At 68.4% G+C, this 115048-nt stretch carries 103 protein-coding genes, 2 tRNA genes, 1 pseudogene and 1 riboswitch (1 of these 107 cut by a window edge); of the genes and pseudogenes, 34 read left to right on the top strand and 72 right to left on the bottom strand.

Features of this window, described 5'->3' with window-relative positions; genetic code table 11:
• On the top strand, nucleotides 1-86 hold an 86-nt coding region (locus AB8K43_RS12095; protein WP_370894593.1), incomplete at its 5' end, for an integrase core domain-containing protein.
• 29 nt (nucleotides 87-115) lie between these two features.
• Here AB8K43_RS12095 and AB8K43_RS12100 read toward each other — a convergent pair.
• The 3 genes from AB8K43_RS12100 to pepN all read right to left on the bottom strand — a co-directional run bounded on the left by AB8K43_RS12100 (nucleotide 116) and on the right by pepN (nucleotide 5863).
• Complete coding sequence (locus AB8K43_RS12100; protein ID WP_370894463.1) at nucleotides 116-1246, bottom strand: acetate/propionate family kinase; 1131 nt, start codon at nucleotides 1244-1246, stop codon at nucleotides 116-118.
• Nucleotides 1243-3312, bottom strand: a complete 2070-nt coding sequence (pta, locus tag AB8K43_RS12105) for a phosphate acetyltransferase (RefSeq protein WP_370894464.1) — start codon at nucleotides 3310-3312, stop codon at nucleotides 1243-1245. Before pta ends, AB8K43_RS12100 begins: the two co-directional genes overlap by 4 nt.
• A gap of 82 nt (nucleotides 3313-3394) precedes the next feature.
• The gene (gene pepN, locus AB8K43_RS12110) at nucleotides 3395-5863 is read right to left on the bottom strand and encodes an aminopeptidase N (RefSeq protein WP_370894465.1); all 2469 of its coding nucleotides are present in this window, start codon (nucleotides 5861-5863) and stop codon (nucleotides 3395-3397) included.
• Nucleotides 5864-5995: 132 nt separating this feature from the next.
• Between pepN and AB8K43_RS12115 the strand changes: the two genes are divergently transcribed.
• The gene (locus AB8K43_RS12115; protein WP_370894466.1) at nucleotides 5996-7249 is read left to right on the top strand and encodes an NRAMP family divalent metal transporter; all 1254 of its coding nucleotides are present in this window, start codon (nucleotides 5996-5998) and stop codon (nucleotides 7247-7249) included.
• Between the two features lie 15 nt (nucleotides 7250-7264).
• On the opposite strand, the gene htpX is transcribed toward AB8K43_RS12115, so the two are convergent.
• Genes htpX through AB8K43_RS12155 form a run of 8 tightly spaced genes read right to left on the bottom strand, consistent with a single transcriptional unit; the run spans nucleotide 7265 to nucleotide 15391 of the window.
• On the bottom strand, nucleotides 7265-8125 hold the full coding sequence (gene htpX, locus AB8K43_RS12120; RefSeq protein WP_370894467.1) for a zinc metalloprotease HtpX: 861 nt from the start codon (nucleotides 8123-8125) through the stop codon (nucleotides 7265-7267).
• A 39-nt stretch (nucleotides 8126-8164) separates the two neighbouring features.
• Nucleotides 8165-9682 (bottom strand): proton-conducting transporter membrane subunit, encoded by a 1518-nt coding sequence (locus AB8K43_RS12125; RefSeq protein WP_370894468.1) that lies wholly within the window; start codon nucleotides 9680-9682, stop codon nucleotides 8165-8167.
• On the bottom strand, nucleotides 9679-11139 hold the full coding sequence (locus tag AB8K43_RS12130) for a NuoM family protein (RefSeq protein ID WP_370894469.1): 1461 nt from the start codon (nucleotides 11137-11139) through the stop codon (nucleotides 9679-9681). Before AB8K43_RS12130 ends, AB8K43_RS12125 begins: the two co-directional genes overlap by 4 nt.
• Nucleotides 11136-12983, bottom strand: coding sequence for an NADH-quinone oxidoreductase subunit L (locus AB8K43_RS12135; RefSeq protein WP_370894470.1), 1848 nt, complete (start codon nucleotides 12981-12983; stop codon nucleotides 11136-11138). The genes AB8K43_RS12130 and AB8K43_RS12135 overlap by 4 nt, the downstream gene beginning before the upstream one ends.
• On the bottom strand, nucleotides 12980-13309 hold the full coding sequence (gene nuoK / locus AB8K43_RS12140; protein WP_370894471.1) for an NADH-quinone oxidoreductase subunit NuoK: 330 nt from the start codon (nucleotides 13307-13309) through the stop codon (nucleotides 12980-12982). The genes AB8K43_RS12135 and nuoK (AB8K43_RS12140) overlap by 4 nt, the downstream gene beginning before the upstream one ends.
• A complete protein-coding gene (locus tag AB8K43_RS12145) occupies nucleotides 13306-13809 on the bottom strand; it encodes an NADH-quinone oxidoreductase subunit J (protein ID WP_370894472.1) in 504 nt (167 codons plus the stop codon). The genes nuoK (AB8K43_RS12140) and AB8K43_RS12145 overlap by 4 nt, the downstream gene beginning before the upstream one ends.
• Nucleotides 13806-14432 (bottom strand): 4Fe-4S binding protein, encoded by a 627-nt coding sequence (locus tag AB8K43_RS12150; protein ID WP_370894473.1) that lies wholly within the window; start codon nucleotides 14430-14432, stop codon nucleotides 13806-13808. Before AB8K43_RS12150 ends, AB8K43_RS12145 begins: the two co-directional genes overlap by 4 nt.
• Nucleotides 14429-15391, bottom strand: coding sequence for an NADH-quinone oxidoreductase subunit H (locus AB8K43_RS12155; protein ID WP_370894474.1), 963 nt, complete (start codon nucleotides 15389-15391; stop codon nucleotides 14429-14431). Before AB8K43_RS12155 ends, AB8K43_RS12150 begins: the two co-directional genes overlap by 4 nt.
• A 236-nt stretch (nucleotides 15392-15627) precedes the next feature.
• On the opposite strand from AB8K43_RS12155, the gene aspA reads away from it, so the two are divergent.
• Together aspA and AB8K43_RS12165 are read left to right on the top strand one after the other, a co-directional pair.
• Nucleotides 15628-17073 (top strand): aspartate ammonia-lyase, encoded by a 1446-nt coding sequence (gene aspA, locus AB8K43_RS12160; protein WP_370894475.1) that lies wholly within the window; start codon nucleotides 15628-15630, stop codon nucleotides 17071-17073.
• Nucleotides 17070-18386, top strand: a complete 1317-nt coding sequence (locus tag AB8K43_RS12165) for an anaerobic C4-dicarboxylate transporter (RefSeq protein ID WP_370894476.1) — start codon at nucleotides 17070-17072, stop codon at nucleotides 18384-18386. Before aspA ends, AB8K43_RS12165 begins: the two co-directional genes overlap by 4 nt.
• Before the next feature lie 4 nt (nucleotides 18387-18390).
• On the opposite strand, the gene AB8K43_RS12170 is transcribed toward AB8K43_RS12165, so the two are convergent.
• The 4 genes from AB8K43_RS12170 to AB8K43_RS12185 are packed head-to-tail and all read right to left on the bottom strand — an operon-like array spanning nucleotide 18391 to nucleotide 20374.
• On the bottom strand, nucleotides 18391-18885 hold the full coding sequence (locus AB8K43_RS12170; RefSeq protein ID WP_370894477.1) for a hypothetical protein: 495 nt from the start codon (nucleotides 18883-18885) through the stop codon (nucleotides 18391-18393).
• Nucleotides 18882-19433, bottom strand: a complete 552-nt coding sequence (locus AB8K43_RS12175; protein WP_370894478.1) for an NADH-quinone oxidoreductase subunit C — start codon at nucleotides 19431-19433, stop codon at nucleotides 18882-18884. The genes AB8K43_RS12170 and AB8K43_RS12175 overlap by 4 nt, the downstream gene beginning before the upstream one ends.
• Nucleotides 19434-20027: an NADH-quinone oxidoreductase subunit B gene (locus AB8K43_RS12180; RefSeq protein WP_370894479.1), complete on the bottom strand. Its 594-nt coding sequence runs from the start codon at nucleotides 20025-20027 to the stop codon at nucleotides 19434-19436.
• Nucleotides 20018-20374, bottom strand: coding sequence for an NADH-quinone oxidoreductase subunit A (locus AB8K43_RS12185; protein WP_370894594.1), 357 nt, complete (start codon nucleotides 20372-20374; stop codon nucleotides 20018-20020). Before AB8K43_RS12185 ends, AB8K43_RS12180 begins: the two co-directional genes overlap by 10 nt.
• Before the next feature lie 279 nt (nucleotides 20375-20653).
• Here AB8K43_RS12185 and AB8K43_RS12190 point away from each other — a divergent pair, with 279 nt between their 5' ends.
• The 6 genes from AB8K43_RS12190 to rarD all read left to right on the top strand — a co-directional run bounded on the left by AB8K43_RS12190 (nucleotide 20654) and on the right by rarD (nucleotide 26257).
• Nucleotides 20654-21130: a cupin domain-containing protein gene (locus AB8K43_RS12190; protein ID WP_370894480.1), complete on the top strand. Its 477-nt coding sequence runs from the start codon at nucleotides 20654-20656 to the stop codon at nucleotides 21128-21130.
• 97 nt (nucleotides 21131-21227) lie between these two features.
• Nucleotides 21228-21704, top strand: coding sequence for a DUF4870 domain-containing protein (locus AB8K43_RS12195; protein ID WP_370894481.1), 477 nt, complete (start codon nucleotides 21228-21230; stop codon nucleotides 21702-21704).
• A complete protein-coding gene (locus AB8K43_RS12200) occupies nucleotides 21701-22180 on the top strand; it encodes a hypothetical protein (protein WP_370894482.1) in 480 nt (159 codons plus the stop codon). The genes AB8K43_RS12195 and AB8K43_RS12200 overlap by 4 nt, the downstream gene beginning before the upstream one ends.
• Before the next feature lie 111 nt (nucleotides 22181-22291).
• Nucleotides 22292-24169: a 2-oxoacid:acceptor oxidoreductase subunit alpha gene (locus AB8K43_RS12205; protein ID WP_370894483.1), complete on the top strand. Its 1878-nt coding sequence runs from the start codon at nucleotides 22292-22294 to the stop codon at nucleotides 24167-24169.
• Nucleotides 24166-25287 carry a 2-oxoacid:ferredoxin oxidoreductase subunit beta gene (locus tag AB8K43_RS12210; RefSeq protein WP_370894484.1) on the top strand — a complete coding sequence of 374 codons (1122 nt, stop codon included), beginning with the start codon at nucleotides 24166-24168 and terminating at the stop codon, nucleotides 25285-25287. The genes AB8K43_RS12205 and AB8K43_RS12210 overlap by 4 nt, the downstream gene beginning before the upstream one ends.
• 55 nt (nucleotides 25288-25342) lie before the next feature.
• Nucleotides 25343-26257: an EamA family transporter RarD gene (rarD, locus tag AB8K43_RS12215; protein ID WP_370894485.1), complete on the top strand. Its 915-nt coding sequence runs from the start codon at nucleotides 25343-25345 to the stop codon at nucleotides 26255-26257.
• A gap of 629 nt (nucleotides 26258-26886) precedes the next feature.
• Here rarD and AB8K43_RS12220 read toward each other — a convergent pair.
• Together AB8K43_RS12220 and AB8K43_RS12225 are read right to left on the bottom strand one after the other, a co-directional pair.
• Nucleotides 26887-27348 (bottom strand): hypothetical protein, encoded by a 462-nt coding sequence (locus AB8K43_RS12220; RefSeq protein WP_370894486.1) that lies wholly within the window; start codon nucleotides 27346-27348, stop codon nucleotides 26887-26889.
• 76 nt (nucleotides 27349-27424) lie between these two features.
• Nucleotides 27425-28564, bottom strand: coding sequence for an amino acid deaminase/aldolase (locus AB8K43_RS12225; protein ID WP_370894487.1), 1140 nt, complete (start codon nucleotides 28562-28564; stop codon nucleotides 27425-27427).
• Between the two features lie 105 nt (nucleotides 28565-28669).
• Between AB8K43_RS12225 and AB8K43_RS12230 the strand changes: the two genes are divergently transcribed.
• The 3 genes from AB8K43_RS12230 (at nucleotide 28670) to AB8K43_RS12240 (ending at nucleotide 33506) form a co-directional block, all read left to right on the top strand.
• Entirely contained in the window at nucleotides 28670-29836 is a 1167-nt protein-coding gene (locus tag AB8K43_RS12230; protein WP_370894488.1) for a hypothetical protein, read from the top strand.
• A 208-nt stretch (nucleotides 29837-30044) separates the two neighbouring features.
• The gene (locus tag AB8K43_RS12235; protein WP_370894489.1) at nucleotides 30045-31988 is read left to right on the top strand and encodes a PhoX family phosphatase; all 1944 of its coding nucleotides are present in this window, start codon (nucleotides 30045-30047) and stop codon (nucleotides 31986-31988) included.
• Nucleotides 31989-32244: 256 nt separating this feature from the next.
• Nucleotides 32245-33506 (top strand): IS3 family transposase gene (locus tag AB8K43_RS12240; protein ID WP_370894490.1). Its coding sequence is split into 2 segments (ribosomal slippage): nucleotides 32245-32527 and nucleotides 32527-33506, totalling 1263 coding nucleotides; the frame shifts between segments, so codons are not numbered across the junction.
• Between the two features lie 282 nt (nucleotides 33507-33788).
• Here AB8K43_RS12240 and AB8K43_RS12245 read toward each other — a convergent pair.
• The 18 genes from AB8K43_RS12245 to AB8K43_RS12330 form a co-directional block, all read right to left on the bottom strand.
• Nucleotides 33789-34799: a polyprenyl synthetase family protein gene (locus AB8K43_RS12245; RefSeq protein ID WP_370894491.1), complete on the bottom strand. Its 1011-nt coding sequence runs from the start codon at nucleotides 34797-34799 to the stop codon at nucleotides 33789-33791.
• A gap of 41 nt (nucleotides 34800-34840) precedes the next feature.
• Nucleotides 34841-36430: an NADH-quinone oxidoreductase subunit NuoN gene (nuoN, locus tag AB8K43_RS12250; protein WP_370894492.1), complete on the bottom strand. Its 1590-nt coding sequence runs from the start codon at nucleotides 36428-36430 to the stop codon at nucleotides 34841-34843.
• Entirely contained in the window at nucleotides 36430-38058 is a 1629-nt protein-coding gene (locus AB8K43_RS12255) for an NADH-quinone oxidoreductase subunit M (RefSeq protein ID WP_370894493.1), read from the bottom strand. The genes nuoN and AB8K43_RS12255 overlap by 1 nt, the downstream gene beginning before the upstream one ends.
• Nucleotides 38058-40001 carry an NADH-quinone oxidoreductase subunit L gene (nuoL, locus tag AB8K43_RS12260; RefSeq protein WP_370894494.1) on the bottom strand — a complete coding sequence of 648 codons (1944 nt, stop codon included), beginning with the start codon at nucleotides 39999-40001 and terminating at the stop codon, nucleotides 38058-38060. The genes AB8K43_RS12255 and nuoL overlap by 1 nt, the downstream gene beginning before the upstream one ends.
• Nucleotides 40002-40014: 13 nt before the next feature.
• A complete protein-coding gene (nuoK, locus tag AB8K43_RS12265) occupies nucleotides 40015-40314 on the bottom strand; it encodes an NADH-quinone oxidoreductase subunit NuoK (protein WP_370894495.1) in 300 nt (99 codons plus the stop codon).
• Nucleotides 40311-41081, bottom strand: coding sequence for an NADH-quinone oxidoreductase subunit J (locus tag AB8K43_RS12270; RefSeq protein ID WP_370894496.1), 771 nt, complete (start codon nucleotides 41079-41081; stop codon nucleotides 40311-40313). Before AB8K43_RS12270 ends, nuoK (AB8K43_RS12265) begins: the two co-directional genes overlap by 4 nt.
• Nucleotides 41078-41686: an NADH-quinone oxidoreductase subunit NuoI gene (nuoI, locus tag AB8K43_RS12275; protein ID WP_370894497.1), complete on the bottom strand. Its 609-nt coding sequence runs from the start codon at nucleotides 41684-41686 to the stop codon at nucleotides 41078-41080. The genes AB8K43_RS12270 and nuoI overlap by 4 nt, the downstream gene beginning before the upstream one ends.
• Nucleotides 41679-43064: an NADH-quinone oxidoreductase subunit NuoH gene (nuoH, locus tag AB8K43_RS12280; protein ID WP_370894498.1), complete on the bottom strand. Its 1386-nt coding sequence runs from the start codon at nucleotides 43062-43064 to the stop codon at nucleotides 41679-41681. The genes nuoI and nuoH overlap by 8 nt, the downstream gene beginning before the upstream one ends.
• Nucleotides 43061-45418: an NADH-quinone oxidoreductase subunit G gene (locus AB8K43_RS12285; protein WP_370894499.1), complete on the bottom strand. Its 2358-nt coding sequence runs from the start codon at nucleotides 45416-45418 to the stop codon at nucleotides 43061-43063. Before AB8K43_RS12285 ends, nuoH begins: the two co-directional genes overlap by 4 nt.
• Nucleotides 45415-46728: an NADH-quinone oxidoreductase subunit NuoF gene (nuoF, locus tag AB8K43_RS12290; RefSeq protein ID WP_370894500.1), complete on the bottom strand. Its 1314-nt coding sequence runs from the start codon at nucleotides 46726-46728 to the stop codon at nucleotides 45415-45417. The genes AB8K43_RS12285 and nuoF overlap by 4 nt, the downstream gene beginning before the upstream one ends.
• Nucleotides 46725-47570 carry an NADH-quinone oxidoreductase subunit NuoE gene (nuoE, locus tag AB8K43_RS12295; protein ID WP_370894501.1) on the bottom strand — a complete coding sequence of 282 codons (846 nt, stop codon included), beginning with the start codon at nucleotides 47568-47570 and terminating at the stop codon, nucleotides 46725-46727. Before nuoE ends, nuoF begins: the two co-directional genes overlap by 4 nt.
• Complete coding sequence (locus tag AB8K43_RS12300) at nucleotides 47570-48913, bottom strand: NADH-quinone oxidoreductase subunit D (RefSeq protein ID WP_370894502.1); 1344 nt, start codon at nucleotides 48911-48913, stop codon at nucleotides 47570-47572. The genes nuoE and AB8K43_RS12300 overlap by 1 nt, the downstream gene beginning before the upstream one ends.
• Nucleotides 48913-49734 (bottom strand): NADH-quinone oxidoreductase subunit C, encoded by an 822-nt coding sequence (locus AB8K43_RS12305; RefSeq protein WP_370894503.1) that lies wholly within the window; start codon nucleotides 49732-49734, stop codon nucleotides 48913-48915. Before AB8K43_RS12305 ends, AB8K43_RS12300 begins: the two co-directional genes overlap by 1 nt.
• Entirely contained in the window at nucleotides 49731-50318 is a 588-nt protein-coding gene (locus tag AB8K43_RS12310) for an NADH-quinone oxidoreductase subunit B family protein (RefSeq protein WP_370894504.1), read from the bottom strand. Before AB8K43_RS12310 ends, AB8K43_RS12305 begins: the two co-directional genes overlap by 4 nt.
• Before the next feature lie 3 nt (nucleotides 50319-50321).
• Nucleotides 50322-50684 carry an NADH-quinone oxidoreductase subunit A gene (locus tag AB8K43_RS12315; RefSeq protein WP_370894505.1) on the bottom strand — a complete coding sequence of 121 codons (363 nt, stop codon included), beginning with the start codon at nucleotides 50682-50684 and terminating at the stop codon, nucleotides 50322-50324.
• Between the two features lie 70 nt (nucleotides 50685-50754).
• Nucleotides 50755-52092, bottom strand: coding sequence for a geranylgeranyl reductase family protein (locus AB8K43_RS12320; RefSeq protein ID WP_370894506.1), 1338 nt, complete (start codon nucleotides 52090-52092; stop codon nucleotides 50755-50757).
• A 509-nt stretch (nucleotides 52093-52601) separates the two neighbouring features.
• Nucleotides 52602-53549: a hypothetical protein gene (locus AB8K43_RS12325; protein ID WP_370894507.1), complete on the bottom strand. Its 948-nt coding sequence runs from the start codon at nucleotides 53547-53549 to the stop codon at nucleotides 52602-52604.
• Nucleotides 53550-53928: 379 nt separating this feature from the next.
• Nucleotides 53929-54621: a demethylmenaquinone methyltransferase gene (locus tag AB8K43_RS12330; RefSeq protein WP_370894508.1), complete on the bottom strand. Its 693-nt coding sequence runs from the start codon at nucleotides 54619-54621 to the stop codon at nucleotides 53929-53931.
• Nucleotides 54622-54753: 132 nt separating this feature from the next.
• Here AB8K43_RS12330 and AB8K43_RS12335 point away from each other — a divergent pair, with 132 nt between their 5' ends.
• A complete protein-coding gene (locus tag AB8K43_RS12335) occupies nucleotides 54754-56046 on the top strand; it encodes an isochorismate synthase MenF (RefSeq protein ID WP_370894509.1) in 1293 nt (430 codons plus the stop codon).
• Between the two features lie 87 nt (nucleotides 56047-56133).
• Here AB8K43_RS12335 and AB8K43_RS12340 read toward each other — a convergent pair whose 3' ends face one another.
• The 9 genes from AB8K43_RS12340 to AB8K43_RS12380 form a co-directional block, all read right to left on the bottom strand.
• On the bottom strand, nucleotides 56134-57036 hold the full coding sequence (locus AB8K43_RS12340) for a carbohydrate ABC transporter permease (protein WP_370894510.1): 903 nt from the start codon (nucleotides 57034-57036) through the stop codon (nucleotides 56134-56136).
• Complete coding sequence (locus AB8K43_RS12345; RefSeq protein WP_370894511.1) at nucleotides 57036-57977, bottom strand: carbohydrate ABC transporter permease; 942 nt, start codon at nucleotides 57975-57977, stop codon at nucleotides 57036-57038. The genes AB8K43_RS12340 and AB8K43_RS12345 overlap by 1 nt, the downstream gene beginning before the upstream one ends.
• A 73-nt stretch (nucleotides 57978-58050) precedes the next feature.
• Nucleotides 58051-59361: an ABC transporter substrate-binding protein gene (locus AB8K43_RS12350; RefSeq protein WP_370894512.1), complete on the bottom strand. Its 1311-nt coding sequence runs from the start codon at nucleotides 59359-59361 to the stop codon at nucleotides 58051-58053.
• A gap of 206 nt (nucleotides 59362-59567) precedes the next feature.
• On the bottom strand, nucleotides 59568-61298 hold the full coding sequence (menD, locus tag AB8K43_RS12355) for a 2-succinyl-5-enolpyruvyl-6-hydroxy-3-cyclohexene-1-carboxylic-acid synthase (RefSeq protein WP_370894513.1): 1731 nt from the start codon (nucleotides 61296-61298) through the stop codon (nucleotides 59568-59570).
• 61 nt (nucleotides 61299-61359) lie between these two features.
• Nucleotides 61360-62904, bottom strand: a complete 1545-nt coding sequence (locus AB8K43_RS12360; protein ID WP_370894514.1) for a hypothetical protein — start codon at nucleotides 62902-62904, stop codon at nucleotides 61360-61362.
• Complete coding sequence (locus tag AB8K43_RS12365; RefSeq protein WP_370894515.1) at nucleotides 62901-63326, bottom strand: hypothetical protein; 426 nt, start codon at nucleotides 63324-63326, stop codon at nucleotides 62901-62903. Before AB8K43_RS12365 ends, AB8K43_RS12360 begins: the two co-directional genes overlap by 4 nt.
• An 88-nt stretch (nucleotides 63327-63414) precedes the next feature.
• Nucleotides 63415-64395, bottom strand: a complete 981-nt coding sequence (locus AB8K43_RS12370; RefSeq protein ID WP_370894516.1) for an o-succinylbenzoate synthase — start codon at nucleotides 64393-64395, stop codon at nucleotides 63415-63417.
• Between the two features lie 13 nt (nucleotides 64396-64408).
• A complete protein-coding gene (locus tag AB8K43_RS12375) occupies nucleotides 64409-65185 on the bottom strand; it encodes a hypothetical protein (protein ID WP_370894517.1) in 777 nt (258 codons plus the stop codon).
• A gap of 162 nt (nucleotides 65186-65347) precedes the next feature.
• Nucleotides 65348-65752, bottom strand: coding sequence for a VOC family protein (locus tag AB8K43_RS12380; RefSeq protein ID WP_370894518.1), 405 nt, complete (start codon nucleotides 65750-65752; stop codon nucleotides 65348-65350).
• Nucleotides 65753-65820: 68 nt separating this feature from the next.
• Between AB8K43_RS12380 and AB8K43_RS12385 the strand changes: the two genes are divergently transcribed.
• Nucleotides 65821-66654 (top strand): oxidoreductase, encoded by an 834-nt coding sequence (locus tag AB8K43_RS12385; protein WP_370894519.1) that lies wholly within the window; start codon nucleotides 65821-65823, stop codon nucleotides 66652-66654.
• A 9-nt stretch (nucleotides 66655-66663) separates the two neighbouring features.
• Here AB8K43_RS12385 and nhaA read toward each other — a convergent pair whose 3' ends face one another.
• Together nhaA and AB8K43_RS12395 are read right to left on the bottom strand one after the other, a co-directional pair.
• The gene (gene nhaA, locus AB8K43_RS12390; protein ID WP_370894520.1) at nucleotides 66664-68493 is read right to left on the bottom strand and encodes a Na+/H+ antiporter NhaA; all 1830 of its coding nucleotides are present in this window, start codon (nucleotides 68491-68493) and stop codon (nucleotides 66664-66666) included.
• A 46-nt stretch (nucleotides 68494-68539) separates the two neighbouring features.
• Complete coding sequence (locus tag AB8K43_RS12395) at nucleotides 68540-69787, bottom strand: Nramp family divalent metal transporter (RefSeq protein ID WP_370894521.1); 1248 nt, start codon at nucleotides 69785-69787, stop codon at nucleotides 68540-68542.
• Between the two features lie 69 nt (nucleotides 69788-69856).
• Between AB8K43_RS12395 and AB8K43_RS12400 the strand changes: the two genes are divergently transcribed.
• The 5 genes from AB8K43_RS12400 (at nucleotide 69857) to AB8K43_RS12420 (ending at nucleotide 74668) form a co-directional block, all read left to right on the top strand.
• Nucleotides 69857-70813 (top strand): 1,4-dihydroxy-2-naphthoyl-CoA synthase, encoded by a 957-nt coding sequence (locus AB8K43_RS12400; RefSeq protein WP_370894522.1) that lies wholly within the window; start codon nucleotides 69857-69859, stop codon nucleotides 70811-70813.
• A 312-nt stretch (nucleotides 70814-71125) separates the two neighbouring features.
• Nucleotides 71126-71719 (top strand): TMEM165/GDT1 family protein, encoded by a 594-nt coding sequence (locus AB8K43_RS12405; protein ID WP_370894523.1) that lies wholly within the window; start codon nucleotides 71126-71128, stop codon nucleotides 71717-71719.
• A gap of 76 nt (nucleotides 71720-71795) precedes the next feature.
• Nucleotides 71796-72587 carry a YwiC-like family protein gene (locus AB8K43_RS12410; protein WP_370894524.1) on the top strand — a complete coding sequence of 264 codons (792 nt, stop codon included), beginning with the start codon at nucleotides 71796-71798 and terminating at the stop codon, nucleotides 72585-72587.
• Entirely contained in the window at nucleotides 72584-73756 is a 1173-nt protein-coding gene (menE, locus tag AB8K43_RS12415; protein WP_370894525.1) for an o-succinylbenzoate--CoA ligase, read from the top strand. The genes AB8K43_RS12410 and menE overlap by 4 nt, the downstream gene beginning before the upstream one ends.
• Nucleotides 73757-73801: 45 nt before the next feature.
• A complete protein-coding gene (locus AB8K43_RS12420; RefSeq protein ID WP_370894526.1) occupies nucleotides 73802-74668 on the top strand; it encodes a 1,4-dihydroxy-2-naphthoate polyprenyltransferase in 867 nt (288 codons plus the stop codon).
• 14 nt (nucleotides 74669-74682) lie between these two features.
• On the opposite strand, the gene AB8K43_RS12425 is transcribed toward AB8K43_RS12420, so the two are convergent.
• From AB8K43_RS12425 to AB8K43_RS12460, 8 genes are all read right to left on the bottom strand, one after another.
• Nucleotides 74683-74985, bottom strand: a complete 303-nt coding sequence (locus tag AB8K43_RS12425) for a DUF4229 domain-containing protein (RefSeq protein WP_370894527.1) — start codon at nucleotides 74983-74985, stop codon at nucleotides 74683-74685.
• Nucleotides 74982-76004 (bottom strand): c-type cytochrome biogenesis protein CcsB, encoded by a 1023-nt coding sequence (gene ccsB / locus AB8K43_RS12430; RefSeq protein WP_370894528.1) that lies wholly within the window; start codon nucleotides 76002-76004, stop codon nucleotides 74982-74984. The genes AB8K43_RS12425 and ccsB overlap by 4 nt, the downstream gene beginning before the upstream one ends.
• Nucleotides 76005-76025: 21 nt before the next feature.
• Complete coding sequence (locus tag AB8K43_RS12435) at nucleotides 76026-77618, bottom strand: cytochrome c biogenesis protein ResB (protein WP_370894529.1); 1593 nt, start codon at nucleotides 77616-77618, stop codon at nucleotides 76026-76028.
• Nucleotides 77615-78361, bottom strand: a complete 747-nt coding sequence (locus AB8K43_RS12440; protein ID WP_370894530.1) for a cytochrome c biogenesis CcdA family protein — start codon at nucleotides 78359-78361, stop codon at nucleotides 77615-77617. The genes AB8K43_RS12435 and AB8K43_RS12440 overlap by 4 nt, the downstream gene beginning before the upstream one ends.
• An 18-nt stretch (nucleotides 78362-78379) precedes the next feature.
• On the bottom strand, nucleotides 78380-78991 hold the full coding sequence (locus AB8K43_RS12445; protein ID WP_370894531.1) for a TlpA family protein disulfide reductase: 612 nt from the start codon (nucleotides 78989-78991) through the stop codon (nucleotides 78380-78382).
• Nucleotides 78988-79743, bottom strand: coding sequence for a histidine phosphatase family protein (locus tag AB8K43_RS12450; RefSeq protein ID WP_370894532.1), 756 nt, complete (start codon nucleotides 79741-79743; stop codon nucleotides 78988-78990). The genes AB8K43_RS12445 and AB8K43_RS12450 overlap by 4 nt, the downstream gene beginning before the upstream one ends.
• Before the next feature lie 74 nt (nucleotides 79744-79817).
• On the bottom strand, nucleotides 79818-80651 hold the full coding sequence (gene rsmI / locus AB8K43_RS12455; RefSeq protein ID WP_370894533.1) for a 16S rRNA (cytidine(1402)-2'-O)-methyltransferase: 834 nt from the start codon (nucleotides 80649-80651) through the stop codon (nucleotides 79818-79820).
• Nucleotides 80652-80679: 28 nt separating this feature from the next.
• Nucleotides 80680-81381, bottom strand: coding sequence for a type 1 glutamine amidotransferase domain-containing protein (locus tag AB8K43_RS12460; RefSeq protein WP_370894534.1), 702 nt, complete (start codon nucleotides 81379-81381; stop codon nucleotides 80680-80682).
• A 131-nt stretch (nucleotides 81382-81512) separates the two neighbouring features.
• Between AB8K43_RS12460 and AB8K43_RS12465 the strand changes: the two genes are divergently transcribed.
• Complete coding sequence (locus AB8K43_RS12465) at nucleotides 81513-83069, top strand: dolichyl-phosphate-mannose--protein mannosyltransferase (protein WP_370894535.1); 1557 nt, start codon at nucleotides 81513-81515, stop codon at nucleotides 83067-83069.
• 77 nt (nucleotides 83070-83146) lie between these two features.
• Here the strand turns inward: AB8K43_RS12465 and AB8K43_RS12470 are convergent, their stop codons facing one another.
• Nucleotides 83147-83710, bottom strand: coding sequence for a hypothetical protein (locus tag AB8K43_RS12470; protein ID WP_370894536.1), 564 nt, complete (start codon nucleotides 83708-83710; stop codon nucleotides 83147-83149).
• A 195-nt stretch (nucleotides 83711-83905) separates the two neighbouring features.
• On the opposite strand from AB8K43_RS12470, the gene AB8K43_RS12475 reads away from it, so the two are divergent.
• Nucleotides 83906-87421, top strand: coding sequence for a TM0106 family RecB-like putative nuclease (locus AB8K43_RS12475; protein ID WP_370894537.1), 3516 nt, complete (start codon nucleotides 83906-83908; stop codon nucleotides 87419-87421).
• Between the two features lie 41 nt (nucleotides 87422-87462).
• Entirely contained in the window at nucleotides 87463-88386 is a 924-nt protein-coding gene (locus AB8K43_RS12480) for a DUF3152 domain-containing protein (RefSeq protein WP_370894538.1), read from the top strand.
• Here AB8K43_RS12480 and AB8K43_RS12485 read toward each other — a convergent pair.
• From AB8K43_RS12485 to AB8K43_RS12505, 5 genes are all read right to left on the bottom strand, one after another.
• On the bottom strand, nucleotides 88383-89300 hold the full coding sequence (locus AB8K43_RS12485) for a lysostaphin resistance A-like protein (RefSeq protein ID WP_370894539.1): 918 nt from the start codon (nucleotides 89298-89300) through the stop codon (nucleotides 88383-88385). The two genes, AB8K43_RS12480 and AB8K43_RS12485, sit on opposite strands and share 4 nt — an antisense overlap.
• Before the next feature lie 192 nt (nucleotides 89301-89492).
• Nucleotides 89493-89568: transfer RNA gene (locus AB8K43_RS12490), tRNA-Ala, on the bottom strand.
• 177 nt (nucleotides 89569-89745) lie between these two features.
• The gene (locus AB8K43_RS12495) at nucleotides 89746-90771 is read right to left on the bottom strand and encodes a hypothetical protein (protein ID WP_370894540.1); all 1026 of its coding nucleotides are present in this window, start codon (nucleotides 90769-90771) and stop codon (nucleotides 89746-89748) included.
• A gap of 29 nt (nucleotides 90772-90800) precedes the next feature.
• Nucleotides 90801-91484 carry a GNAT family N-acetyltransferase gene (locus tag AB8K43_RS12500; protein WP_370894541.1) on the bottom strand — a complete coding sequence of 228 codons (684 nt, stop codon included), beginning with the start codon at nucleotides 91482-91484 and terminating at the stop codon, nucleotides 90801-90803.
• Nucleotides 91481-92872: a UTP--glucose-1-phosphate uridylyltransferase gene (locus tag AB8K43_RS12505; protein ID WP_370894542.1), complete on the bottom strand. Its 1392-nt coding sequence runs from the start codon at nucleotides 92870-92872 to the stop codon at nucleotides 91481-91483. The genes AB8K43_RS12500 and AB8K43_RS12505 overlap by 4 nt, the downstream gene beginning before the upstream one ends.
• 23 nt (nucleotides 92873-92895) lie before the next feature.
• On the opposite strand from AB8K43_RS12505, the gene AB8K43_RS12510 reads away from it, so the two are divergent.
• Complete coding sequence (locus AB8K43_RS12510; RefSeq protein WP_370894543.1) at nucleotides 92896-93435, top strand: 5-formyltetrahydrofolate cyclo-ligase; 540 nt, start codon at nucleotides 92896-92898, stop codon at nucleotides 93433-93435.
• Here the strand turns inward: AB8K43_RS12510 and AB8K43_RS12515 are convergent.
• Nucleotides 93425-96001: a penicillin acylase family protein gene (locus AB8K43_RS12515; protein ID WP_370894544.1), complete on the bottom strand. Its 2577-nt coding sequence runs from the start codon at nucleotides 95999-96001 to the stop codon at nucleotides 93425-93427. The genes AB8K43_RS12510 and AB8K43_RS12515 overlap by 11 nt on opposite strands.
• 46 nt (nucleotides 96002-96047) lie before the next feature.
• Here AB8K43_RS12515 and AB8K43_RS12520 point away from each other — a divergent pair, with 46 nt between their 5' ends.
• Both AB8K43_RS12520 and AB8K43_RS12525 read left to right on the top strand, forming a co-directional pair.
• Nucleotides 96048-97577 carry a potassium/proton antiporter gene (locus tag AB8K43_RS12520; RefSeq protein ID WP_370894545.1) on the top strand — a complete coding sequence of 510 codons (1530 nt, stop codon included), beginning with the start codon at nucleotides 96048-96050 and terminating at the stop codon, nucleotides 97575-97577.
• Between the two features lie 74 nt (nucleotides 97578-97651).
• Nucleotides 97652-97792: pseudogene (locus tag AB8K43_RS12525) on the top strand (FmdB family zinc ribbon protein); the annotation flags it as partial.
• A gap of 14 nt (nucleotides 97793-97806) precedes the next feature.
• Here AB8K43_RS12525 and AB8K43_RS12530 read toward each other — a convergent pair.
• Complete coding sequence (locus AB8K43_RS12530; RefSeq protein WP_370894596.1) at nucleotides 97807-97968, bottom strand: hypothetical protein; 162 nt, start codon at nucleotides 97966-97968, stop codon at nucleotides 97807-97809.
• Nucleotides 97969-98020: 52 nt separating this feature from the next.
• Here AB8K43_RS12530 and AB8K43_RS12535 point away from each other — a divergent pair, with 52 nt between their 5' ends.
• Nucleotides 98021-98689: an SAF domain-containing protein gene (locus AB8K43_RS12535; RefSeq protein WP_370894546.1), complete on the top strand. Its 669-nt coding sequence runs from the start codon at nucleotides 98021-98023 to the stop codon at nucleotides 98687-98689.
• A gap of 171 nt (nucleotides 98690-98860) precedes the next feature.
• The gene (locus tag AB8K43_RS12540; RefSeq protein ID WP_370894547.1) at nucleotides 98861-99220 is read left to right on the top strand and encodes an MscL family protein; all 360 of its coding nucleotides are present in this window, start codon (nucleotides 98861-98863) and stop codon (nucleotides 99218-99220) included.
• A gap of 88 nt (nucleotides 99221-99308) precedes the next feature.
• On the opposite strand, the gene AB8K43_RS12545 is transcribed toward AB8K43_RS12540, so the two are convergent.
• The 3 genes from AB8K43_RS12545 to AB8K43_RS12555 are packed head-to-tail and all read right to left on the bottom strand — an operon-like array spanning nucleotide 99309 to nucleotide 104570.
• Nucleotides 99309-99482: a hypothetical protein gene (locus AB8K43_RS12545; protein WP_370894548.1), complete on the bottom strand. Its 174-nt coding sequence runs from the start codon at nucleotides 99480-99482 to the stop codon at nucleotides 99309-99311.
• Nucleotides 99479-103219: an AAA domain-containing protein gene (locus AB8K43_RS12550; RefSeq protein ID WP_370894549.1), complete on the bottom strand. Its 3741-nt coding sequence runs from the start codon at nucleotides 103217-103219 to the stop codon at nucleotides 99479-99481. Before AB8K43_RS12550 ends, AB8K43_RS12545 begins: the two co-directional genes overlap by 4 nt.
• A 16-nt stretch (nucleotides 103220-103235) precedes the next feature.
• On the bottom strand, nucleotides 103236-104570 hold the full coding sequence (locus AB8K43_RS12555; protein ID WP_370894550.1) for an MFS transporter: 1335 nt from the start codon (nucleotides 104568-104570) through the stop codon (nucleotides 103236-103238).
• Between the two features lie 191 nt (nucleotides 104571-104761).
• Here AB8K43_RS12555 and AB8K43_RS12560 point away from each other — a divergent pair.
• Nucleotides 104762-104836 (top strand) — tRNA-Arg (locus AB8K43_RS12560).
• Between the two features lie 644 nt (nucleotides 104837-105480).
• On the opposite strand, the gene AB8K43_RS12565 is transcribed toward AB8K43_RS12560, so the two are convergent.
• Together AB8K43_RS12565 and AB8K43_RS12570 are read right to left on the bottom strand one after the other, a co-directional pair.
• Complete coding sequence (locus tag AB8K43_RS12565) at nucleotides 105481-105735, bottom strand: WhiB family transcriptional regulator (RefSeq protein WP_370894551.1); 255 nt, start codon at nucleotides 105733-105735, stop codon at nucleotides 105481-105483.
• Nucleotides 105732-105905 (bottom strand): hypothetical protein, encoded by a 174-nt coding sequence (locus AB8K43_RS12570; protein WP_370894552.1) that lies wholly within the window; start codon nucleotides 105903-105905, stop codon nucleotides 105732-105734. The genes AB8K43_RS12565 and AB8K43_RS12570 overlap by 4 nt, the downstream gene beginning before the upstream one ends.
• A gap of 204 nt (nucleotides 105906-106109) precedes the next feature.
• Between AB8K43_RS12570 and AB8K43_RS12575 the strand changes: the two genes are divergently transcribed.
• The 4 genes from AB8K43_RS12575 to AB8K43_RS12590 all read left to right on the top strand — a co-directional run bounded on the left by AB8K43_RS12575 (nucleotide 106110) and on the right by AB8K43_RS12590 (nucleotide 109596).
• Complete coding sequence (locus tag AB8K43_RS12575) at nucleotides 106110-106727, top strand: hypothetical protein (protein ID WP_370894553.1); 618 nt, start codon at nucleotides 106110-106112, stop codon at nucleotides 106725-106727.
• Nucleotides 106728-106855: 128 nt separating this feature from the next.
• A complete protein-coding gene (locus AB8K43_RS12580) occupies nucleotides 106856-107503 on the top strand; it encodes a hypothetical protein (RefSeq protein WP_370894554.1) in 648 nt (215 codons plus the stop codon).
• A 313-nt stretch (nucleotides 107504-107816) separates the two neighbouring features.
• Entirely contained in the window at nucleotides 107817-109193 is a 1377-nt protein-coding gene (locus tag AB8K43_RS12585; RefSeq protein WP_370894555.1) for a TrkH family potassium uptake protein, read from the top strand.
• A complete protein-coding gene (locus AB8K43_RS12590; RefSeq protein ID WP_370894556.1) occupies nucleotides 109186-109596 on the top strand; it encodes a TrkA family potassium uptake protein in 411 nt (136 codons plus the stop codon). Before AB8K43_RS12585 ends, AB8K43_RS12590 begins: the two co-directional genes overlap by 8 nt.
• Before the next feature lie 69 nt (nucleotides 109597-109665).
• Here the strand turns inward: AB8K43_RS12590 and AB8K43_RS12595 are convergent, their stop codons facing one another.
• The 3 genes from AB8K43_RS12595 to AB8K43_RS12605 all read right to left on the bottom strand — a co-directional run bounded on the left by AB8K43_RS12595 (nucleotide 109666) and on the right by AB8K43_RS12605 (nucleotide 112823).
• Complete coding sequence (locus tag AB8K43_RS12595) at nucleotides 109666-110475, bottom strand: C40 family peptidase (RefSeq protein WP_370894557.1); 810 nt, start codon at nucleotides 110473-110475, stop codon at nucleotides 109666-109668.
• 2 nt (nucleotides 110476-110477) lie between these two features.
• Nucleotides 110478-110668: riboswitch (cyclic di-AMP (ydaO/yuaA leader) on the bottom strand.
• Nucleotides 110669-110844: 176 nt separating this feature from the next.
• Nucleotides 110845-111555 (bottom strand): metal-dependent transcriptional regulator, encoded by a 711-nt coding sequence (locus AB8K43_RS12600; protein WP_370894558.1) that lies wholly within the window; start codon nucleotides 111553-111555, stop codon nucleotides 110845-110847.
• 56 nt (nucleotides 111556-111611) lie between these two features.
• Entirely contained in the window at nucleotides 111612-112823 is a 1212-nt protein-coding gene (locus tag AB8K43_RS12605; protein WP_370894559.1) for an MFS transporter, read from the bottom strand.
• 68 nt (nucleotides 112824-112891) lie between these two features.
• On the opposite strand from AB8K43_RS12605, the gene AB8K43_RS12610 reads away from it, so the two are divergent.
• Nucleotides 112892-113614 (top strand): hypothetical protein, encoded by a 723-nt coding sequence (locus AB8K43_RS12610; protein WP_370894560.1) that lies wholly within the window; start codon nucleotides 112892-112894, stop codon nucleotides 113612-113614.
• Nucleotides 113615-113629: 15 nt separating this feature from the next.
• On the opposite strand, the gene pdxH is transcribed toward AB8K43_RS12610, so the two are convergent.
• Both pdxH and AB8K43_RS12620 read right to left on the bottom strand, forming a co-directional pair.
• Nucleotides 113630-114295, bottom strand: coding sequence for a pyridoxamine 5'-phosphate oxidase (gene pdxH, locus AB8K43_RS12615; RefSeq protein WP_370894561.1), 666 nt, complete (start codon nucleotides 114293-114295; stop codon nucleotides 113630-113632).
• Between the two features lie 49 nt (nucleotides 114296-114344).
• A protein-coding gene (locus AB8K43_RS12620; protein ID WP_370894562.1) for a citrate synthase 2 crosses the window boundary here: on the bottom strand, nucleotides 114345-115048 show its 3' portion. Its footprint extends 403 nt past the window's final position; the window shows 704 of its 1107 coding nt (coding positions 404-1107); its start codon lies off the right edge, out of view; it ends in the stop codon at nucleotides 114345-114347.

Below are 115048 nucleotides of genomic sequence, written 5' to 3' on the forward strand. Positions count from 1 at the left end.
CTGCCCTTGCGCCATGGCTCGAGCACTACAACACTGAACGACGCCACAGCTCACTCGCAGGCCATCCACCCATCAGCCGCCTGTAACCAACGTGGTGGCCGGGTACATCTAGCCCCTACGCCCCGGCAACCAAGTCGTAGGCCTGACGGGCGATCTCCAACTCCTCGTTGGCGGCGATCACGACTCCAGCGACCGGGCTGTCGTCGGCCGTGATGATGCTGTCTCCGGCGACGCCGTCATTGCGGCTGGCATCAAGGATCATCCCGAGCAGACCTAGCCGCTCGATGACGGCCGCCCGCAACGGAGCCGCGTGCTCTCCGATGCCGCCGGTGAAGACGATCGCATCCAGGCGTCCGAGCTCGGCGGCATAGGCACCGACATACTTCACCAGCCGGTGCACGACCACGTCGAAGGTGAGGGCCGCCGCCTCATCGCCGGCCTCCCGCCGCTCCAGCACCTCGCGGAAATCGGACACCCCGGCGAGCCCGAGCAGGCCACTTTCGCGATTGAGCGCCCTATCGACGGCATCCTGGTCGAGCCCCGCCACGCGTCCGAGGTAGGTGTGCAGGGCCGGGTCGACATCTCCACTCCGGGTGCCCATGACGAGGCCCTCGAGCGGCGTCAGACCCATCGAGGTGTCGACGGACTGGCCGCCGTGGACCGCGGTGGCACTCGCCCCATTGCCGAGATGGAGGACCACGAGATCGCTCTGCTCGTACGCGAGCCCGAGCAGCTCGGCGGCCCGCCGACTCGCGGACGACACCGACGTCCCATGGAAGCCGTACCGGCGCACCCGCAGCCGCGTGCGCCAGTCCTCGGGGACCGCGTAGGTGTGCGCGGCCGCCGGGATGCTCTGGTGGAAGGCGGTGTCGCAGACCGCGACCTGCGGAACGCCCGGGACGGCCTCCATCGCCGCATCGATCCCGAGAAGCGCGGGCGGGTTATGTAAGGGGGCGAGCGGCGCAAGGTCTTCGATATCGGCCCGCACCGCCGGGGTGATCAGGGTGGGGTCGCTAAAGCGCGCTCCGCCGTGGACCACGCGGTGCCCGACCGCGAGCAGATCATGCAGGTCGTATCCCTCAGCCCGAATCCGAGCGATGGCCTCGTCGAGGGCAGCGCCGTGATCCGTGACCCGCTCGATCAGGCCCTTGGAAAGCGTCTCCCCCTTGGCGACGTCGATCAACTGGTACTTGACCGACGAGGACCCGGCATTGATCACGAGGACGAGGGGGGAGGTGGTGCTCATCGGTTCGCTGCCTGAACTGCCGTGATGGCGATCGTGTTGACGATGTCCCGGACGAGAGCACCGCGAGAAAGGTCGTTGACCGGTTTACCGAGGCCCTGCAGGACCGGACCGATCGCGATCGCACCGGCGCTGCGTTGGACCGCCTTGTAGGTGTTGTTGCCGGTGTTGAGGTCGGGGAAGATCAACACCGTGGCCTGGCCGGCCACGGGGCTGCCCTTCAATTTGGTCGCCGCCACCTTGGGGTCCACGGCCGCGTCGTACTGGATGGGCCCTTCGATCAGCAGTTCCGGTGCGCGTTCGCGCACCAGTTCGGTCGCCGCCCGGACCTTCTCCACATCAGCACCGGTCCCTGACCCACCCGTCGAGTACGAGAGCATCGCCACCCTCGGGTCGATCCCGAACTGCCGCGCGGTCTGCGCCGACGAGATCGCGATATCGGCCAGTTGATCGGCGTTCGGGTCGGGATTGATCGCGCAATCGCCGTAGACCAGGACCTGATCGGCGAGCGCCATCAAAAAAACGCTCGAGACCACCGACACCCCCGGTGCGGTCTTGACGATCTCGAGCGCCGGACGCACAGTCGCCGCCGTCGTGGTGATCGACCCGGAGACCATGCCGTCGACCAACCCGTCATGGACGAGCAAGGTGCCGAAGTAGGAGGGGTCGGTCACGATGTCGCGGGCCTGTTCGACGGTCACGCCCTTGTGCGAGCGAATCTGCGCGTACTCCTCGGCGAAGCGCTGGCGATAGGCCTCATCGAAGGGGTCGATGATCGTCACGTCGTCGAGGTCGAGCCCCACCCGCTGGTTGGCGTGCTCGATCGCGTCGCGGTCGCCGAGCAGGGTCAGCCGGGCGATCTGGCGCTCGCGCACCTGACGCGCGGCTTCCAGGATTCGCGGCTCCGCCCCTTCGGGCAGCACGATCAAGGCATCGGACCGACGCGCGTCTTCGACGACCTGGTGCTCAAACATCAGGGGGGTCACCACCCCAGGACGCGTCGGAAGGTCGAGGGCGGCGAGGAGGTCCGAGCCGGCGAGCCGGTCACCGAGGACCTGGATGGCCGCCTCGATCTTGCGCGGCGTCTCGGTCGTGATCCGCCCCTTGGCCCGCTCGACCATCCGGGCGGTCTGCATGGTCCCGGTCGGGCAGGCGACGATCGGCAGGTCCACGTCCAGGCCGGCGATCAGCCGGTCGATCTGCGGTGAGAGCGGGAAACCACCGTTCAAGATGATCCCGGTCAGGGTGGGGAAGGTGAGCGAGCGGTGCGCGAGGAGCGCTCCGAGCAATACCTCTTCGCGATCAGCGGGGATGATGAGGACGTGGTCCTCCTTCATCCGGTCGAGGACGTGTGGCAAGGTCATCGCGGCGACCACGATCCCCATGCACTCTCGATCGAGCAGATCGGGATTGCCGTGCGTCATCTGCCCGTCGCACGCCTCGGCGACCGCAAGCATCGTTGGGGCGCGGAGGAGCGGCACGTTGGGAAGGGCGACCACCGGCACCGTGGGCACCCGCTCGGTGAAGGCCGCGGTGAAGCGATCGAGGGCATCGGGCTCGACCTGGTTGACGATGACACCGGCGACGGTCGCGTGCCGCTCGGCCGCGGCCTGGAGTGCCACCCGGATCGTCGCGGCGACCTCGTTCGGGGTGCGTTCGGCGACCGGGAAGACGAGCACCATGCGCCCGGCGAGGTTCGCCGCGATCGAGGCGTTGACGCCAAACTCGGTCGGCGTCACGATCCCGCTGAAGTCAGAGCCGATCACGAGCACGACATCGCAGTGGTCGGCGACGCGGTGATACCGGTCGACGATCACCTCCATGGAGTGATCGGGATCCTCGTGCAGGTCCTCGTAGGCCACGCCGCAGAGGTCCGCCAAATCGGGCGCCCCCGGGCCGAGCTGCGGGATCAGCACCTCGAGCAACTCGTCCTCCCCGACGGCCGGGACGAGGGGGCGGAAGGGGAGCACTCGCGCGCCGCCCCTGCCGAGGTGTTCGAGCAGGGCCAATGCCACTGCGGACTTCCCGGAGGCCGCCTCAGTGGCAGCCAGGTAGATGCACTCAGCCACGGGCCCAAACCTATCCCGAGGCGGTCCTCGACCCCTGGTCGGCCGAAGCGCCGACGCGACGTCGGGCGGAGGCGAAGGGGGTCTACTCTCCCCCGGAATACCGCTGCCGAGAGCGCAACGCCTCGGTGAGCGCGGACTGGGCATCGACGATCGCTCGACGCACCCCGTGATCGAGGTCACCGGCGAGGCACGCTTCGCTGAGGGCCAGAGTGTCCTCGGTCGCAAACCTCGAGGGGTACGCGACGCTCGCCACCCGGGAGAGGGCGTCTTCTCCGAGCCAGGACGCCATGGCTGGGACATCGGTGAAGTACCGCTCGATATACGGCTTGACGAGCGAACGGTCCTCCGGCCCCCAAAAGCCCGAGGCGATCGCGACGAGTTCGTAGTTGCTGCGCGCCGAATTGGTGGTGAGATCGGTCCAGGCAGCGGCCTTGTCCTCCGCCGATGGCAGGGCCGCGGTCGCCGTCAGCGCCCCAAGGTTGCCGGTCATCGTCTGATCGGCCGCTCGCGCCCGCTCGATGTCGGCGCGCTCGATGACGCCGCGGCGGGCGAGTTGCCCGAGGACGATCCACCGGAAATCGGCGTCCCCGGCGAGCCCCTCCGGAAGGTCAATCCCGTCGGCCCATGGCCGCAGACGGCCCTCCACATCATCGGTGGTTCGGGCGATCAGCCGAGCCGCATGGAGCGCCCGGCTGCTCCCCCCTTCGGCCTCGGCGAGGACCCGCTCACCGACCGCCGCCATTCGGGCGCGGGCCTCGGCCTGCTCGCTCTCGGGCAGGTAAGCGCGAATCACGACCCAGGTGAGGTGGAGGCCAGCCCGGGAAAAGATCGAGTCATTGCGCTCGTGCGGCAGCGCCACCTCGGCGAGGTCGACGAGCAGCCTGGGGTCGACGAGAGTGTGCGCCAGCTGGTCGGCCAACCCGACCCAGATCACCGCCCGTGCCTGAGGATCGGCCATGGCCGGTACCTCCGCGGCCAGGGCGGCGAGGCTGCGCTCGTCCAGTCGCGGGGTGGCCCAGGTGAGATCGCCGGCATTCGGCAGGATCAGCGGTGCCGTGACGTCCAAGCCCGCGATCGCTGTCGCAGCGCCCGCGGTGAGCGAGACGCGTGAGGTCTCCTCCCCACCGGAGTAGGTGGCGACATCGAGGGCGTGCGGCCGGTCCGCCGGGTGCTCGCTCGGGGTGAGGCGCTCCACGGTGGCGGTCGCCCGATCGACAGCAAGCGCATCGACCCCAGCGGTCTCCAGCCAGGCGGCCGACCAGTCAGCCAGCGAGCGGCCACTCGCGCGCTCCATCGCCACGAGGAAATCGGCGAGCTCGCCGTTGCCGTATGCGTGCGCGCTGAGGTAATCAACGATGCCCGCGAGGAAGGCTTCGTCCCCGATGTACTCGATGAGTTGGCGGATGACGGCTGCGCCCTTGGCATAGGAGATGCCATCGAAGTTCGCGAGCGCCGACTTCGCATCCGGCGCGGGCGAACCCGCGACAGGGTGGGTCGAGGGTGCCCGCTCGGCCGCATACCCCCAGGACTTGCGGGCCATCGTCGAATCCACCCAGGCCTCGGTGTAGTCCGTCGCGGCCACGAGGCAGCGGTGCGCCATGTACTCGGCGAAGGACTCGTTGAGCCACAGGTCGTCCCACCAGCGCATCGTGACGAGGTCGCCGAACCACATGTGCGCCATCTCGTGGCTGATCGTGTTTGCCCTCATCAAGATCTCGTCCCGACTCGTGGCACCCCGATAGAGGTACTGATCGCGGATCACGACGCAGCCCGGGTTCTCCATCGCTCCGGCATTGAACTCCGGGGCGAAGACCTGGTCGTAATCATCGAAGGGGTATCGGATCGAAAAGATCGAGTGGAAGTAGTCGAAGGAGCGACGCGTCACCTCGAGCATCTCCGGGGCGTGCCGCTTGAGCTCCGTCCCCAGCGAGGCCCGAGCGTAGAGCCCGAGCGAGATCCCGTCGTGCTCCTCGCGCACCTCGACATAGGGGCCGGCGCAGATCGTGACGAAGTAGGTCGCGAGCGGCTTGGTTTCGCGGAGGTGCCACACGCCCCCTTCGTCGCGGGTGGCCCGACCGTTGCCGATCACCACCCAGTCCGAGGGGACCCGCACGGTGAAGGTCCACGGCGCCTTCAGGTCGGGTTGGTCGAAGCAGGCGAAGACGCTCGGTGCGGCGTCGAGGAAGAGGTGCCCGTAGATGTAGTCGTTGCCATCGGCGGGGTCGCTCGCTCGGTGCAGGCCGTTGCCGTCATGGCGGTAGCCCATCGTCGCCTCGACCTCGATGAGGTGCGAACCTGCCGAGAGGCGAAGGGGGTATCGCCGATCCGCGAGGAGCCCGGCATCGAGCTCGACCCCATCGAGACGGATCGCGTGCAGCGTGTGCGGATCGAGATCGACAAAGGTCTCGCCGTCCGCGGCGGCCTCGACGGTGATCCGGGTCCGAGAGCCGAACTCGCGCTCTCCGGTGTCCAGATCGAGGTCGACCTGCATGGCGGTGACGGTAAGGAACTCGGCACGGTGGGCGGCTTCGGCGCGGGTCAAGGAGGGCACCGTCGATCATCCTCGCACCGCACCGGCGCCGAGGCGAGGAGGCCATCCGGGGAGCCAAAAACCGTGGCCATCTACCGAGCCAGCTCGGGCCAAAGTGTCGCGGAGCGCTCTTGGTCGATAGCGTCGGCGCCCATGACGACCAATGTTGCTCCGTCCACCCTGGCCTCGCGCCTTAGTGCCCTCGGCCCCGGATTGCTCATGGCCTCCGCCGCGATCGGGGCCTCGCACCTCGTGGCGTCCACCCAAGCCGGGGCTCTCTTCGGATGGCAGCTCTTCGGTCTGATCCTGGTGGCGAACCTGTTGAAGTACCCCTTCTTCCGGTTCGGCCCGCAGTACACCGTCGAGTCCGGGGTCTCCCTCGTCGAGGGTTACGCCCGCAAGGGCAAGGTGTACTTGCTCCTCTTCTTCGTCCTCTGCGCCTATGCCGCGGTCGTCTCGACCGCCGGGGTCGCGATGCTCTGCACGGTGATCCTCGCCTATCTGCTCCCGGCGTCCTGGGGGCTGAGCGTCCCGGTCCTCGCGGCCATCCTGCTCGGCGTGATCTGGGTGATCCTGATCGGCGGTCACTACAAGGCGCTCGACGGCATCACCAAGCTGATCCTGGTCGTCTTGTCGCTCTCGACCGTCCTCGCCGTGATCGTGGCTGCGATCCGTGGGCCGGTCGCCCAGCCGGGCTTTGAGGGTCCGTCGCCCTGGACCTTCGCGAGCCTCGCCTTCATCATCGCGCTCCTCGGGTGGATGCCCGCCCCGATCGAGATCAGCGCGCTCAACTCGATGTGGGTCAAGGCGAAGGGCGAGGACCGCCAGCTCGACAAGCGCGCCGTCCTCTTCGACTTCAACCTCGGCTACATCGTCTCGACCATCTTGGCCCTGGTCTTCCTCACCCTCGGCGTGCTCGTCCAGTACGGCAGCGGCACCGAGTTGCAGATCGCTGGCGGCGCCTACATCCCGCAGCTGATGGACATGTACGCCTCGGCGATCGGCACCTGGGCCAAGCCGCTGGTCGCCCTCATCGCCTTCGCGGCGATGTTCGGCACGGTGATCACCGTCGTCGACGGCTACGGCCGCGCGAGCGGTGAGGCCCTGCGCCTGCTGCGTGGTCAGCCCGAACTCACCCGTCGCGCCAAGGTCGCCTGGATCACCGGCATCAGCATCGTTGCCCTCGCGATCATCACCTGGATGGGCTCCGAGCTCGCGGACATGCTGCGCTACGCGATGATCTCGGCGTTCGTCACCGCGCCGGTCTTCGCCTGGCTGAACTTCTCCCTGGTCCGCGGCGAGAAGGGCCTCTCACCGGTCCTGCGGGTGCTGTCCTACGCCGGGCTCGTCTTCCTCGGCGGCTTCACAATCCTCTTCCTGCTCAACCAGTTCGGCGTCATCGGCTAGGCGGCGCCCCGCCCTTTAGCGGATGTCGTGGCCGTAGGCCATCTGCTCCAGGCGCGCGATCCGCTCGGCCATCGGCGGGTGGGTCGACATCATCCGGGAGATGTCCTGCGCCCGGAAGGGATTCGCGATCATCATGTGCGAGGCATTTTGCAGCTGAGGTGAGGGCGCGAGCGGGGCCTGCTGCGTGCCGAGCTCCAGCTTGCGCAGGGCCGAGGCGAGCGCCAGCGGGTCACCGGTGAGCTTCGCACCGTCCTCGTCGGCGTCGTACTCACGGGTGCGGCTGATCGCCATCTGGATGATCATGGCGGCGAAGGGGGCGAGCAGCGCCATCAGCAGCATCGCGATCGGGTTGCCGCCCCGCTCGCGGTCCCCGCCGAACCAGAAGGCCATCGAGGCGACCGAGGAGATGACACCGGCCATCGCTGCGGCGATCGAGCCGGTCAGAATGTCGCGGTTGTAGACGTGCATGAGCTCATGCCCGAGCACGCCTCGCAACTCGCGCTCGTCGAGCAGACGCAAGATGCCCTCGGTGCAGCAGACCGCAGCGTTCTTCGGGTTGCGCCCGGTCGCGAAGGCGTTCGGAGCCTCGGTCGGCGAGACGTAGAGGCGCGGCATGGGCTGGTTCGCCTGCGCCGAGAGGTCCCGCACGATGCGGTACATCGCGGGCTGCTCCTGCTCGGTGACCGGGTAGGCCTTCATCGCCTTGATCGCGAGCTTGTCGGAGTTCCAATACGAGTACGCGGTCATGCCGACGCCGAAGAGGGCGAAGAGCCAGATGTACCGGCCGCCTCCGATCAGGGCACCCATCCCGAGCAGCAACGCCCAGATCAGACCGAAGAGGGCGGCCGTCTTCAGGCCGTTGTAGTGATTCCGCATGTCAATCCCAACGTCAGGAGGACCGTTTTTCGTTCCGCCCTAGGTTGGCAGACCGAGCACAAGGGCGGGAGCGAGCGCCAGCAGGACCACGACGGCGAGGGCGATCATCACCACGATGGTGGTAGCGCGTCCCGGCGTCTCGGAGGGCCCCTTCGGCGGTCCCACGAGGACGGCGAGCCAGCGCAGGTAGGCGGCGATCGCGATGACGGCGGCGACCACGGCGACCGCGATCAGGGCCCACTGGCCGTCGGCAGCAAGCGCCCGCAAAACGGCGACCTTCGCGACGAGCCCACCGATCGCCGGGGGCAAGCCGGCGAGGGTCAACAAGGCCAGTGCTAGACCGGCCCCGAGAAGGGGGGACCGGCGCAGCAGCCCCGCGTGGTCACCGAGGCGCCGCCCCACGACGGCGCTCACCACGAAAGCAAGAGTCGCCGCGCTGACGTAGATCACGAGGTACCCGGCCGCCGCGGAGGCACCGTCGGCCCGACCGCTCACGAGCGGTGCGACGACCCACCCGGATTGGGTCACGCCGGACCAGGCGAGGAGCCGGACCGGGTCGTCTTGGCGCAGCGCCATGATCGCGCCGCCGATCATGCTCACCGCAGCGAGCAGCCCGAGGACGAGACCGGTCGATGGGCGGGTGGGAGCAGCGGACGCGGCGCTGATCAGGACGAGCAGCGCGCCGAGGGCCGCCACGCTGGAGACGCCGACGAGCAGGACGGTCCCGGCCGGGGTCGCCCTCGCGTAGGTCGGCGGCGCCCACAGGTGGAAGGGGGCGAGGGCGAGCTTGAAGGCCACCGACGCGATCAGCAGCACGAGCGCGAGAGCCACCACAGCGCTTGTCGCTGACGGCGGCGTCGTTGAGATCCCGACCGTCTCTTCGCCCGGTAGCCCACTCATCCAGGCAACGGCGGGACTTAGGCGGATTGTGCCGGTACCGGTCACCCAGAGGGCCGCACCCACTGCGGCGAGTGCGAAGGACAGGACCGCCGTCGTGAGCAGCGGCATCGCGTCGGCGCCGCTGCGTCGGGCGCGTAACGCGATGAAGGCGACGACCGGGACCGTCGCGAGTTCGAGTCCGATCAGCCAGGATCCGAGGTCGCGGGCTCCGGCCACGACGGCCGCGCCGCAGACCGTCGCGAGGACGAGGACGATCGGGATCGCCAGATCCGGCGAATCCCCCTTCGCTCGGGCACTGCGCGCGAGTAGCGCCAGCGCGCCCAGTCCTCCGAGCGCGGCAGTGACCTGGAGTAATGACCCGCCGGCGCTCACCTGGACGAGGCACGACGGGGCGACGCCGCCTCCGCCAGAGACGAGCTCGGTCGTGGACTCCAGCGGAGGGCAGAGGCTGACCGTCGGATAGCCATGGCGCGCCTGCCAGGCCTGCCAAGCGGCCACCGAGAGGGCGATGCCAAGGCCAAGCATTCCGGCGGCCAACACCGGGCGCTCACGGCGAGGCAGGGCCGCATCGAGCAGTAGGACCGCAGCGGCGGCGAGGGCCGGGACGGCTGCTGGGGCAAGGACGAGCCATTGGATCTCGAGATGGAGTCCACTCATCGGGCCACCCCCGGTAGCGCGGTGATCCACGCGATGAGGGAAGGAGCAACGCCGAGCAGGATGATCGCGGCGACGAGGACCCCGCCGGTCACCCGCTCGATGTTGTCGGCATCCGGTAGCGGCGCTTCGCCCCTGTCACCCATCCAGACCAAGCGGACGACCCGGATCGAGTACGCCCCAGCGATCGCGGCACCGATGGCCGCGATCACCGCGCAGACGGCGAAGAGCCCCTCTGGTCGATCCGCTGCAGGGCTCAAGGCCGCGACGATTCCGTAGAACTCCCCCCAGAAGGCCGCCAGGCCGGGCAGTCCGAGCCCGGCCGCCAGCCCGAAGACGAGCATCCAGCCGAGGGTAGGCGCGTGCTCGCGCAGCGCCGGACGGCTGGTCGCGAGATCGAGATCGGGCACCCGCTCCTTGACCGCCCCGACCACGAAGAAGAGCAGCGCGCTGATCGCGCCGTGGGCGAGGTTGGCGTAGATCGCCGCCTGCAAACCCGTCGCCGTCCCGGTCGCGAGCGCGAGCGCGACGACCCCCATATGGGCCACCGATGACCACGCGATGAGGCGCTTGAGGTCGCGTTCGATCAGGCAGATCAGACCCGCCCAGATGATCCCCGTGACCCCGGCGACGGCGAGGACGGGCGCAATGACCGCGAACCCGTCCGGCACCGTCGCGAGGGGCAACCGAATCAGGCCATAGGTCCCCATCTTCAGCAGCACCGCGGCGAGGAGCATCGACCCAGCGGTCGGCGCCGCTGTGTGCGCGAGCGGGAGCCACGAGTGCAGGGGCCAGAGCGGGACCTTGACGGCGAGGCCGATGGTGAGCAGCGCGGCGATCACGACCTGGGTCGAGGTGGCGAGCCCGGCGCCTCCCGAGGCGGCAAGCCGGGTGAGGTCACCGGTCCCAGAGGCAGTGACGAGCACCAGGATCCCCGCGAGCATCAGGGTCGACCCGAAGGCGGTGTAGAGGACGAAACGCGTCCCGGCGATCTGTCGCTCGGCTCCGCCGAACCGGTTGATCAGGACCCACATCGGGATGAGGACGATCTCGAAGGCGAGGAAGAACAGCACCGCATCCCGGGCGGTGAAGGTCGCGAGCGCCCCAGCCTGGGTGAGGAGCAGGCACGCCTGGAAGGTGGGCGCTCCGGCGCCATCGGGACCGGTGGGGTCTCGGCGTAAGGCGGTCGTCGCCGCGAGCGCGGTCACGGCCGACGTCAAGACCATCAGGGGCAGGCTGATGCCGTCGATGCCGAGGTGCAGTCGGATTCCGAGCGCGGGGATCCACGGGAGGTCCAGCGTGCTCGACTCCCGGAAGGCCAACACGGAGAGCAACAGCGAGCCCACCGAAATCGCGATCGTGAGCGCGGCGGTCCGCCGGTGATCGGCCCCTCGGGCGGCGGGGCTGATCAAGAACCCGGCAACGACCATGGGGAGCGCGATGGCGAGGGCAAGGATCATCGGGGCCACCACGCGATCGCGATGACGAGCGCGATCACGGCGCCAAGGACGACCCAGAGCAGACCGGTCGACGCGCGCTCGCGCCGGTGCGCCCGCTCCCCGAGGGCGCCCGCACCACCGACTCCCCACCCCATGGCGTCGTTGTAGGTGCCAATCACCGCGTCATCGAGCAGCGCCATCATCCGGGCGAGCCCCCGAACCGGAGTGACGACCGCGACGGAGTAGACCCGCCCAAGGCCAAGCCCCTCACCGGCAGCCTCCACGAGTCGACTCGGCCAGGCCGCGACCGGGTCTCCGGACCGTCCGAGGATGCCTCCAACGAGCACACCGATCAGGACGAGTCCGGCGACCATGAGAACCGTGCCGAGGCTCGCCTCCCCGATCCCGGCGAAGCCGTCCCCAAGGAGGACCAGGCCACCGACGACGCTCGCGAGGGCGAGCACCACCACGACGGCTCGCACCCCAACGGTCACGGGGATGACCACCGGCTGCTCCCCCGTCGGCACCTCCTCCGTCGGGCGCGGGTCGGCCCCCTTCGGTCCCGCGACAATGATGAGGGCACGCGTCGCGTAGACGGCCGTGAGGATCACCGTGACGACCAGCGCCGCCTGAAGCGTCACGGCCAGGCCGGTGGAGGGCTCGTGCATCACGGCCGCGATGACATGCTCCTTGGAAATCCCGCCCACGAGGAGCGGGACGCCTGCGAGGCTGGCGAGGCCAAGGACCCACCCGCCGAGGGCGATCCGATCGAGTCGACCAGATCCGCGCAGGATCAGCGCGCTGGTGCCTCCCGCGGCAAGAGCCAGCCAGCCAAGGACGAGGAAGAGCAGCGCCTTAAAGACCGCGTGCGCGTAGAGATGGAGGAGCGCGGTCGGGCCCGCCGAGTTGCCGCCGACGACGGCTAAGGGGGCGAGCATGATCGCCACCTGGCTGACCGTGGACCACGCGAGCAGCCGCTTGACATCGCGTTGGGCCGCCGCGAGCAGGGCGGCCAGCACCATCGTGATCGCGACGCTGACACCGAGGACCATCTGGGCAGCCGGCGCCGCCTGCAGCAGCGGCAGCAGGCCGACGAGCAGGACGGTCCCCGCCGCGACCATCGTCGCTGCGTGGATCAGCGCGGAGGCGGGAGTCGGCCCCTCCATCGCATCGGGAAGCCAGTCCTGGAAGGGCACCTGCGCGGACTTACCGAGCACCCCGATCACGATCAGGACCATCGCGGTCGTGAGGCCCGCCGAAGCGCCCGCCTCGGTCCAGTGGTTGATGACCGCAGAGCGCTCGCTCGTCCCCGCTCCGGCGATGAGCGTCGCGAAGCCCAGCACCAGGCCGATATCGGCGACGCGGGTGACGAGGAAAGCCTTGGTCGCGGCGCGGCGCGGCGCCTCGCGGCGGCTCCAGTGGCCGATCAAGAGGTAGGAGCACCAGCCCATGACCTCCCACCCAATGAGCGCGGTGATCAGATCGCCGGAGAGGACGAGGAGCAGCATCGCCGCCCCGAAGAGGGAGACCGTCGCGTGGAAGGAACCTCGCCGGTCATCGCCCGCGAGGTACCACTGTGCGTACACCTGGACGGCGGCGGTCACCGCGGCGACGACCATCGCGATCCAGCATGCCGTCAGGCCGGGAGCGAGGACCAGATCCAGGCTCTGCTCGCCGAAGGAGGTCCGCACGAGCGTGCTCGCGGTGTCGTCGCCCCCAGCAAGGACGAGGACGACCGCAAGGAGGGCGGTGACGACCGCGCTGCCGGACGCGAGATACCCCGCGATCTGGTGCCGCTGCGAGAGCGCGAGCCCGACCGCGCTGGCAAGGACGGGTAGCGCGACGACGAAGGGAGCGAGGCTCACCGCTCACCCCCTTCGATCTCGGCAGGCGCCTCGGCATCGGCCGTCACGTCGATATGCCCGACCGAGCGGAAGGCGGCGATGATCACCGCGAGTGCCACGACGACCTCGGCGGCGGCGATCGTGATGACGAAGAGGGTGAGGACGTTGCCCTCGGCGGCGTGATCGAGCCCGAGCGCACCGGCTGTGACGAGGAGCAGGCCGGCGCCAGCGATCACGAGTTCGACACCGATCAGCAAGAGCACGGCATTGCGGCGCGCGAGCACCCCGTAGATTCCGAGTCCGATGAGGGCACTCGCGAGGACATAGGGGCCAGCGGCGTGCATCATCGGCGCTCGCCTCCGACCCGAGCGATCGCGAGACCCGCGACGAGCGCGACAAGCAGCAGGACCGAGAGCAACTCAAAGGGCCAGACCCAGGTGCCGAAGAGTTGCTGGGCGATCCCCTCGGTCGAGGTTTCGCGTCGGGCCACCGGCGCGGAAGCGAGCGGGAGCAGGACCGCGAGAAGCAGTGCGGTGGTGGCGGAGCCAGCGACCGCGGCGAGCACGCGATGCGTGCGTGAGGTCGACAGATCGGTTCGTCTCCCGATGGGTGCCCGGGTGAGCATCAGGGCGAAGAGGACGAGCACGACGATCGCCCCGACGTAAACGAGGATCTGGACCAGCGCGACCAGCTCGGCGCCGAGCACGAGATAGCACCCGGCGAGGGCGCCAAGGCTCACGACGAGCCAGAGCGCGGCGTGGATGACCTGGCGGCTCGTCACCGCGAGCGCTGCCGCGGCGAGGGTGAGACCGCCGACGGCGGCGAAGGCCACGTCCAGCCCGGTCACGAGTCCCCCTGCGGATCACGGGGAGGGCGCGGCTCGCGGGGCTCTCGGCGGGCACGCCGAGCGGTGCGAGGCGCGGCGGCGCCGGAGTCTGCGCCGCGGGCCGTCCGAGCCGGGCGGGCGGGCTTGTTGACGGCGGTGACCTCGGCGGCGGGGGCGGCCCGTTCATCGAACGCCGCGGGGGCGGGCACGGTCCGCATCCAGGTGCCGAGCCGGTCCTTGTCATGCAGCAGGTCGCGGATGTCGGCCTCGGCGTACTCGAACTGGGGACTCCAAAAGAGCGCGTCGAAGGGGCAGACCTCGATGCAGATCCCGCAGTACATGCACAGTGAAAAGTCGATGTCGAAGCGGTCGAGAACGTTGTGCTGTCGCGCCCGGCCCCCTTCGGTCGTCGGCGGCAGTTCTTCTTTGTGCGAGTCGATGATGATGCACCAGTCGGGGCACTCTCGGGCGCAGAGCATGCACGAGGTGCAGTTGGCTTCGAGCAGGGCGATGACGCCCCGCGAGCGGGCCGGCAGCGTCGGCGCGACGTCCGGGTACTCCTGGGTGCGGACCGGTCGCATCATCTGCTTGGCGGTCGTCACCATCCCCTGGACGAGGCCCGGCACAACTCCCTTCGAGCTCATTGAGCCACCACCACCGCGGCCGTCATCGCCAGTTGGAACAACGCGATCGGGACCAGGCCCACCCAGGCGAGGCGCTGGAGTTGGTCCTCGCGCAGGCGCGGCCACGAGACCCGCACCCAGATGAACAAGAAGATGATCAGCCCCGCCTTCGCGAGGGTGTAGACCGGTCCAAGCCACGGCAGGGCGTCGACGCCGGGACCGCGCCAGCCGCCGAGATAGAGCACGGCGAAAAGGACGCCGAGCACCACCATGCCGGCGTACTCGGCGAGCATGAAGAAGGCGAAGCGTAGGCCGCCGTACTCCGTCCACGGACCCATCACGAGTTCGGAGTCGGCGATCGGGGCGTCGAAGGGGGGCCGCTGCAACTCGGCGACCGCCGCGACGAGGAAGACGAATGCGCCGGGGATCTGCCAGAGGAGCCACCACGGGCTCCACGCCTCCACGATCGCGGTAAGGGACAAGGTCCCCGCGGCCATGGCGACGCTCGCGATCGCAAGCACGAGCGGGAGCTCGTAGGCCATCAGTTGCGCGGCCGAACGCATCCCGCCGACGAGCGAGTACTTGTTGGCGCTCGCCCACCCTGCCATGAGCATCCCGAGGATCCCGATGCTCGTGGCGGCGACGACAAAGACGACCGAAGCCGGGAGTTCGGCGAGCGCCCCACCCGGCCCGAATGGCAGGGCAGCGACGGCCAGGAAATACGGGATCAGGGCGACGAAGGGGGCAATCCGGTAGACGGTCCGGTCGGCCGCCGCGGGGGTGACGTCTTCCTTCTGGACGAACTTCACGCCGTCGGCGATGAGCTGGGCCCACCCGTGATAGCCGCCGGCGTACATCGGCCCGAGGCGCCCCTGCATGTGCGCCATCACCTTGTGCTCGGTCTGGCCAGCGATCAGGGGCAGGACGAGCAACGCGATGAGAGCCAGGGCAGCTCGGGCCACGATCTCGATGAAACTCACCGCGCACCCCCTTCATCACCGCGTGTCACGCGAGGTCATCGTTTCCTCGCGAGAGCCTAGTCAGCCCGCGCCTGCCATGCTGGAGACATCCCGGCCGCTGCTGAGGGGCACCTCACTCGCCGGGCGCGGGGCGTGAGAGTAATATTTACGACTGAAGGGGGATGCTGCCGGACGATCTATCGCTCAACGCCCGCCTTCCACATCAAAATAGTCATTCGACGACGAATGGAGCCCTAATGACCCCCGCGGTGCGGGTCGAGGAAGACCTCCTCGGCCAGCGCGATATCCCAGCCGACGCCTACTACGGCGTGCACACCCTGCGCGCGATCGAGAACTTCCCGATCAGCGGCGTGACCGTGAGCGACGTACCCGATCTGATCCGCGGCATGGTGCTCGTGAAGAAGGCGACCGCCCTGGCTAACGTGGACCTCGGCGCGATCCCGCCCGAGGTCGCCGAGGCCATCGTGTGGGCCTGCGACGAGATCCTGGTGAACGGCCGCTGCCTCGACCAGTTCCCGGTCGACGTCTTCCAAGGGGGTGCGGGGACCTCGGTCAACATGAACACCAACGAGGTCATCGCCAATCTCGCGCTCGAGCACCTCGGCAAGGAGAAGGGGGATTACGCGATCGTCCACCCGAACGATCACGTCAACCGCTCCCAGTCGACCAATGACGCCTACCCGACGGGTTTTCGGATTGGGCTCGTCTTCGCCCTTCGCCGCTTGCTCGCCGCGATCGAGGAACTGCGCGACTCATGCGCGATGAAGGCCGAGGAGTTCGCCCCCGTCCTAAAGATGGGGCGCACTCAGCTGCAGGATGCGGTACCGATGAGCCTCGGGCAGGAGTTCGCCGGGTACGCGGCGACCCTCGATGAGGAGATCGGCCGGATCGACCACGCCGGTGAGTGGCTGAAGGAAGTCAACCTCGGCGCGACCGCCATCGGGACCGGGGTCAACACTCCCGCCGGGTACTCCGCGAAGGCCCTCACCTATCTCGCCGACGTGACCGGCATGGAGGTCCACCTCGCGCCGAATTTGATCGAGGCGACGAGCGATACCGGCGTCTATGTGATGGTGCACGCGGCGCTGAAGAGGACCGCGACCAAACTTGGCAAGCTCTGCAACGACCTGCGGCTGCTCTCCTCCGGGCCGCGCGCTGGGCTCGGTGAAATCCGCCTTCCGGAGCTCCAAGCCGGCTCCTCGATCATGCCCGCGAAGGTCAACCCGGTGATCCCCGAGGTCGTGAACCAGGTCTGCTTCAAGGTGATCGGCAATGACATGACCGTGACGATGGCCGCCGAAGCCGGTCAGCTTCAGCTCAATGTGATGGAGCCGGTCATCGGTCAGTCGATGTTTGAGTCGATCACCTTGATGACCAATGCCTGCCACACCCTGCGGGCCTTGTGCATCGACGGCATCCAGGCCAATGTCGAGGTCTGCCGCGCCAATGTCATGAACTCGATCGGGATCGTCACCTACTTAAACGACCTCATCGGGCACGCCAACGGCGACCTCGTCGGCAAGGAGTGCGCCCGCACCGGGCGGAACGTGCGAGAGGTGGTCCTCGACCTCGGCCTCCTCGACGAGGCAACCCTCGACCGGGTGCTCTCGGTCGAGAACCTGCTCAACCCGCGTGACGTCTTCGACCTGCTCGACATCGACGAATCGAAGGACGCCCGATGATCTGGGTCGAGCTCCTCGTCGTCCTGGCCGCGATCTTCGTCGGCGTGCGGATCGGCAGCATCGGGATCGGTTTTGCCGGTGGCCTCGGCGTGCTGGCCCTCGCGGTCCTCGGCGTGACCCCCGGCGAGATGCCGCTCGATGTCATCTCGATCATCGCGGCCGTGATCGCCGCGATCGCCGCGATGCAGATCGCCGGTGGCATGGACTACCTGGTCGATATCGCCGAACGCATCCTGCGCGGCAACCCGCGCTATCTGACCTTCCTCGCGCCGATCCTCACCTACCTAATGACCTTCATGGCCGGGACCGGGCACACCGCCTTTTCGACCATGCCGGTCATCACCGAGGTCGCGAAGGAAAACAACATCCGCCCCTCGCGCCCGCTCTCGGTCGCCGTCGTGGCCTCGCAGATCGCGATCACGGCCTCACCCATCTCGGCCGCGGTGGTCTTCTTCTCCGGCATCTTGGAGGAGAAGGGGGTTGACTACCTGCAGTTGCTCGCGGTCCTCATCCCCTCGACCTTCATCGGCTGCATGCTGACCGCGCTGGTGTTCTTCCTCTGGGATAAGGCCCGTCCGCGCAACGCTCTCGAGTTCGACCCCGTCTACCAAGAGCGCCTCGCCTCGGGGAAGGTCAGCCCGCCCGCGCCGCACGCCCGGCGGGAGCTCGCCCCCTACGCCAAGCGCTCGGTGCTGATCTTCCTTATCGGCCTGCTCGCCGTGATGAGCTACGCGACGATCATCAGCGACAAGGTCGGTCTCATCGAAGAGCCCGTGATGGCCCGCGACCAGGCGATCATCGCCTTCATGTTGAGCACCGCGGCGCTCATCGTGCTGTTGTGCAAGGTCGAGACGACCGCGATCCTTTCGGCGTCGACCTTCAAGTCCGGGATGAGCGCGTGCATCTGCGTGCTCGGCGTGGCCTGGCTCGGCACCACTTTCGTCGCCGCGCATGAAGAGCAGATCAAGTCCTTCGCCGGTGATGTGCTCGCCGACCAGCCGTGGACGCTCGCGGTGATCCTCTTCTTTGCCGCCGCGCTGCTCTACAGCCAGGCCGCGACCACCAAGGCGCTGATGCCGACCGCGCTCGCCCTCGGGGTCAGCCCGCTCGCCGCGGTGGCCTCATTCGCCGCCGTCTCGGCCCTGTTTGTCCTTCCGACTTACCCGACGCTGCTCGCGGCGGTCGAGATGGACGACACCGGGTCCACCCGAATCGGCAAGTACGTCTTCAACCACCCCTTCCTGCTTCCGGGGGTCCTCGCCATCAGTTTCTCGGTGGCGCTCGGGTTCCTCTTCGGCGGGATCATCCTCTAAGGGGTCAGCAGGACTCGCCCTGCATCTGGACGTTGTCGAGCTTCCACGTCCCGCGATCGTCGACCAGCCAATTGAGCACCATCAGGCGATCGCCGGGGCGTGGTGTGCTGCCGTCGGGCTTGACCCGCTGGTCCTCCCCCTTCGCGTCCAGCAATTGCGCGTGGATCTCGTAGCAGATGCGCGTCGCGATCGCGTCGTCCTTACGGTCGACCGCCTTGATCCAGACGATCTTGTCGCGGCCCGAGGTCGTGTAGCCCTGGTCGGGCAACGCCCCGATCCCCTGGAGTGCCCGCTCGTAGAAGGCGTCGGTGACGTATTGCCGCGGCGGTGGGGCGTATGGGTTGTCGGCCTCGAAGGTCGCTTCATAGGACTTGCGGGTCACCTCGATCGCGGCGGCGACGTCCGGGTCACTGTCGTCCAGTTCCGGGGCCGAACCGCAGGCCGCGAGGGTGGCGGCCGTCGCGAGCGCGGCAGCGACCACACGACGGGCTCGGGTCATGCCTCGCTCGCCGTCTCCGGCTCGCGCGGTCCCCACTCCGGACCGGGGACGCCCGGGGCCTGAACGCGCCGCCGACTCGGGGACTTCGCCGAGCCGTGTCCTTCCCCCGGCTCCTTGCCTCCGGGCCAGGCCTTGACCGCGCGCGAGGCGAGGACGAAGGACTTGCGAAGCGGCATCCCGTCGAACCCGTCGGGCAGGAGAAGGGGGCGAAGGCCGAGCCCGGTCCCGTCATCGAAGCCGTCGAACCCGACCCCGAACATCTCGTGGGTCTCGCGCTCGTGCCAGGCCGCGCCTGCGAAGAGGTGGGTGAGGCTTGGCAGCGAACCCCCTTCGGGCACCCGGGAGCGGATGAGCAACCGTCGCTGATCGCGGTCCGCCCGCGGGGTCGGGTCGATCAGGTGGCAGAGGACCTCGATCCCAGGGTCGTCCGGGCGATCGGTCTCATCGACCCCACTCAGCCAGTCGAAGCAGGTGTACCCGCGATCGCGGGCATCTTCGACGGCGCGGATCCACTCGGGGCTACCGGCGCGGAGCTCCTCCTGCGGCATCTACTCCCCCTTCGGCGCGGTGACGAGGCCGCGCTGGACCTCAGCGGAGGTCGCGAGGCGATGACCGGCGTAGCGGCGGCGCATCCCCTCACTGCTGAGGGACTCGGCGGCGATCGATTCTTGGAGTTTGAGGATGCCGTGCAGCAGCGCTTCGGGTCGGGGCGGGCAGCCCGGGACGTAGATGTCGACGGGGACGAGTTGGTCGACCCCCTTCGTCACTGAGTACGAATCCCAGTACGGACCACCGGAGTTCGAGCAGGCACCGAAGGAGATGACGTACTTCGGTTCGGGCATCTGGTCGTAGAGACGGCGGATCGCCGGGGCCATCTTGTCGGTGACCGTGCCGGAGACGACCATCAGGTCGGCTTGGCGCGGACCCGGCGCGAAGGGGATGACGCCAAGGCGCATGAAGTCGTGACGCGACATCGACGCCGCGATGAACTCGATTGCGCAGCACGCCAAGCCGAAGTTGAAGACCCAGAGGCTGTAGCGGCGACCCCAGTCGAGGACGACTTTGATCGGTTTGGGCGCGTGCTCGGCGAGCGCCCCGACCCGCGGATCCGGCAGAGCGACCGGCTCCCTCTTCACTCCCATCGCAGCATCCCGCGGCGGGCGCCGTGGAGGAGTCCGATCAGCACGATCCCGATGAAGATCGCGACCTCGACGAGGCTCACCGCCCCCAGGTCCGAGCGCAACACGAGCGCCCATGGGAAGAGGTAGACCGCGTCGACGGCGAAGATGACGTAGAGGAAGGTGTAGGCGAGGTACCGCACGCGGGTCTGCGCCCACCCTTCGCCGACCGGGTCGACACCGGACTCGTAGGTGCGGACCTTGGCGGGCGTGAGTGCAACGGGCGCGAGGAACCGTCGGGCGGTCATCGCCGCGACGACGAGCAGCACCGCCGCCCCGAGGACCGCGGCGATCACGAGGTATCCGCCCATCTGGCTCACCTGCCACACCCTAGCCGCGAGCGGTCTGAGAGCGGGCGCCTTTCCTCTTCGGTTGGTCGTGCTCCGGTTATTGCCGCCGGGCGCCGAAATAACCGCGCCGACGGACAACAACCCCGTCCGTAGCGGCACTCGGCAGACGCGGGCGAGGGTACCCACGGTGGCGAAGGGGGCAGCGCTGGGCGACGATGGAGATGAGGGCGCCACCGGTCAGGCTCGCCTCCCGCGCACGCGCCCCGCTCCAGCCCGAACACGAGAAAGGTGAAGTATCCGATGAGCGTTGTTGACAACGGCCCGAACCCGAACGCCTTCGACATCGAGACCGAAACGGTTGAGAACACCAACTACCGGACGGTCGCGTGGACGGGGAAGTACCTCCAGGTCACCCTCATGTCGATCCCGGTCGGCGAGTCCATCGGGCTCGAGGCCCACCCCGAGACCGACCAGTTCCTCCGCCTCGATAAGGGCACCGGCAAGTGCGTGATGGGGCCGGCCGAAGATGACCTCAACTTCGAGCAAGAGGTCTCCGATGGCTGGTCGGTCCAAGTCCCCGCGGGCACCTGGCACGACATCGTCAACACCGGTGACGAGCCGATGCAGGTCTACGCCGTCTACGCCCCGACGCACCACGCCGTCGGCGTCGTCCAGGCCACCGCAGACGATGCCGAAGCCGACGAAGAGGCCGGCCGCGACGAGCCGCCGACATGGTCGGTGCAGCCCGGCTCCGGAGCGTCCGACCAGCACGCCTGAGCGCCCCACCACAGCCGCCCGACCGGGGGTTAACCCGACCCCCGATCGGGCGGCTGGCGTGGTGGCATCGGGCCCGCACCTCGGCCACAGTGGAACCATGAACGACGACCGCTCCACCCCCGAACCGATGGCTGCGCCACCCCCACCCACCGACGCCCCACAGGAAGCGGTGTATCCGCCTCAGGGCGCGATCGGCGGGCTGCCCCAGGGACCCGCCCTCGACCCCCCCCCCCCGGAGACGCAGCGCAATCTCGGGATGTTTGCCCACCTGATCCCGATCATCGTGGCGGTACTGACGTCCGGCGCGCTGAGTTTCGTCGCCGCTCTGGTCGTCTACCTGGTCTATAAGGACCGCGGTGACTTCGAGCGGATCACCGCGACCAATGCCCTCAACATCCAGCTGACTCTGCTCGTCGCCATCGTGATCTCGCTCCCGCTGATGTTGGTGCTCGTCGGGTTCTTGACCGCCTTCCTCGCCGTCATCGCCGCGATCACCTTGCACATCATCGGCGCCGTCAGGGCGAGCAAGGGCGAACTGTGGACGCCGCCGCTCACCTATCCCTTTGTGAAGTGAGCGCGCCCCACCTCGCGCAGACTTGGCCCACCGTGGCCGGGGTTGTCATCCCCGGCCACGGTGTCGCGTCGGGGCAGGCGAGAGATTCCCCCTTCCCCGCGGGCACGATCGCCTTGCAGGCACCACACTTTCGCGAGCGCGGGCTAGACCTCGACCCCTTCTACCTGGGGACGATCAATATCGACATCTCGCCCGCGCGGTTGGAGGTGAGAGCCCCGCATGTGACGTTCGCCGACGTGGAGTGGACCGACGTCCACAAAGCGGAGACCTTCTCCTTCGCGCACGCGCGGCTGCGACACCAGGGGCGCGAGGTTGAGGGTCTGATCTATTGGCCGCACCCGGAGACCAAGCCGATGTTTCACCAGGCAGGCGGAGTCGTCGAGGTCCTCATGCCGCGGATCGAGAACCTGGCCTACGGCGATGACGTCGTCCTCGCCGTCAACCCGGACCAGGTGCGCATCCACCCCCTTCCATAACGTAGTGTTATGGAAGTCATAGGAAAAGCGATTAGGTCAAGAGGTTAGCGTCGCCTTAGCATGGTGGGTGGCCTTCGGGCCAGCCAACGTGCGAAAGGATCCTCCCGGTCCATGACCAGCTCCACCACCACCCAGACGCGCTCACGGGTGATCATCCGCTTCGCCGGCGACTCCGGCGATGGGATGCAACTCACCGGCGACCGCTTCACCGCCGACACCGCCGCGCTGGGCAATGACCTCTCGACGCTGCCGAACTTCCCGGCCGAGATCCGCGCCCCCCAGGGGACGCTGCCGGGCGTGAGTTCCTTCCAGCTCCACTTCGCCGACCACGATGTCCTCACCCCCGGTGACGCACCGGATGTGCTGGTCGCGATGAACCCTGCCGCGCTGAAGGCGAATCTCGACGAGGTGCCGCGCGGCGCGACGATCATCGTCAACACCGACGAGTTCTCTAAGCGCAACCTCGCCAAGGTCGGGTGGCAGACCAGCCCGGTCGAGGACGGCACTCTCGACTCATGGCATGTCCACGCCGTCCCGCTCACCTCGATCACCGTCGAGGCCCTTGCCGCTCACGACAGCCTGACCCGCAAGGAGAAGGAGCGGGCGAAGAATATGTTCGCCCTCGGCCTGCTCTCGTGGATGTACTCGCGCTCGATCAGCGGCACCGAGGAGTTCCTCGCCGCGAAGTTCGGCGCCAAGCCGGACATCCTCGCCGCCAACCTGGAGGCGCTGCGCGCCGGGTGGAATTACGGCGAGACCACCGAGGATTTCGCGGTCACCTACGAAGTGGCGCCCGCGCGCACCCCGGCCGGCACCTACCGCAATATCACCGGTAACACCGCGCTGGCCCTGGGGCTTGTGGCCGCGGCGCATCGCGCCGGGCGTCCGCTGGTGCTCGGCTCCTACCCGATCACCCCGGCGAGCGACATCTTGCACGCCCTGTCCTCGATGAAGCGCCTCGGCGTCACGACCATCCAGGCCGAGGACGAGATCGCTGGCATCGGGATCGCTCTTGGCGCGTCCTTCGGCGGCGCGATCGGCGTGACGACGACCTCCGGCCCTGGGGTGGCCCTGAAGTCCGAGACCATCGGCCTCGCAGTCAGCCTCGAACTGCCCTTGGTGATCGTCGATGTCCAGCGCGGCGGCCCGAGCACCGGATTGCCGACTAAGACCGAGCAGGCCGACCTACTGCAGGCCATGTACGGCCGCAACGGCGAATCCCCCGTGCCGATCGTCGCGCCGCAGACCCCAGCGGACTGCTTCGACGCCGCGCTCGAGGCCGTGCGGATCGCGACGACCTATCGCACCCCCGTCTTCCTGCTCTCCGACGGCTATCTCGCCAACGGCTCAGAGCCGTGGCGGATCCCCGAGATCGCCGACCTGCCCGACCTCACCGTCGAGCTCGCGAGCAAGCCCAATGGCACGGACGCGAAGGGGGCGGAGACCTTCCACCCCTACTTGCGCGATCCCGACACCCTGGCCCGCCCGTGGGCCGTGCCGGGCACCCCGGGGTTGGAGCACCGGATCGGTGGGATCGAAAAGGCCGACATCACCGGGAACATCTCTTACGACCCGGATAACCACGACTTCATGACGCGCACGCGCCAGCAGAAGGTTGACGGGATCGCGAACACCGCTGGAGAGCTCGAGGTCGACGACCCGAGCGGCAGCGCGCGTGTGCTCGTCGTGGGGTGGGGTTCGACGTACGGGCCGATCGCCGCCGCCGTGCGCGCCGCCCGCGAGTCCGGGGCGCAGGTCGCGCACGCCCAGTTGCGCCACCTGAACCCCTTCCCCCGCAATACTGGAGAGGTGCTGCGCGCCTACGACCGCGTGATCGTGCCCGAGATGAACCTCGGACAGCTCGCGATGCTGCTGCGCGCGAAGTACCTCGTCGACGTTCGCTCGCACACATCGGTGCGCGGGCTCCCCTTCACCACCAGCGAGTTGGCCGATGTCATCGACTCGGCCGTCAAGGAGGTCACCCAGTGACCAGCATCGACCTCGGGGTCCCCACCGTTGGGGCGCCCTCCGGCATCGCCGACGTGCCCGCGCTCGACCCGGACGCGCCGAAGCAGACCAAGCGCGACTTCACCTCCGACCAGGAGGTCCGGTGGTGCCCCGGTTGCGGTGACTACGCGATTCTCGCCACCGTCCAGGGCTTCCTGCCCGACCTCGGCCTGCGCAAGGAAAACATCACCTTCGTTTCGGGCATTGGCTGCTCCTCGCGCTTCCCGTACTACCTCGACACCTATGGGATGCACTCGATCCACGGTCGCGCGCCGGCGATCGCGACGGGTCTTGCGACCTCGCGCCCGGACCAGTCCGTCTGGGTCGTGACCGGTGACGGCGATGCGCTCTCGATCGGTGGCAACCACCTGATCCATGCCCTGCGCCGCAACGTCAACATGACGATCCTGCTCTTTAACAACAAGATCTATGGCCTCACCAAGGGCCAGTACTCCCCCACCTCCGACCCGGGCACGGTCACCAAGTCCTCGCCGATGGGCAGCCTCGACGCCCCCTTCAACCCGGTCTCGCTCGCGCTGGGCTCGGAGGCGACCTTCGTCGCGCGGACCATGGACTCTGACCGCAAGCACCTCACCTCGGTCCTGCGGGCCGCGGCCGAGCACCGCGGGACGTCCCTGGTCGAGATCTACCAGAACTGCCCGATCTTCAACGATGGCGCTTTCCAACTCATCAAGGACCGCGATCAGCAGCAGGCCCGCCTGGTCCACCTCGTCGAGGGTGAGCCCATCACGGCCGGTTCGCACGAACTCGAAGGGGGTCGCGAGATCCTAATCCGCGCGGATCACGGCGGTGTCGAGTTCGTCGCCGAAGGGGTCGTGAGCGCGAAGGGGTGGCACGACCGAGTGGTCGTGCACGACCCGCACGCCGAGGACCCGAGCCAGGCCTTCGCGATCTCGCGCCTCGATTCGACCTCCATGACGCACGTGCCGATGGGGATCTTCCGCCAGGTCGACCGCCCGACCTACGACGATCAGGTCCGGGCCCAGGTGGATTCTGCGGTCGAGCTCGGTGGCGGTCCCGCGACCGACGATGACCTCGCCGATCTGCTCCGCGGCAGCGAAACCTGGACGGTCGCCTAAGCCCGTCGCCACCCGGGGTGCCTCGGGTCGTGACGCCGCCGCCTAGACTCGCCGAGTGACGCGCGATGACCACGGTCGCGGCGTACTTGCCGCGTGGGGTGCCTATGGGATCTGGGGACTTTTCCCCCTGTACTTCCACGCCCTGAAGCCGGCTGGCGCGTGGGAGATCCTGAGCCACCGGATCGTCTGGACCCTGGTCTTTTGCGCGCTGATCCTCGCCGTCCGGAGGGACCTCGCCTGGCTCCCGCAGATGGTGCGCCGACCGCGGCTCGCCGCTGGCGTGAGCGTCGCCGCGATCCTGATCGCGATCAACTGGGTCGTCTACGTCTATGCCGTCATCACCGGGCGCACAAATGAGGCAGCTCTCGGCTACTTCCTCAACCCCCTCGTCACGGTCGCTCTTGGCGTCGTCGTCCTGCGCGAGCGGCTTCGCCCGCTGCAGTGGATCGCCGTGGCGATCGGGGCCGTCGCCGGCATCTATCTCGCGATCGCGGCGGGCACCCTGCCGTGGATCGCGACGACGCTGGCCTTCTCCTTCGCGCTCTATGGCCTCACCAAGAAACGCCTCGGGGCGAGCCTGCCCGCCCTTCGCTCGTTGACCGCCGAAACGATCGTGCTCGCTCCCATCGCGGTCGGGATTCTGATCTGGTTGAGCGCGACCGGCGCCTCGACCTTCACCGTCGACGCTCCGTTGCACCCCGCCCTGCTCGTCGCCGCCGGAGCTGTCACCGCCGCACCCCTGCTGCTCTTCGCCGCGGCCACCCGACGGATTCCGCTCGTCACGATCGGGCTCATTCAGTTCATCACCCCGGTGATCCAACTGCTGATGGCCGTCACCTTCCTCGGCGAGCGGCTACCGACCGAACGCTGGATCGGCTTCGGGATCGTGTGGCTGGCCCTGATCGTCCTTAGCGCCGACTCGGTCCAGGCCGGTCGACGACGCCGGGTGCCCGCCGCTGAGCCGATCTAGGCGCCGCACCTGCGTGGGGCCCGGCTGACGCCCAAGCCTGGGCGTCAGCCGCTGCACTCCCCTGCGGCGAAGGCGGTCGGAAAGGGGACCTGCGCCGAGTACGTGCGCTCCGCGACGGAGTAAGGTCACTTCCGCGCCGCTAAGCGAACTCCGCGGACTCGCGTAGAGCCGAAGCGCTAGGACCTTCTCCTCGCCGGGAGCAATCTCACGGCCGATCGCCCGCACCGGGTCGTTGCGGGTCACCGTCGAAGATTCCCACGGGAAGACTCCCGGCAAGCCTTCGTTGGTCCTGGTCGCGAGATACGCCTCGTTCAGGATCAGCCGCCGAGCACCCAGCACGGTGACCTCGTCGATGCGGATCGGCCGCGTGTCCGTGTTGCGCAGCGTCGAGGTTGCGACGACCCAGTCCCGCTCGCCGCCTTGTGGCACGCACAGAGAACCCCCCAACCACCCGAAAGCGACCGGACCACCCCTTCGGTCCTCGTGCCGCACGGTTAGCCCAATCATCGCGACCAACACCGCGACCGTGATGATGGCGACGAGCCCGCCTCGCTTCATCGGTTCTCCTTCGACTCTCATGTGGAAGGAAACCTAGTGCCCGCGCCGCACAGCCGGAGGGCAACGCGCCGTCAGGCGTGGGCGGTGAAAACCTGCCCGCGGTACTGGTAGGTGAGCGCCACGAGCGGTGACGCTGGGTCGCCCCCGCCAGTGACCCGCACGAAGAGCATCCGCTCCGATCCCGGCGGAAGAAGGGCGCCCTGAGCGGGCTGCGCTGCAGCGCCGAGCAGATCGCCACGCGACCAGGTCGACCCCGTCGCTGGCCGTGCCCGGCGGCTCCCCACGCTCGCTTCGCGGACCTCGTCACGGGCACCTGAGGCCACCTCGCGGATCTGGACGTCACGCACCCCGGTGTTGTGGACCCAGTACGCGCGCTCGTCGGTCCGGGGGTCCGCGCTCGGGCGGACCTCGCCCGGGAACTCACCGACGACGAGGGGCCCGGTCGAGCGGAATGGCTCGCCGTGTCGAGCCAGGAGGATGAGCGAGGAGAGCGAGCCCGTCACCGTCGCGGCGAGCAGGTGACGCCCCTTCACCAGACCTCGCCCCTTTCGTCATAAACAGATGATCTTTGACGACGGTACGTGGTATAGGAGCAATGATGCTACTTACTCATCCGTAGTTAAAATTCTCACCACGATAGGTCGGGACGGTGTCGACGCGCTCACCTGCACGAATGAGGTGAAACGCATCAAAGCGCTCGGCGAGCTCGCCTGCTTTCCCGTGGCGAAACCAGACCAGATCGCCGATCGCCATACCGTCGGCCGCATCACCATGCAACGGCGTCTGCACCTCGCCCGCCCCCTCGGTTTTGACCAACTCGAGCCCGGGCGGCCAGACCGGGGTCGGCACGCGATCCCACCCCGGCGGGCCGGAGGCGATGTACCCCCCTTGGAAAACCGTCACGTAACCCGGCGCTGGTCGCCGCACGACGGGCAGGGCGAACGCCGCCGCCGGCCGAGGTTGGAAGGCGTCGTACCCATCGAACAGGGTCGGGGCATAGAGCCCCGATCCGGCGGCAAGTTCGGTGATCGCGGGATCCTTACCGGTGATGTGCAGCGACCCCGTCCCACCGCCGTTGACGAACTCGAGGTCTGCTACGTCCCTCACCCGCGTCACGATCTCGCCGCGGCGGGCACGCAGGGACGCATCGGAGCGGGCCTTCATCACTCGGATCGCTGGGGACGAGTCCGGCACGCCCGCGATCTGGGCGTCGTAGAACATCACGCCCACGACCTGCAGGCCAGCGCGTGATGCGGTGCGGGCGAGTTGAGCCGCGTCATCGGCTGAGCGAAGGGGGGAGCGCCGCGCGCCGATGTGGACCGGTCCGACCCGCAGCGACGCATCGACATCTAAGGCGACGCGAACTCCCTTCGCCCCGAGCGACACCAGCCACTCCACGTGCTCAGGACTATCGATCGTGAGCGTGACTCGCGCTCGCGCGTGATCGTCGCCGGCGAGCTGCCGGATCGCCTCGCGATCGACGCTCGGGTAAGCGACGTAGACGTCATCGATGCCCTCGGCGACGAGCCAGAGGGCCTCGCGCACGTGGTAGGCCATGACCCCTACGAAGCCCGGGGTCATCAGCGCCCGCTCGATCATCGCGCGGCAGCGCACCGACTTGCTCGCCACCCGAATCGGCAACCCGCCGGCCCGGCGGACCAGGTCGGCGGCATTGGCGTCGAAGGCGTCGAGATCGATTGCCGCGAGGGGCGCTTGGCGATCCGCGACGGCGATGCTCCAGGACTGCACCCCGTCAGGTTACCTGCCGGTCACCGGCGAAGGGCGGCTGGGCCGGTGCCGGAGGAGCCGGTGACCGACACCCGCGCCCCACCACCCCGGCTAGCCTTAGCGCCAATGTCCGCACCACCAGCCCCCGACCAGCCGAGCACACCGCATTTTCGCACCGAGGACGAGGCGCATCGGTGGCTCCGCTCACGCGGTCTGGCGCAGGTCCTCCCCCGGTCGGTGCGCATCAAGGGGATCGGCTGGCGGATCTCGGGGCTGCTGGTCCTGCTCGCGTCCGGGCATCTTCTGCTGGGGGCCTTGGCCCTGCTGGTCACTCCTCTCACGGATTCCGAAGGGGTGATCACCGCGACCGATGCTCAGTCCGTCGCGATCGCTGCGTTCGTGCTCGGCGGGCCGGCGCTGGTCTTGCTCCTCGCCTGGATGGTCGCACGCCTCGCTCGCCGGGGAAGCGACGCACGGCGCGCAGTCATCGCGATCGCCACCGCCCTTCTCTGGCTCGTGGTGACCCCGATCGTCACGACGCGGATGCTGCGCTCGATCGAGCCCGGTGAGAGCAGTTACACCCAAGCGATGATCCAGGCCCTGCTGATCTACGTCGTGCTCGGCTTCCTGACGTACCTCGGGACCGGGACGGTCGTGCGCTGGTCCCTGCGCCGATCTCGTCAGGAACTGGCCGCGCTCGGGCCGATGATCGTGCGGGTACTGCCGGTGCTGATGCTCGCGGTCCTCTTCCTCTTCTTCAATGCCGAGATCTGGCAGGTGGCCGCGGGCTTGGACGGCCCCCGGACCGCTGCCGTCGCCAGCGTGCTCGCGGTGCTCGCCGTCTCGATCGTGATCGTGACCGCCCGAGACGAGCTCCGCCGGATGATCCATGAGCGCCCGGACCGGCACCCCCTTCGCCTGGGAGAGCGGATCAACCTCACCGTCATCCCCGTCGCCGCTCAACTCAGCCAGGTCGCGATCTTCGCGGCGATGATGTGGTTCTTCTTCGTCCTCTTCGGATCGCTGTCGATTTCCGACTCGGTCGCCAAGGCCTGGATCGCCCACCCGCCAACGCCCGCCGAAGCCCTCGGCGTGGTGCTGCCGATCTCGACCGAATTGCTGAAGGTCGCCGCCATCCTCGCGACCTTCTGCGGACTGTCCTTCGCGGCGTCCTCGGGCTCAGACGCGACGTACCGCGAAGCCTTCCTCGACGCGATCTTGGAGGAAACGCGGGCGAGTCTTGACGGCCGGGATGTCTACTGCGAGCAGTTCCGCGCGACCGGAGGGCGCTAAGCCGCCGACGGGAGTTCGCATACGGTTCACCAAACGCTCACATGACCGGGTGCGACACCTCCGTAATGTCGCTCGGGTCCACGCCGACGCCACTTTTCCCCAAGGACATGTGATGAGCGACCGCCCCTCCCTGCCCCTGATCCACTCTCACGCGGGGCGCCAAGCCGCGACCTGCCATTTCCGGTGCGCCAGTCAATGCGCGCGAGCGGTGCCCAACGAGTCAGACAACGAGTACTTCGGTGATGTGGTCGCCGCGTCCCGGGCTCGACGTCGCACCGTCCTTCAAGCCGGTGGGCTCTCGGCCGCCGTCGTCGGACTGACCGCCGTCGCCCCACAGCACGCCGCGGCATCCCCGGCCTCGACGACCGGCACCGCCATTGCGGCCGCCGACCGCCATCCCAAGAACCGTGTCGGATCGCGAGCCCCCTTCGGCTTCACCGGGATCGACCCGGTACCCGAGGGCCAGGACAAGGTGGTCGTCCCGCAGGGCTTCACCTGGCAGACGATCATCGCCTGGGGTGACCCAATCCTCGCGGGCGCGCCGAGGTTCAATATGGCGCGCCAGAGTGCCGCCGCGCAGCGCCAGCAGTTCGGGTACAACAACGACTACGTCGGCTTCATCCCGACGCGTACGAATCGCGGCGCGCTGGTCGTCAATCACGAGTACACCAACGACAACCTGATGTTCCCCGGCTACACCGGCCCCGCGAGCCTTACCGATGAACAGCTCAAGATCATCATGGCGGCGCACGGCATGTCGGTTGTCGAATTGCGCCGGCGCAGCCATCACTCCGGATGGACCTATGAGAAGGGGGCGCGCCTCAATCGCCGCCTCCACACCGAGACCCCCTTCGCCCTGGACGGCCCGGCCGCTGGCTCCCGCCTCCTGCGCACCTCGGCCGACCCGACGGGGCGCCGCGTGCTCGGCACCCTCAACAACTGCGCCGGTGGCATGACCCCCTGGGGCACCGTCCTATCCGGGGAGGAGAACTTCAACCAGTACTTCGTCGAGCCGGGTCGCGGCACTCCCGAGCAGACCGCAGCGTGGAAGCGCTACGGCATCGCCGGCAGCCCCGGTCGTGGATGGGAGCGCGTCGACCGCCGCTTCAACCTCGGCGAGGAACCCAATGAGGCGAACCGGTTCGGGTGGATCGTCGAGGTGGACCCCCTCGATCCGCACTCGACGCCGGTGAAGCACACCGCGATGGGACGGTTCAAGCATGAAGGGGCCAATGTCACCATCGCTCGCTCCGGCCACGTCGTCGCGTACATGGGCGACGACGAGCGCTTCGACTACATCTATCGGTTCGTCTCGCGGCACACCTACCGCCGCGGCTCCAGCCCGTGGGCGCGCGCGCACAACAAGCGTCTCCTCAGCGAAGGAGACCTCTACGTCGGCCGCTTCGACGGCAACGGGACCGCGGACGGCGTCCACGACGGCTCCGGCCGCTGGATTCCGCTTGTCGTCGGCGGCCAGAGCAAGGTCCCGGGGATGACGGTCGAGGAGGTCCTCGTCCACACCCGGATGGCGGCCGACAAGGTCGGACCGACGAAGATGGACCGCCCAGAAGATGTCGAGGTGAACCCGGTCAACGGTCGGGTGTACGCGGCCTTGACCAACAACACCCGGCGTACCCCCGATCAGGTCGACGAGGCCAACCCGCGTCCGAGCAATAAGCACGGCCAGGTCCTCGAGATCACCCCCACCCGCGGCGATCACACCCGGGACACCTTCGACTGGAAGCTCGTCCTCATCGCCGGTGACCCTGCGGACCCGCAGACCTATTTCAACGGGTACGACAAGTCCGAGGTCTCACCGATCTCGTGCCCGGACAACGTCGCCTTCGACGCGCACGGCAATCTCTGGATCGCGACCGACGGCAACGCGCTCGGCCATGCCGATGGCATGTACCTCATGCCGCTCACGGGCAAGGAGAAGGGCAAACTGCAACAGTTCCTCGCCCTTCCGGCCTACTCGGAGTGCTGTGGCCCGCTCATTGCGCCCGATCAGCGCTCCGTCTTCGCCGCGGTGCAGCACCCAGGCGAGTCGGACTCGGCGAGCTACGAAAAGCCGGCCTCCCTCTTCCCGTACCGCGGGGATCCCGGCCCGCGTCCCGGTGTCATTGAGGTGCGGCCGAAGCGCCACCACTAAACATCGACGAAGCGGCCCGGCCGGGGATGTCCCCGCCCGGGCCACTTCGTTGAACGTCGGAAACCCACCCCAGACTGCACTCACCGACACTTCCCAAGCCCCAAACCGTCGGGAACCCACCCGAGATTGCACTCACCGACACTTCCCTGCTGCCAAACCGTCGGGAAACCACCCGAAACTGCACTCACCGACACTTCCCAAACACTGAGACGTCCCGGGGTGTCCGGAGGCCTGATCCGTTGGAAGGATGCAGGTCATGGCACGTCCATCGAAGTACAACCCGGAGTTCCGGGAGCGTGCGGTTCGGCTGGTGATCGAGCAGCGTGAGGAGTACGCCTCGGAGTTCGAGGCGATCCGGTCTGTCGCGGGCAAGTTGGGTATCGGGTCCGCGGAAACGCTGCGTAAGTGGGTCCGCCGCGCGGAGGTCGACTCCGGTGCCCGGCCCGGAGTGACCACGGCCGAGCACGAGAAGATCAAGGCGCTGCAACGAGAGAACGCCGAGCTGCGCCGCGCAAACGAGATCCTGAAGGCTGCGGCGGCTTTCTTCGGAGCCGAGCTCGACCGGCCCGGGCGCAGGTGATCGCCTTCATCACCGAGCACAAGGACCACCGGGTGGGCGATGGCCTGCGGTGGGGCGTCGAGCCCTTGTGCGCTGTGCTCACCGAGCACGGGATAGCTATTAGTACCTCGACCTACTACGAGTGGGTCAGCCGCAAGCCCTCGGCGCGCGCGCTGCGCGATGAGCAGGTGAGCGCGCTGATCCGCGCGGAGCGGGACTCCTCCCGGCTGGTCGCGGGCCTCGGCTCGCGCAAGATGTGGCTGCGGCTACGGGGCAAGGGCCACGACGTGGCCCGTTGCACGATCGAGCGGCTCTACCGCGCCAACGGGTGGGAAGGAGCCCGATACGGCACAAAGCACCGCACGACCATCGCCGATCAGAAGGCAGCGCGCGCGGCGGACCTGGTCAACCGGGACTTCGACCCGCCCGCACCAAACCGGCTGTGGGTCGCGGACTTCACCTACGTCCCGACCTGGCTGGGCATGGTGTACGTCGCGTTCGTCATCGACGCCTTCTCGCGCCGGGTGATCGGTTGGCGGGCAGCTACCCGCATGACCACACCGCTGGTACTGGACGCTTTGGAGCACGCCATCTTCACCCGCGCCCGGGAAGGCGTACACGACCTCACCGGTCTAGTTGCGCACAGCGATGCCGGGTCCCAGTACACCTCGATCGCGTTCACCACCCGGCTGCTCGACGCCGGCGTTGATGCGTCCGTCGGATCTGTCGGCGACGCCTACGACAACGCCCTGGCCGAGTCCACGATCGGGTCATTCAAGACCGAGCAGATCAACCGGCACGGCCCCTGGCGGGACGTCAACCATGTCGAGGTCGCCACCTTCGAGTGGGTCGACTTCTTCAACACCGAGCGATCCCACGACTCCCTCGACGACCTCACCCCGGCACGCGTCGAGCAACTCCACTACGCTCACCAAACCCCCCTCACCCGGGCTGGGTGAGACACATAACCAAGTCTCCGGACATCCCGGGAGGTCTCACTTCCCGACCGCCGAACCGTCGGGAAACCACCCGAGACTGCGCTCACCGACACTTCCCGGTGCGCCGAACCGTCGGGAACCCACCCGAGATTGCACTCACCGACACTTCCCGGTGCGCCGAACCGTCGGGAAACCACCCGAGATTGCACTTACCGACACTTCCCACGCGCCGAACTGTCGGAAACCCACCCGAGACTGCACTCACCGACACTTCCCGGTGCGCCGCCTGGCGCGCGAAGGGGGTCAGCCGGCGCGGTGGACGACGCCCTCGGCGAGGGCGATCAGGGCGCTCTTGGCGTCGCTATCGGGCAGGTCGGCAAGGACCGTTGTCGCCCCTTCGCCCACCGCGATGGTCTCGGCGCGAGCGGCCTCCATCGCCGAGTGCGCGCGGAGCAACTCCAAGGCCCGGGCGAGGACGGCATCGTCGCTGACGTCGCCGAGAAGCAGTTCCTTCAGCTCATCATCGGCCGGGTCGTCCGAGGCGAGGACGTTAAGGACGGGGAGGGTGCGCTTGCCTTCGCGCAGGTCCGTCCCGGGCATCTTGCCCATCTCCATCGACTCCGAGGAGATATCGATCAAGTCATCGGCCATCTGGAAGGCGATGCCGAGCCGCTCGCCGTACTCGGTGGCCAGAGCAATGACCTCTTCGGAGGCGCCGCCAAACATCGCGCCGTACCGGGCCGCGGTCGCGATGAGGACACCGGTCTTGTCGGCGAGCACGCCCCGGTAGTACTCCCGAGGATCCTGATCGTCCGGGCAGGGCCGGTCGTCGCGAATCTGCCCCGAGCAGAGCCGGATGAAGGTCTGCGCCTGGATCTTCACGGCGACCGGACCGAGGTCGGCAATGATGTCCGAGGCGGTGCCGAAGAGGAGATCCCCGACCAAGATCGCGGTCGAGTTGTTGTACTGGGCATTGGCCGATGGAGCGCCGCGGCGCAGGTCGGCCTCGTCCATCACGTCGTCGTGATAGAGGCTCGCGAGGTGGGTGAGCTCAACACCCGCAGCGGCGGCGATCACCTCGTCGTTGATCCCCTCGCCGAGTTCGGCCATCAGCATCGCGAGCAACGGGCGGAAGCGCTTGCCTCCGGCCTCGGCGAGATGCCGGTTGGCCTCGGTGATGAAATCGTCCTCGTTGGCGGTGCGCTCGGTGATGAGCGCCTCGACCCGGGCCAGGCCGTCGGCGAGCCGGGCCGCGAGTTCCTTGCTCGCCCCGGGCAGCCGGAGGACCGGCGGGGTCGTCGTTGCGGTGCTCACGGAGGCAGTATCCGTCCCCGAGGGCCGAATAACCGAATCCGTCACTGCGCGATGAACAGGCTCGCCTGCTGGGCGAGCTCCATCAGCGGCCCGGGCACGATCCCGAGCAGGATCGTCAAGACCACACCGACGGCGACCGCGATCGTCGTCATCGTCGCCGGGGTGGCGAGGGTGACCTCACCCGACGGCTCGGTGAAGTACATGAGCACGATCAGTCGGATGTAAACGAAGGCGGTGACCGCACTCGCCAGCACACCGATCACGACGAGCAGCACCCCGGACAGTCCTCCGTACGCGACGGCCGGCATGAAGACGGCGACCTTCGCGGTGAAACCTGAGGTGAGCGGGATGCCGGCGAAGGCGAGGAGCAAGATCGACATGGCCGCCGCGACCCAGGGGTGGGTCTTCCCGAGGCCTGCCCACTGGGAGAGGTGGGTTGCTTCGCTGCCGCGTTCGCGCACCATGGCGACGAGGCCGAAGGCGGCGATGGTCGAGGCACCGTAGGCGACGAGGTAGAAGAGGACCCCGGCGATCGCGGTGCGGTCGAAGGCGAGCAGGCCGACCAGGATGAAGCCGGCGTGCGCGATCGAGCTGTACGCGAGCAGCCGCTTGATGTCGGTCTGGGTCACCGAGAGCACTGCACCGATGACCATGGTCAGGGCCGCGATGGCGACGACGCCGATCCGCCATTCCCAGCGGGTCGATTCGAGCGCGACGTAGGTGACCCGCAGCATCGCGCCGAAGGCCGCGATCTTGGTGCAGGCCGCCATGAAGCCGGTGACGGGGGTCGGGGCGCCCTGGTAGACGTCCGGGGTCCACGAGTGGAAGGGGACCGCACCGACCTTGAAGAGCAGGCCAACGAGGACGAAGACGACGCCCGGGATCAGCAGGCTCTCGGTCATCCCGGAGGACAGACCCGCAGCCTGCCCGATCGTGGTCAGGTTGACGCTGCCCGAGTAGCCGTAGAGCAGGGCCGCTCCGAAGAGGAAGAAGGCCGACGCGAACGCCCCGAGCAGGAAGTACTTGATCGCCGCCTCTTGCGAGAGCAGGCGACGCCGACGCGCCAGTCCGGCCAGCAGGTAGAGCGGCAGCGAGAGCACCTCGAGAGCGACGAACATCGTGAGCAGGTCACCCGCGGCGGTGAAGAGCATCATGCCGCCGAGCGAGAAGAGGGTGAGCGGGAAGATCTCGGTCGTCGCCCACCCGTGGGCGGTGGCCTCGCTCTCCAGTTCCGAACCGGGCGACGCGGCACCCATCGGAGTGAACGCGTCCGGGCTCGGTCCGCCGAAGCGATCCGCCATCGCGAGGAGGCCGACGAGCCCCAGGAGGAGCAGCGCGCCCGAGAGGAAGCGGCTCGGCCCGTCGATCACCATCGTGCCGCCGATGGTGACGCCGAGGTGGTCGCCCGTCACGAAGACGAGAGCACCGAAGGCGACGATGAGCGTCGCGACGGCGAGCGCCAGCTGAAGGGCGTAGCGCGCCGCGCGCGGGACGAAGGCCTCGACCAGCACGCCGATGAGACCACCGACGAAGACGATGATCATCGGCGCGAGGGCCCAGTAGGCCACGTCGGGCATGGTCCACGACGAGTCCTCGGCCGCGAGCGCGAAGGGCATGACGGCGGTCGTCATCAGTGGTCACTCCCGGTGTCAGCAGCAGGGGCGGTCGGCGCGGGGTCGGTGGCCCCGACCAACTGGAGCGTCCGTTCGACCGCGGGATTGAGCAGGTCGAGGGCCGGCTTCGGGTAGAAACCGAGCACGAGGATCACGGCGATGAGCGGCGCGACGACGAGCTTTTCCCTCAGGGTGATGTCCTTGACGGGGGCGATGGTGCGCACCGGACGATCGGCATCGAGGTCGGCCCGCACGGCACTCGTGAAGGGCGCGTCCTGCGGCACGGGCATCTCCGTCAACTCCGGATCCACCGTCGGGGCCGGACCGGTCATCATCCGCTTGTACATCAACATGATGTAGAGCGCGGCGAGGACGAGGCCGAGGGCTGCGAAGGCACCGGCCGCCGGGTACCGCTGGAAGGTCCCGGTGATCACCAGGAACTCGGAGATGAAGGAGGACAGACCCGGCAGGGCAAGACCCGAGAGCCCGGCGATCAGGAAGACACCGGCGATGCCCGGGGTGACCCGCTGCCAGCCCCCGAAGTCGTCCATCCGCTTGCTGCGTCGGCGCGCGACGAGCATCCCGGCGATGAGGAACAGGGCCGCGGTCGAGAAGCCGTGGTTGATCATGTAGAGATTCGCGCCGGCCTGAGCGGTGCTCGTGAAGGCGAAGATCCCGAGCACGATGTAGCCGAAGTGGCTGACCGAGGTAAACGCGATGAGGCGCATGATGTCGGACTGACCGATCGCGAGGATCGCCCCGTAAATGATCGAGATGATCGCCAAGGTGATGACCACGGGGGTGGCCCACTTGCTCGCCTCCGGGAAGAGCTGGAGGCAGAAGCGAATCATTCCGTAGGTACCGACCTTGTCGAGCACGCCGACCAGCAGGGTCGCCACAGCCGGCTTGGCCTCGGCAGCCGCATCGGGCAGCCAGGTGTGGCCGGGGACCATCGGCGCCTTGATCGCAAAGGCGATGAAGAAGCCGAGGAAGAGCCAGCGCTCGGTGGTCGCGTCCATGCTGAGACCGGTAAGGCGCTCGACGAGGAAGCCGTCGCTGCCACCGGGGCCCTGCAGGTAGACGCCGATCACGGCGACGAGCATGATCAGCCCGCCCGCGAGACCGAAGAGGAGGAACTTCATCGCGGCGTACTGGCGGCGCGGGCCGCCGAAGCTGCCGATCAGGAAGTAGACCGGGATCAGCATCGCTTCGAAGAAGACGTAGAAGAGGAAGACGTCGGTCGCGGCGAAGACACCGACCATGAAGGGCAGCAGCAGCAGGAGCAGCGCGAAGTAGGTCCGCTCGCGGCGTCCCCCTTCGGGCACATCGTCCCAGGCCGCGAGGATGCAGATCGGAGTGAGGACAAGCGCGAGGAGGATCAGCGCCAACGAGATCCCATCCACGCCGAGCGCGTAGGAGACCCCAAGCTGCGGGATCCACTCGTGCTGCTCGGTGAGCTGGAACTGCTCAGAGCTCGTGGTGCTGAATTGGGTGGCCGCGGCGATCCCGAGCGCGAGGGTCAGCAGGGACACCCCGAGGGCGAGCTGCTTGGCCAAGCGCGCGGACACACCAGGGACCAGGGCCACCACGGCGGCGCCGAGCAACGGCACCACCATCAGCAGGGTGAGCCAGGGCATGGTCGACATCAGTTCATCACCCACAGAGCACCGAGGAAGAGGACGACACCGGTGAGCATCGTCAGGGCGTACGTGCGTGCGTAGCCGTTTTGCAGGCGACGCAGGCGAGAGGAGAGTCCGCCGATCGAGGCGGCGAGACCGCGGACCGTCCCATCGACACCGGCGGTGTCGGTGAAGACCATCCCGCGGGTCAGGTGGATCCCTGGCCACATGAGCAGGGCCTCGTTGACGTCATCTTGGTAGAGATCCTTGCGCGCGGCCTGCGTGAGCAGCGACCCCTGCGGGGCGACCTCCGGGACGCTTTCGCGCACGTAGCGCATCCAGGCGTATCCGGCGCCGACGATCACGACGAGCAGGGTCGCGGCCATGATCACGGGGATCGGGATGACCGGCTCCTCGTGCGCGTGGTGGCCAAGCGTCGGCTCCAACCACGTGGTGAAGGTGTCCCCCATCGCGAGGACCAGACCCAGCAGGGCCGAGCCGACAGCGAGGACCATCATCGGGATCGTCATGGTGAGCGGCGACTCGTGGGGATCGACATCGTCGGTCCAGCGTTGCTTGCCGTGGAAGGTCATGAAGAACAGGCGCGACATGTAGAAGGCGGTGATCCCTGCGCCCACCAGGGCTGCGGTGCCGAAGACCCACGGCTGCCAGCCGTCGCCGATGAAGGCGGCCTCGATGATCTTGTCCTTGCTCCAAAAGCCGGAGAACGGCGGCACACCGAGGATCGCGAGCCAGCCGAGGCCGAAGGTGATCCAGGTGACCTTCATGACGGTCGCGAGCCCACCGAAGCGGCGCATATCGACCTGGTCATTCATCCCGTGCATCACCGAACCGGCGCCGAGGAACATCCCGGCCTTGAAGAACCCGTGGGTGATGAGGTGGAAGATCGCGAAGGCGTAGCCGACCGGCCCAAGGCCTGCGGCCAGCATCATGTAGCCGATCTGGGACATCGTCGAGGCGGCGAGCGCCTTCTTGATGTCGTCCTTCGCGCAACCGACGATCGCCCCGTAGACGAGCGTGATCGCACCGACCACCGTGACGAAGAGGCGGGCGGTCTCGGAGACGTCGTAGATGGCGTGGCTGCGCACGACGAGGTAGACACCGGCGGTCACCATCGTCGCGGCGTGGATCAGCGCGGAGACCGGCGTCGGGCCGGCCATCGCGTCGCCCAGCCAGGACTGAAGGGGGAACTGCGCGGACTTACCGCAGGCGGCGAGCAGCAGGAGCAGACCGATCGCGGTGACGGCACCGGTGGAGGCCTGCGAGACCCCTTGGTTGACCGTCGCGAAGTCGACCCCGCCGAAGGTCAGGAACATCATCGCGATCGCGAGGGCGAGGCCGATGTCACCGATTCGGTTGACGACAAACGCCTTGTTGGCGGCGGTCGCGTAGGCCGGGTTGTGGTTCCAGAAGCCGATCAGCAGCCAGGACGCCAGACCAACGCCTTCCCAGCCGACGAAGAGCAGCAGGTAGGAGTCCGCCAGGACGAGCAGCAGCATCGAGGCGACGAAGAGGTTCAGGTAGGCGAAGAAGCGACGGCGGTCCGGGTCGTGCTCCATGTACCCGAGCGAGTACACGTGGATCAGCGAACCGACGAAGGTGACGAGCAGGACGAAGGCCATCGACAGGGGATCGACGAGCATCCCGGCCTGCAACTGGAAGGCCCCGGCAGGGATCCAGTCGTAGAGCGTTAACTGGGCGACTCGGTCGGCGCCCGGCACGTCGATCATGGCGAAGAAGATCGCGGCGCCGACGCCGAAGCTCGCCCAGGAGAGGCCGGTGGCAAGGCCCGGGCCGAAGGAGTCGGTGATCCGGCCGCCGAGCAGCAAGATGGCGGCGCCGGCGAGGGGCAGGGCGACGAGGAGCCAGGCGAGGGCCGTGATCCCGTCCGCGGGGGCAGCCGCAGCGGCCCCTTCGGCCACCGCGGAAGCAATGAATGCGGAGTTCAACGCGAGATTCTCCTTACAGCTTCAGCAGGTTGGCGTCGTCGACCGAAGCCGAGCGGCGGGCACGGAAGATCGCCATGATGATGGCCAGCCCCACCACGACCTCACCAGCGGCGACGGCCATGACGATCAGGGCGATCACCTGGCCCTCGATGGCGCCGTGCATCCGGGCGAAGGTCACGAAGGCGAGGTTCGCGGCGTTGAGCATCATCTCCACGCCCATAAACATGATGATCGTGTTGCGCCGCAACAGGACCGCAGCTCCACCGATCGCGAAGAGGACCGCCGCGAGGTAGACGTAGTTCATGAGGCTCACTTTTCGCCTCCCTCCTCGATCTCTCGCCGGATCTCGTCGTCGATCTCGGTGTAGACGGTCGGCTGCGTCACCTGGTCGCGGGCGACGATCACCTTGTTGAGCGACAGTTCGCTCTGGCTGCCATCGGGCAGCAGCGCGGGCGTGTCGACGGCGTTGTGGCGGGCGTAGACACCGGGGACGGGCAGACCCGCGAGGTGCTTGCCGTCCCGGAAGCGCTTCTCGCTCCACTCACGCTGCGTGGGCTTGGGCAGGAAGCGCTCGCGGTGGGCGAGGACCATCGCGCCCATCGCGGCGGTCGTGAGCAGGACCGCGAGGACCTGCAGGACGCCGATGTACTTGCCGAAGATCAGGTACGCGAGGGCGTTGATATTGCCGGTCGTGTCGTTGATCCCCGCGAGGTTCGGCGTGCCGTCGTAGACGACCCGGCCGAGGGCGCTCGAGAGCAGCAGGATCACGCCGAGCGACATCACCAAGGTGATGAGCTTTTGGCCCTTCAAGGTCTCGACCAGCGAGTCGGAGTGGTCGACGCCGACCAGCATCACGACGAAGAGGAAGAGCATCATGACCGCGCCGGTGTACACGAAGATGTGCACGACCCCGAGGAAGGGGGCTTCGAGGGCGAAGTAGAAGATGCCGACGATGATCATCGTCGTCACCATGCCGATGGCGGCGTGGACGGCCTTCTTGGCGAAGAGCAGTGACAGCGCGGCGCCGACAGCGATGATCGCGAGGATCCAAAAGAGGACGGCTTCGCCAGAACTGGTCATGCCTGCTCCCCCTTGTCGTCCTCGCTCGCGTGGTGGGCGGCGACCCACTCGCGCTGTGCGGGGGTGGCCTCGGTGACCTTGCCGAGGTAGTAGTCGCGCTCTTCCATGCCCGCGACCATCGGGTGCGGCGCGGGAGCCATCCCCTCCTGGAGCGGGGCGAGCAGCTCTTCCTTGGTGAAGATCAGGTCCGCGCGGTTGTTGTCGGCGAGCTCGTAGAAGTTCGTCATCGTCAGGGCGCGGGTCGGGCAGGCCTCGATGCAGAGGCCACAGAAGATGCAGCGCAAGTAGTTGATCTGGTAGATCCGCCCGTACCGCTCGCCGGGGCTGAACCGCTGGCCGTCGGCGTCGTCATTGTTCGCGCCCTCGACCATGATCGCGTCGGCAGGACACGCCCAGGCGCAGAGCTCACAGCCCACGCACTTCTCCAGCCCGTCGGGATGCCGGTTCAGCTGGTGTCGCCCGTGGAAGCGCGGCTGCGTGGGCCACTTGACCTCGGGGTACTCCTGCGTCGCGACCTTGCGAAACATCGTCGCGAAGGTCACGCCGAATCCGGCAACGGGGGCGAAGAGATCGGAGAGGAATCCGCCCTTCTTCTCGTCAGCCACGGTCCTGCTCCTCGGTTGGGGGAAGCGATGTGCGGGTCTTGTCGGTCCGGGCGCCGCTCTCGACCAGGGTCTGGCCGGGCAGCGGCGGCACCGGGTAGCCACCGGCGTAGGGGTCGATCTCGGTGGGCGGCGGCTCGGCGGCCTCTTGGGCCTTCTTCTCGGCCTTGGTCTCCCAGATCCAGGTGGCGCCGAGCACGATGACGGCGAGGAAGCCGACGATGATCAGCGACGAGGTCGGGAACTCGCGCCCGAAGAGGGCGACGGTGCCATCACCGAGGAAGCCGACCTGGGAGGCGCGGATGAAGGCCACCGCGACGACCCAGGCGAGCGCGAGCGGGATGAGGAACTTCCAGCCGAAGCGCATGAACTGGTCGTACCGGGTACGCGGCAGGGAGCCACGAAGCCAGACGAAGAAGTACATGAAGAGCCACAGCTTGATGGTGAACCACAGCAGGCCCCACCAGCCGTCGACGAACATCGCTTCGCCGAAGAGGGCCTCGGTCGCGGCGGCGACGCCGGGAGGTGCCTGCCAGCCGCCGAGGAAGAGGGTGGTGGCGAGGGCCGAGACGGTGAACATGTTGATGTACTCACCGAGGAAGAACATCGCAAAGCGCATGCCCGAGTACTCGGTGAAGTACCCGCCGACGATCTCGCCTTCACCTTCGGCGAGGTCGAAGGGGAGGCGGTTGGTCTCACCGACCATCGTGATCACGTAGATCACGAAGGAGACGCAGGCCGGGATGATGTACCAGAGGTCGCTTTGCGCGTGCACGATCTGGCTGGTCGACATCGAGCCGGCGTACATGAAGACCGCCACGAGCGCGAGCCCCATCGCGATCTCGTAGGAGATGAGCTGGGCGGTGGCGCGCAACCCACCAAGCAGTGGGTAGGTCGAGCCGGACGACCAGCCGGCGAGCACGATGCCGTAGGCCGCGACACCGGCGACCGCGAGGACGAGCAGGGCCGCGACCGGCAGGTCGGTGATCTGCAGGGGCGTGCGGTGCCCAAACATCCACACGTCGCCGCCCATCGGCATGATCGAAAAACCGACGAAGGCCATGGTGGCGAAGAGGATCGGCGCCATGGTGAAGATGAAGGCGTCGGCTCCCTTCGGCCGCACGTCCTCCTTCAGCATCGACTTCATGCCGTCGGCAAGGGTCTGCAGCAAGCCGAAGGGACCGTTGCGGTTCGGGCCGGGACGCTGCTGCATCCGCCCGATCACGCGGCGCTCGAACCAGATCACCATTAGGACCGAGACGAGCAGGTAGACGAAGAGGAGGGTGACCTTCACGAGCGAGAGCCACACCGGGGTGTCGCTGAAGTCGGCCCGCGGGACCGAGGGGCTCACCTCGGTCGCGTAGAGGGCGAGGTTGATCATGCGGCACCACCCTTGGTGACGGAGACGATCGCTCCGGCCCGGCCGGCGACGGAGCGCAGATCACAACTCTCGGAGTTGGTCGGCAGCCAGACCACCCGATCGACCATTTCGGCGATGTGGACCGGCGCGGTGACGCGGACGCCATCACCGGAGACCGTGACGAGGTCGCCTGGCACGATGCCGAGCGCAGCGGCGCTCGCGGGAGAGATCCACGCCCGCGGCATCGGCGCGGTCCCGGCGAGGAAGGGCTCGCCGTCTTGCAGGGAGCCGCGGTCGAGGAGGTGTCGCCAGGTCGCGAGGACGAACTCGCCCGGGCCAGGCTCGGGGACCTCCGCCGCGGCGAGGGCGAGAGCCTCACCCGTGCGCGGCGCGAGCGGCCCACGCTCGGTGAGCTCGGCGCGCACCTCGCGCAGGGCGCGGGCGCCGAGGAAGACGCCCATCTCGTCGGCCAGCATGTCCAGGGCGCGGTAGTCCGAGACCGCGTGGGTGTCGAGGGCCGCCTCGAAGGGCCGCTCGCGACCCTCCCAGTCCAGGAAGGTGCCGGACTTCTCGGCATGGGGCGCAACGGGAAGGACCACGTCGGCGTGAGCGGTGACGCTGCTCGGCCGGACTTCCAAGGACACGACAAAGGCGCGCTGGAAGGCTTCGTTGGCGCGGTGGAGGCCAAGGTCGAGCGCATCGACGCCACCGACGACGAGGGCGTCGAGGCGGCCATCGGCCGCGGCCTCGATCATCCCGGCAGTGTCGAGCGCGTCCGCAGCGGGCAGCAGCCCGGCCTCGAGCGCGCCGCGCTCACCGGCTCGGCGCGGCACCCACGCGAGGCGGGCACCGGTCGCGGCGGCGAGATCGACGGCGGCGCTGAGCGCGCCCGGCGTCGTCGCGAGGCGTTCGCCGACGAGGAGGAAGGCGCCATCCTCGCGCAGCGCGGCGTGCGCGGCGGTGAAACCAGCCGAGACATCGTCGCCGTCGGTGAGGTCAGCCGCGAGGGCTTGGAGGACCTCGGTCTCGGTGCCGGGGGCACTCGGGACGAGGTGGCCGCCGAGCTTGTCGAGGCCGCGGGTCGTGAGCGGCGCGACACCGTAGACGGCCGTCTTGGCCTTGCGGTAGGCGTGCCGCAGGCGCAGGAAGAGGATCGGGCTCTCCTCTTCGGGCTCGAGCCCGACGAGGACGACCGAACCGGCGTGGTCGAGGTCGGAGTAGCTCACGCCCGTGTCGGGCGTCGTGCCGACGACGTGGCGAGCGAGGAAGTCAGCCTCTTCCGCCGTCGAGGGACGAGCGCGGAAGTCCACATTGGCGGTGCCGAGCACCTCTTCGGCAAAGGCGCGGTACGCCCAGCCGTCCTCGAGAGTGATCCGTCCACCGGTGAGGACACCGTGGCTGCCCGCGGCCGCCAGGCCTTTGGCGGCGTGCTCGAGGGCCTCGCGCCAGGTGACGACCTGGAGCTCGCCGTCCTCGCCGCGGACCATCGGGAACTCGAAGCGGTCGCCCGTCGAGGCGTAGGTGAACGCCCAGCGGCCCTTGTCGCAGTTCCACTCCGAGTTGACCTCGGGATCGAGCAGCGCCATCCGGCGCAGCACGGTGCCGCGGCGGTGGTCGGTGCGCAGCGAGCACCCGGAGGCGCAGTGCTCGCAGGTCCCCGGGGTCGAGACGAGGTCGAAGGGGCGGCTGCGGAAGCGGTAGGCCGCACCGGTCAGGGCACCAACCGGGCAGATCTGGACGGTGTTCCCCGAGAAGTAGGACTCAAACGGCTGCTCTTCGTAGATCCCGACCTGCTGGAGCGCGCCGCGCTCGACCAGGGCGATGAAGGGGTCCCCGGCGACCTGCTCGGAGAAGCGGGTGCAGCGCGCGCAGAGGATGCAACGCTCGCGGTCCAGCAGGACCTGCGAGGAGATGTTGATCGGCTTGGGGTAGGTCCGCTTGATGTCGACGAAGCGCGAGGTCGCCCGGCCGTTGCTCATCGCCTGGTTCTGCAGCGGGCACTCGCCACCCTTGTCGCAGACCGGGCAGTCCAGCGGGTGGTTGACGAGCAGCAACTCCATGACGCCCTGCTGTGCCTTGTCGGCGACGGGCGAGGTGAGCTGGGTGTTGACGACCATGCCGGGGGCAACGGTCATCGTGCAGGAGGCCTGCGGCTTCGGCATCGGCCGGACGTTGCCCTCACGGTCGGGCATCGCAACCTCGACGAGGCACTGGCGGCACGCGCCGATGGGGTCCAGACCCGGGTGGTCACAAAACCGCGGGATCTGGATGCCGATCTCCTCGGCGGCTCGGATCAGCAGCGTGTCCTTCGGGACCTCGACGGGGACGCCGTCGATCGTGAGGGAGACCAGGTCGGTCTGTGGGGTGGCGGTCATGCGGTCACCTGCTCCTTGGCGAAGAGCGTCGAGGCGGCGGGCGGGAAGAGCTCCGCGACCGGGGTGTGGCACCCGGCCTCGAACTCGTCCCGGAAGTACTGGACGGCCGAGGTGACGGGGCTCGTCGCGCCGTCACCGAGAGCGCAGAAGGAGCGCCCGAGGATGTTGTCGCAGATGTCGACGAGCTTGTCGATGTCCTCGGGCGTCCCCTGGCCGTGCTCGAAGCGCTCCAGGATCTGGGCGAGCCACCAGGTGCCCTCTCGGCACGGGGTGCACTTGCCGCAGGACTCGTGCTTGTAGAAGTCGATCCAACGCGAGACGGCCCGGACCACCGAGACAGTCTCGTCGAAGATCTGCAGCGCGCGGGTCCCGAGCATCGACCCATGGGCCGCGACGGACTCGAAGTCCAAGGGCACGTCGAGGTGCTGGTCGGTGAAGATCGGCGTCGAGGACCCACCCGGGGTCCAGAACTTCAGCTTCTTGTTCGGGTCACGCATCCCGCCGGCCATGTCGATCAGCTCGCGCAGGGTGATCCCGAGCGGCGCCTCGTACTGGCCGGGGTTCTTCACGTGCCCGGAGAGGCTGAAGATGCCAAAACCCTGGGACTTCTCGGTGCCCATGTCGGCGAACCAGTCGGCGCCGTGAAGCAGGATCGGCGGGACCGAAGCAATCGACTCGACGTTGTTGACGACGGTCGGACGGGCGTAAAGACCCGCGACCGCCGGGAAGGGGGGCTTCAGGCGCGGCTGGCCCCGACGCCCTTCGAGGGAGTCGAGCAGGGCGGTCTCTTCACCACAGATATAGGCGCCGGCGCCCGCGTGCACGGTGACGTCAAGGTCGAAGCCGGTGCCGTGGATGTTCTTCCCGAGGTGGCCGGCGGCGTAGGCCTCTTCGACCGCGCGCATCAGGCGGCGGTAGACGTGGACGACCTCACCACGGACGTAGATGAAGGCGTGGTGGCAGCCGATCGCGTACGAGGTGATCGCGACACCCTCGATGAGGAAGTGGGGCGCCGCCATCATGAGCGGGATGTCCTTGCAGGTCCCCGGCTCGGACTCATCGGCATTGACCACGAGATACCGCGGCCCGCCGTCCGGGGGCGGCAGGAAGCCCCACTTCATGCCGGTGGGGAAGCCCGCGCCGCCACGACCACGGAGCCCGGAGTCCTTGGTCATCTGGACCAGGTCGGCCGGTTCCATGGTGAGCGCCTTGTTGAGCGCCTGGTAGCCCTCGTTGTCCTCGTAGGTCGCGAGGGTCCACGACTGCGGCGCATCCCAGAACTTCGTGAGGATCGGGGTCAGCGTGGTCACTTCGACTCCTCGGTGTCAGCGGCCTCGGCCGGACGGTCCTGCGACGAGTAGCGGCCCCGCGCTTGGCCCTCGACTCCCGGGTCTTCGGCGTGGGTGTCGGCGTCCTCGTCGGCGGCAGCTTCGTGATCGCCGGGGGCCGTCCAGCCTTCGCGCTTGGCGAGTTCGACGCCGCGCAGCGACGCCGGGCCGGCGCCAACCCCTTCGTCCGCGAGGCCATCGGGGAAGCCGGCGAGCACGCGGGAGATCTGCTTGAAGGTGCAGACGGCGTTCGGCCCGCGGCTCGGGGTGACCGTCTTGCCTTCGCGGAGGTCGTCGACGAGCTCGACCGTCGACTCCGGGGTCATGTTGTCGAAGAACTCCCAGTTGCCCATCACGACCGGTGCGTAGTCACACGCGGCGTTGCACTCGACGCGCTCAAGGGTGACCTTGCCATCCTCGGTGGTTTCGTCGTGACCGATGCCGAGGTGGGACGAGACGGTGTCCCAGATCTCGTCACCGCCCATGATCGCGCAGAGGGTGTTGGTGCAGACCCCGACCGTGTACTCGCCATTGGGGTGACGCTTGTACTGCGTGTAGAAGGTCGCGACCCCGGAGACCTCGGCGTCGGTGAGGTCCAGAGTCCGCGCGCAGAACTCGATGCCGCGCCCGGCGACGTAACCGTCGACGCTCTGCACGAGGTGGAGCAGGGGCAGCAGCGCGGAGCGCTTCTGCGGGTAGCGAGCGATGATCAGCTCGGCGTCGGCCTGGAGCTGCTCGAGCACCTCCGGCGCGTACGGCTCCTTGCTCTCGGAGTTGACGTGCAGATAACCCGAGACGGTCACCTCACCAAAGTTGCTGGACATCAGCGGTCCACGCCTCCCATCACGGGGTCGATCGATGCGACGGCGACGATCACATCGGCGAGCATGCCGCCTTCGCACATGGCCGAAGCGGCCTGCAGGTTGTTAAAGCTGGGGTCGCGGAAGTGGGCGCGGTAGGGACGGGTGCCACCGTCGGAGACGACATGGCAACCGAGCTCCCCCTTCGGGCTCTCGACGGCGATATAGGCCTGGCCCGGCGGGACCCGAAAGCCCTCGGTGACCAACTTGAAGTGGTGGATCAGGGCCTCCATTGAGGTCCCCATGATCTCGCGGATGTGCTCGAGGCTGTTGCCCATGCCGTCGCTGCCGATGGCGAGTTGGGCGGGCCAGGCGATCCGCTTGTCCGCGACCATGACCGGGCCGGGGTTGGCCTGGAGTTCGCTCAAGACCTGCTCGATGATCTTCAGGCTCTCGTACATCTCGTCGATGCGGATGCAGAGCCGGTCGTAGGCGTCGCAGCCGGTGCGGGTGATGACATCGAAGTCGTACTTCTCGTACCCGCAGTAGGGCGCCGACTTGCGCAGGTCGTGCGGCAGGCCGGTCGAGCGGAGCACCGGGCCGGTGATGCCGAGCGCGGTGCAGCCGGTGAGCGAGAGGTACCCGACCTTCTTGGTGCGGCCCTTCAAGATCGGCGCCTCGAGGAGCAGGGCCTCGAGCTCGCCAATGCCCTTACGGATCAGGGGCATCGCCTCGCGCAGTTGGTCGATCGCGCCGGGCGGCAGATCCTGCGCCACGCCGCCGGGACGGATGTAGGCGTTGTTCATCCGCAGGCCGGTGATGTTTTCGATCACCGACAGGATCCGCTCGCGCTCGCGGAAGCCGATCGTCATGACCGTCGTCGCGCCCATCTCCATGCCACCGGTTCCGAGGGCGATGAGGTGGGAGGAGATCCGGGTGAGTTCCATCATCAGGACGCGGATGGCGCTCGCGCGCTCCGGGATCTGGTCCTCGATCCCCAAGACCCGCTCCACCGCGAGGCAGTACGCGGCCTCCTGGAAGAGGGGGGTCAGGTAGTCCATCCGGGTGCAGAAGGTGACGCCCTGGGTCCAGGTGCGAAACTCCATGTTCTTCTCGATGCCCGTGTGGAGGTATCCGATCCCCGCCCGGGTCTCGGTCACCGTCTCACCGTCGAGTTCGAGGATGAGCCGGAGCACCCCGTGCGTCGACGGGTGCTGCGGGCCCATGTTGACGACGATCCGCTCCTCCGGGTTCATCCCGAGTTCGCCGATCTGGTCGTCCCAGTCGCCGCCGGAGACGTCGACGATCCGCCCTTCGGCGGTCTCCTCGTCGATACCGGGGGTGGCGTGGAAGGTGTTGGTGCTCATCAGGTGTACGACCTCCGCTGGTCCGGCGGCGGGACGGTGCCGCCCTTGTACTCCACGGGGATACCGCCGAGGGGGTAGTCCTTGCGCTGCGGGTGGCCGGGCCAGTCGTCCGGCATCAGGATGCGGGTCAGGGCCGGGTGTCCGTCAAAGACGATGCCGAACATGTCCCAGGTCTCGCGCTCGTGCCAGTCGGCGGCCGGGTAAATCCCGACCACGCTCGGGACGTGCGGGTCGGCGTCCGGTGCGGTGACCTCGACGCGCAGCCGGCGGCTGCCGTGGGTGATCGACAGCAGGTGGTAAGCGACGTGCAGCTCGCGCCCGGTCTCCTGCGGGAAGTGGACGCCGGAGACCGACATGCACATCTCGAAACGCAGGCGCGGGTCGTCGCGCAGGGCGCTCATGACGGTCAGGAGCTGGTCACGCTCGACGTAGAGGGTGAGCTCGCCGCGATCGGCGACGACCGTGACCCCTTCCATCGCCGGACCGGTCGCCTCGGCGAGGTGGTCGACGAGGGCGTCGAAGTACCCGCCATAGGGGCGCTCGGATTCGCCGGGGAAGAGGATGGGGCTCCGCAAGCCGCCGTAGCCGCTCGTGTCGCCGCCCTGGGTGGCGCCGAACATGCCCTTCCGCTTGCCGACGACGGTCGGCTCGGGGGCGTCGGTGTCCTCGCTCTGCGGGCGGACGTTGGTGTACTGCACGGGGCGCTGGTCACCCGTGAGGCCAGCGGTCGACGGGAAGCCCTTGTTTGCGGTTCCGCCGAGCCCCTCCCCCTTCGGGTAGACGCCCTCGGGAACCTTCTCGACGTCCTTGCCGTCACTCATGCCAGCAGGTTCCTTCCGACGAGCGCTTCGTGGTCGTGGGTCGGCGCCATGAGTTGGGTCGGCGTGGCCTTCAGGGCGGCCGCCTCGGCAGCGCGCGCGGCGGCGACCCGGTTGACGCCGAGCTTCTCGTTTTGCATCTGCTCGTGGAGCGTGATGATCGCGTTGAGCAGCATCTCCGGGCGGGGCGGGCAGCCCGGCAGGTAGATGTCAACCGGGATGATGTGGTCGACGCCCTGGACGATCGCGTAGTTGTTAAACATCCCGCCGGAGCTCGCGCAGACGCCCATCGAGATGACCCACTTCGGGTTGGCCATCTGGTCGTACACCTGACGCACGACGGGGGCCATCTTTTGGCTCACGCGGCCGGCGACGATCATCAGGTCCGCCTGGCGCGGGGTCGCGGCGAAGCGCTCCATGCCGAAACGGGCGAGGTCATAGTACGGCGTGCCGACGGCCATCATCTCGATCGCACAACACGCGAGGCCGAAGGTCGCCGGCCAGATCGAGGCCTTGCGGAAGTATCCGGCCGCCTGCTCAAGGGTGGTGAGGGCGAACCCGGCTGGCAGTTTTTCTTCTAGTCCCATGGGTTACTCCCACTCCAGGCCGCCGCGGCGCCATACGTAGATGTCGGGGATGACGAAGACGTTCACGAGGAAGAACACGATCGCGATCAGCGCGGCCAGCCCGAGCTGGTCGAACGCGACGGCGAAGGGGAAGAGGAAGACCGCTTCGATATCGAAGATCACGAAGAGCATCGCGGTCAGGTAGTACTTGACCGGGAAGCGACCCCCTTCGGACGCCTGGGGAGTCGGCTGGATGCCGCACTCGTAGGCCTGGGCCTTCGCCGCGTTGTAGCGGGCCGGTCCGACGACGAGGCTGGTCCCCACGGACAGCAGCGCAAAGCCGAGGCCGAACGCGAAGAGGATCAGCAGCGGGATGTACGGGTTCATCGGCGGGCTGCCTCGCTTTCACTCATGTGACGCACGCCATGTCTCATCCTAGGGGGCAGGGTCTTGAGGGTCATGCGCTGGGCACCATCCTCGTCATCGCGTGGATCAGCCGGTCATCGACCTTGCCGCCCTGCTCTTCGGGAAGGTTCGCCATCAACTTCAGCAGGAAGCGCATCAAGGTGGTGCGCGGCAGGCCGTACTTGGTCGCGAGGCGCATCACCTCCGGCTTCCCGATCAGTCGAGCGAAGTGACGCCCGAGGGTGAAGTACCCGCCGTGCATCTCCTTCATGCGGCTCGTGTAGAGCTGCAACGTCTGCTCCCGCTCCGCCGCGGTCGGCGCGGCGAGAGCCTGGGTGATCACCTCGGCGGCCACGTGGCCGGCCTCGAGGGCGTAGTCGATCCCTTCCCCGTTGAAGGGGTTCACCATGCCGCCGGAGTCGCCGACAAGGAGCAGGCCCTTGTCGTAGAGCGGCTGGCGGTTAAAGGCCATCGGCAGGGCCGCGGACTTGATCGGTCCGGTGATCGTCGCCTCGCTGATCCCCCATTCGGCGGGCATCGACTCGACCCAACGACGCATCACGTCCTTGTAGTCGGTGCGCCCGAAGGCCTCGGAGGTGTTGAGGATGCCGAGCCCGATATTCGAGCGGCCGTCGCCGAGCCCGAAGAGCCAGCCGTAGCCGGGCATCAGGATGTCCTCGCCGCGCTCCCCCTTCGTCCACAGCTCCAAGTGGGATTCGAGGTGGGTGTCGTTGTGGCGCGGAGTCTCGTAGTAGGCGCGCACGGCCACGCCCATCGGGCGGTCCTCACGCTTCTCCCGGCCCATCGCGATCGCGAGGCGCGAGGACACGCCGTCGGCCGCCACGACGACCGGGGCCCGGTACGTGATGGTTTCGCCGGTCGCGCGGCCACGCTCGTTCATGACCTTGGCGACGACTCCGACGATCCGGCCGTCGTCATCGAGGACGGGGGTGGTGACATTGCGACGCTCGATCAGACGCGCTCCGCATGTCGCGGCGTGGCGGGCGAGCACTTCGTCGAGGTCCTCGCGGTGGCGGACCATCCCGTAGCTCGGGAAGGAGGCAACGTCCGGCCAGTCGAGCTGGAGTTGCATGCCCCCGCCGATGATCCGCAGGCCCTTGTTGTGCGCCCAACCATCGGTCTCGGCGGTCGGAATCCCGAGGCGGATGATCTGCCGAACAGCGCGCGGGGTGAGCCCATCGCCGCAGACCTTGTCGCGGGGGAAGGATGCCTTCTCGAGCAGGATCACATCGCGGCCGGCCTTCGCCAACCACGCCGCCGTCGCGCTACCGCCGGGGCCAGCGCCAACGACGATGACATCGGCGCTCTCCTCGCGGGGCAGCGTGACCTGGTCGCCGGCGGGAGCGGCGGCAGGGTGATGCTCTGACACGGACGTCCTTTAAGAGGGCTTGTGAACGGATTCACGAACTCGCAGCACATTACCCCCGCCCTTCGAGAGTCCCTACTTAGGCCACCCTCACCAGGTTCGAAGGGGGTGGCGCGGGCTACGTCCCGAAGGCTCGCGGTGGCCCGTTGGCGGAGGTGGCACCCCCGCCCCCAACCGTCGGCGAGGGCACCCACCTTGCACTCACCGACACTTCCCCCACCCCCAACCGTCGGCGAGAGCACCCACCTTGCACTCACCGACACTTCCCCCACGCCAGACCCGCCCGACCGGGTGACCCGTCCTGCGAAGGTGCACTCACCGACGCTTCACCTGCCCCGAACCGTCGGCAAGAGCACCCACCTTGCACTCGCCGACGCTTCCCCCACCCCCAACCATCGGGAAGCGCACTGACCTTGCACTCACCGACGCTTCCTCGGCCCCGAACCGTCGGCGAGGGCACCCACCGTGCACTCACCGACAGTTCGCGGGCGCGCGCCACCTTCGGACGACGTTTAGCGGCGGCCCGGGAAGAAGCGGCGCCACCGATCGCTGCGGATCTCGCAGGACATCCCGCGCTCGCGCAGGACGTCGCGGAACCTGCGCAGAGTCTCCCCCGGCTCGACGTAGAGGTCTTCGGACGTCACCACCACATGCCGCCACCCGTCGCGATCCGACTCCTCGCGCCGACGCAGGTCGCGCCGCCATTGGACCGTGCTCTCAGCGTGGTGGCGTCCGTCGTATTCACCGGCGACCTTCACCTCTTCCCAACCCATGTCATGGCGCCGATCCCACGACCCGTCAGCGCGACGAATGATGATGTTCGTCTGCGGCTCCGGCAGTCCGGCGAAGACGAGGAGGAGACGAAGGCGGGTCTCAGGGGGCGAGTCGACGCCGGACCGAGCGAGGCGAGCTGCTTCGAGCGCGTGGCGCCTCCCGCGGCTACGGAGCCCAACCGCTGCGGCGACCAGGTCTGCGGGCGCGACCACCCCTGCGGCGATGAGGCCGTCGGCGAGGACGACCAAGTCGACCAAGCCCAACCGATGCGCACAGTCGGTAAATGCGGTGGCCGGATCACACACCGCCACCCCGTAGCGACGCCGGCGAGCACGCGCCGCGAGTTCATCTCGGATCGTCGCCGATATCCCGTCGGCGCGGACCTGGTGCGGTGCGGCAACGCTCGCCGTGATGGCCTCGTGCCCAGGCACAACCCCACCCCAAAGACGGGCGGCCGTCGGACCATCGATCAGACTCCCTTCGGGCAGGACGGTCAGAGCCGCCCGCGCCCGGAGCGCGAGGTCGATCTGGGAACCGGTTGCCACGTACGCATCCCGGAAGAGGCGCGTGACAAACCGGCAGGTCGTGAGGTCACGCTCCCGGAATCCGAGCCCGAGCAGATCCGAGCGACGGTAGACCCGCCCGACCGTGAGCGCGGGTCGTGGCTTCATGCGCTGCGGTGCCATGCACCTGATCGTCGCGCAGATCCGCTGTCCCGCCCGAAAGTTATCCACAGCCACGTGCTCAGACCCGGCCTGGCAGGGCTCGGGCATCCGCAGATCCCCGCTACGCACCCGTGGCTAACCCAAACGTCGGGAGGGCACGCCACCTTGCACTCACCGACGCTTCAGCCACACGGAAACGTCGGGAAGGCGCCCCACCTTGCACCTACCGACGCTTCAGCGGCGCCGAAACTACGGGAGGGCGCCCCACATTGCGCTGACCGACGCTTCAGGCACACGGAACTGTCGGGCGGGCACACCACCTTGCACTCACCGACGCTTCAGGCACACGGAACTGTCGGGCAGGCGCCCCACCTTGCACTTACCGACGCTTCGGATCCGGTTACGGGTTCGTGGCGTGGTGAAGGGTGACAATCCCGCCGGAGAGGTTGCGCCAGCGAACGTCGGTCCAACCGGCCTCGGCGATGTCCTCGGCGAGTTCCCGCTGAGCAGGCCAGGCCTGGATCGACTCGGCGAGGTAGACGTAGGACTCGGGGTCGGAGCTCACCCGGCGCGCCACCGCCGGTAGCGAGCGCATCAGGTACTCGACGTAGATCTTGCGAAAGAGCGGGTTCGTCGGCTGGCTGAACTCGCAGATCACGAGGCGCCCACCGGGCCGGGTCACGCGCCGGTACTCGCGCAGCGCCGCGGCGTAGTCGCGGACATTGCGTAGCCCGAAGGACATCGTCACCGCATCGAAGGAGTCGTCGGCGAAGGGGAGTTTCGTCGCGTCGGCCGCGGTGCACGGCAGGTCGGGGCGGCGGCGCTTGCCCACCCGCAGCATCCCAAGCGAAAAGTCGGCCGGGACGACGTCGACCCCGGCATCGGCGAAGGGCTCCGAAGAGGTGGCCGTGCCAGCCGCGATATCGAGGACACGCTCTCCTGGCAGGGCATCCACCGCCGCGAGGGTGGCCTTGCGCCACCGACGGTCCTGCCCCAAGGAGAGGACGTCGTTGGTGATGTCATAGCGCTCCGCGACCACGTCGAACATGGCGGCGACGTCGCGCGGATCCTTATCGAGTTGAGCCCTGGCCATGCCCGACATCTTCGCACCCGCCGCGAGCGCAACCGGCATCCGCTCGCCAACGAAGCCGTCTGCCGAGCGCGATCAGACTCACGCCCCCAGGGCACCGCGCCCAGGTGAAGTCGTCGTAGGCTGACCTTCGCCATGACCTCCCCCGCTAGCGCGACTGCACCGGCACTCATCGCCCGCACCGTCGCGATCCCGCTCCCGGTGGCCGCGCACCTCCTCGCGCTGCTCCCGGAGGTCAGCGACCCGGGCGAGTTGTGTTCGTGGGTCCGTCGCGGCGAAGGCCTCGTCGGCTGGGGCCGGACCCTGACGTTCGAAGGGGGCGGCGCTCACCGCTTCGAGGACGCCAACGCGTGGTGGCAACAGATCGCCCGCGACGCGATCGTGCGCGACGAGGTGGTCCAGCCTGGCACCGGACCGGTCGCCTTCGGCTCGATTGCCTACTCGGAGCGCTCCGAGGACCCGTCGGTCCTCGTGGTCCCGGAGGTCGTCGTCGGGCGCCGCGGTCAGAGCGCCTGGATCACCACCATGACCACCGACCCCACGGTGCCCCCCGCCGATGTCGTGCCCGGTCCCGCGCCGTCACCGAGCGCGCCCGACGGAGTGCGCTTCGCCGATGGTGAGCTCTCCGCCGCAGCCTGGGCGGGCGCAGTCCATGAGGCCGTCGCCCGGATCGGCGCTGGCGAACTCGACAAGGTGGTCCTCGCCCGCGCGCTCGATGTCGACGCCGATGCCGCGATCGATCCGCGGTGGATCCTCGGGCGCCTCGCCGAGGACTACGACACGACCTGGGTCTTCGCGGTGGCCGGGCTCGTCGGCGCGACCCCGGAGATGCTCGTCCGGCTCGAGCGTGGCCTCGTCACCTCTCGGGTCCTTGCGGGAACCATTCGCCGCACCGGCGATGACGGTCACGACCTCGCACTCGCCGGATCCCTGGCGCGCTCCAGCAAGGACCTCGAGGAGCACGAGTACGCCGTGCGTTCGGTGGCCGACGCGCTCGCCCCGCACACGTCGTCGATGAACGTGCCGGAAGCCCCCTTCGTCCTTCACCTCAGCAATGTCATGCACCTCGCGACCGATGTCGCGGGCGTCGCGCAGGACAACTCCACCTCCCTCACGCTCGCGGCCTCGCTGCACCCTTCGGCCGCGGTGTGCGGGACCCCGACGCCGGTCGCCGATGCCGTGATCAGCGAACTCGAGCACCTCGACCGCGGGCGCTACGCCGGTCCGGTCGGGTGGATGGACGCAAGCGGCGACGGCGAATGGGGCATCGCCCTGCGGTGTGGCCGATTCACCGGCCCGACCAGCCTGCGCCTCTTCGCCGGCTGCGGCATCGTCGCCGGCTCGATCGCCGAGGATGAGGTCGCCGAGTCCGACGCCAAGCTCTTGCCGATGCGCGACGCGCTCACCGCCGACCACCCCGGTCGCTGACGCGAAGCCGCTGCCGCACGACCGACCGACGAAGAGGGGTGAGCCGGATCCGGCTCACCCCTCTTCGCGGTATCGGTCAGGCCCCGCCTACTTCACCGAGCCCGACATCAGCCCGCCGATGAAATACCGGCCGAGCAGGATGTAGACGAGCAGCGTCGGCAAGGACGCGACCATGACGCCCGCCATGATCATCGGATAGTTCGGGTTCTGACCACCGGCGAGTTCATTGAGCGCGAAGGTGACCGGCCCGTTGTTGCGGTTGGTGAGGAAGAGGGCGAAGAGGAAGTCGTTCCACGCCGAGGTGAACTGCCAGATCAGGGTCACGACGAAGGCCGGGATCGAGATCGGGAGCACGATCGAGCGATAGACCCGCAGCATCCCGGCACCGTCGATCTTGGCCGCCTCGAGGATGTCTCGCGGGACCGCCGTCGCGTAGTAATTGCGGAAGATCAGCGTGCAGATCGGGATGCCGAAGATCGTGTGCACGACGATCAGCTTCACGATCCCCTGGAACCACGGCAGCTGCTGCTCGACGTCGAGCATCATCCCGGTGAGCGGGATCATCACCGCCTGGTACGGGATGAACATGCCGAAGAGGAAGAGGGTGAAGATCACCTGCGACCCCGGGAAGCGCCACCGCGCGAAGACGAAGCCGTTCATCGACCCCAGGATCGAAGACAGCACCGCCGCCGCCACCGCGAGGACCAGCGTGCGGCCCATCGAGGGGGCGAGCCGCTCGATCGCGGCGGACCACCCTTCGGTCGACCACTGCGTCGGCAACGACCACGCCTCGCTCGAACTCACGCCGGCCGCCGGCTTGAAGCTCGTCACGAGTAGCACGTAGAGGGGCATGAGCACGCCGAGAGCGAAGAGGATTAGCAGGGCATAGCGAGTTACTCGCCCCCACCCGCTGCTCCGCGTCCCCGGCGCATACCCGGTCTGCTTGTAGACCTGCGGCTCCGGCGTCACGACATCGGTCGCGGTCGTCATCAGTCGCCCTCACTTTCGGTCTTGTTCGTATAGACGAGGTACGGGATCACGAGCACCGCGACGATGAGCAGCAGGATCGTGGCGTTGACCGCGGCCGCGACCTTGTCTCCCTGGTTGAACATCTGGGTCCACATCAGCGTCGCGGGCACCGAAGCGACATAGGAGTTCGCCCCGGCGATCGCATAGATCAGGTCGAACATCTTCATCGACATGTGCCCGATGATGATCAGCGCGGACAGGGCGATCGGCGAGAGCTGCGGGAAGAGGACGTGGCGATAGATCTGCCACTCGCTCGCCCCATCGATCCGGGCCGCCTCGCGCTGGTCCTCGGAGATCCCGCGGAAGCCCGCGAGGAAGAGGGCCATCACGTAGCCAGACAGCTGCCAGATCGCGGGCATCGCCATCGCGGCCATCGACCAGCGACTATCGGTCGACCACCATTCCGATTGGAGGCCATCGAGGCCCACCATCTGGAAGAGCTTGTTTAACCCCACCGCCTGCTCGCCCTGACCGGGGCTCAGCAGCCAGCGCCAGACGACACCGGCGGCGATGAAGGACACCGCCATCGGGAAGAGGTAGATCGAGCGGAAGACCCCTTCGGCCGTGACCCCCTTCTCGAGCAGCACCGCCCAGAGCAGCCCGAAAAGCATCGTGCCGACGAGGAAGACCACGGTGAGCACGAGGAGATTCCACAGCGCGTGCTGGTAGCCGTCACTGCCGAGCAGCGACGTGTAGTTGGCCAAGCCACCCTCGTTTTGGGTCACCTCGACGACCCGCCCCCCAGAGACCGCCCGCTTGGAGGACGAGGTGAGCGACGTCCAGACGTTTTGCCCGATCAGGCCGTAGACGAAGATCCCGACCAGGACGATTGAGGGCGTGACGAGCAAGAGCCCGGGTAGCCAGTTCTTTTCCCGCTTCAATGCACGGCTCCCTTCACCCATCGGGGGCCCGACCATGGACCGGCTGCGTGAGCGACCGGCCCGGATCAGGCCCCCGAACGGATGTTGTCTTTAACTACTTGACGACGTTCTTGTCCGCGGCGGCGGTGAGGTCCTTCAGGAACCCGTCCGCATCCTTGGTGGAGTAGAACTTCGCGGTCGCCTTGGAGATGTCATCGGTCCACGCGAGCGGAGCAGCAGCGCCGTGCGCGATCGAGGACGCGATGGTGTCACTCTTGAAGGACTCCATGGCGCTCTGCTGGTACTTCGGGAAGTCATCGGCCGGGACATCGGTCCGAGCCGGGATCGAGCCCTTGGCGAGGTTGAAGGCCTTCTGCCCATCGGCGGAGCCGACCAGCATCAGCCAGTCCTTGGTGCCATCGGGGTTCGGCGCGCCCTTCGGCAGGGTGAAGGAGTCCGCGAGGAAGTCGAAGACGCCGTCGGTCCCGGGGACCGGGAAGTAGACGTAGTCCTCGCCGTCCTTGGCGCCCTTCGCCTCGAACTCGGCGACGGCCCAGTCACCCATGACGTTGTAGGCGGCCTTGCCGTCGATCACCATGTTGGTCGCGTCCGGCCAGTCATCGCCGTCGGAGGCCTTGTTGGTGTAGGTCAGCAGGGTCTTGAAGTCGTTGACCGCGGTCTTGACCTCCTCGGAGTCCCACTTCGTCGAGCCGTCGAAGAGGCCCGCGTACTTCTCGGCGCCGAGATCGGCCATCAGGACGGTCTCGAAGAGTTGCACCTGGGTCCACGTGCCGCCGATCGACAGCGGGGTGTTGACGCCGGACTTCTTGACCTTGTCCATATCGGCGATCCACCCCTTGATGTCCTTGGGGGTCTCGCTGATCCCGGCCTTGTCGAGGACCTTCGGGTTCGCCCAGACGACATTGGCGCGGTGGATATTGGAGGGGACCGAGTAGATGTTGCCGTCGACCGTGAGGCGATCGAGGAGGTCCTTCGGGAAGACCTTCTCGCCGCCGAGGGCGTTGATGACGTCGTTAACCGGCTCGATCTGGGGCGGGTCGGCGAGGATGTAGTCGGTCAGTTCGGCGCCCGCGTGACCCTGGAAGGATCCGGGTGGGTTGCCATTGGCAAGGTCGGACGCGAGCTTCGCCTTGGCGTTGCTGCCAGCGCCGCCCGCGACGGCGAGGTTAACGAACTTGTCGTTCGGGTACTGCTTTTCGAACTCCGAAACGAGCGCGTCGAGGCCCTTCTTCTCCGAGCCTTCCGCCCACCAGGTGAAGACCCCGACGTCGCCGCCGGCCCCACCCTCCTTCGGCGTGTAGGCGCCGGTCGAGCCCGCGGAGGCGTCGCCGCTGCTGTCGGAGCTGTTGCCGGATCCGCACGCCGCGAGACCCAGAGCGGCAACCGCCGCCAGGGCCACGGACATCGTTGTCCTGTGCATATTTCGCATGTCCCTTCTAAACCGATGTCAGGCCCTCACGAGGTGCTTGACCCGACGTCATTGACAGGCGCAGGGGAGCGCACTGATCCCGAGTATGCCCCCGCTGGTTAACCGGTCGGTCACGAGGTCCCCCGAATGGGAGCCGATCGTAACCGCCATCTCACCATGTGGACGAAGGGGGCGAGATCTGCTCACGACGCGGACAGCGCGCCCGCAACTTTGCCGCGGCTGTCTTCGGAGACCGCACGACGTCCGCTCAGGTCCAGCGGAATCCGCAGAATCTTCAGCCCTCGCGGCGGTGCGGCGATCTCGCGAGCCAAGACGTCGAGGCCCTCGACCGTGGCGCACGGGTACCCATGGGCCCGGCAGAGCGTCTCGATATCTACTCCGCTCGGCGTCGCGAAGACGCGGTCGAAGTGGGCCGCCCGCTCGGGCTCCCCGTATTCGAGGGTCGCGAAGATGCCCCCGCCGTGGTCGTCGACGACCACGATCGTGAGGTCCGGGGTCGGCTCGCCGGGACCGATCGTGAGGCCCCCCGAATCATGGACAAAGGTGAGGTCTCCGACGAGGGCGTAGGTCGGCGTATCCGGATCGCTCAACGCCAGTCCGACCGCCGTCGAGACGCAACCATCGATCCCCGCGAGTCCACGGCTGGCGATGACCCGACTCCCGACCGGGGTGCGCGCGACTCCGAGATGGTGATCGCGGGCGGCGCTCGACGACCCAAGGAAAAGCGTCGACCCCTTTGGCATCGCCTCGCTCACCGCGCGCGCGATGGCTGGTCCGGTCACGATGGTCTCGTTGGCCGTCAGAGCTCTCGCGATCTGCTCACCGGCGTCGACCCAGGCGCTGGCGAAGGGGGTGAGCTCGCGCTTCCCCTCGGTCTGGAGCGCACGGATCGGGTGGACCGCGGTCGCGACATGACCGGGGTCCGTCCACTCCGGTTCGGCGGTCACCACGTCGACGTCCAGGCCGGGTCTGCGGAGCAGCGCACCGACGCTGCGCGTCAGGGTGGGCCGGCCAATCACGATGACCCGCTGGGGCGCATGGGCGTCGAGCCATCGCGTCGCCGTCAGGATCATGCTGCCGTGTGGGAGCACGGTGTCCGGGGAGTCGCTGGGGCCCGCAAGGTCCCCCATCGGCTCGGTGACGGTGGGGAGCCGGTTGGCCCGTACCCAGCGCAGGGCGCGCTCGCGGGCTTCATCGTCGGGAAGATCACCGATGACGGCGATCGTGTCCCGCTCGTCGAGGGTTAGCGGTGATCCCGTGGCCCATCGATCGGCGGGATGCTCGAAGACGGCAACCTTGGGCGAGGAGGTCTCCCTTGCCCCGGCCGACTCCTTCCCCTCGACGTCGTCGGCGCCTGGCAGTGGTGGGGTGAGCGGATCACGGAAGGGGACGTTGAGGTGGACCGGTCCAGGGTGGCCCGTGAAAATACCCATCGCACCGACCCAGGCACGTGCCGCGGTGGAGCGCCACGAGGCGTCCTCACCATCGCGGCCCTCCGGCGTGCCGAGCTCACCGGACCATCGGATCGACGAACCGAAGAGCCCCGGCTGCACCGTTGTCTGGTTGGCGCCGGTGCCCCGCAGCTCAGGCGGGCGATCGGCGCTCAAGACGATCATGGGCACCTGCGCGTGGTGCGCTTCGAGTACAGCGGGATGCAGGTTGGCGACGGCGGTGCCGCTGGTGGTGATGATGACGGCGGGTCGGCGGGACACCTTCGCGAGCCCGAGCGCGAGGAAGCCGGCCGAGCGTTCGTCCACCCGCACGTGCATCCGAAGGCGCCCCTGTCGGTCCAGTTCGGCTGCGGCATAGGCCAAGGGGGCCGACCGGGACCCTGGACAGATCGCCACCTCCCGCAGACCGAGGCGCGTCAACTCAGTGAGGAGTGCTCGGGCGCAGGCGGTGGAGGGATTCACGTCCCCGATCGTGCCAGAGGTCTGCGGACACTCCCTTCCACCGACCCCCGGATCTCGCCCGTCATGGCGGCTCGCGAGCCAAGCGGTAGTCGACGACGACCACCCCCTCGCGCGTCCCCTCGCGGTCAAGGAAGGGCTCGATCTCCGCGAGCCAGGTGGCGACCGACGGGTGCTGTTGGTGTTCGGCGAGGGCCGCCGTCTCGCCATAGCGACTTCCGTCATGCGCACCCGTCGATCGGCCGTGCTGACCCAACTCATCGGCGAGATCACGCCGCACCGTCACCCAATTCGGCCGGTCCGGGTTGTCCTCGCCGTCGAGGCGAGGCACGAGATCTTGCTCGTGCTCAAGACTGAGGACATGGATCTCCGGCGGGAGACCGCTCCGCCCGATCGGGGCGCCCGAAGTGATGATGTGTCTCAACCCCGCGTGCCGCGCCCGGAACTCCGGCTGGGCCGCGAGCGCTGCCGCGGTGATCCCGCCCTGGCTATGCCCCGACAGCAGGACTCGATCGCGTCGGCGGGCGTCGGCCGGCCCGCCGACCCGGGACTTGGCATCGCTGAGGGCGCGCTCGACCCCCGCCATCGTGGCGGTCGTGAGGCCGGCTTCAAGGCGCACATTGCTCGTGGAGTCCCACGGGTTGTCCCCGGCGAAGGGCGTGAAGTCCTGAGTCCCCGGGATGTCGACGATCCAGCCCCATGACCCATCGGCTTGGGGCACACCGATCACCCGGACGTCGCGCCCTCCCGACGCGCGTCCGTCATCTGCCACCAGATCCGCGAGGTCTTGAGGGGCGCTCGCGCCCACCACACGGCGGGGCTTCACCCGAATCCCGCGGCCGCCCTCATCGAGCGCGGTCCCCGCGGCGATCGCGAGGACGACCTGCAGCGCCTCCTCTTGGCTGTGCGGTGGGTACGGCGTGCCAGCGCGAAGCGACCGCCACCTCAACCACCAGCCGATCGGAGCCACGCCGTCCCCGACTCCGAGGATTAGACCGTCGAGGCTCTCCGCGGCGTGGTCGGTGAGCCAGGGGTGATCGAAGAGCCACCGGTCGAGTGACGTCCCCGCCTGCTCGCTCAAGCGTCCGCCGATCTCGGATCGCTGCCGGAACGCCGTCAGCGTGAGATGGCGTGTGCTCGGATGGGCGAGCGTGGCCGCCCCCGCGATCAGAGCGCTCGGAGTCGATAAGGCCACCCCCGCGATGATCGCGGTGCCGACATAGCGGCCAAGGAGGTAGCCGGCCAGATGGTCGGCTCCATTGATGAGCGCCTCTGCAGCCCGTTCGGCCTTGCGGTAGGCCGTGGTCGCGGCTCGGACCGCCACACCGAGTCCCTCGGTCTGCGTTGCGGCCCCAAGCAAACCCGTCGGGCCAGCGAGCGTGAGCAACTCGGCATGGACGCGCGCAGCGCCGAGCGGGGCAAGCACTCCGGCGGCGAGGAGATCGGGGCTCGCGGCGAGTCGGCTGACGTCTGCTGCCAGGCCAGCGAGTCGCCGAGCGACCTCGCCCAGCGTGCGACCGGCGGCGTCAACCTCGGTGAGCACCGCCGCCACGCCGTCGCTACCGCCGACCACGACCAGCGGCTCCTCGCCGTCCGGCCCGCGGGTCACCAGAGCCCCTTGGACCGCACGCGTCGATAGCGATCAAGCACTCCGCGCGCTCGCAGCAGTCGGCGGTGGACGATCCCCAGCCGTTCCTCCACCTCGTCAGCGACCGACCCGGCCGCGCCTCCGGCTTCGCGTGCCAGGGCTTCGAGGTCGCGCTGAGTCTCGCGGACCCGAGCGACCACGATGGCCAAGGTGCGCGACGCCTCTTCCTCGAGGGCGTCGACCTCACGAGCGAGGCCAGCCGCTGCGTCCGCGAGATCTCGGACCTGACGAACCCGCTGGCGGAGTTGCTCGCGGTAGAGCTCGGCTGCCGGCGAGTGCCATCGCACCTGCTGGAGCGTTGCCAACGCACCGGCCAAGGTCACGGCGTCGGCGCTGATGCTCCGCAGCCGGCCGCTGATGCCCGTAAGGTCGATCGGATCCACCGCTCCACGGTCGCCCGCACGGTCGATCAGTCACCCAGCCGAGGCGCTCGCGGTGGATAAGGGCGACCACCACAGCCGGGCCTGTGGATCAGGAGGGCAGGTACTCCCACATCGCGGTCAGCCGGTCGCGCCACCACTGCACGCGCTCGGCCGGAGCCGCCCAGCGCGCGAGATGTTCCGGATCTGCGTCGACCGGTGTCACTGGCAGCTCGCCCCCCTTCGGCACGAAGGGGGTGGCGGCACTGTCGCCACCGAGCAGGCCGACGGTGCCCAGCCCACAGGCGTAGGGCAGCTCCGGCAACGCGGCGGCCAGGGCGACGCCGGCGCGGATCCCGACGCTCGTCTCCAGGGCCGAGGACACGACGGCGGGCAGCCCGCTTGCGTCGACGATCTCCAGGGCGCGGCGCACCCCGCCGAGCGGAGCGACCTTGACCACCACGAGATCGGCAGCGTCCTCGCGCGCAACCCGCAGCGGGTCCTCGGCCTTGCGGATGGATTCGTCGGCGGCGATCGGCACGTCCAACCCGTCGCGGGCAAGTGCGCGCCGCAGCGTCGCGAGTTCGGGGACGGTGGCGCAGGGCTGCTCGACATACTCCAGCCCGAAGGGGGCGAGCGCCGTAATTGCCTCGCGGGCCTGAGTGACCGACCAGCCACCGTTGGCGTCCAGGCGCACCTTCCCGCCTTCGCCAAGGCAATCACGCACGGCCGCAACGCGGTCCACGTCGTCGGAGAGGTGTTGACCGCGCTCGGCGACCTTGATCTTGGCGGTGGTGCTGCCATCGAAGCGGGCAAGCACGCCGGCGACCGCGGGGGCGGCGACTGCGGGCACGGTCGCGTTGACCGGCACGTGGTCGCGGACCGCTCCGGGCCAGCCCTGCCAGGCGGCTTCGAGCGCGGCGGCGAGCCAGCGAGCGGACTCCTCGGGGCCGTACTCGAGGAAGGGAGACACCTCACCCCAGCCGACCGGCCCCTCGATCAGGGCGCACTCCCGCTCGGTAATGCCGCGGAAGCGGACCCGCATCGGCACCCGGACCACGTGCAGGTGCGCGAGTGCCTCCTTTAGGTCCACGTGTTCACGACCCCTAACGGATCCACCAGTTCCCGGCTCCCTGCTGTTGCAGCGTGGTCCCGTCGGAGAGGGTCACCGAGATGTCAGCCCTCACATGGAAGTTCCTATCGGCGCTGCCGGGTTCGATCGCAAGCACATCGCTGTACGTCACCACATAGGGCAGCGTTGTCATCGGATTCGACAGGTTCTGCCCCCCGATCCTGCTGGTGTCGACGCTGCGACATACCTGAGGCGTCGGCTCGCCCTCGATGACGTTGGTTTTGGTCGGGTTGAGATCCCACGAGAAGGTCATCGACCACGACCACGGCGCAACGAACGTCGTGCCGGCTGATTGGGTATAGACGACATTCGCCAGGTTGTTCGCCGAGGTGGCCGCGAGGTTATTGACCGGTGTCTTCGACGGACCAGACCATCCGGGGGTGTCGCCCGGGCCTTGGTCTTGCAGCGCGGGAACGCTTGCCGTTTGGTTGCCAAGGTAGAAGATGCCCGGTCCCCGGCTCGTCTGCCCGTTGCGGCGCTCCACGTAGTAGGTGATCTTCGCCGACTGGACATCGACACTCTGGTGCAGACCGCGCACCAAGATGTAGGTGCGTTCGAGCGTCAGCACCTGATTGGTGGGCGTATCGCGACCCTGCACCCACGTGCCCCAGTTGTACTTCACCTGGGAGTTCAGCCCGATCTGCGGGATGCATCTGCTGGCAGCAAACGCCGGAGCCGCGGCACCGACCGCGATGACCGGCACGGACCACGCAAGGCCGGTGGTGAGGCGTCGACGACTGACGTCGGCCATAGATGTATTACCCCTCGTTGTCAGCGGCAGGTCCCGTTGCGGCGCCCCAGCGAGCCGGACAACGACCACCTGCAGTGGTGGTGGCTTCCCCGGCCACCAAACCATCTAGCGTACCCGAGCCCGAGGACTGCCCCCTGATGACCAGCGCGTCGATGCGCCCGGTCATCGATCGCGAGACGACAGCACGCAGAACTCATTGCCCTCCGGGTCGGCCAGGACCGTCCAGGTGACGTCCTCGCGCTGCCCGACGTCGACCCGGGTCGCCCCGCGATCCACCAAGCGCTGGATACTCGCCTCACGGTCGTCACTGATGTGGGGAGCTAAATCGATGTGGAGCCGGTTCTTCACGGTCTTGGCCTCCGGGACCAGCACAAACACCATGCCTGGCCCTTGGCGCCGCCAGAGGTCGGGGTCGTCGATGATGCCACCGTCAACATCTCGGGGCACGATCGCTGCTTCGTCCTCGTCCTCGTAGATCAGTTGCCAGTCCAGGGTTTCGGCCCACCACCTCGCCAGCATCGCGATATCGCTCGCATCGACGACGACCGAGTACCAACGCAGAGCCATGGCGCTCCCTTCGACCATCTGATCCGGACGTGGTCATCACCGTAGCGGGCATAAGCGATAGTGGAGCGATGAAGACCTCGCCTGTCATCGTCATCACCGGCGCCTCCTCCGGGATTGGGGAAGGCGCGGCCGTGGCACTCGCCGAGCGCGGCGCCACGGTGATCGGCGCCGCACGACGCACCGACCGGCTCCACGGGCTCGTCCCGAAGGGGGTTCAGCCGCACGTCCTCGATGTGACCGACGATGAGTCGATGGTGACGCTCGTCGATGCGGTGCTTGCCGAGCATGGCCGGATCGATGTCCTGGTCAACAACGCGGGGTACTCCGTCTTCGGGGCGGTCGAGGATGTTCCGATGGAGGTGGCCCGGCGCCAGCTCGAGGTCAACGTCATCGGGCTCGCCCGGATGAGCCAGCTCGTCCTGCCGCACATGAGGGCCGCCGGCGCCGGGCGGATTATCAACATCGCCTCGGTGGCCGGGCACGTCAGCGAACCGCTCGGAGGCTGGTACCACGCCACGAAGTACGCCGTCGAGGGTCTTTCTGATGCGATGCGGATGGAGCTGGCGCCGCACGGCGTGAAGGTCAGCATCATCGAACCCGGCGCGATCAAGACCGAGTTCGGAGGAATCGCATCGCAGAGCCTCGCCACCTACTCCGGCGAGGGCGCCTACGCCGCGCAGGCCCGTCGGCTGGCGAAGACGCACGAAGAGATGTTCGGCTCCCAGGCGGCGGATGTCTCGGTGGTGGTGGACGCGATTGTCCATGCCGCCACGGCGTCCCGGCCGAAGGTGCGCTATCAGGTGCCGCTCAGCGCGAAGGCGGTCGTCGCGGCGGCCCGGTTCGTCCCCGCGCCGGTCATGGACGCCGCTATGGGGCGGATGTTCGGCACGAACCGCCTCTGAGCGCCGCCGTTACGAGCGGCGGCGCAGGGCCTCTTCGGGCTCCCACTCCTCGATCGCCGCGATCAACGTGCGCGCGTCGTGCGGACCGATGTGTCGGGTGTCGCAGACATAGAAGGTGGGCGTGCCGCGAGCGCCGCTCCGGTGCGCGCTGTCGACCTCGTCCTGGACTCGCTCGGCCAGTCGGGGATCGGCGATATCGCGGCGGTACTGATCCAGATCCAGGCCGATCTCCTGCGCGCGCGCCTCGAGGTCGGCGGCCTCCAGGTGCTCCTGGTCGGCGAAGAGGGCGTCGTGCATCTCCCAGAATTTGCCCTCCTCGGCTGCCGCTTCGGCGCAGATCGCCGCAGCGCGGGCGTGTGGGTGGACGTCGTCGAGGGGCAGATGCCGCACGACATAACGGATCCGGTCGCCGAAATGGCCGCGTAGGTCCCGCCACATGCCGGTCGCGCGGGCGCAGAACGGACACTCGAAGTCCATGTATTCGACCAGCGTGAACTGGGCGTCGTGCGGTCCGCGGATGTGGTCATACGACGGGTCGACCGGCGGGTCCAGTTGAGTGGGCAGATCGGCCGTGGTCTCGCCCAGCCACCTGCGGGCGCCTGCGAAGATCGCCCATCCAACAAGGGCGGCGAGCACCATCGCGAGCATGATGCCGACGCTCGCCTCGGTGGCTGCCCTCCCTTCGAGAGCCAGACCGACGACCAGGAGGGAGACGGTAAAGCCCATCCCCGACAACGCCGCGCCGCCGAGGACCGATCCGGGCCCGACACCGTCGGGCAAGGTCCCCCAGCCCGCCTTGATCGCCACCCAGGCACCGAAGGAGATGCCGACCAGCTTGCCGATCACGAGACCGCACACCACCCCCCAGGTGACCGAGGACCCAAGGGCATCGCTCAGAATCCCTCCGCGTAGGTCAACCCCGGCATTAGCGAGCGCGAAGATGGGAACGACGATGAGCGAGACCGGCGCGCGGAACCCTTCGTGCAGTCGCTGGTTGACCGAGATCGAGCGACGCACCCCCTGGGTTGCGGTCCGAGCCACCGACGGATCGGGCGACTGGGTGTAATCGCGAAAGAGGGTGCCCGCATCTTCGACATGACCGCGCTCCGTCGCTCGGGCGGGGATCAGCAGGCCCGCCACCATCCCGGCGAGCGAGGGGTGCACGCCGGACTCCAGCGTCGCGAGCCAGATGATGACGACGAGGATGATGTAGGGGATGCTCCGCCACTGGCTCGTGCGCCCGAGGTACCAGAGCGCCACGAGGGCGACGAGCGCGATGACGAGCGGCACGAGCCGCAGGTTGTCGGTATAGACGACGCCGATGATGGTGACGGCGAGGAAGTCGTCAACGACCGTCAGGGCCAAGAGGAAGATCCGCAGTTGCTGCGACATCGACGGTCCGACTAGGGCGAGGGCACCGAGCAGGAAGGCGGTGTCAGTCCCGACGACCGCACCCCAGCCCGCAGGGGCGTCTCGCCCGGCGATCGCGAGGTAGATGAGCGCCGGCGTCACGACCCCGGCGAACCCGGCCGCGAGCGGCACCCACGCGCGGTTGCGCTCCTTCAGTGCCCCGATCGCGAGCTCCTGGCGCACCTCCAGACCGATGACGAAGAAGAAGAGGATCATCAGGCCGTCATTGACCCAGTGGTGCAGGCTCAAGTTCAGCGAGAGATCGCCGAGGCTGATCGCGAGGTCGGTCTCCCACAGGTGGTGGTAGGCCTCGGAGAAGGGGGAATTCGCCCACAGGAGCGCGATGCCGGCTACCACGACCAGGAGCAGCGCGCTGCCGGATTCGGTGCGCAGGCGCTCCATGAGGGAGTGCTTGGTGCCCCAGGTCATCGGCTCGTTACCTTCGCCACGAGACCTGAGCCTATGTCGCCCCCTTCTAGGTCAGCACCTTGGCTAGCTCAGTGGCCGCCAGCGCGAGGAAGGCGAGGGTCACCAATCCCATAGCGAGATTGGTGAACCAGCCGTTGCGCCATTGCTTCGGGGTCCGCGAGGTATTGAGCAGCCACATCAAGGTGACGGCGAGGAAGGGCATGAAGAAGGCGCCGAGGACGCCGTAGGCGAGGATCAGCCAGACCGGCTTGCCGAGGAACATCATGATCATCGGCGGGAAGGTGAGCCAGAGGATGTAGAGGCGGTACCACCGGCCGCCCGCCCTGCGGTCCTGGTGGTCCTCCGGCTGCTTGGTCGCGTGGCCCATGAAGTCGGCGAACATCATCGACACGCCATTCCAGACGCCGAGCAGCGAGGACATCGCTGCGGCCCAGAAGCCGACGAGGAAGACCTTGCCCGCCCACTCGCCGTAGCGCGCGGCGAGAACATCGGAGAGCTGCAGCAGGCCCTGGTCACCGGTATCGATGGCGATCTTGGCGGAGTAGAGCAACTCGGCCCCCACGATGAGGGTCGAGACCACGAAGATGCCGGTGACCGCGTAGGCGAGCTTGTTGTCGAAGCGCATCAGCCGCATATGCCGCGGCTCGGTCCACCCCTTCTCCCGGATCCAGTACCCATAGGCGGCCAGCGTGATCGTGCCGCCCACACCACCGGCGACGGAGAGGACGTTGATCATCGCGCCATCGGGGATCCGCGGGATCAGCCCGCCGAGGATCTCGCCGAGGTTGGGGACGGTCATGATCGCGGCGCCGACCATCGTGATGAACATCAGCCCGACGAGCGCGGCACAGACCTTCTCGAAGATCTCGTACCGGCCGAGCCAGACGATGGATAGGCCAATCAGACCGCTCAAGATCCCCCAGGCGCTCACCGGGAGTTGGGGGAAGAGGGAGTGCAGCGGCAGACCGGTGCCCGCCATCGCCGCGGCGCCGTAGACGAAGCCCCAGATGACGATGTACGGCCCGAAGTACCAGGTCGTCCACTTCCCGAGCGAGCTCCACCCTTCGAAGATCGTCGCGCCCGTCGCCAGGGTGAATCGCCCCGCGCCTTCGACGAGGACGATCTTCATCAGGCACCCGAGGATGACGCACCAGAGCAGCGCATACCCGTACTTCTGCCCGGCGATCAAGGTCGCGACGAGGTCCACGGCTCCGACGCCGGTCGCCGCGACGATGAGCCCGGGGCCGATCAGGTTGAAGGCCTTCGGTTTGATCAATTCGGTCTGAGTCGCCACCGCGACCCCCTTCCCTCCGCACGTCCTTGTGGCCTGGAACACGGTAGACCTCGCCGTAGGATCGCGGACGTGAGCGCGCTACCGAATGTGAGTGAGACCTTCGACCCCGAGGCGTGGGATGAGGTGCCGGGTTTCGATTTCACCGACATCACCTACCACCGGGCGCGTGATCTTGGGTGTGTGCGGATCGCCTTCGACCGCCCCGAGGTGCTCAACGCCTTCCGCCCGCACACCGTCGACGAGCTCTACACCGCCTTGGACCACGCGCGCCGCACCCCCGACGTCGGGGTCGTGCTGCTGACGGGCAACGGTCCATCACCGCGCGAGGGATCCTCGGCGACCACGTCTGGCTGGGCGTTTTGTACCGGCGGCGACCAGCGGATCCGCGGGCGCTCCGGCTACCAGTACGCCGCCGACCCGACCGGGGACGACTCAGCCGACGGGATCGACGAGCGCCGGGTCAAGGCCGAAGGGGGGCGCCTGCACATCCTCGAAGTCCAGCGCCTCATCCGCACGATGCCGAAGGTCGTCATCGCCCTCGTCAACGGGTGGGCGGCCGGCGGCGGTCACTCCCTTCACGTGGTCTGCGATATGACGATGGCCTCGCGCGAGCACGCGCGCTTTAAGCAGACCGATGCCGACGTCGGCTCCTTCGACGGCGGGTACGGCAGCGCGTACCTGGCGCGGCAGGTCGGCCAGAAGTTCGCCCGGGAGATCTTCTTCCTCGGCCGGGCGTACACGGCCGAGGACATGCACCGGATGGGCGCGGTCAACATCGTGAGTGACCACGCCGAGCTCGAGGCCGATGCCCTGCAGGTGGCCCGCGAGATCATGGGCAAGTCGCCGCAGGCGCAGCGGATGATCAAGTTCGCCTTCAACCTGCTCGACGACGGGCTGATGGGCCAGCAGGTCTTCGCCGGCGAAGCGACCCGCCTCGCCTACATGACCGACGAGGCCGTCGAAGGGCGCGACCAGTTCCTCGAGAAGCGCGAACCGGACTGGTCCCCCTTCCCCTGGTACTTCTAAGGCGCTCGCGGCGGGGGTATAGCCAGCGGCCCCGCTTACCTCCGCGTCCAATGACGTTTTCCGCGTCCTGCGCCGACCTGGGTAGAATCCTTCCTCGTACGAGAGGGAGTAGTCCCTAACGGCCGCGTCGACATACTGGCCCGGATCGCCCGCGAGGGTGTGAGGGGCCCGGCGCGGCAGGCGTGAGCCGGCGATCAGCCGGTGGCGCGGACGAGACTCTCGGCCAGCACTGCTATGTCCGCGTGCTCGGCCGAGGTCGTCACGCGTGACAGCCGGAGCTGAGCGAAGTCCCCGCCCGTGAAAGCCCCGCCCATGCATCCTGAACTCTCCGCCTTCCTCCTCTCGACCGCGGTGATCTTCGTCGCCGAACTCGGCGACAAATCCCAGCTCATGGCGATGACCTTCGCTGCCCGCTATCGCGCCCGCGATGTGCTGCTCGCGATCACCGCCGCGACCTTGATCGTGCACCTCGCCTCCGTCGGCATCGGGCGCTTCATCGGCTCTGCCTTCGCCGAGCAGCAGCACTGGATCACCCTCGCCGCGGGCGTCGCCTTCCTGATCTTCGCGGCCTGGACCCTGCGCGGCGATGAGCTCACCGACGAAGAGGCCGCCAAGGCCCGCAAAGCGAAGGGGACCGCGCTGCTCGCCGTCGGCACCGCCTTCTTCCTCGCCGAGCTCGGCGACAAGACGATGCTCGCCACCATTGCGCTCGCCACCCGTGAGCCCTGGTTCGGGACCTGGATCGGCTCCACCCTTGGGATGGTCGCGGCCGACGCGCTCGCGATCCTGGTCGGGGCGATCCTCGGGCGCAAGCTCCCCGAGCGCGTGATCAAGATCGGCGCGGCCATCCTCTTCGCAATCTTCGGCCTCGTCTTGATCGGTGAGGGCCTGGGCTGGATCGGCTAGCGCGATAACCGTCGCTATCCACAGGGCGACCTCCCAGAGACGGGGCCCTGCGGGCAGCGGTGGGATGATGGACGACGTGACTGCTAGCGCCCCGACCCGACCCGCCCGTGGGACGAGCCCACGCAAGCGGCGGTCGCCGGGGTGGGTGCCGAATCAGCATGGCGCCTGGGCGATGCTCGCCACTCCCCTGGTCGCGGGGACCATCGCGGGCGCTGTCGACGGCAGCGGGCTGGACCTGCGCCGCGGCGCCGCACTCATCGCGCTGACCGCCCTGTGGTTCATCGGGTACTTCGCGTTCTTCGCGACGGGCTTGTGGCTCAAGGCTCGGCGCAAGCCGCGCTACTGGCCGCCCGTGCGCGCCTATGCGATCGGTGTGGTCATCGCAGGCGCTGCCACGCTCGCCCTCGCTCCTGACCTCATCGTCTGGTCGCCCCTCTTCGTCATCCCGATGGGCGTCGGCCTCTACGCGAGCGCCACCCGTGACGAGCGATCTCTCTGGTCCGGCCTCACCACCACGGTCGGGTCCTGCCTGATGACCCTGGTCGCCTACGACGCGGCGGGCGGCACGGACTGGACGCGGGCGTGGATCCTCGCCGGGGTTCTCGCGCTCTACTTCGCCGGGACGGTCCTCTACGTCAAGACGATGATCCGGGAGCGCGACAACCCTCGTGCGCTCGCCGCGTCGATCGCCTGGCACGCGGTCGCGACCGCCCTGATGATCCCGATCTCCTGGCCGCTCGCCACGATCTTCGCGATCCTCACCGCCCGCGCCGCGATCGTCCCCCGATATCCGCTTTCTCCCAAACAGGTCGGCATCGGCGAGATCGCCGCGACCGTCGCCGTCGGCGTTGCGGCGCTGATCGCATGAGCGCCATCCGCCCCCTGCCCGTCGGCGACGACGCGCTCGCGATCCTGCCCGATGTCGAGGCCGCCCTGACCGGCACCGCGCCCATCGCCCCCTTCGCCGACGATGGGACGCCTCCGGACATCGGCGACGGAGCCGGAGGTGACCTCCCCGATGACCTCGCCCTCGTCGTCGGGACCTCGGGCTCGACGGGCACTCCAAAACTCGCCCTGCTCACCGCCGCCGCGCTCACCGCGAGCGGCGCCGCCACCCATGACCGCCTCGGCGGACCTGGGCAATGGCTGCTCGCCATGCCCGCGCGGCACATCGCCGGGATCCAGGTCCTCGCCCGCTCGATCCTCGCCGGGGTCACACCGGCGACCATGGACTTAAGTGGCGGCTTCACCCCCTTCGGCTTCCTCCAGGCGACCGCCGCGATGGTCGGCCCGCGGCGCTACACCTCCCTGGTCCCGACCCAACTGGCTCGTCTGCTCGCCGATCCGGTCGGGACCGAAGCCCTCAAGCGCTATGACGCGGTCCTCGTCGGCGGCGCCGGCACGCCACCGCAGGTGCTCGGCGAGGCGCACGCGAAGGGGGTCCGCGCGGTCACGACCTACGGGATGAGCGAGACCGCCGGCGGATGCGTCTACGACGGGAGGGCCCTCACGCCAACCGAGATCCATCTCGAAGACGACGGGCGCATCCAACTCGGCGGCGAGACGCTCGCCCACGGATACCTCGGCCAGCCGGACCGAAGCGCCGAACACTTCCGCACCGGACCGGACGGGGTCCGCTGGTTCCGGACCGATGACCTTGGTCACCTCGACGAGCGCGGGCGGCTGCATGTCGATGGCCGGATCGACGACGTGATCACGACCGGCGGGTACAAGGTCGCGCCGCGGGTGGTCGAGGAGGCTGTCCTCGCCCACGTCCCGGCGGCCCAGGCCGCGGTGGTCGTCGCCAGCCCCGATCAGCAGTGGGGCGAAGCCGTCTGCCTGGCCGTGGTCACCGGCCCCGACGGTCCGCCACCAGGACCGGTCGACCCGGCCTTACGCGACAGCCTGCGCGATCTCCTCCGCCCCCATCTGCCGGGCCACGCCCTCCCGCACCGCGTCATCGTGGCGACGACGCTCCCCCTTCGCGGGCCGGGGAAGCCGGATCGGCGTGCCATCGGAGCCTGGTTCGCGCCGTAGAATTGGAATACCTCCAAAACAACAGGATTGAGCTCGAGCACCACCATGGCCACACTCGCTGAGTGGATCGAGGGAGCCCGCCCCCGGACCCTCCCCGCCGCCCTCGCCCCGATCATCGTCGGCACCGCCGCCGCCTACCCCCAGTCGGACCTGGGCCTTGGCCTCTTGGCTCTCCTCGTGGCGCTGGGCCTCCAAATCGGCGTCAACTACGCCAACGACTATTCCGACGGGATCCGCGGGACCGACGAAACCCGCGTCGGACCGGTGCGCTTGGTCGGCCAGCGCCTCGCTCGGCCCGAGGACGTCAAGCTCGTCGCCTTCCTCTGCTTCGGGTTCGCCGCGCTCTGTGGGCTTGCGCTCGTTGCGCTGTCGGGCGCGTGGCTGATGATTCCGCTCGGTGCGCTCGCGGTCCTCGCCGCGTGGCGCTACACCGGCGGCGATAACCCCTACGGCTACCGGGGGCTCGGCGAGATTTACGTCTTCGTCTTCTTCGGCCTCATGGCGACTCTCGGCACCCAGTACACCCAACTCGGTGGCCTCACCTGGGCCGGACTGCTGGGCGCGGTGGGAGTGGGGGCGCTCGCGAGCGCCATCCTCGTCGCCAATAATCTGCGCGATATCCCGACCGACTCCCAAACCGGCAAGCACACCCTCGCGGTCCGCCTCGGGGACAAGCGCACCCGCGGCCTCTACGTCGGGCTCGTCTGCGTCGCCGCGGCCTGCGGGATCGGTGCCGTCGCGTGGTACATCTGGGCGCCGATCTCCGTGCTTGGCCTCGCCCTCGCCCTTCCCGGTCTCAAGGCCGTGACGAAGGGGGCCACCGGGCCCGCGCTCATCCCGGCGCTGGCCTCGACGGGCTTCGCCCAGGTCGCTTGGGCGGCCCTGCTCGCGCTCGCGATTCGGGTCAGCTGACCCGGGCTGCCGGGTTAGCGGTAGTCGTCGGAGGCCGCTTCGGCGTCCTCGTAGTGCTCATCGGAGTCGCCCCGCGCATTGCGGCTCGCGGCCTTCTCCGCGCGTCGCGCCTCCATCTCGCGCACGAGGTCGTCGCGGAAGGGGCGCAGCACCAGCGCCGAGACGACCATTGAGATCAGCGCGGCACCGACGACGATCCAGGCGAGGGCCGGACCGTGGTTGCGGCCCATCGCCCAGAGGATGAGCCACAGCACCGACAGCGTGCCGAAGAACACCAGCAGCCGCAGCAGGGTGTATCGCACCATCCGCGAGGTCATGCGCTCACCCCCAGGACGGTCGCCATCGCATAGGAGTGCTGGCCGACGAAGAGGTAGTTGACCACCGTGAAGTTAATGATGATGCAGACGAACCCGGCGAGGTTGATCCAGTTCGCGGTGCGCCGCGACACCGTGGTCGTCGCCCGCGCGTGCAGATACGCCGCGTAGACGATCCAGATGACGAAGGTCCAGACTTCCTTCGGGTCCCAGTTCCAGTAGGACGCCCAGGCCTGGCGGGCCCAGATCGCGCCGGAGATCAGCGCGAAGGTCCACAAGGGGAAGGCGACAATGATCATCCCGTAGGAGAGTCGCTCCAGCGGGAGCGCCTTCGGGAACTTCACCCAGAAGCCGCGTTGTCCGACCGCGCTGTCGCGGATCAGGTACAGGCCGCTCAGGATCGCCGACAGCACGCACAGGGCCGTGGCCGCGACCGCGACCGAGACGTGCACGACCAGCCAGAAGGACTGGAGCGAGGGCACCAACTCGGCGGCCTCGGTGTACCAGACCGTCCCCGCGAGCCAGAGGAAGAGGACGACCGGTGCGGTGACAAAGAGCCCCATCCACCGCAGGTCCCGCCGCAGGCTCCAGATGCAGAAGGCGGCCATCACGAAGAAGGACGCGGTCACCGTGAACTCGAACACATTGGCGAGCGGAGCGCGCTGCACCGAGGCGGCCCGCAAGGCCCCCGAGACAAGCAGCAAAGCGGTACCGAGCCACGCGAGCGTCCCGGCCATCCCCGCAGCCTTGCGCCCACGAAGGGAGGTCTCTTCCGGCGCGTCGGTTTCCTCACGCACGAGAGTCGTCGTCCCAGCGCCGGATCCGCCTGCCGCAGAGGCGGATTCGACCGCCTTCGGCGGCTTCGCGGAAGCCCGCTCGGCCCCCTTCGCCTCTCGCGCGGCATCCTTATCCGGCACCAGCGCCGCCAGGTACACGCCGTAGCCGATCATCGCGAGCATCAGCACCGCGACGGCGGAGTACAGCGCGTAATTGGCGTAAGTCGCCATCGTCTCGTTAATCATGATGCTCGTATCCTCCCACCATCAGGCATCATCATCGGCCGACGGTCCGCCCATGCTCTCACCGAGCCGAGCCACGATCCGCCCCAATCCGTCATCGTCATCACGCGTGAGCGCGCCGATCTCGACCGCCACCAGCCCAGGCCCCGAACCATCACGGACCCGCACGAAGACCCGGCGGCGCTTGATCGTCAGCGATGCGATGAGGCCCGCGAGCGCGACCAGCGAGGACCCGAGGACGAGCCATTTGCCGGGGTCATAGCGCACCGAGAATCCCGCAAAGCGCTCGATTCCGTCGAAGGTGATCGTCCCGCGGCCACCGGGCAAGGTCTCCGTCTCGCCGGGTTGGAGCCAGAGCCGGACGGCATCGGATCCGTCGGCGGTCTCCACCTTCTTCATGGTCTTGGTATCGAGCGCGAAGACGGACTGTGGACGTCCCCCGGGGAAGAGGTCACCCTCGTAGAGGCTGAGCGCGAGCGCCGGGTTGCGCACGTCAGGGAAGACCGAGACCGGCCCCAACTCGGGGTCGATGTACGAGGTGGGGAGGAAGAGCCCGACGAAACCGAGTTGCTGCGGTTGGGCCGCGCCGACCTTAATCGCCCCGACCGAGCGATAGCTGCCGTCCTGGGCAAGGAAGGGGGTCGCCCCGGTATAGAGGACCTCCCCCTTGGCGTCCTTGACCGTCACGACCGGTGCGTAGCCGTTGCCGAGGAGGAAGATCGTCGCGCCATCCATCTCCAGCGGGTGGTTCACCGCGACCTCGGCGTGCTGCTCCGGACCGCCGGGCTCATCCTGATAGGTGACCTCGGCGCGGAAGGCGCGCGGCTGCCCGCGTTGGGCCAGTTGGACATCGGAGTCCTCGAAGCGCGCCTTCATCTCGTCCACTCGGACGACGAAGGGAGACAAGGAGGACTCATCGACGAGCGGCCCAGGCGCGAAGGTGTCGTACCGGGTCGCCGTGCTGACGAAGGAGTCCCCGCGCGGGACCAAGATGTCGGCCTTCCAGCCGTACAGGTGACCGATGGCGAACCCGACGATCAGGGTGACGAGCGCGATATGGAAGGCGAGGTTGCCGACCTCCTTGAGGTATCCCCCTTCGGCCGAAACGGTCGTCTCGTCATGACTCGTGACCCGCATCCGCCGGCCGCGCAGGGCCTGCCGGGCCTGATCGAGCGCCTCCTCCGGGGTTGCTTCGAGCTCGAAGGCGAGGTGTTCGTTTAGGCGCGCGAGCCGCTTCGGGGCGCGCGGCGGCTTCGAGCGCAAGACCTTCCAGTGCTGGGAGGTCCGCGGGATGATGCACCCGATCAGCGAGATAAAAAGAAGCAGATAGATCGCCGAGAACCACGGCGTCGAGTAGACCTCGAAGGCACCGAGCCGGTCGAGGATCGGACCGGCGTCCGGGTGCTGGGCGATCCAGTCAGCGGTGCGGGCGGGATCGAGCGACCGCTGCGGGAAGACCGACCCCGGGACCGCGGCCACGGCCACGAGCAGCAGCAGGAAGAGGGCCGTGCGCATGCTGGTCAGTTGGCGCCAACCGAAACGCAGGTAGCCGAGCGGGCCGAGTTTCGGCTGGGTGACCGCCGCGCGCTCCCCCTTCTCCGGCTTGGTGGCCGTCACAAGATCACCTCAAAGTCGTTGACCAGGTGGGTTTGCAGCCACGTGATGAGGTGGGCCCAGCCACCGGTCACGAGGAGCAATCCGACCGCGATGAGTAGGACGCCACCGAAGATCTGGATCGCGCGCTGGTGACGGCGGAGCCACCCCGAGACGCGACCCCATCGCTCGTACGCGGCGGCGATGAGCAGGAAGGGGATCCCGAGCCCGAGGCAATACGCGAGCGCGAGGATCACGGCGCGCCCGGTCGAACTATCCCCGGTGAGGTTCAAGGTGAGCACGGCAGCGAGGGTCGGGCCCATGCACGGCGCCCACCCGATCGCGAAGACCGCACCAAGCAGGGGTGCGCCAGCGAGCCCCGCGGCGGGCTTGATCGGCAGCCGCCAGGTGCGCTGGCTTCCTGCTCCGAGGAAGATCACGCCCATCACGATGATCAGAACCCCACCGATGCGGGTGAGGAGTTCGCGGTGCTCGACCAGGGCCCGCCCGGCGGTCGCCACGAACATCGACGCGAGGATGAAGACGACCGAGAAGCCGAGCACAAAACCGAGCGCCCCGAGGACCATCCGCCCCCGCGACCTCTTCTCGAGCGCGACATCAGACAGCCCGGTCACATAGCCGAGGTACCCCGGCACGAGCGGCAGCACGCACGGACTCGCGAAGGAGACCAGGCCCGCGAGCGCCGCGACAGCGATCGCGAGCGGCAGTCCGCCGGTGGCGATGGTCGAGGCAGCGTCGGTCAACATCAGGTGCGCGAAGGGGGATCAGGCGGACTCGGCGAGGGTGTCCTCGACGAGCCCGGTGAGGGTGCTTTGGTCCACGACGCCCAAGACGACCGCGGCGATCCGGCCCTGCTTGTCGAGGACAGCCGTGGAGGGCTGGGTGGTCATCTTCCCGTCCAGCATCAGCGCGGTCTCGCCACTGGCGTCGAAGAGGGAGGGATAGGTAAAGCCCCAGGCCTTGGCCTGCGCGCGGCCGGTCTCGACCGACGGCTCGCGGTAGTCGATCCCGATGAAGGTGACCGGCGCCTTGTCGTTGACGAACTTCTGGTGGGTCGCGACGAGGTCGGGGGCCTCCTTGGCGCAGGGTCCGCACCAGGACGCCCAGAGGTTCACCACGATGACGTCCCCGCGATGATCGGCGGCGCGCCAGGTCTCGCCGTCGAGAGTTTCACCGGAGAGGTCGACGGGTTCCTTGCGCTCGGCGGCCGGGAAGGCGGCAATCCGCCCATCCCCGGAGATATACCCCTTCCGATCGCCGGACTTCGCCTGATTCGCCACCGAGTTGGGGTCGCTCGAGCACGCCGTCGCCCCGAGGACGACGACGCTGGCCGTCGCGAGGGCCGCCACGGCCCGCATCAGGCGGGTTCGGGTCACGCTCCGGCCACCTTGGAGGCCTGCGGGTAGAGGTGCGCGGCGGGTTCGCTGTAGGTTACGGATTCGAGCTCGTCACCGCGATAGGTGAGGCTCGTCAGCGAGGCGAGGTTGCACTGGCGGCGGCGCGGGTCGTGCCAGAGGCGACGCCCTTCGAGCACGCTGCGGATCGTCCAGATCGGGAGCTGATGGCTCACGATCAGGACCTCGTGGCCGCGAGCATGGTCGCGGGCGTCCTCGATCGCCTCGGTCATCCGGCGCGCGATCGCCTTGTAGGACTCGCCCCAGCTCGGCTCGGTGGGGTCACGGACCCACCACCAGCGGCGCGGGTCGAGCAGGAGCCGCCGACTGAAGCGGCGCCCTTCGAACTTGTTGCCCGCCTCGATCACCCGCGGGTCAACGATCGCCTCGACCCCGTGGATCGCGAGGGTCGGGGCGGCGGTTTCGGCGGTGCGCTCGAGCGGCGAGTGGACGACCAGGGTGATGTCGTGCTCGCGCAGGTGGTCAGCGACGACCTGAGCCATTTCGCGGCCGAGGTCGGACAGGTGGTAGCCCGGCAGGCGGCCATAGAGGATGCCCTTGGGGTTATCGACCTCGCCGTGGCGCAGGAGGTGCACCACGGTCCGCTCGTGCCCGCCGCGTTCGGGGCGGTGACCCTCGGCGGCGCCTTCGGCGGCCTTCTGGGTCGCGATCGCGGCAGAATCTGCGGTTTCGATGGTGTGGGGCGCGTCGTCAGCGGGCGAAGCGTCGGTCATGGCGCGGATTGTCGCAGGTGACCCTGAGAAATCGCCCATCGGCCCCGGGGCCGCGCGTTCGGGCGGCGGCCGATCTACTTCTTCGCGGCGATGGCGGCGTCGTAGAGGGCCTTCTTACTCAGGCCCGTCGTTGCGGCGACCTGCGCCGCCGCCTCCTTCAGCCGGATGCCGCCCGCGACGAGCTGCTGGACGTCACTGAGCGCTGCCGCTTCGTCGATGAAGGGGGCCGGCGCGCCCGCGACGACGACCGTGATCTCCCCCTTCACCCCATTGCTCGCCCAGGTGTGGAGTTCGTGAAGGGGGCCGCGGCGCACCTCTTCGTACGTCTTGGTGAGTTCGCGGCAGACGGCCGCGGGTCGCGCGTCACCGAGAGCCTCGGCCATCGCGCCCAGCGTCTCGGCGAGGCGGTGCGGAGCCTCGAAGAAGACCATGGTGCGGCGCTCGGTTGCCAGGTCCGCGAGGACGCGGGCCCGCTCTCCCCCCTTCCGCGGGAGGAAACCCTCGAAACAGAAGCGGTCGACCGGCAGCCCCGAGACGGCGAGCGCCATGAGCACCGCGCTCGGGCCGGGCACGCAGGTCAGCGGTAGGTCGGCGTCGATGGCGGCCCGCACGATCCGGTAGCCGGGATCAGATACCGACGGCATCCCGGCGTCGGTGACGAGGACGACGCGTTCGCCCCCTTCGAGCGCGGCGAGCAGGTCGGCGGTGCGGGAGGCCTCGTTGTGCTCGTGGTAGCTGACGATCCGCGCGTGCGTCGTGACGCCGAGGTCGGAGGTCAGGCGACGCAGGCGGCGGGTGTCCTCGGCGGCAATGACATCGGCGGCCTCGAGTTCGATGGCGAGACGAGGCGCTGCATCGCGCGGGTCACCGATCGGGGTCGCAGCAAGGATCAACGGCACGGCAGCCATGCTGCCACCTTGGCGATCCCGCTCGGCCTCAGTCCGACGAGGCGGTGAGGATCTCGGTGACCTTCTCGGCGGTCGCTTCGGCAGAGGCCGGGTTTTGACCGGTCACTAGGTTGCCGTCGACGACCGTGTTGGAGACGAAGGGGAGCAGCGCCTTGGAGTAGTTGGCGCCGCGCTCGGTGATCTCCCCCTCGATGTTGTAGGGGACCAGCTTGTCCACCCGCGCGAGGACCTCTTCGCGCCAGGAGAAGCCGGTGAGGTCCCGGCCCGCCACGAGATAGGTGCCATCGGAGAGGGTCACGTCACGCAGCGCGCAGTACCCGTGGCAAACGGTCGCCACGACAGCCCCCCGCTCGTACATCTCGCGGGTGAGCCGCTGCAGATCCGGGCTGTCGTGGAAGTCGAACATCACACCGTGGCCGCCGGTGAAGTAGATGGCGTCGTAGTCAGCCGAATCGACGTCGGCCGCAGCGGTGGTCTCGTTGAGCAGCGCCATCTTCGCCGGATCGCCCATCCACGCCTTGGCCGCCTTGTCGATAGCGGGGAACTTCAGCGAGCGGGGTTCGAGCGGCGACTTCCCGCCGAGGGGGCTGATGATGGTCTGCTCGAACCCCTGCTCCGCGAAGTGGTCGTAAGCGTGGGTGAGTTCGGACAGCCACAGGCCCGTGGGCTCCGATGGGTCCGCGTCGTAGTGATCGACGTTAGTGACGACGAGCAGGATGCGCTTGGTCATTTGTGAGCCTTCGGAATCGATGGCGGGAGGTGCGGACTCTTACCGTTCTACAGCACCACGGCGACATCGTTGCCGGGAGCACCTGCCCTCGTCCTGCTGCAGCACAGCTCGGCTGACCTAGCATGACCGGCATGGAACGCCTGGAGCAGTTGCGCACGCGCCTGCTCGCCTTCTCCCCCACCGACCGCCTCTGGGGCTGGCTCGGCCCCCTACTCTTCATGACGATCGGTGGGATCCTGCGCTTTTGGCGACTGGACCGGCCGCACCAACTCGTCTTCGACGAGACCTATTACGTGAAGCAAGGCGTCTCGTTGCTCGACCACGGCGTCGAGATGCGTTGGCAGGGCGTAGGCGAGGTGGTGGATCCGAGCTTTACGAGCGGCACGACGACGATCTTCAACACCACCGAGGGCGACATGGTGGTCCACCCGCCCGTCGGGAAGTGGGTGATCGCCTTCGGGGAGTGGATCTTTGGGCCTACCTCATCGTGGGGATGGCGCTTCTCGGTCGCTCTGCTCGGCACGATCTCGATCCTGATGATTGGGCGGATCGCGCGTCGCCTCTTCCGCTCCAGCCTCGCCGGCACGCTCGCCGCCTTCCTCATGGCCTTCGAGGGGCACCACTTCGTCCACTCCCGGACGGGGCTGCTCGACCTCATCTTGATGTTCTTCGCGCTCGCCGCCTTCGGCGCGCTGCTGATCGACCGAGATCGCAGCCGCGAGATCCTCGCACGCAAGGTCGCGGCCCTGCCCCCCGGCACCTCGATGTCGCTCGGCCCGTGGCTCGGCGTGCGGCCGTGGAAGCTCATCGCCGCCCTCATGCTCGGGCTCGCGTGCGGCACGAAGTGGTCGGGGTTGTACTTCTTTGCCGCCTTCGGCCTGATGACTGTCTTTTGGGATATGGGCGCGCGGCGCGCGGTCGGCGTGCGGCATTGGGCAGCGGGCGCGGTGCTGAAGGACGGCGTGTACGCCGGGCTCGCGATGACCGTGATCGTCCTCGCGACGTACCTGGCGTCCTTCGTCGGCTGGTTTCGCAGCGACCACGGGTACAACCGCCACTGGGCCGAGGAGCACCCGGGCGAAGGGGTGCAGTGGCTACCGGACTCCCTTCGCTCCCTCTGGCAGTACCACGGGCAGATCCTCGACTTCCATAACGGCCTGACCTCACCGCACACCTACCAGTCGAACCCGTGGTCGTGGATGATCCAGTCGCGCCCGACCTCCTTCTTCTATGAGGGACCGGGCAAGGGGGTCGATGGCTGCACGGTGGAGCGGTGCTCCAAAGCGATCAGTTCGCTCGGCACCGTCTCGATCTGGTGGGTCGCGGCGGCTGCCCTCTTCGTCCTCGTCTATGCCTGGATCATGAAGCGGGACTGGCGCGCCGGGGCGATCCTCGCCGGGTTCGTTGGCGGCTGGTTGCCGTGGTTCGCGATCCAGCACCGGACGATCTTCACCTTCTACACGATCGCTTTTGAACCCTGGGTGATCCTCGCGGTCGTCTACCTGCTGACCCTGGCCCTGGCGGCGAAGGGAGCGAGTCGGACGCGGCAACGGGTGGGCTACCTGATCGTCGGGGGCTATTGCCTGGTCGTGCTCGCGAACTTCGCCTTCTTCTGGCCGATCTATACCGCGCAGGTCATCCCGTACGAGTTGTGGCGGATCCGGATGTGGTTCCCGAGTTGGATCTGACGCGGGCGTTGTCCGGGTGCCGGACTCAGGGCGCGGGAACGGTCATCGGACGGGGTTCCTTCCGCGTTCGATGACCGTTACCCCGTCCGAGGCGGCAGCTCCCTCACCACCCGAGCCGTCGCTGGGCCCACTCCGAGGTCGACGGCCCGGTGCAGGTCGGCGAGCGTGTCCACGTCCAGGCGCGCCCGCAGATCTGCATTGCGCAACTCGGTGGCCACGCTCGCGTGCGCTGTGGCCGACTGCGGGCCGTATCGAGCGGGGATGTCGCGGGGATCCCGAGCGGTCAGCAGTGTCGTCCCCGTGCCGCGGTGATCCCGGACCCACGCCGAGGGATACGGTCGGGCGCGCTCCAGAAGGGGGTCGAGCGCTTCGCCGGTCAGCGCTGGGAGGTCCGCGGGGACGACCACGATCGGAGCGCCCGGCGCACGGGTCGCGGCGAGCTGACCCCCTTCGGCGATCGCCTCGACCAGACCACCAGGGGTGTCGAGCACGATCACCTGACCGACGTGCGTGGCCTGCTCCAGCGCGGCGCGCACGTCACATAAGAAGGCGCGGGCCAGCAGGGCGCGGTCGGGCACCTCGAGGCGCGTCTTACCCCCGGAGCGCGCGGGGACCAGGGCCACGTACAGCACGGGAGTCATCCTCCCCCGCCGCTCCTTGCCCCAGGACGGCCCCCCGCGGTCCCCGTCGCATCTCCCCCGCACGTCCCCGGAATTTCCCGATGTCTCGCGGAACTCCACGAGACTTACGGAGTTTCGGAGGGACGAAGGGCGAGCCGCCCACCGTCGGTGCGCGGCCACCCGGGTGCTGTCGGGGTGCACCCCTAGAGTCGAACCATGCTCTACCCCGATGGGCCGACCGGCCGGGCCGTGATCAGCGCCAGCGACCTGCGCGCGGCATCCGTGTGCGAGTACTCCCTCCTGCGTGAGGCCGATGCGCGACTCGGGAGGCGAGAGCGGGTCGAGGAGACGGCCGACCAGATGCTCGAGCGGGTCGCCGCCCTCGGCCTCTCCCACGAGCAGCGGGTCTTGCGCGATCTCGCCCGGACCCACCGCGGTGGGATCCGCCAGATCCCGGCCGCCCCAGGCCGCACCCGTGAGGCGTACCAGTCCGCTCACGAGGCGACGGTCGCGGCTCTCGCCGACCCGGACGCGCACGTCGTCTACCAGGCGACCTTGCTCGGGTACCGCTTCGTCGGGTTCGCCGACTTCCTGATCAGGCACGACGACGGCTCGTGGATCGTGAGCGATACCAAACTCGCCCGCTCCGAAACCGTCTCTGCCCTCCTTCAGGTCGGCTCGTACGCGGACGTCCTGATCCGCGATGGGGTGCCGCTCGCCCCCTTCGTCCGGCTCATCCTCGGCAACGGCGACGCCAGCGACCAACCGCTCAGCGATGTCCTGCCCGTGACGCGGCGGCGCCGGGAGCGTCTCTTGCACCTCCTCGACCGGCACCAGGACTCCGGCGAACCCGTCGCGTGGGGTGCCGCCGATGTGGTGGCGTGCCTGCGCTGCGACACTTGCGCCGCCGAACTCGCAGCGCGTGATGATGTCCTCCTCGTCGCGGGGGTGCATAGCGGGCAGCGCACCCATTTGCTCGCCGCCGGCGTCGAGACCGTGGGCGACCTCGCTCGCCGCACCGATCCGGTCGAGGGCCTAAGCGCCGAACGCCTCACGATCCTCTCCGCCCAAGCCCGCCTCCAGCACGAAGCGGCCACCGGCGCGATCCCCTTCGAGGTCCATGCGCCGGGCTCGCTCGACGCGATCCCCCCGCCGAGCGAGGGCGATGTCTTCTTCGACTTCGAGGGCGACCCCCTCTGGCAGGAGCCCGGGGCGAGCGAGATCGGCCTGGAGTACCTCTTCGGCGCCATGACCCACGACGAAGGGGGTGAGCGCTTCACCCCCTTCTGGGCGCACGATCGAGCGCAGGAGAAGCAGGCCCTCGTCGACTTCATGACCTGGCTGCGCGCGCGCCGCGAGCGCTGGCCTGACCTGCACGTTTACCACTACGCAGACTACGAACGCGCGGCTCTGCTCCGGCTCGCAGCCCGGCATGGGACCGAGGAGGACGCCGTCGACGATCTGCTGCGCGAAGGGGTCCTCGTCGACCTTTATGGCGTGGTGCGCTCGGCGATCCGCGTGGGCCAGGGCTCCTACAGCATCAAGAAGCTCGAGCCGCTCTATATGGGCGATGACCTGCGCGATGCCGAAGGGGTGACCGCGGGGGCCGACTCGATCGTCGAGTACCACCGTTACGCCGACGCGGTCCTCGACGGGCGCGACGAGGAGGCGGCAGAGCGGATCGAGGACATCCGCCAGTACAACGAGTACGACTGCCTCTCGACGCTGCGGCTGCGCGACTGGCTGCTCGATCGCGCCGCCGAGCATGGGGTCGCGCCCAACGCGCGGGCGGTCGCCGAGGAGCAGGTCAGCACGCCTCCGCCGGAGATCGAGGTCGCCCTTCGCCATCTCGCTGGGGAGGCGCCGGCTCACGAACGCACACCCGAGCAGCAGGCCGTCGCGATGCTGTCGGCGACGATCCGCTACACCAAGCGCGAGCAAAAGCCGTACTGGTGGGCGCATTTCGAGCGGCTCAGCGCTGCGCGCTCGGACTGGATCGGCGGAGCCGACATCTTCCACGTCGAGCAGACCGAGGTCGTGACCGACTGGCACCAAGAAGGGCGCAAGACGCCGCGCCGCATCGTTTCCCTCCTCGGGACCTTTCCGTCCGGGAGCCGTTCGGGCGAAGGACAGTACGTCGCGATCTACGAGCCACCTGCTCCGGCGGGGATGGAGGTCGAAGGGAGGTCGCGCTGGGTCCGCGCCGGGGTGAGCGCCCGCAGCATCGAGGAGCAGGCCGACGGGCGCGTGCTCCTCGAACTCGAGGAAAGCCAACCGCGCGACGGCGGACCGTGGGACAACCTCCCCATTGCGCTCGGTCCTTCCGCCCCGCCCTTGGCGAAGAGCCTCGACGCGGCCGTGGACGCCTTGGGACGCAGCGTCCTTGCGGCCCAAGACGGCGGCCCGCTCACTCTCCCGCCTCACCCCGGGCTGGACCTGCTCCTGCGGAGGCCACCACGCCTGACCTCCGGGACTCTGCCTCGGGTGGTCGACGGCGACTACATCCGCGCAGTGACCGATGCGGTGCGCGCCCTCGACCACTCCTACCTTGCTGTCCAAGGACCTCCGGGCACCGGCAAGACCTATGTCGGGGCGCGCGTGATCGCTCACCTCGTCCGCGATCACGGCTGGCGAATTGGCGTCGTCGCGCAGAGCCACGCCGCCGTCGAAAACATGCTGGACGAGGTCGTGCGAGCGGGCATCCCTGCTGACCAGGTCGGCAAGGCCCCGAAGGATCCGAGCGAGCGACCCTGGACCGTGCTCGCCAAGGATGGGTACGCCGCCTTCGCCGCCGACCTCTCGGCCGAGGGTCGCGGCTACGTCCTCGGCGGCACCGCGTGGGACCTGACAAACCCGCGACGGATCGCGCCCGGCTCACTCGACCTGGTCGTGATCGACGAGGCCGGGCAGTACTCCATCGCCCCGACCCTGGCGTGCTCGACCGCCGGCGACCGGCTGCTCCTGCTCGGCGATCCGCAGCAGCTCCCGCAGGTCAGTCAGGGCAGCCACCCCGAGCCGGTCGACGCGTCCGCCTTGGGTTGGCTCCTCGGCGATGCGGCGACCATCCCCGCGGAATACGGCTATTTCCTCGCGACCACCTGGCGGATGCACCCCGATCTCACGGCTGCCGTGTCGACGCTGAGCTATGACGGCGCGTTGCGCTCGCGGGCGGAGGTCACCACCAAGCGCAGCCTCGCCGGCGTCGCCCCAGGTCTGCACGTCCTGCCAGTACCGCACGAGGGCCGCACGACGGATTCACCCGAGGAGGCCGAAGCGATCGTGGCGCTCATCCACGACCTCGCCGGGCGCACCTGGACGACGGAGAAGGGGGAGCAGCACCCCCTTCGCCCTCGCGACATCCTCGTGGTGACCGCCTACAACCACCAGGTTGGGACCCTGACCCGCGCGCTTCGCGGCGCAGGGCTCGATGAGGTCCGGGTAGGGACGGTCGATAAGTTCCAGGGCCAGCAGGCACCCGTCGCGATCTTGTCGATGGTCGCGTCCTCGGCGCACGACATCTCCAAGGGGCTCGGCTTCCTCTTGTCGCGACACCGCCTCAATGTCGCGATCTCGCGGGGCCAGCACGCCGCCTTCATCGTCATGTCGCCGCGGCTCACCGAGGCCGCGCCCCGCTCGGTGCGCGAACTGCGGGCGCTCGGGGCCTTCATCGGGTTGATCGACGCAGCGAGATTGTGTGGAGCGGTCCAACCGTCGCTGACCGAGCCGATCTAACATCGAAGACATATGGCGACTGCGCGGAAGGGAGGCTGCCGATGACTCCCGATGACCCGCGCCGTCGCAGGCGGGTTCCGACGGGCCGCAGCCGCGCGCGCCCGACCCCGGCGGGGCACCATGTCCGGCACACCCATCGCGGTCCGGGCCGCCGTCGTCCGCCGGTCCTCCAGGTGGTCGCGTCGGTCGCGGTAGTCGCGATGGCTGCCCTGCTGGGGTGGTCCGTCGGGAATACCGATCAGCAACCTGATGACGAGGGGGCCGGCTTCGCAGCGATCCAGGAGCTCGTCCCAACTCCTTCGACCCCCGTCCCTGAGGACCTCCCGACCGATCTGCCAGCAGGGGATGCGGCCCCGCCGCCGAGGACGACCGGCACCGCGATCCGGCGATCCACGAAGCCTCCGGCTCGTGGCACCGGCAGGTTCGAGCCGGCCGCGGGTCAGAGCCCGAAGGTCGGCACCGGGAGCCTCACCACTTATCGCGTCGAGGTCGAGCGGGGCGTCGGCGAATCCTCCGAAGCCTTCGCCGCCGATGTCGATCGGATCCTCGCCGACAAGCGCAGCTGGGCCGGGCATGGTCTCCACTCGCTGAAGCGGACCTCCACGCAAGCTCCCGATCTCATCGTGCGGCTCGCCTCACGCAAGACCGTCGAGTCGATCTGCCGACGGGCCGGGCTCTACACCGGTGGTTACAGTTCGTGCCGCGCCGGGCGCTACGTCATGATCAACCTCGACCGATGGACGTACGCGGTGCCCCACTTCAAGGGAGATCTGGCCCGGTATCGGGCGTACGTCGTCAACCACGAGTTCGGACATGGGCTCGGGTACGGCCATCAGAGGTGCCCGAAGCCGGGCCGCCCGGCCCCGGTCATGATGCAACAGACCTCAGCGCTCAAGCACTGCACGCCGAATGGTTGGCCCTACTCGAGCACCGGAGGGCTGATCACCGGACCTGCGACCCTCTAGTCCGCGGGTCGGTCCTCTGCTCGTCGAGCGGGGCCAAGCATCCGACCGCGCCGGATCGCAGCGGAGAGGACCACCAGCCCGACCGCGCCGCACACCGCAACCGTGACGAGCGACCCTTCGATCCCCATGGCTCCACCGGTCAACCAGGTTGGCCCGCTGAGCTCGGGCGCGATCAACCCGCGGCCGCTCCCCGAGCCGGACACCGTGCTGCCGAAGATCGCCGACTGGGTGGCATTCCATGCGATGTGAATCCCCATGGCCAACCACAGGCGCCGGGTGAGAAGGTAGGCGGCGCCGAGGAGGAGACCCGCCTCGATGGTGATCGCGAGCGCGCCAAGGACAGTCGCCCCCGGGTTCGTCAGGTGGAGCGCACCGAAGAGGACCATCGTGATCGCCAGCGCAGCCCACGATCCGAGCCACCCATCGATGAGGCGCAACAGGATGCCCCGGAAGAAGACCTCCTCGATCACCCCCGGGCCGATGCCAAGCGCCAAGCCGGCGATGATCCCCGTCGACCACCCGAGGTCGAGGACGCGGTAGCCGCCCAGCACCGCGATCAGCGCGACCGAGGCCACCATCAGGACGGCGCCGAGCGCCAGGCCCACAGTGAACTCGCGGGCGATCCCAGGCCCCGAGAGCGCGAGTCCCGGGCGCCCGGCCACGCGCGCGACGATCCGGCGGAAGCCGACATAGGCGACGACCGCCCCGAGGGTCATCCCGACGAGGAGCCCCACCGCTTCACCGACTGGTCCGGGGGCAAGGACCGCGACGACCGCTCCAAGCCCGAAAGCGACGATCTCCGCAGCGATGAAGACCAACGCGCCGTAGATCAGTTGTCGGCCCCGCCGCTGCTCGCGCCGGTCGGGGGCTTCGCCTGGTGCCGGGGGCAGCCAGGGCTCGTCCGGGATCGTCATAAGGCTCAACCTATGCGAGCGTGATCGCCCTTCGACGGGCTGGCCGTATCAGCCTCGGTGCCGCGAAGGGAGACGACGCGGTCATAGGTCGATGCCGGTACCGACACCTGTTCGCTCGGGGACATATCCGGCCGGTGCTGCCCGGAGATGACGAGAGGGCCCGAACCGGTCGGTTCGAGCCCTCTATCGTCGTGGTGGAGCTGAGGGGATTCGAACCCCTGACCTTCTCATTGCGAACGAGACGCGCTACCAACTGCGCCACAGCCCCTAGGTGCGTCGGAAACGATAACACCCGGTCCCGCCTTCGGCGAAAACACCCCCTCGCCCGGGACATTTCGACAAAGAGCCGCTCCCCAATGACCCGGACAGTGCAGGCGGACGCGGTTATTGCCGCGTCCGATGGCAGTAAGCGGGGCTGAGGCGGCGAGTCGACCTGGCGCGAGGTCTAGCTGCCGGTGGCGCGCCGCGGAAGGGGGGTGACCAGGTCGTCCTCGAGCGCGACGAGGTCGTCTTCCACGGCCGGAAGGGCTGTCATCGCCTCGTCAGCCTCCGGGACGGGACGCGGGGTGGCCTTGGCCTTCATCGTGTAGGTGGGACGCGGGACCGGGCGTGGCTCCCACGTCGTCGACTCCCAGGCCTCGGTCGCCAGGGTGCGCTCGACCTCGTCGACATCGAAGAGAGCTTCGGCTTCGGCCACGGTCGGTGCAGGGGTGCTCCCACCCGGCGTCTCGGCGACCGCCTCGGCCGAGGCACCTGCGGGGGCGGGCACCGGCTCGGAGACGGCCGGCTCGACGGTGTTGGGGTCGAGGACTGGTTCGGCAGCGACGGGTGCCGGGCGCTCGGTAGAGCGCGGCGGCGCCGCCGAGCGGGTCGCAGCCGCGGGACGACGCTGCGCCGGACGAGCTGCCGCGCGGGCCGCGTCAGGACCCTGGCGGCGCTCCGGCGCGCGAGAGGCGACCGGGCGGGCCGCCGGCTTGGGGCGATAACCCGCGCGACGGCGGGCCTCGCGCTCGGCACGCACGCCCTGGCGGACCCAACCAAAGGACGCGAGCAGCCCGACAAACACCACGGTCGGCACGACCCAGGTCATCGCCGTGAACAGCGCGACAAGGGTCAGGATCGGTAGTGCGACGAGGTGGGTCAGCAGGACCAGCCCGCGTACCCGGCGGGGCACGCGCGCGATGAAGGACAGGTCGAGTCGGCGACTCGGGCGAGGTGCTGCGTCTTGGTGCGCGGCGTGGTCCGGCTGCGCGGACGCGGGCCGCGCGCGCGTCGGAGCGTCATCGGAGGAGCGCTTCGGCGCCGCATCGGCATCGGCCAATCGCTGGTGATCGAGCACGCGCATCGCCTCCGAGAATCGGTCGATCGAGCGGATCGTCAGCAAGTGGTCGCGCCGACGGGCCCAATGCTGGACGAGATAGACAGCCCACAACGCCACGACCAGGACGAAGATCAGGCTGCTCGGTTGCACGTCACCAACCGTAGGGAGCCGGTGAGGCCTCAGGCGGGAGGCGCCTCGGTGTGTCGCGCATGTGACTGCTGATACGCAAGGGTCACGCGTGACATCAGGCTCTGGCCCGCCAGGTCCTCAACCGCCGCAGCGAAGGAGCGGTGATCGCGCCAGCCGCCATCGATATGGAGCAGGCGCTCTCGCACCCCTTCGTCTCGAAGACCCAGCTTGCGAACGACCGCGAGGCTCGCCGCATTTTCCGGCCTGACGTTGATCTCGATCCGGTGGAGGCCCCGACCTCCGGGCTCCGGCGCGAGCAGGTAGTCACCCAGCACCGCTACCGCCGAGGGCGCGATCCACCGCCCGGCAGCCGGCGCGGCAACCCAATAGCCAATCGTGCAGGACCGGAAGCTCCCGCCGATGATCCCACTGGCGTTGACCTGACCGACGATCCGGCCACCCACCTGGATGACGAGCGGGACGGAGCAACCCTGGCGGGCATTGCCATCGATCAACCGCACGTACTCGCGGAAACCCACCGCGCCCTCGGACCCCACTGGGGTCGTGGCGTCCCAGGGCTCGAGCCACTCCCGACTCCCCTGCCGGACTGCTCGGAACTCGCGCTGATCCCGCCAGCGAAGGGGGCGCAGGCGAAAGTGCTCGCCGAGCGGCGTCGCACCACCGAGCACGACCGGCCAGGCCGCGCGCTGCGACCGTCGCCAGAAGCAGGTCACCCGCCGAGCCGCCCGGTCAGTTCCTCGCCGTCGGGGATCGCGACCGGGTCGGCGGCGTCGATCTCGACGTCGCCGACGCAGCGCACCCCGGCGCCGAAGGTCACCTCGCCCGCCACCGACAGCGAGGTGCATTCCCTCAAGGACGGCGCCCCCTTCGGGAAGCGCTGGTCGAAGTCGGCGATCAACTTGTAGTGCTCATCAAGAGTGATCGACGGCTCGTCGTGCGAGATCGTCGAGACGACCCGGCTGTCCTCATCGAGGGCGAAGACGTCCGAGCGGAGCAGCAGCAACTCGTTGGTCGTCTTGACCGGCCGGAATCGGGTCCGCGGCACCCGGATCGCCTGCGCCCCTTCGAAGGTCTCGATCGCGGTGCCCATGGCCGACTCGATCTGGATGACCTTGGTCGAATCGGGGCGCGACGGGTCGACGGTCTTGCGGTTGATCACGATCGGCAGCCCGAGGACACCGTCACGCTCGTCGAGCAGCGCAGCGAGCCGCTCCAGGTCGACCCAGAGGTTGTTGGTGTGGAACCACTGGTGGCGCTTGTTGTCCTGGAAGTAGGGGTCCTCACCGTCGACCACCATGGCCGAGTCGCGCAGGATCAGCCGCTCGTCGCTCTTGCGGATCGCGAGGTGGCCGCCCTTGCGGTCGTTGGCCGTGCGCACGGTGACCTCGGCGGCGTACGGCACCCCTTCGCGGAGCATCCACGCCGCGATATCGGGATCGCAGGTCGCGCCGAGGTTGTCGGCGTTGGACAAGAAGGCGTAGCGAATCCCCTGCTCTCGCATGGCGTCGAGCAGTCCCGAGGCCTGAAGGGAGACGTAGACGTCACCGTGACCGGGAGGGCACCACTCCAGTGACGGGTCATCGGGCCACTGCACCGGCGAGAGGTCGTCGGCGCGGAGCTTGGGCTCGGCGCTTTGCAGGAAGTCCAGCGGCAGCGTCTGCTCGGCGAGCTCGGGGTAGCGCTCGAGGATCTCGAGGGACTCCTCGCGCGTGCGGAAGGAGTCCATCAGCACGAGCGGCGGCCTGGTGCCGTATCGCTTCCCCAGCGCGATCAGTTGCCGCGCAATGATGTCGAGGAAGGTGAGGGCATCCCGGGCGACGAGCGCCGACTTCGGGCCGGACATCCCCATTCCCGTGCCGAGCCCACCGTTCAGCTTGACCACGGCGACCTGGCGCAGCGCCTCGGCCCGCTCGTCGTCGGTGATATCGAGATCGGCGAGTTCGGTGAGATCCCCGAGCGGCTCGATGGTGTCCTCCGGGATGGTGCCCTGCGCTCCCGACTCGAGCTCGCGCCAGTAGTGCTCGAAGACCGCGATCGCGCGGTCGTTCACCCCGCGCTCACGCATCGTGGTGACGGACCGCTCCAGCGCCTCAGGCCTCATGCCGCCAGCCTACGATGACCTCGATGAACGATTCGGCGAAGGGCCTGAAGCAGTCCGTGCGCAAGGCTCGCAGGGCGCTCCGCAGGCAGATCGCTGCCCAGCGAGATCGCGCCGCGGACGATCAGGCCCTCGCCGAAGGGGGGATCGCGCTCGCCCAATCGCAGGGCATCGGCCCGGGTTCGACCGTCCTGCTCTACGAGGCTCTCGCGGTCGAGCCGCCGACCGCCGCGCTCACCGCGGCGCTCCAGGCCCTCGGCGCCCGCGTCCTCTACCCGATCACGCTCCCCGACTTCGACTTGGACTGGCACGATGCCGCCGACCCCGACCGCACCCCCCTTGGACCGGATGCCGCTCGCGCGGCCGACCTCGCATTGATCCCGGGCCTCTCGGTCGATCGGGACGGCGGTCGCCTCGGCCAGGGCGGCGGCTGCTATGACCGGGTGATCCCCCGCCTCGCGCCGGCGGTACCGGTCATCGTGCTGCTTCATCCCGGGGAGGAGAGCGCAGACCCCCTTCCGAGCGAACCCCACGACGCTCGCGTCGACGGAGTCCTCACGGCCTAAGGGTCTCGGCCTTCGGCTCCAGGGTCAGCACCTCGGTGGCGGACGCCTCGACGGCGGCACGCGAGCTCGGCCAGGGGAAGGTCTCGCCAGCCGCCCAGGCATCGACCTGGTCGACGTAATGGTCGCTAAAGGGCCGCCCGCTCTGCCCGGTGGCATTGACCCACCGTGACTCGTCGAGATCGCCGAGGTTGACGATCATCCGCATTGACGGGACGGCGGTGACCGCGAAGCCCTGCGAGGCGTCCCAGGCATTGGCGTTGATGATCGATGAGCCACCCGGCAGGCCGTACGGGCCCCGGTTGAACAGCCGGCGCACAACACCCGGTGACGCCTCGGTGCCGAGGACCGGGTGAGTGAGCTCCAGCTCATGCACCCGGTCCCACCGCCACGACGACGGGTTCTTGCCGAGGGTGCGGGTGAGCTCGAGTCGGGCGTCGGTGAGGGCTTGCCGCAGGATCTCGTCGCGCCCTTCGGTGACTCCAGGAGTCTCCCGGTTGTCCCACCATCCGCTGGTCGGCTTCTCGAGCAGCACCTCGATGCTCGCCATGTCTCGGCTGCCGCCGCTCGCCTTGAGCCCCGTCGGCAACTCGTCGTTGAAGGTGAGCCGCACGATTTGGCTCCACACCGCGTTGTAGTAGATCGCCGCCGCGCTGGCCTTCCCTGGGCCGGCCGGCTGGGTGTGGTCCCAATCCTTCAGGAGATCGCGCGCCTCTTCGACGAAGGGGTCATCGAGCTTGACCTTCAATAGCGCCGCGACGAGCACCGGAGCGAAATCATTACCGTCGTCGACCTGGATCCGCGCCATCTTGGCGGGGGTGACCTCGGGTTCGCTCGTCAGCAGGTCACGAATCCGTTGTGAGCGATAGCCGTAATCCCACTCGGTAGTGAGGAAGGGGGTCGCGCTCGGGGTGACCTGCTGGTTCGCCGCGACGATGAAACCGTCTTCGGGGTCCAACACCCACGGCATGTCCTCGAAGGGGACATACCCCTGCCAGTCGTATTCGCTCAACCACCCCGGGGCGGGGACGTAGCCCGGCGGTGCCCCCTCGACGACCGCCCGGCGGATCGGGATCTGCCCAGGGGCCTGGTAGCCAATATGCCCATCGACATCGGCATAGATGAGGTTCTGGCTCGGGACCGCGAGGTCCTTGGCCGCTGCCCGGAACTCATCGAAGTTCTGCGCGGCGTTTAAGGCGAAGAGGGCGTCGGCGGTCTTGCCGGGAGTAAGGGCGGTCCAAGCCATCGAGACGTCGTAGGTCCTCGGGGCTTGCTTGTCGATCACGACATCGCGGGCCGAGGACGCGACGAGCGGTGAGACATCCGAGAGCACCGGCCCGTGCACCGTCGAGCGGATGGTGATCGGGACGTCCTCGCCCCCGGCCACCTTGATCGTCTCCTCGCGCTGATCGACCGGCTCGTAGCGGCCATCGCGGAGGTAGGTGTCACCATCAAACTTTTCGAGGTAGAAGTCGGTGACGTCGGGTGCAAGGTTGGTCAGGCCCCACGCGATCCGCTGGTTGTGCCCAATCGTGACGGCCGGCATCCCGGCCATCGAAAAGCCGGTCACATCGAGCGGGCATTGCGCCGACACGGTGCGACAGTGCAGACCCACCTGGTACCAGACACCCGGCATCGATGCCGCGAGGTGCGGATCGTTCGCGAGCAGCGGCTTGCCCGTCGATGACCGGGAACCGGAGACGACCCAGGAGTTGGACCCGATGCCCTCGCCGCGTCCAAACAGGGCCGGGATGGCCTGAAGATTCTCGCTCGTGCGCACGATCGGTGCCGAGGCCGGATTCGTCACCGACGAAGGTTGTTCCTGCGGACCGCCGGGTCGATTCGGCGAGGACGGGCGCCAATCGGCAAGACCGAGGATCGGGGCGTGCGCCTTCGCGGGGTACGGCGGGTAGAGATCCTTGACCATCGCGGCCGACACCTGATCGCCGATGACCGCTCGGGTCAGCTCACCTTGATAGTTGCCCTTGAGGTCCCAGGCCATCGCCTTCAACCACGCGAGGCTGTCGGCGGGAGTCCAGTCGGCGATCCGATAGTCGGGATTGCGCAGCCCGAGGATCGAGTATTCGAGGGCGACATCGGCAGTGTCCTGCTGGGTCGCGAGCCAGGCGTTGACCCCTTCGGCATAGGCCTGCAGGGCCTGACGGGTCTCTGGGCGCAGTAACGGCAGCTCTTCCTCGGCGACCCGCCGCCACCCCATGGTGCGGATCATGCGGTCGCTCTCGACGCCAGCTTCACCGACCAATTCGGACAGCCGGCCCGAGGTGACCAACCGGCGCAGGTCCATCTGGAAGAAGCGATCCTGGGCGTGGACAAACCCCTGCGCGCGCATCAGGTCGCCCATCGAGTCGGCGTAGATGTGCGCCACCCCGCGCTCATCTCGGCGGACCTCCACCGATCCACTGAGGCCGGCGATCTCGATCGTCCCCGACGTCTTCGGCAGGGTCCGATTGACCTGGGACCAGCCGAGCACTCCCGCGGTGATGATCACCACGAGCAGCACCGCAAGACCGATGGCCAGGGTGCGGCGCGCTTTGGTGAGGCTGGACACCTAAGCGAGACTATCGACACCCCAACTAAAAGAAGGTCTCCCCGCCGTGCCTGTCGCCGACTCCGTGTACTTCACGCCGGATGAGCTGCCCTCGTTGCTGCTCATCAGCGCGGCGGTGCTCGTCGTGTGCGTGGCCGCGGTCCGGTTGACCGCCCGCTCTGGCCTTCCGGCCCTGCTGCTCTACCTCGCCGTCGGACTCATGATCGGCGAGGCCGGGCTTGGGATCGAGTTCGACTCGGCCAACCTCGCGCAGATCCTCGGATACTCCGCGCTCGTGTTGATCCTCACCGAAGGTGGTCTCACCACCCGGTGGTCCTCGATCCGCGGGTCCGTGATCCCCGCCTTCGCCCTATCGACGGTCGGAGTCCTCGTCTCGGTCGCGGTGGTCGGCACCGTGCTCGCCGTCGGGCTCGGGATGGACTGGGGCCTCGCGCTCCTCGTCGGCGCGATCCTCTCCTCGACTGATGCCGCGGCGGTCTTCTCGGTCCTGCGCCGAGTCCCCCTTCCCCGACGCTTGACGGGCATGCTCGAGGCCGAGTCCGGCTTCAACGACGCGCCGGTCGTCATCCTCGTGGTCACCTTGTCGACCCGCTTGGCCGACCCCTCGCACTCCGAGCCGTGGTGGCAACTCGGGATCAGCGCGGCCTGGGAACTCACCGCCGGCGCGGTCATCGGCATGATCGTCGGCTACCTCGGCGGCCGCCTGATCCGTGGGACCGCGATCGGCTCCTCTGGCCTCTTCGCGATCGGTGTCATCGCGGTGTCGGTCCTCGCGTACGGCGCAGCGGCGACCCTCGGCACCTCCGGCTTCATCGCCTGCTACGTGGCCTCGCTCGTCCTCGGCAACATGCGCCTCCCGCACCGAGCGGCCGTCAGCGGTTTCGCCGAGGCCGTCGGGTGGCTCGCACAGATCGGCCTGTTCGTCATGCTCGGTCTCGTCGTCTCGCCGTCGGGCTTCCTCGAGCAGGTCCCGCTCGCGATCCTGCTGGGGCTCGTGCTCCTCCTCCTCGCGCGCCCCCTGTCGGTGATCGTCTCGCTCACCCCCTTCCGCATCGGGTGGCGGGACCAGGCGTTCTTGTCGTGGGCGGGCCTGCGCGGAGCGGTGCCCATCGTGCTCGCGACCGTCCCGATCACCACCCAGGCGTCCGACACCGACTGGATCCTCGACCTCGTCTTCGTCCTCGTCGTCGCCTTCACGCTGCTCCAAGCTCCGACGCTGCCTTTCATGGCCCGAGTGCTTGGGGTCACCGAGAGCGGCCACGCGACCGATCTCGGGGTCGAATCCGTCCCCCTCGAGGCCCTCGGAGCCGATCTGCTCGATGTGCAGGTGAGCGACGAGTCGCGCCTGCACGGCGTCGAGATCTTCGAACTCCGCCTGCCGAAGGGGTCAAACGTCACCTTGATCGTGCGCGACGGGTCCTCGTTTGTGCCATCGCCGCGCACCCCCCTTCGCGCTGGGGACCAGATGCTGATCGTGACGACCGCAGAGGCGCGCGACAAGGTCGAGCGGCGGATCCGTTCGGTATCGCGCTACGGCCGACTCGCCGGGTGGGCGAAGGGCCGGACCGGGCGCTGACGGGAAGAAGGGGCGGCTCGCGGTCCTTATACTCGGTGGCCGGACGATTTCCCCCCTTCGCAAGGACCGTGTTCATGCCCACCTATGCCTACGCCTGCGCCGACTGCGGCGACCAGTTCGATATCCAGCAGTCGTTCGCCGATGACGCGCTGACCGTTTGCCCGCGCTGCAGCGGCCGCCTCCGCAAGCAGTTCGGCGGTGTGGGAGTCGTCTTCAAGGGCAGCGGCTTCTACCGCAACGACTCGCGCTCCGCGGAAAAGAAGACCCCCTCGAAGAGCAACGGTTCGTCGTCCTCGTCGACCTCCACGTCCACCTCTGGCGACAGCTCCAGCGCGTCCACGTCTTCGGGCGCGTCGTCCACCGCGAGCACCACGTCCTCGGCGTCATCCACCGACGCCTCGTAGCGACCCACCGCGGTCGGCCGCGGCACCTAGCGTGCCGACATGACCGATACGGCTTCCCCACCGACGGCACTCGAGCGCGCCTTCCCGACGGTCTTGGGCCGCGGACGCCGCTCCCGTTGGCGGCGGGCGCTCTTTCGCCGGCTCCTCGCCGCCGCGCTCTTGATCGGGGGACTACACCTCGCGACCTCGGCCCTCGTGCCGCGCGCGACCGGTGAGCCGGTCGTCGTTGCGACCTCCGATGTCGCCGCCGGTGCCACCGTGAGCGCTCGGTCGGTCGAGTTGCGCCGGCTGCCCGCCGACGTCGTGCCGAAGAGCGCGTCCACCGATCTCGCCGAGGTGGTCGGCCGGACCGCTACGGTCCCGATCGGGCGCGGGGAGGTGCTCTCCCCCGCTCGGGTGGCGGGCTCTGGGGCGCTCGCGCGACTACCCCCGCGACATCGAGCGCTCGGGATCCCGCTCGCTGGGTCGGACGAGACCGGGGCGATGGCTGGCGACCGAGTCGATGTCTACCTCCCCGGCCGGGACCAACCGGTCGTGCGGACGGCGCTCGTGCTCGACCTGCGTCGGGTAGACCCGACGAGCCCATCGGGCCCGCAGGGATCGTCGGTCGTGCTGGCGCTCACCGAGAGCGATATCGGCCGGTTGCTGACCGCCTCGCCATCGGAGGATGCGACCGGCTTTGTCCTCGCTCTTCGACCTCGGGCCTAGTGGGCGCGCCCTCACGTGGACCGGCCTTCCCGCCCGTTTTTCGCCGGAAATGGGCGCATTCCTACCACGCGCTGATTTGGCATCCGCCTAAAGCCCCACGCATCCTTATCCATGACGCACGCTTGTGCGTGCCGGAAACCTGTCAACACCCGTAAGGATGTGTATCTCCCCATGAAGGGCTTCAAGGACTTCTTGATGCGGGGCAATCTCGTCGAGATTGCTACCGGTCTGATCATCGCCGCCTCGTTCGGTGTCGTCGTCACGACGTTCACCAACCTCCTGCTGAGCGCCATCGCCAAGGTGATGGGCAGCAAGGAGCCCGACTTCAGCACGTTCACGCCGGGTGGCCTGCCCGTCGGTGCCTTCATCACCGCGGTCATCTCGTTCGTGATCCTCGCCGCGATCGTGTACTTCTTCGTGGTCCAGCCGTACCAGAAGATGCGCGAGCGCTTCACCAAGGAGGAAGAGGAGACCACCGCCGAAGAGGTCGTCCTGCTCCGCGAGATCCGCGACTCGCTCGCTCGCCGCTGATCGCGTCGAGGAATCGTCGGTAGCAATACCGCGCGAAGGGGGTTGATCGCCGAGGTGGCGGTCAACCCCCTTCGTCGTCCCCGCGTGACTAATCCCAGTGGGGCGGCCGCTGCTCCTTGAGCCACTGCTCATGGGCGTCCTCATCGGGCCGCTCGCCCCACCCGCGATCGGTGTCATCGCTGGTCTGCTCGGGCGTGGCCCGGGCGACCCGAGGGCGGGGAGGCACCTTGGCCCCCTTCTCCTCATCGTGCTCGTCGCTCATCGCGCATTCACCCGCTCTGCCGTCGCCGCGCGGACGGCCTTGATCACTCGGGCCTCTTGCTGGGCCGGATCGGAGAAGATGTCGGTCGCCCATAGCCGGAGGTGATACCACCCCAGGTCGCGCAGCCGGTCGACGAGGACCCGTTCGCGATTGCGGGCATCGGCCCGGGTCGCGTACGCCGGGCCGTCGACCTCGACGGCGAGCAGCATCCGGCGGAAGTCGTCGGGGTCCACGATGGCGAGGTCGACCCGAAGGGCGCCTTCCCCGAAGTTCTCGTGGACCACGAAGCCCGCCGTCCGCAGCCGCGCGGCGAACTGGCGAAGGAGGGGACTCGCCCCCCGATCGTCCGCCGAGGGAGGAGGGGGACCGGCCTGGAGACCAGCGAGGACAGACCGGAGCGTCTGCCCGCCGAGCGTCGGAAGTCGTTCATCGTCGAGATCGTCAGCGCCGAAGGCGCACACCCAGGTCAGGCGGGCGCACCCTCGGGTCGCGGCGAGCCGCACCAGTTGCTCCCCTTCCCCGCCGGTGATCGACCCGAAGCGCTGGACCACCCGGCCATGCGGGGTCACCCCGAAACCGACGGTGACGATCACATGGTCTCGCTGCTCGCGCTGCCAGCGCCCAGCGTCCTTGATCACGAAGGGCTCCGGAAGGGCGTCGAGCACCTCCTGGAGGTGCGGTTCGCGCCGGAGCTTGTCGGCGAGGCGCGCGACGACCTCCTCGGTGTGCCGCTCGTTGAAGGTCACGACGCCGAGGGATTCCTGCGGCTGCTGGCATAGGTGCAACGCGATCGCATCGATGACGGCCGCGACCTCGACCGGGGTCGTCTCGATCAGGCCGGTCTCCTCATCGATCGCGGCGCGCCCTTCGACGATCCTGACCTCGGTGTCGAGGCCGGAAACGATCGCCGGTGGGTGGACGACCTCGCGATCCCCGGTGACGGCTGGCAGTCGGGCGCCCCAGGGCCGTGGGTGGTCGCTCTCGCGAAGGCGCATGGTCGGGAGCAGCTCGGCGGCCTCGTGGGCAATCCCCACCGACGGCGGGTCGACCGGCTCTGCTCCGGGGTCGACAGAGAAATGGGCCGGGGGCAGTTGCTCGGGGTCACCGACGATGACGACCTGGGACGAGCGTGCGATGGCCGCGGCGGCGCGAGCGACCGACGTGCGTGACGCGTCGTCGATGATCACGACATCGAAGTGCTCCTTCGGCGGGAGGACGTCGGCGACGACCAACGGGCTCATCGCCCACGCCGGCGCAGTGGCCCGCACAACCTGGCTCCACCAGGTGAGGGCGTCACGCCAGGTCGTGAGTGGGCCGGCTGTCTCGGCGCGGGCCCCGATCTCGCGCATGGCCCGGACTTGACGGCGTTTCACCCCCGCGAGACGGCCCCGGCAGTCGGCACGCAACGCCTGGGCCTGTTGGGCCATGCCCCGCCGGTCGGCCTCGACGAATTGCTCGAGCGCGGCCGTGAGGTCCGCTCCGCTCACCCCGTGGTAGCGCGGGTCGCTTCCGGCCGTCGCGGCCAAGACCGATGACCACCAAACGAAACTGACCTCGCCGAGGACTGCGGGGGCCGGGACCTGGCGGTGGGAGAGATCATCGATGAGGTCGCCGAAACCTTCGTCGCTGAGGCGGTCGAGTTCGCCGATCACGGTGGGGACGATGTCGGCCCCCTCCCGGTCATTGGCCAGGTCGGCGACTCGCTCATCGAGGTCCGTCCAGGACGCCCGGATCAGACCGCTCCCCCGCGGGGTGGGCGCGAGGATGTCGTCGAGGAGGCTGACGTCGGCATGGACCCCTTCGTAGGCCTCATGAGCCCGATCGATTTCGCTCGGGATCCGGGGACGCCCGCCGCCGCCGACCAGATCGGCCCAGCTGTCACGTTGACGCTGCGCGGCGCGAAGGGCGGCGCCGAGGTCCTCCGGCGGTCGGCCGGGACGCAGCAGGGCGCGGGCCTGGCGGCGCAACCGGCGGCGCTCGAGCCACCCGATGTCGTCAGCGCCGTCGTCGGGGCCATCGACGGCGTGGATCAGGTGATCAAGAGGGGTATCGAAGACTTCGGGACGGAAGACTTCGAGGGTGTCTCGGACCTCTTCGATCGCCGCCAGGAAGGTCCCGAGATCGGCAACGCTCGAGGCATCGACGGTGGTGATTTCGGCGAAGACGTCATCGACTACGGCGCGGAGCTGATCGACGCTCCCACCACGGAGGCGCTCCAGCGCGGCAAACGCCGCTTCGACGTCGTCGGCAGAGGTCAACCGGGAGCGCCACCAGGGCTCGGCAGGATGCCCGACCCGCCAAGCTTCGAGGCGGGCCAGTGCGGCGACTCGCTCGGCGCAAGGCTGGAGATCATCGCGGGTGATGGACTCAAGAACCGGCCCGGTGAGCCGGATACGTGAGCGCGGAGCGTCGGTGTGGGTCGAGAGGTCAACGATCGCGTCCTGGCACTCGGCAATCGTGACGCCCCACGGTTCGCGGATCTGATGACCTGCCGTGGCGTGGGAATCGAGCAATGCCGCAGCGGCTCGGGCCTGGCTGGCGGACTCGCGCGGGTCGCCGAGGGTGGCGCCGCCTCCCAGCACCTCCGACTCGAGGCTCGAGGTGTCGTCGGCGGCTCCGTCGCTGACCGCCTCGGGGTCGGGCGGACCCCCTTCGGCAGCGTGGTCCCAACGGTTCAAGAGTTCGGTGACGTTGACGCCAGCGGCCAGGTCGTCGACATGGAGCAGGAGGTCTGCCAGATCGACCTTGGCGAGTGCGCGGTGCACGGCCCGGATCGCTTCGGTCTTTTCCGTGACGAGCAGCACCGACCGCCCGGCGTGGGCCGACTGGGCGATCGTTGCGGCGACGAAGGTGGCCGCGCCGGTCCCGGGCGGCGCCTCGATGAAGCAGTGCCGACCCGCGGCCACGACCTCAAGCGCCTCGGCCTGATCGGTGGTGGCGTCGATGACCGCCCAATCCTCGTCCCGACCGCGGGTGCGGCCGGGCTCGCACACTCGGTGTTGCGCCTTCGCGTCACCCGCGATTGCCCGCAGGACGGGATGGGTCGTGATGCGGGTCATGTTGTCGGAGTGATCCGCGATGGAGATCGATTTCGAGACCGGGTAGGCCCCGAGCCCCATCGCCGACGTGATGCGAAAACCCGGGACCGAGACGCACCGCTGCTCGAGCGCGGTATAGATCTCGTCGGGATCGAAGACTCCCTCGCCGCGCCGGCCGAGCGCCACGAGGTCAGCGGCGGCGAGGACCGAGACGCCGATCCGCTCCAGGTACGCCCCGAGAGCGGGGTTCAGCATCATCATCGGCGCGAGGTCGACAGCGAGGTCACGGCCGCCGTCGACCGGCCGAAGGGTGCAGCGCCGCAGGAGCACCGGGGCACTCGGCGCCGTGGGCGCTCCCGGGATGTCCCAGGTCGCGATGCCGTGGGTGAGGAAGCAGGTCTGCACGCCGTGCTCTTCGACGATGGCCTGGCAGTGCTCAGCGAGTCGGGCCGCTTGGCGGTGGACCCGCAGGTGGGCATCGTGTTCGCGGACCAGATCGCTAAGCCGCGTATCGCGCCCCGCGAGGACTCGGGCGAGCCCGGCCGGGTGCGCAGTGGTGAGATCGACCGTGATCGTCTCGTCGCGCGGCGGCCAGAGCAGCGTGTTGGGGCCAGCGAGGTCGACGAGCTCGTCGCGCCAGTACAACGCCGCGTCTCGGACGGGGTCGCCCGGGGCACTGGACACTGGGCGCTCACTCACCTCAGCAGGCTAACAATCACACCTGGGCCGGACGGTCTCCTGCTCCCGCGGGTCGCTCTTTGATCGTCGCGGCGGCGATCCCGATCAGCCCGGCGAGCAGACCGGCCCCGATCGCGAGCGCCGAAAATCCCTGCTGGTCGACGACGACGCCCGCGAGCGCGCCTCCGCCGCCTCCCGCAAGACCCATCGCGACATCCGCCACCCCTTGGCCGGCTGGACGATCATCGAGGTCGAGGGCGCCAGTTAGGAGCGTCGACCCGGCGACCAGTGTGCAGGACCATCCAAGACCCAGGAGGATCAGCGCGATGGTGAGGTGCGAGGACGCCCCCTTCTCGCTCGTCGCTGCGAGCGCCGACGCCCCGATCAGCAATCCGGACCCGATCGCGATGACGACCCGAGCGCCGAAACGGTCGACTGCCCAACCGGTGACCGGCGACAGCGCGTACATACCGACGATATGCAGGCTGATCACGAACCCGATGATCTGGAGATCGGCGTGGCCGTGGCGCATATGCAGTGGCGTCATCACCATCACCGAGACCATCACCGCGTGCCCGAGCGCCATTGCCGTGATCCCAAGCAGTGCCGCCCGGTGCTCGGCGATCGCGGACAACCCCCTTCGCAGACCTCCGTGGGCGGTCCGGGCTCTGAGGGGGGTCGCGGCGGACCCCTCGGGAAGGGCTGCTGCGGCACGTTCTCGCGCGGCGAGAAGGGGGTCCGGGCGCAGCCGAATCCAGAGCAGCGGGCCCGCGACGACGAATCCGAGCAGCGAGAAGACGAACGGCCCCGCGAGTTCCGGAAGGTGAGTGCGGCGGGCGATCCACGCCCCGGGCTCGGTGAGATTCGGCCCGAAGACCGCGCCGATGGTCGTCGCCCAGACCACGATCGAAATATGCCGCCCACGGTGGGCAGGCGCCGACAGATCGGCCGCAGCAAACCGCGCTTGGCTGTTCGAGGCCGTCGCGCCGCCGAAGAGAATGCTGCCGATCAGCAGAAGCGGGAAATTGCCGATCAGAGCCGCACCGATGATGACGGCGGCACCAACCGTCCCGATCGCGTAACCGAGCATCAGCCCAGGGCGGCGACCACGCGCGGCCATCACCCTGGCGACGACAAGCGCAGCGAGCGCTCCCCCCAGGACCTGGAAGGTTCCGCTCAGCCCGGCGTACTTCTCGCTCCCCGACACCTGCGCGGCGAGCAATGAGCCGACCGCGATCCCCGAACTAACGCCGATCGCACCGATGATCTGCCCGCCGATGAGCGTGGTGAGGGTTCGGCGCTGAAGGGGGTCGCCGGTCACGTCGAGCCCGGGATCGGACGACGGCGGCAGCGCCTGGGGCTCGAGACTCACCCGGGACAGCATGCCAGCGCTCGACCACCGAGACCTCGGTGAGTCACCCCACCTTGCACTCACCGACACTTCCCCAGCCCCAAACCATCGGTCAGGCACCCCACCTTACACTCACCAACACTTCCCCTGGCTGGGGATCTCGATGAGGCCGTTAACCTTGTCCGTGGCCACGCAAGTCGATGGTGGCCAACGCCCTCGTAGCTCAGGGGAAGAGCACTTCTCTCCTAAAGAAGGTGTCGCAGGTTCGAATCCTGCCGGGGGCACCACATATCCGCAGGTAGATCGGCCTTTCTGGCGGCCTGCTCCGTCCACGCGGGGCATCGAAGCCGGTCTGGTGCCACTTTGGTGCCATCGGCCAAGGGCGGACAGGGCTATTAGCCATGCCCCGCCGTCGCGTAGCGGCGTTCTGAGCCGATGGCGCGGGGCTTCTCGGCGTGGACTACCGGGGCGGGGCTGGCGTCGGCTGTAAGCCGGTTCTAGTCGGGCCTATGCGTTGAGTGCGGGGTACTTGGCCCGCAGGGTCGCTTCGTCGAAGGTGCGGAGGGGCCGCCTGCGCCCCGAGCCGATGGGCAGCCGGCTGACCGGCAGTGGCAGGTCGGGGATGACGCGCTCGCGCACGAGGTGGGCTTGTCCCGTGCGAGGCGGGCAGCGGCCTTGCGCACTGCCGACTGATCAACTGTGCTGCCCTCCCCCACGCATTCGGCGAGGTCGACTTCGGCGAGGGCCAGATCGGTGTCCTGCCAGTCGTGGTCGGTGAGCGTGAGGAACGCCTGCTCGGCTTGCAGTCGGGCCACGACGGCATCCTTGCTCGCGGCTGCTGTCTCCAGGGCCGCGACACGGTCGGCGTTGCTGGGCGTGGGCGGAGGGGCGGGTGCCTCGGGGGTGGTCATTGTCTGGCTCTCTTCCGTTGCTAGTTGCTCGTCCTGGTGCTGGCGACCGCCCCGGCCCAGATGCCGTGCTTGGGCTGTGTCCGGTCGCGCCATCGTGCGCACGGCTGGCACACCGGGCAGCGCAGGCAGATCACGAAGGCGGCGAGCTTGTCCACGTCACGGTCGGAGAAGAACTGTGAGCGTCGCCCCGCGCACGCGGCTCGGTTCATCCAGTCGAACGCCTCGGCCGCACGTGTGAAAGCGACAACCTCAGCGAAGTCCGGGACCTCGGTCATCGGCGCTCGCGTGACATGCGCGCCCCGTCGTACGCCACCCCCCACGGCGGCTCCGGTTCGCCCCGCGCTGCCGACGACTCCCGCGCTGCGACCTGCTGCTGTTGAGCCAACGTGGGGAACGTCGGCTGCGGGTCGTACTCGCTGGGCTGGCCGCTGCTGTGCTCGGGCATACCCCCAGCGTGCAGCGCGCCCCAGCCGAGTTGCAGGACGACTTCCGCGATTCGTTGTCCACAGGTGTCCCATGCGCATGTCGGAGGCGAGGGCTAGGGTCAGCTCACCGACACGGACAGTTCGGGACGGCCCCGATGGCGCGTCCGGACTGTGGACTGGCTGCACCGACGCTACCCTCTCAAATACTTCTAGGGAGGATGGACATGGAGCCAAGCGAATTGCTCAAGAAGGCATGGGCTGCGGTCGAAGAGGCTGGCCTGCCTGAGCCACTGCACGAGAAGGCGTTTGAAGTCGCTGTGTCCCTCCTTGACGCAAACACCCCGATCAGCAGCCACGGCGAACCGGCCCACGCACCGTCGGCATCATCGCCGCCAGCGACACACAGCGGCGCGGCCTCCGGCGGTGGGTCGGCGGGGGGCGAAGTCCTGCAGAAGATTAGCCACGAGTCGGGTATCAGCGAGGCCGATCTTGAGCGAGTTCTGCACTTCGACGAAGAGGGCAATCCTCACGTCACGGGTCCAGCTCGCAAACTTGGCTCATCTACGGCCACGCAAGCGCGAACCGTTGCGCTGCTCCTGACAGCAGCATGGTCGCTCGGACTTGATTCCCAGCAGGTGCCGGCTAAGACCATTAGGGACGAGTGCGCGCGCCTGAAGTGTTTCGACCAAGGCAACTTCGGCAAACACACCGGAAGCACACCCGGGCTCACGACAGTCGGGGACGGCGTGTCGAGGTCATTCAAACTGCGCCCAGGCGACGCCGGGCTCAAGGCCCTAAGCGAGACGATTGCGGGTGTCTTGGCGGAGAAACCCGAGTCGTGACCCCGACAGGTTCCGCGTCTAGCGCCGTCGAGGCTGGATGGTTAGCAGCGGGGATTCCAACCGATCTCGTATCCGAGACCCTTCAAGCCTACGCAGAGGCCAAGCGCCGATTCTTCCTAGGCGATTTCATGCCTAACGCGATTGAGGGGGGCCGCTTCACGGAGGCAGTGCTGAGGATCCTGGAGTGGGACGCCAAAGGGCATCCCACGGCCTTGGGAGACTCGAAGTTCAAGGCCGATCAAGTGATCAAACAACTAGAGTCTATCGCCACGGCAACGGACTCCATTCGTTTGCACATTCCGCGCGCCCTCCGCGTGATCTATGCCATTCGCAATAAGCGAGATACGGGCCATCTGACCGATGGGATCGATCCGAACATTCAGGACGCGACGTTGGTAATAGCCGTCATGGACTGGGTTATGGCGGAGTTGGTTCGCCTCTATCACAGTGCATCTCCGGCTGAGGCGCAGGCGTTGATCGAGGAACTCGTGACCCGCGAAGTTCCGATGATTGAGGTGTTTAATGGGAAGCCCCGTATCCTCAAGGATCTTAGGGCCAGTGAGCACGTGCTGGTCTTGCTCTACTGGTCCGGCAGGCTCGGAGTGAGTATGGACGCCCTGTCAGAATGGGTTCCCACTGGGATGCGAACCAACCTTCGCCGGACAGTAAATCAACTACATGCAAAGCACATGGTGCACTTCGAAGACAACGTTGTACGACTGACGATGCTCGGAGCGCGGCACGTCATAGACAAGAAACTCATACGGCCTCTTTGACGACAAGACAGAGGCCCGAACCGGCGCTTTCGGTTCGGGCCTCGCGGCTGTCGGGTTTCGCGTCAGGCGCTAGCCGATGTGCGCCACCGTCTGCGCCTCCCGGGCCTTGGCGCGGGCAGCAGCCCTGCGCTCGGCCACACGGTCGCCCAGACCGGTCCCTGCGTCGGCGAACTGGTGCCCGTAGGTGCGCAGCACCAACTGCCACGCACCGAAGAACAGGGGGCCGCGCCGGCGTCTCTACCGCCCTGCCACACCACGTCTTCCCCACTGCAGCGAGAACCGCTCGCGCTCCCTTCGGCCCTACAGTTGGCCCGTGAGCAGCATTACGGGGTGGGAGCGCAAGCAAGAGCGCCGCCTGATCGATCGCGTGGGCGCCAACCCAGCCCGCATCGTGATGGGCGGATTCGCCCTCGTCATCCTGCTCGGTTCCTTCCTTCTCACCCTCCCGATCGCGTCCGAGGCCCGCGAGGGCACCCCCTTCATCACGGCCTGGTTCACGGCCACCTCGGCGACCTGTGTCACCGGCCTCGTGACCGTCGATACCGCGACGCACTGGTCGACCTTCGGCGAGCTCGTGATCCTCGGCATGATCCAGATCGGCGGCTTCGGCGTGATGTCGCTCGCGTCGATGCTCGCGATGTTGATCGGCCGCAAGGTCGGCACCCAGGCGTCCTTCCTCGCCGCTGCCGAATCCCGCACGATCAGCCACCGCAGCGTCGGCGACGTCCTCCTCGGGATCGTCAAGGTCACCTTGGTGATCGAGGCCATAGTGATGGTGGCTCTCACCCTGCGCTTCTGGCTCGGCTACGGCGACTCCTTCGGCTCGGCGCTCTACGCGGGCTTCTTCCACTCCGTCTCGGCGTTTAACAACGCCGGTTTCGGACTCCAACCGGACAGCATCGTGCCGTGGGTCGCCGACCCCTACATCAACCTCCCGCTGATGGCTGCGGTGATGCTCGGGGGCATCGGATTCCCCGTGTTGTGGGAGTTGCGGGACTATTGGCGCCGACTCGGGAAGTGGTCCATCCATCTGATCATCACCCTCGGGATGTCGGTCTTCCTCTGGGTGAGCGGGACCATCGCGATCGCCGCCTTCGAGTGGACCAACCCCAAGACACTCGGCGGCCTTGACCAGGGCACGCGGATCCTCGCTGCCGCCTTCCAGTCGGTCGTCGCGCGCACGGCGGGCTTCAACAGCCTGAGCATCGGCGACCTCCACCAGGAGACCCTCCTCACCCTCGATGGGCTGATGTTTATCGGAGGTGGGAGTGCTGGGACGGCCGGCGGGATCAAGGTGACGACCTTCGCCCTTCTCGGATTCGTCATCTGGGCCGAGTTGCGCGGCGAGCCGACGGTGCGAGTCTTCCACCGCCGCCTCCCCGCCGAGACCCAACGCCAGGCCCTCACGATCGCGCTGCTCTCGGTGGGCGGGGTGGCGACGGCGACCGCCGGGCTCCTCTTCACCAGCGATCACCCGCTCGATGACGTCCTCTTCGAGGCGATCTCCGCCTTCGCCACGGTCGGGATGTCGACCGGGATCACCCCGACCCTGAGCGAGGTCGATCAGATGATCTTGATCTTCTTGATGTTCCTCGGCCGACTTGGACCGATCACCCTGGGCGCCGCCCTCGCGCTCCGGACCCGCCCGCGGCGCTACGAACTGCCGCAAGAGAGGATGCTCGTTGGCTAAGTTCACCGTCGCCGTGATGGGCCTCGGGCGCTTCGGCAGCGCGCTAGCCCAGCGACTCGAGGACTCCGGCGTCGCCGTCCTCGGGGTCGACACCAGCGAAGAGATCGTCCAAGGCCTCTCCGAAACGATCCGTCATCTCGCCGTCGCGGAGGCTCGCGACCCCGAAACTCTCACTCAACTCGGCGTTACCGAGGACACCCTCGTCGTCCTCGGTATGACCAACGTCCAGGCCTCGCTGCTTTGCCTCACGGCCTGCACCACCCTCGGAGTCCGCGAGATCTGGGCCAAGGCCGGATCCCAGCAGCACGCCAAGGCCCTCTCCCGCCTCGGTGTCATGCGGATCATCCAGCCGGAGCGGGATGCGGGGCTGCAGATGGCAGCCGAACTGCTGAACCGCCGCTAACTCGCGGGCGAACACATGCAAGAAGGGGGCGAAGCCGAGCTTCGCCCCCTTCTCGTACGGTTCAACAGATCAGAAGCGACCGTAACCGGAGACACCGCCGAAGAGGGGGCGAACCGTCACCGACATGCCGGTGCGCGGCGCGTCGATCATCTGGCCGTTCCCGACGTAGATCCCGACGTGGTACGCCGGTGCGCCGAAGAAGACGAGGTCGCCCGGCTGCGGGTTAGAGACCGGGCGAGCCGCCGACTGCTGGGCGGCCGCGGTGCGCGGAAGCGACTTGCCGACCTTGGCGAAGACATAGCTCGTGAAGCCGGAGCAGTCGAAGCCCGAGGGGCTGCTGCCGCCGTAGACATAGGGGACACCGATGTACTGCTTGGCGATCGCGACGACACCACTCGCGGCGGGCAGGTTGTCACCCGGGTCGGCGGCCGGGGCCGGCGTCGCGGGGGTGGCTGCGCGCTGGTTCGACCGGCTCGGAGCGGTCTGGGTGCGCTCCGGAGTCGTGGGGGTCGCCTCGGGCTCGGCCACCGGCTCCGGCCGGGGCTGCGGCTTGGGCTTGGCGACGGCCTTGACCGAGACGCTGCCGAAGTCGGCGGTCGTCGTCTGGACGACCGGCGCGGCCGGGATGGGTGCGGTCACGGCCTGAGCCGGCGCGACGTTCGCCGCGCTACCGGCCGTCGGCGCGGCGCTCACGGGAGCGGCCGGAGCCGAAGGAGCGGCGCTTGCCGGGAGCGCCACGGCGGCAACCAGACCACCGGACGCGGCGAGGACCGCCGAGGTCTTCGCGACCGGCTGGGTGATGCTGCCGAAGACAAGGGTGAGTTCGTTGATGGCGCTGTATCCGCCTGGGGAACGGTGCCGCCCGATGGTGTCGACCACGATGAGTGCCTCTTTCGTGCCTGCGAGGTGAGCTGTCGGGTTCGGGTGGAGGCCACCCGGCCTTCTCGAGATCGGCAGTCGCTCGCGACGTCGATCCGATCGGGCTTCACCCCAAGGACCGCGACCTCGTGACGAGGCCTCGGACCGAAGTGGGTCCCCCGCTCCTGCCGTGCGGTGTCGGTACTGATGACGCATGCAAACGGTGGCAGGACTCGGCGATCCGTCCCATGCGATCCACCCCAGGGGGAGGCGGACGAGACGACGGTACACAGTGGTCGAAGCGTTTGTCACATTCCGGTCACGACGAATCGCTAAGCGGTGCCTGTGATCCGCCTCACACCCCGGGAAGGGGGTGTGATCAGCCTGGGATCAGGGCGCGATCTCCTCGACAAAGACGTGCGTTGCGACATCGCGAGGCAGGGACACGCCGTCGGCATCCTCGGCGCCTTCACGGACCACGACGATGCGGTCCGCGTCGGCCCGCACGACGACCCGCTGACCGGGGCGCAGACGTGCTTCGGTCAGCAAGGCGAGCGCCTCGTGATCGACCTGGACCGGCTCACCGATTCGGCGCACGACGAGCGCGCCATCGCGATCGGACCCCTCGACGACCTCGACGAGACTGAGCAGCCCGCGCCGGAAGTCATCGGCCGGGGCCTCCCCCAGCAGTTCGTCGAGCCCCGGGATGGGGGTGCCGTAAGGGGATTCACGGTGCTCCCCGAGCAGGGAGACGATCTTGCGCTCCACCCGCTCGGACATGACGTGCTCCCAGCGGCAGGCCTCTTCGTGGACGTGCTCCCACTCGAGCCCAATCACATCGGTCAGCAGCCGCTCGGCGAGGCGGTGCTTACGCATCACGCGTGTCGCGAGCGCTCGCCCCTCGTCGGAGAGCGCGAGCCGGCGGTCTGAGGCGACGGCGAGCAGGCCGTCCCGCTCCATGCGCGCGACGGTCTGCGAGACGGTCGGGCCCGAGTGGCCCAAGCGTTCGGCGATGCGAGCGCGCATCGGCGGGATGCCCTCTTCCTCCAGTTCGAAGATCGTCCGGAGGTACATCTCGGTGGTGTCGACCAGGTCTTTCACCCCACCGATTGTGCCTTGTCGGCGCGCGGAAGGGGCACGACGGTTCCCTGGCAGGGTCAGCGGACGCCCAGGGCGGCGCGCCGAGCGCGGTCTTGCCTGGCGACCCACCACGTCATCCAGCCGGCGCCGATCCCTCCGATCAGGGCCAGTCCGAGCGCGGCAGCCGCGAGAGACGCCGCGGCAGTGACGGCGGTGATGAACAGGGGCGCCGCGGCGTGCCCTACCTCGCCACAGAGCCGCCAGCCGCCGAGGAACTGAGCCCGGTCGGCTGCCGGGGCGGCATCGGCGCCGAGGGTCATCACGATCCCGGATCCCAGCCCATTGCCGACGGCCATCAAGGTGGCGACGGCGAGGAGCCCTCGATACTCGGTCGCGAGCGGGAGCAGCGCCATCGCGAGCGACATGATCACCATGAGCGGGAGGACCACTGCGGTCCGCCCGACGTGATCCATCACCCAGCCGGAGGGGTACACGACGGCGAGCTCGATCACCGCGGCGATCGCGAAGATCACCGAGGATTCGACACCACCCAGCCCGAGGTGAAGTGCCCAGAGCGGCAGGATGACGATCCGAGCTTGGCGCAAGATGGAGATCACCGTGACGCCGAGACCCAGGGTCAGCAGGACCGAGCGGTGCGTGCGAATCACCCGGAAGACCGAGGTGACCGGTTCCCCCTTCACCCGGCGCTCATGTGCCGCAGTGATATCGGGCGTGCAGATCACGATGATGAGCGACCCCAGGGCACACCCGACCGCGAGAATGTAGGCACCCTGCAGACCCGCCTGGGCGATCGCGACCGCCCCGACCGCGGGGCCGATCAGCATCCCGAGCCGCAACGACCCGCCGAGCAGCGACATCCCCCGCGCCAGCCGTTCCGGAGGGAGCGCGTCGATCATCCAGCCCTGACGGGCAAGGAAGTAGGCACTGCTCGCGAGCCCGGAGAGGAACATCGCCGCGCCCATGATCCAAAGGGTGGGCGCGAATCCGGCGGCAGCGAGCGCGATGACGTCGACGACCCCCATCCGGATCAGCGTCGTCCGCTCCCCCAGTCGAGCGACGAGCGCCCCTGCAGGGACCGCGCCGAGCAACTGGCCGACCCCGAGCATCGCCACGATGAGGGCAGCCCCTTGCAGGCTGGCCCCGAGTTCGCTCGCGCGCATGGCCGCGACCGGGAGAACCGCACCCATCGCGGCACCTGCGAGCGCAGTCGGCCCGTAGGCCGGGAGCGCCACGGCGCGCCAGGAGAAGGGGGCAGCGGACGAAGACATCGGCCCCATTGTCGCCGGTCGGCGAGGGCGGACCCCCAGAGCGCCCACGTTTCGCTACCTTGTCGTGGATGGACTTCATCATCCCGGCGCGGTACTGCGGCCCACCCAGGTCAGGCAACGGCGGCTGGTTTTCGGGGCATCTGATCTCGGCTCTCCACGCGGAGCACGGCACGTCTGCCTTCGGGACGACCAGTGAGGTGCGCCTTCGCGCCCCGAGCCCGCTCGATAAGCCGCTCACCGTGAGCCCAGCGGGCGATGGGGTCGAGGTCCACGACCTCGGGATCGTGATTGGGGAGGCGAAGCCGGTCGCCCCGCTCGAACTCGATCTACCGGACCCTGTCTCCCTGGACGACGCTCGCCGCGCGGCCGCTTCCTACGACCCGGCGGGGCACCCCTTCCCCGGGTGTTATGTGTGCGGACCCGAGCGCGCCGAGCATGACGGCCTGCGGATCTTCGCCTCTCCCGTCGAAGGGCGCGAGGGGCTTTTCGCCGCGCCGGTGGTCCTCGACGAGCCCAGTCTGGAAGGGGTGTGCGCGGCCCTGGACTGCCCCGGCGCGTTTGCGGTGGGCCTCAACGAGGACGCCATGGTCCTTGGGACCTACACGGTGCGAGTCGAGCGCCTCCCCGAGCCCGGCGCCGAGCTCGTCGTCACCGCCTGGGAGCGCGCCCGCGCGGGGCGTAAACGGCTCTGCGCCACCGCGCTCTACGACGGCGACGAGTTGCTGGCCTCGGCTGCCGCGACCTGGATCGTGGTCAAGCCCGACAACTTCGTGCAGCCCGCGGCGGTGTGAGCGGGCCCCCTGCGGTCACGGCTGGTAGCGCTGAACCGTCCAGGCGTCGGCGTCGGCGAGGCCCCCTTCTCCAACGCGGGTGAACCGCAGCCGGTCGTGCAACCGGTTGGTCCGACCGGCCCAGAACTCGACCTCATCGCAGTCCATCCGCCAACCACCCCAGAAGTCCGGGACCGGGACATCCCCGTCCGGCCACCGGGCCTGGGCGTCGGCGTAGGAGCGCTCGAGCGCCTCACGCCCTTCGCAGGGTTCGGACTGCGCGGAGGCCCACGCGCTCAGCTGCGAACCATAGGGACGTTCGGCGAAGTACCGGGCGACCTCGTCGCGCGCAATCTCCGTGGCCGTCCCGCGAAAGCGGATGCCCTTGAAGATCGCCGGCCAGGTGAGCACGGCCGCGCACCGCGGGTTGGCGCGCAATTCCTCGCTCTTGGTCGAGTTCAGGTTCGTCACGAACCCGGGCCCGCGCTCATCGAAGAAGCGCATCAAGACGGTACGGGCGTTGGGCGCCCCCTGCTGATCGACGGTCGCGACGACCATCGCGAGGGGTTCGGGGACGTCCCCGCGAGTCCGCTGACGCAACCGTGCTTCGTCGATCCAACTGACAATCTGGGCGAAGGGGGTGGCCGCGACGGTCTCCTCGGTCAGGCCCTCACCGTCGTACTCCATGCGCGTATCAGGCATGGCCCCCATGGTAGGTGCCGGGACTGGACGCCCCCTTAACGTCCGGGGGTCACCCTGAGAGCTTCTCGTATCCCTTGACATCCTGGATGGCGCGCGGGCCGTGACCGACATAGCGCGAGCTCGGGCGAATCAACCGACCGGTCTTCTTCTGCTCGAGGATGTGGGCACTCCAGCCGGCGACGCGAGCGCAGGCGAAGAGGGGGGTGAACATCTCGGAGGGGATCTCGGCGAAGTCCAGCAGCACCGCCGCCCAGTAGTCGACGTTGGTCTCCATCTTGCGGTCCGGGTACCGCTCGGCGAGCTCAGCGATCGCGGCCTTTTCGAGCTCGGCGGCGACCTCGTAGCGCGGAGTCCCGAGGCGCTTGCAGGTGTCGCGCAGGACCTCGGCACGCGGGTCGTACGCGCGGTAGACGCGGTGGCCAAAGCCCATGAGGCGCTGCCCGCGGTCCATGACCTGCTTGACGTACTTGGTCGCGTCGCCCATCTTCTCGACGTCTTCGATCATGTCCTTGGCCCGCGACGGGGCTCCGCCGTGCAGCGGGCCCGAGAGGGCACCGACCGCGCCGGACAGACACGCCGCGGCATCGGCGCCGGTCGAGGCGATCACCCGAGAGGTGAAGGTCGAGGCGTTCATCCCGTGTTCGGCGGCGGTGATGAAGTAGGCGTCGACCGCCTCGACGTGGAGGGGATCCGGCTCCTCGCGCCAGCGGATCATGAAGCGCTCGACGATCGTCTTGCCCTCATCGACCCGGT

It is taken from the genome of Janibacter sp. GXQ6167 (assembly GCF_041365945.1).
Lineage (GTDB): Bacteria > Actinomycetota > Actinomycetes > Actinomycetales > Dermatophilaceae > JBGFSK01.

Bases quoted from the DNA above. Each gene is read 5' to 3' on its own strand.
- AB8K43_RS12100 (WP_370894463.1), bottom strand. From the start codon at position 1,246: ATGAGCACCACCTCCCCCCTCGTCCTCGTGATCAATGCCGGGTCCTCG.
- AB8K43_RS12115 (WP_370894466.1), top strand. From the start codon at position 5,996: ATGACGACCAATGTTGCTCCGTCCACCCTGGCCTCGCGCCTTAGTGCC.
- htpX (WP_370894467.1), bottom strand. From the start codon at position 8,125: ATGCGGAATCACTACAACGGCCTGAAGACGGCCGCCCTCTTCGGTCTG.
- AB8K43_RS12125 (WP_370894468.1), bottom strand. From the start codon at position 9,682: ATGAGTGGACTCCATCTCGAGATCCAATGGCTCGTCCTTGCCCCAGCA.
- AB8K43_RS12130 (WP_370894469.1), bottom strand. From the start codon at position 11,139: ATGATCCTTGCCCTCGCCATCGCGCTCCCCATGGTCGTTGCCGGGTTC.
- nuoK (WP_370894471.1), bottom strand. From the start codon at position 13,309: ATGATGCACGCCGCTGGCCCCTATGTCCTCGCGAGTGCCCTCATCGGA.
- AB8K43_RS12150 (WP_370894473.1), bottom strand. From the start codon at position 14,432: ATGAGCTCGAAGGGAGTTGTGCCGGGCCTCGTCCAGGGGATGGTGACG.
- aspA (WP_370894475.1), top strand. From the start codon at position 15,628: ATGACCCCCGCGGTGCGGGTCGAGGAAGACCTCCTCGGCCAGCGCGAT.
- AB8K43_RS12165 (WP_370894476.1), top strand. From the start codon at position 17,070: ATGATCTGGGTCGAGCTCCTCGTCGTCCTGGCCGCGATCTTCGTCGGC.
- AB8K43_RS12170 (WP_370894477.1), bottom strand. From the start codon at position 18,885: ATGACCCGAGCCCGTCGTGTGGTCGCTGCCGCGCTCGCGACGGCCGCC.
- AB8K43_RS12175 (WP_370894478.1), bottom strand. From the start codon at position 19,433: ATGCCGCAGGAGGAGCTCCGCGCCGGTAGCCCCGAGTGGATCCGCGCC.
- AB8K43_RS12180 (WP_370894479.1), bottom strand. From the start codon at position 20,027: ATGGGAGTGAAGAGGGAGCCGGTCGCTCTGCCGGATCCGCGGGTCGGG.
- AB8K43_RS12185 (WP_370894594.1), bottom strand. From the start codon at position 20,374: ATGGGCGGATACCTCGTGATCGCCGCGGTCCTCGGGGCGGCGGTGCTG.
- AB8K43_RS12190 (WP_370894480.1), top strand. From the start codon at position 20,654: ATGAGCGTTGTTGACAACGGCCCGAACCCGAACGCCTTCGACATCGAG.
- AB8K43_RS12195 (WP_370894481.1), top strand. From the start codon at position 21,228: ATGAACGACGACCGCTCCACCCCCGAACCGATGGCTGCGCCACCCCCA.
- AB8K43_RS12205 (WP_370894483.1), top strand. From the start codon at position 22,292: ATGACCAGCTCCACCACCACCCAGACGCGCTCACGGGTGATCATCCGC.
- AB8K43_RS12230 (WP_370894488.1), top strand. From the start codon at position 28,670: ATGTCCGCACCACCAGCCCCCGACCAGCCGAGCACACCGCATTTTCGC.
- nuoN (WP_370894492.1), bottom strand. From the start codon at position 36,430: ATGACGACCGCCGTCATGCCCTTCGCGCTCGCGGCCGAGGACTCGTCG.
- AB8K43_RS12255 (WP_370894493.1), bottom strand. From the start codon at position 38,058: ATGTCGACCATGCCCTGGCTCACCCTGCTGATGGTGGTGCCGTTGCTC.
- AB8K43_RS12270 (WP_370894496.1), bottom strand. From the start codon at position 41,081: ATGACCAGTTCTGGCGAAGCCGTCCTCTTTTGGATCCTCGCGATCATC.
- nuoH (WP_370894498.1), bottom strand. From the start codon at position 43,064: ATGATCAACCTCGCCCTCTACGCGACCGAGGTGAGCCCCTCGGTCCCG.
- AB8K43_RS12285 (WP_370894499.1), bottom strand. From the start codon at position 45,418: ATGACCGCCACCCCACAGACCGACCTGGTCTCCCTCACGATCGACGGC.
- nuoE (WP_370894501.1), bottom strand. From the start codon at position 47,570: ATGTCCAGCAACTTTGGTGAGGTGACCGTCTCGGGTTATCTGCACGTC.
- AB8K43_RS12300 (WP_370894502.1), bottom strand. From the start codon at position 48,913: ATGAGCACCAACACCTTCCACGCCACCCCCGGTATCGACGAGGAGACC.
- AB8K43_RS12305 (WP_370894503.1), bottom strand. From the start codon at position 49,734: ATGAGTGACGGCAAGGACGTCGAGAAGGTTCCCGAGGGCGTCTACCCG.
- AB8K43_RS12310 (WP_370894504.1), bottom strand. From the start codon at position 50,318: ATGGGACTAGAAGAAAAACTGCCAGCCGGGTTCGCCCTCACCACCCTT.
- AB8K43_RS12315 (WP_370894505.1), bottom strand. From the start codon at position 50,684: ATGAACCCGTACATCCCGCTGCTGATCCTCTTCGCGTTCGGCCTCGGC.
- AB8K43_RS12325 (WP_370894507.1), bottom strand. From the start codon at position 53,549: ATGGCACCGCAGCGCATGAAGCCACGACCCGCGCTCACGGTCGGGCGG.
- AB8K43_RS12330 (WP_370894508.1), bottom strand. From the start codon at position 54,621: ATGGCCAGGGCTCAACTCGATAAGGATCCGCGCGACGTCGCCGCCATG.
- AB8K43_RS12335 (WP_370894509.1), top strand. From the start codon at position 54,754: ATGACCTCCCCCGCTAGCGCGACTGCACCGGCACTCATCGCCCGCACC.
- AB8K43_RS12340 (WP_370894510.1), bottom strand. From the start codon at position 57,036: ATGACGACCGCGACCGATGTCGTGACGCCGGAGCCGCAGGTCTACAAG.
- AB8K43_RS12345 (WP_370894511.1), bottom strand. From the start codon at position 57,977: ATGGGTGAAGGGAGCCGTGCATTGAAGCGGGAAAAGAACTGGCTACCC.
- AB8K43_RS12350 (WP_370894512.1), bottom strand. From the start codon at position 59,361: ATGTCCGTGGCCCTGGCGGCGGTTGCCGCTCTGGGTCTCGCGGCGTGC.
- AB8K43_RS12375 (WP_370894517.1), bottom strand. From the start codon at position 65,185: ATGGCCGACGTCAGTCGTCGACGCCTCACCACCGGCCTTGCGTGGTCC.
- AB8K43_RS12380 (WP_370894518.1), bottom strand. From the start codon at position 65,752: ATGGCTCTGCGTTGGTACTCGGTCGTCGTCGATGCGAGCGATATCGCG.
- AB8K43_RS12385 (WP_370894519.1), top strand. From the start codon at position 65,821: ATGAAGACCTCGCCTGTCATCGTCATCACCGGCGCCTCCTCCGGGATT.
- nhaA (WP_370894520.1), bottom strand. From the start codon at position 68,493: ATGACCTGGGGCACCAAGCACTCCCTCATGGAGCGCCTGCGCACCGAA.
- AB8K43_RS12405 (WP_370894523.1), top strand. From the start codon at position 71,126: ATGCATCCTGAACTCTCCGCCTTCCTCCTCTCGACCGCGGTGATCTTC.
- menE (WP_370894525.1), top strand. From the start codon at position 72,584: ATGAGCGCCATCCGCCCCCTGCCCGTCGGCGACGACGCGCTCGCGATC.
- AB8K43_RS12420 (WP_370894526.1), top strand. From the start codon at position 73,802: ATGGCCACACTCGCTGAGTGGATCGAGGGAGCCCGCCCCCGGACCCTC.
- AB8K43_RS12425 (WP_370894527.1), bottom strand. From the start codon at position 74,985: ATGACCTCGCGGATGGTGCGATACACCCTGCTGCGGCTGCTGGTGTTC.
- ccsB (WP_370894528.1), bottom strand. From the start codon at position 76,004: ATGATTAACGAGACGATGGCGACTTACGCCAATTACGCGCTGTACTCC.
- AB8K43_RS12440 (WP_370894530.1), bottom strand. From the start codon at position 78,361: ATGTTGACCGACGCTGCCTCGACCATCGCCACCGGCGGACTGCCGCTC.
- AB8K43_RS12450 (WP_370894532.1), bottom strand. From the start codon at position 79,743: ATGACCGACGCTTCGCCCGCTGACGACGCGCCCCACACCATCGAAACC.
- rsmI (WP_370894533.1), bottom strand. From the start codon at position 80,651: ATGGCTGCCGTGCCGTTGATCCTTGCTGCGACCCCGATCGGTGACCCG.
- AB8K43_RS12460 (WP_370894534.1), bottom strand. From the start codon at position 81,381: ATGACCAAGCGCATCCTGCTCGTCGTCACTAACGTCGATCACTACGAC.
- AB8K43_RS12465 (WP_370894535.1), top strand. From the start codon at position 81,513: ATGGAACGCCTGGAGCAGTTGCGCACGCGCCTGCTCGCCTTCTCCCCC.
- AB8K43_RS12470 (WP_370894536.1), bottom strand. From the start codon at position 83,710: ATGACTCCCGTGCTGTACGTGGCCCTGGTCCCCGCGCGCTCCGGGGGT.
- AB8K43_RS12475 (WP_370894537.1), top strand. From the start codon at position 83,906: ATGCTCTACCCCGATGGGCCGACCGGCCGGGCCGTGATCAGCGCCAGC.
- AB8K43_RS12480 (WP_370894538.1), top strand. From the start codon at position 87,463: ATGACTCCCGATGACCCGCGCCGTCGCAGGCGGGTTCCGACGGGCCGC.
- AB8K43_RS12485 (WP_370894539.1), bottom strand. From the start codon at position 89,300: ATGACGATCCCGGACGAGCCCTGGCTGCCCCCGGCACCAGGCGAAGCC.
- AB8K43_RS12505 (WP_370894542.1), bottom strand. From the start codon at position 92,872: ATGAGGCCTGAGGCGCTGGAGCGGTCCGTCACCACGATGCGTGAGCGC.
- AB8K43_RS12510 (WP_370894543.1), top strand. From the start codon at position 92,896: ATGAACGATTCGGCGAAGGGCCTGAAGCAGTCCGTGCGCAAGGCTCGC.
- AB8K43_RS12535 (WP_370894546.1), top strand. From the start codon at position 98,021: ATGACCGATACGGCTTCCCCACCGACGGCACTCGAGCGCGCCTTCCCG.
- AB8K43_RS12540 (WP_370894547.1), top strand. From the start codon at position 98,861: ATGAAGGGCTTCAAGGACTTCTTGATGCGGGGCAATCTCGTCGAGATT.
- AB8K43_RS12545 (WP_370894548.1), bottom strand. From the start codon at position 99,482: ATGAGCGACGAGCACGATGAGGAGAAGGGGGCCAAGGTGCCTCCCCGC.
- AB8K43_RS12565 (WP_370894551.1), bottom strand. From the start codon at position 105,735: ATGACCGAGGTCCCGGACTTCGCTGAGGTTGTCGCTTTCACACGTGCG.
- AB8K43_RS12570 (WP_370894552.1), bottom strand. From the start codon at position 105,905: ATGCCCGAGCACAGCAGCGGCCAGCCCAGCGAGTACGACCCGCAGCCG.
- AB8K43_RS12575 (WP_370894553.1), top strand. From the start codon at position 106,110: ATGGAGCCAAGCGAATTGCTCAAGAAGGCATGGGCTGCGGTCGAAGAG.
- AB8K43_RS12580 (WP_370894554.1), top strand. From the start codon at position 106,856: ATGCCTAACGCGATTGAGGGGGGCCGCTTCACGGAGGCAGTGCTGAGG.
- AB8K43_RS12605 (WP_370894559.1), bottom strand. From the start codon at position 112,823: ATGTCTTCGTCCGCTGCCCCCTTCTCCTGGCGCGCCGTGGCGCTCCCG.
- AB8K43_RS12610 (WP_370894560.1), top strand. From the start codon at position 112,892: ATGGACTTCATCATCCCGGCGCGGTACTGCGGCCCACCCAGGTCAGGC.
- pdxH (WP_370894561.1), bottom strand. From the start codon at position 114,295: ATGCCTGATACGCGCATGGAGTACGACGGTGAGGGCCTGACCGAGGAG.